Annotated in this window: 91 protein-coding genes, 2 tRNA genes and 1 pseudogene (1 of these 94 running past the window's edge); 32 read left to right on the plus strand and 62 right to left on the minus strand. The window is 53.8% G+C overall.

What is annotated here, in order from left to right:
* Positions 1-241: 241 nt before the first annotated feature.
* The gene (locus ACMHXI_RS07235; protein ID WP_039034405.1) at positions 242-1,258 is read right to left on the minus strand and encodes an IS110 family transposase; all 1,017 of its coding nucleotides are present in this window, start codon (positions 1,256-1,258) and stop codon (positions 242-244) included.
* Positions 1,259-2,245: 987 nt separating this feature from the next.
* Positions 2,246-4,879 (minus strand): TonB-dependent receptor, encoded by a 2,634-nt coding sequence (locus ACMHXI_RS07240; protein WP_208184505.1) that lies wholly within the window; start codon positions 4,877-4,879, stop codon positions 2,246-2,248.
* A gap of 483 nt (positions 4,880-5,362) precedes the next feature.
* Here ACMHXI_RS07240 and ACMHXI_RS07245 point away from each other — a divergent pair, with 483 nt between their 5' ends.
* On the plus strand, positions 5,363-6,379 hold the full coding sequence (locus ACMHXI_RS07245; RefSeq protein WP_028779001.1) for a LacI family DNA-binding transcriptional regulator: 1,017 nt from the start codon (positions 5,363-5,365) through the stop codon (positions 6,377-6,379).
* A 64-nt stretch (positions 6,380-6,443) separates the two neighbouring features.
* Here ACMHXI_RS07245 and ACMHXI_RS07250 read toward each other — a convergent pair whose 3' ends face one another.
* From ACMHXI_RS07250 to ACMHXI_RS07310, 13 genes are all read right to left on the minus strand, one after another.
* Positions 6,444-7,733: an NAD(P)/FAD-dependent oxidoreductase gene (locus ACMHXI_RS07250; RefSeq protein WP_101059094.1), complete on the minus strand. Its 1,290-nt coding sequence runs from the start codon at positions 7,731-7,733 to the stop codon at positions 6,444-6,446.
* 137 nt (positions 7,734-7,870) lie between these two features.
* Positions 7,871-9,229: an MATE family efflux transporter gene (locus ACMHXI_RS07255; RefSeq protein ID WP_062794005.1), complete on the minus strand. Its 1,359-nt coding sequence runs from the start codon at positions 9,227-9,229 to the stop codon at positions 7,871-7,873.
* 176 nt (positions 9,230-9,405) lie between these two features.
* Complete coding sequence (locus ACMHXI_RS07260) at positions 9,406-10,539, minus strand: CobW family GTP-binding protein (protein WP_208184504.1); 1,134 nt, start codon at positions 10,537-10,539, stop codon at positions 9,406-9,408.
* Between the two features lie 126 nt (positions 10,540-10,665).
* Positions 10,666-11,013, minus strand: coding sequence for a hypothetical protein (locus ACMHXI_RS07265; RefSeq protein ID WP_243882047.1), 348 nt, complete (start codon positions 11,011-11,013; stop codon positions 10,666-10,668).
* A 98-nt stretch (positions 11,014-11,111) separates the two neighbouring features.
* On the minus strand, positions 11,112-12,380 hold the full coding sequence (locus ACMHXI_RS07270; RefSeq protein ID WP_208184503.1) for a DEAD/DEAH box helicase: 1,269 nt from the start codon (positions 12,378-12,380) through the stop codon (positions 11,112-11,114).
* 53 nt (positions 12,381-12,433) lie between these two features.
* A complete protein-coding gene (locus ACMHXI_RS07275) occupies positions 12,434-15,487 on the minus strand; it encodes an EAL domain-containing protein (RefSeq protein ID WP_144167539.1) in 3,054 nt (1,017 codons plus the stop codon).
* Between the two features lie 73 nt (positions 15,488-15,560).
* On the minus strand, positions 15,561-17,213 hold the full coding sequence (locus ACMHXI_RS07280) for a glycogen synthase (protein WP_413734546.1): 1,653 nt from the start codon (positions 17,211-17,213) through the stop codon (positions 15,561-15,563).
* Positions 17,213-18,481, minus strand: a complete 1,269-nt coding sequence (gene glgC, locus ACMHXI_RS07285; RefSeq protein ID WP_044733960.1) for a glucose-1-phosphate adenylyltransferase — start codon at positions 18,479-18,481, stop codon at positions 17,213-17,215. Before glgC ends, ACMHXI_RS07280 begins: the two co-directional genes overlap by 1 nt.
* 33 nt (positions 18,482-18,514) lie before the next feature.
* Positions 18,515-21,055 (minus strand): glycogen/starch/alpha-glucan phosphorylase, encoded by a 2,541-nt coding sequence (locus ACMHXI_RS07290; protein ID WP_144221074.1) that lies wholly within the window; start codon positions 21,053-21,055, stop codon positions 18,515-18,517.
* Entirely contained in the window at positions 21,048-23,357 is a 2,310-nt protein-coding gene (gene glgX, locus ACMHXI_RS07295; RefSeq protein WP_345860237.1) for a glycogen debranching protein GlgX, read from the minus strand. Before glgX ends, ACMHXI_RS07290 begins: the two co-directional genes overlap by 8 nt.
* Positions 23,357-25,576, minus strand: a complete 2,220-nt coding sequence (gene glgB / locus ACMHXI_RS07300) for a 1,4-alpha-glucan branching protein GlgB (protein ID WP_345860251.1) — start codon at positions 25,574-25,576, stop codon at positions 23,357-23,359. The genes glgX and glgB overlap by 1 nt, the downstream gene beginning before the upstream one ends.
* Positions 25,577-25,601: 25 nt before the next feature.
* Positions 25,602-27,866: a 4-alpha-glucanotransferase gene (gene malQ, locus ACMHXI_RS07305; RefSeq protein ID WP_144166395.1), complete on the minus strand. Its 2,265-nt coding sequence runs from the start codon at positions 27,864-27,866 to the stop codon at positions 25,602-25,604.
* A 340-nt stretch (positions 27,867-28,206) separates the two neighbouring features.
* Positions 28,207-28,719: a MarR family winged helix-turn-helix transcriptional regulator gene (locus ACMHXI_RS07310; RefSeq protein WP_025011422.1), complete on the minus strand. Its 513-nt coding sequence runs from the start codon at positions 28,717-28,719 to the stop codon at positions 28,207-28,209.
* 271 nt (positions 28,720-28,990) lie between these two features.
* Here ACMHXI_RS07310 and ACMHXI_RS07315 point away from each other — a divergent pair, with 271 nt between their 5' ends.
* The 8 genes from ACMHXI_RS07315 (at position 28,991) to ACMHXI_RS07350 (ending at position 36,986) form a co-directional block, all read left to right on the plus strand.
* Complete coding sequence (locus ACMHXI_RS07315) at positions 28,991-30,178, plus strand: KamA family radical SAM protein (RefSeq protein WP_345860239.1); 1,188 nt, start codon at positions 28,991-28,993, stop codon at positions 30,176-30,178.
* Between the two features lie 3 nt (positions 30,179-30,181).
* On the plus strand, positions 30,182-31,636 hold the full coding sequence (locus tag ACMHXI_RS07320; RefSeq protein ID WP_345860241.1) for a sodium:solute symporter family protein: 1,455 nt from the start codon (positions 30,182-30,184) through the stop codon (positions 31,634-31,636).
* Complete coding sequence (ablB, locus tag ACMHXI_RS07325; RefSeq protein ID WP_342172657.1) at positions 31,633-32,463, plus strand: putative beta-lysine N-acetyltransferase; 831 nt, start codon at positions 31,633-31,635, stop codon at positions 32,461-32,463. The genes ACMHXI_RS07320 and ablB overlap by 4 nt, the downstream gene beginning before the upstream one ends.
* Before the next feature lie 359 nt (positions 32,464-32,822).
* Positions 32,823-33,971 (plus strand): L-threonine dehydrogenase, encoded by a 1,149-nt coding sequence (gene yiaY / locus ACMHXI_RS07330; RefSeq protein WP_096141533.1) that lies wholly within the window; start codon positions 32,823-32,825, stop codon positions 33,969-33,971.
* Between the two features lie 326 nt (positions 33,972-34,297).
* Entirely contained in the window at positions 34,298-34,663 is a 366-nt protein-coding gene (locus ACMHXI_RS07335; protein ID WP_345860242.1) for a cytoplasmic protein, read from the plus strand.
* A 435-nt stretch (positions 34,664-35,098) separates the two neighbouring features.
* Positions 35,099-36,400, plus strand: a complete 1,302-nt coding sequence (locus tag ACMHXI_RS07340; protein WP_107005649.1) for an NAD(P)/FAD-dependent oxidoreductase — start codon at positions 35,099-35,101, stop codon at positions 36,398-36,400.
* A 101-nt stretch (positions 36,401-36,501) separates the two neighbouring features.
* Positions 36,502-36,738, plus strand: coding sequence for a hypothetical protein (locus ACMHXI_RS07345; protein WP_025011415.1), 237 nt, complete (start codon positions 36,502-36,504; stop codon positions 36,736-36,738).
* Positions 36,735-36,986, plus strand: a complete 252-nt coding sequence (locus ACMHXI_RS07350; RefSeq protein ID WP_028778989.1) for a hypothetical protein — start codon at positions 36,735-36,737, stop codon at positions 36,984-36,986. The genes ACMHXI_RS07345 and ACMHXI_RS07350 overlap by 4 nt, the downstream gene beginning before the upstream one ends.
* Here the strand turns inward: ACMHXI_RS07350 and ACMHXI_RS07355 are convergent.
* The 3 genes from ACMHXI_RS07355 to ACMHXI_RS07365 are packed head-to-tail and all read right to left on the minus strand — an operon-like array spanning position 36,983 to position 38,827.
* On the minus strand, positions 36,983-37,501 hold the full coding sequence (locus ACMHXI_RS07355; protein ID WP_345860243.1) for a YgjV family protein: 519 nt from the start codon (positions 37,499-37,501) through the stop codon (positions 36,983-36,985). The genes ACMHXI_RS07350 and ACMHXI_RS07355 overlap by 4 nt on opposite strands.
* A gap of 60 nt (positions 37,502-37,561) precedes the next feature.
* Positions 37,562-38,152 (minus strand): Crp/Fnr family transcriptional regulator, encoded by a 591-nt coding sequence (locus ACMHXI_RS07360; protein WP_101059042.1) that lies wholly within the window; start codon positions 38,150-38,152, stop codon positions 37,562-37,564.
* 12 nt (positions 38,153-38,164) lie between these two features.
* A complete protein-coding gene (locus ACMHXI_RS07365; RefSeq protein ID WP_109248559.1) occupies positions 38,165-38,827 on the minus strand; it encodes a hypothetical protein in 663 nt (220 codons plus the stop codon).
* 236 nt (positions 38,828-39,063) lie between these two features.
* Here ACMHXI_RS07365 and ACMHXI_RS07370 point away from each other — a divergent pair, with 236 nt between their 5' ends.
* Genes ACMHXI_RS07370 through ACMHXI_RS07390 form a run of 5 tightly spaced genes read left to right on the plus strand, consistent with a single transcriptional unit; the run spans position 39,064 to position 42,629 of the window.
* Complete coding sequence (locus ACMHXI_RS07370; RefSeq protein WP_025890065.1) at positions 39,064-39,624, plus strand: YbhB/YbcL family Raf kinase inhibitor-like protein; 561 nt, start codon at positions 39,064-39,066, stop codon at positions 39,622-39,624.
* Positions 39,621-40,769, plus strand: a complete 1,149-nt coding sequence (locus ACMHXI_RS07375) for an L-dopachrome tautomerase-related protein (protein WP_413734552.1) — start codon at positions 39,621-39,623, stop codon at positions 40,767-40,769. The genes ACMHXI_RS07370 and ACMHXI_RS07375 overlap by 4 nt, the downstream gene beginning before the upstream one ends.
* 16 nt (positions 40,770-40,785) lie before the next feature.
* The gene (locus ACMHXI_RS07380; protein ID WP_044733952.1) at positions 40,786-41,235 is read left to right on the plus strand and encodes a VOC family protein; all 450 of its coding nucleotides are present in this window, start codon (positions 40,786-40,788) and stop codon (positions 41,233-41,235) included.
* A 34-nt stretch (positions 41,236-41,269) separates the two neighbouring features.
* On the plus strand, positions 41,270-42,160 hold the full coding sequence (locus ACMHXI_RS07385; protein ID WP_159352353.1) for a glycine betaine ABC transporter substrate-binding protein: 891 nt from the start codon (positions 41,270-41,272) through the stop codon (positions 42,158-42,160).
* Positions 42,150-42,629 (plus strand): Atu1372/SO_1960 family protein, encoded by a 480-nt coding sequence (locus tag ACMHXI_RS07390; protein WP_051472563.1) that lies wholly within the window; start codon positions 42,150-42,152, stop codon positions 42,627-42,629. Before ACMHXI_RS07385 ends, ACMHXI_RS07390 begins: the two co-directional genes overlap by 11 nt.
* An 84-nt stretch (positions 42,630-42,713) precedes the next feature.
* Here ACMHXI_RS07390 and ACMHXI_RS07395 read toward each other — a convergent pair whose 3' ends face one another.
* From ACMHXI_RS07395 to ACMHXI_RS07405, 3 genes are all read right to left on the minus strand, one after another.
* On the minus strand, positions 42,714-43,268 hold the full coding sequence (locus tag ACMHXI_RS07395; protein ID WP_159352354.1) for a MarR family winged helix-turn-helix transcriptional regulator: 555 nt from the start codon (positions 43,266-43,268) through the stop codon (positions 42,714-42,716).
* Positions 43,269-43,413: 145 nt separating this feature from the next.
* Complete coding sequence (locus tag ACMHXI_RS07400) at positions 43,414-43,986, minus strand: PhnA domain-containing protein (protein WP_025011406.1); 573 nt, start codon at positions 43,984-43,986, stop codon at positions 43,414-43,416.
* Positions 43,987-44,085: 99 nt separating this feature from the next.
* On the minus strand, positions 44,086-46,329 hold the full coding sequence (locus ACMHXI_RS07405; RefSeq protein WP_243891848.1) for a TonB-dependent receptor domain-containing protein: 2,244 nt from the start codon (positions 46,327-46,329) through the stop codon (positions 44,086-44,088).
* Positions 46,330-46,509: 180 nt separating this feature from the next.
* On the opposite strand from ACMHXI_RS07405, the gene ACMHXI_RS07410 reads away from it, so the two are divergent.
* A complete protein-coding gene (locus ACMHXI_RS07410) occupies positions 46,510-47,184 on the plus strand; it encodes a DUF2461 domain-containing protein (protein WP_071238040.1) in 675 nt (224 codons plus the stop codon).
* 61 nt (positions 47,185-47,245) lie between these two features.
* Here ACMHXI_RS07410 and ACMHXI_RS07415 read toward each other — a convergent pair whose 3' ends face one another.
* Positions 47,246-47,818, minus strand: coding sequence for a TetR/AcrR family transcriptional regulator (locus tag ACMHXI_RS07415; RefSeq protein WP_071238041.1), 573 nt, complete (start codon positions 47,816-47,818; stop codon positions 47,246-47,248).
* Between the two features lie 198 nt (positions 47,819-48,016).
* Between ACMHXI_RS07415 and ACMHXI_RS07420 the strand changes: the two genes are divergently transcribed.
* The 5 genes from ACMHXI_RS07420 (at position 48,017) to ACMHXI_RS07440 (ending at position 53,231) form a co-directional block, all read left to right on the plus strand.
* Positions 48,017-48,637, plus strand: a complete 621-nt coding sequence (locus ACMHXI_RS07420) for a glutathione S-transferase family protein (protein ID WP_159352355.1) — start codon at positions 48,017-48,019, stop codon at positions 48,635-48,637.
* Positions 48,638-48,665: 28 nt separating this feature from the next.
* The gene (locus ACMHXI_RS07425) at positions 48,666-49,340 is read left to right on the plus strand and encodes a glutathione S-transferase family protein (protein WP_413734557.1); all 675 of its coding nucleotides are present in this window, start codon (positions 48,666-48,668) and stop codon (positions 49,338-49,340) included.
* 143 nt (positions 49,341-49,483) lie between these two features.
* On the plus strand, positions 49,484-50,800 hold the full coding sequence (locus tag ACMHXI_RS07430) for an RsmB/NOP family class I SAM-dependent RNA methyltransferase (protein ID WP_413734559.1): 1,317 nt from the start codon (positions 49,484-49,486) through the stop codon (positions 50,798-50,800).
* Between the two features lie 150 nt (positions 50,801-50,950).
* The gene (locus ACMHXI_RS07435) at positions 50,951-51,112 is read left to right on the plus strand and encodes a small highly charged protein (RefSeq protein ID WP_093982544.1); all 162 of its coding nucleotides are present in this window, start codon (positions 50,951-50,953) and stop codon (positions 51,110-51,112) included.
* 1,363 nt (positions 51,113-52,475) lie between these two features.
* Positions 52,476-53,231, plus strand: a complete 756-nt coding sequence (locus tag ACMHXI_RS07440) for a hypothetical protein (RefSeq protein WP_159352357.1) — start codon at positions 52,476-52,478, stop codon at positions 53,229-53,231.
* 322 nt (positions 53,232-53,553) lie between these two features.
* Here ACMHXI_RS07440 and ACMHXI_RS07445 read toward each other — a convergent pair.
* Together ACMHXI_RS07445 and glnB are read right to left on the minus strand one after the other, a co-directional pair.
* Positions 53,554-53,856 (minus strand): annotated as a pseudogene (locus ACMHXI_RS07445) (transposase); the annotation flags it as partial.
* Positions 53,857-54,056: 200 nt separating this feature from the next.
* Positions 54,057-54,395, minus strand: a complete 339-nt coding sequence (gene glnB, locus ACMHXI_RS07450; RefSeq protein WP_025009956.1) for a nitrogen regulatory protein P-II — start codon at positions 54,393-54,395, stop codon at positions 54,057-54,059.
* Between the two features lie 348 nt (positions 54,396-54,743).
* Between glnB and ACMHXI_RS07455 the strand changes: the two genes are divergently transcribed.
* Both ACMHXI_RS07455 and ACMHXI_RS07460 read left to right on the plus strand, forming a co-directional pair.
* Positions 54,744-55,274, plus strand: coding sequence for a GspH/FimT family pseudopilin (locus ACMHXI_RS07455; RefSeq protein WP_117200410.1), 531 nt, complete (start codon positions 54,744-54,746; stop codon positions 55,272-55,274).
* 94 nt (positions 55,275-55,368) lie between these two features.
* The gene (locus ACMHXI_RS07460) at positions 55,369-55,875 is read left to right on the plus strand and encodes a GspH/FimT family pseudopilin (protein ID WP_093982453.1); all 507 of its coding nucleotides are present in this window, start codon (positions 55,369-55,371) and stop codon (positions 55,873-55,875) included.
* 180 nt (positions 55,876-56,055) lie between these two features.
* Here the strand turns inward: ACMHXI_RS07460 and ACMHXI_RS07465 are convergent, their stop codons facing one another.
* Positions 56,056-57,408, minus strand: coding sequence for an NCS2 family permease (locus ACMHXI_RS07465; RefSeq protein ID WP_371872532.1), 1,353 nt, complete (start codon positions 57,406-57,408; stop codon positions 56,056-56,058).
* Positions 57,409-57,763: 355 nt separating this feature from the next.
* Between ACMHXI_RS07465 and ACMHXI_RS07470 the strand changes: the two genes are divergently transcribed.
* Genes ACMHXI_RS07470 through torD form a run of 4 tightly spaced genes read left to right on the plus strand, consistent with a single transcriptional unit; the run spans position 57,764 to position 62,278 of the window.
* A complete protein-coding gene (locus ACMHXI_RS07470) occupies positions 57,764-57,916 on the plus strand; it encodes a nitrate reductase (protein ID WP_025009952.1) in 153 nt (50 codons plus the stop codon).
* Positions 57,917-57,936: 20 nt separating this feature from the next.
* On the plus strand, positions 57,937-59,115 hold the full coding sequence (gene torC, locus ACMHXI_RS07475; RefSeq protein ID WP_044733940.1) for a pentaheme c-type cytochrome TorC: 1,179 nt from the start codon (positions 57,937-57,939) through the stop codon (positions 59,113-59,115).
* Between the two features lie 12 nt (positions 59,116-59,127).
* Positions 59,128-61,617, plus strand: coding sequence for a trimethylamine-N-oxide reductase TorA (gene torA / locus ACMHXI_RS07480; protein ID WP_413734563.1), 2,490 nt, complete (start codon positions 59,128-59,130; stop codon positions 61,615-61,617).
* 31 nt (positions 61,618-61,648) lie between these two features.
* On the plus strand, positions 61,649-62,278 hold the full coding sequence (torD, locus tag ACMHXI_RS07485) for a molecular chaperone TorD (protein ID WP_071238050.1): 630 nt from the start codon (positions 61,649-61,651) through the stop codon (positions 62,276-62,278).
* A gap of 193 nt (positions 62,279-62,471) precedes the next feature.
* On the opposite strand, the gene torS is transcribed toward torD, so the two are convergent.
* Positions 62,472-65,342 (minus strand): TMAO reductase system sensor histidine kinase/response regulator TorS, encoded by a 2,871-nt coding sequence (gene torS / locus ACMHXI_RS07490; RefSeq protein WP_413734565.1) that lies wholly within the window; start codon positions 65,340-65,342, stop codon positions 62,472-62,474.
* Positions 65,343-65,526: 184 nt separating this feature from the next.
* Between torS and torT the strand changes: the two genes are divergently transcribed.
* Complete coding sequence (gene torT / locus ACMHXI_RS07495; RefSeq protein ID WP_109247982.1) at positions 65,527-66,552, plus strand: TMAO reductase system periplasmic protein TorT; 1,026 nt, start codon at positions 65,527-65,529, stop codon at positions 66,550-66,552.
* Here the strand turns inward: torT and torR are convergent.
* Positions 66,542-67,252 carry a two-component system response regulator TorR gene (gene torR, locus ACMHXI_RS07500; RefSeq protein ID WP_109247957.1) on the minus strand — a complete coding sequence of 237 codons (711 nt, stop codon included), beginning with the start codon at positions 67,250-67,252 and terminating at the stop codon, positions 66,542-66,544. The two genes, torT and torR, sit on opposite strands and share 11 nt — an antisense overlap.
* Before the next feature lie 147 nt (positions 67,253-67,399).
* Between torR and ACMHXI_RS07505 the strand changes: the two genes are divergently transcribed.
* Positions 67,400-67,768, plus strand: a complete 369-nt coding sequence (locus tag ACMHXI_RS07505; protein WP_045283640.1) for a PilZ domain-containing protein — start codon at positions 67,400-67,402, stop codon at positions 67,766-67,768.
* A 91-nt stretch (positions 67,769-67,859) separates the two neighbouring features.
* Here ACMHXI_RS07505 and radA read toward each other — a convergent pair whose 3' ends face one another.
* The gene (gene radA / locus ACMHXI_RS07510; protein ID WP_039033655.1) at positions 67,860-69,224 is read right to left on the minus strand and encodes a DNA repair protein RadA; all 1,365 of its coding nucleotides are present in this window, start codon (positions 69,222-69,224) and stop codon (positions 67,860-67,862) included.
* A gap of 167 nt (positions 69,225-69,391) precedes the next feature.
* Between radA and ACMHXI_RS07515 the strand changes: the two genes are divergently transcribed.
* Positions 69,392-71,806, plus strand: coding sequence for a PilZ domain-containing protein (locus ACMHXI_RS07515; RefSeq protein WP_219013045.1), 2,415 nt, complete (start codon positions 69,392-69,394; stop codon positions 71,804-71,806).
* Here ACMHXI_RS07515 and ACMHXI_RS07520 read toward each other — a convergent pair.
* On the minus strand, positions 71,773-72,693 hold the full coding sequence (locus ACMHXI_RS07520; RefSeq protein WP_044733934.1) for an alpha/beta fold hydrolase: 921 nt from the start codon (positions 72,691-72,693) through the stop codon (positions 71,773-71,775). The two genes, ACMHXI_RS07515 and ACMHXI_RS07520, sit on opposite strands and share 34 nt — an antisense overlap.
* 91 nt (positions 72,694-72,784) lie before the next feature.
* Complete coding sequence (gene serB / locus ACMHXI_RS07525) at positions 72,785-73,762, minus strand: phosphoserine phosphatase SerB (protein WP_413734568.1); 978 nt, start codon at positions 73,760-73,762, stop codon at positions 72,785-72,787.
* Positions 73,763-73,843: 81 nt separating this feature from the next.
* Here serB and ACMHXI_RS07530 point away from each other — a divergent pair, with 81 nt between their 5' ends.
* Complete coding sequence (locus ACMHXI_RS07530) at positions 73,844-74,893, plus strand: AhpA/YtjB family protein (protein ID WP_413734570.1); 1,050 nt, start codon at positions 73,844-73,846, stop codon at positions 74,891-74,893.
* A gap of 108 nt (positions 74,894-75,001) precedes the next feature.
* Here ACMHXI_RS07530 and deoD read toward each other — a convergent pair whose 3' ends face one another.
* The 11 genes from deoD to pnp form a co-directional block, all read right to left on the minus strand.
* Positions 75,002-75,712 carry a purine-nucleoside phosphorylase gene (deoD, locus tag ACMHXI_RS07535; protein ID WP_413734572.1) on the minus strand — a complete coding sequence of 237 codons (711 nt, stop codon included), beginning with the start codon at positions 75,710-75,712 and terminating at the stop codon, positions 75,002-75,004.
* Positions 75,713-75,788: 76 nt separating this feature from the next.
* Positions 75,789-77,006, minus strand: coding sequence for a phosphopentomutase (locus ACMHXI_RS07540; RefSeq protein ID WP_413734574.1), 1,218 nt, complete (start codon positions 77,004-77,006; stop codon positions 75,789-75,791).
* A gap of 1 nt (position 77,007) precedes the next feature.
* Entirely contained in the window at positions 77,008-78,348 is a 1,341-nt protein-coding gene (gene deoA / locus ACMHXI_RS07545; RefSeq protein ID WP_107005629.1) for a thymidine phosphorylase, read from the minus strand.
* A 143-nt stretch (positions 78,349-78,491) separates the two neighbouring features.
* On the minus strand, positions 78,492-79,265 hold the full coding sequence (deoC, locus tag ACMHXI_RS07550; protein WP_025887927.1) for a deoxyribose-phosphate aldolase: 774 nt from the start codon (positions 79,263-79,265) through the stop codon (positions 78,492-78,494).
* 390 nt (positions 79,266-79,655) lie between these two features.
* Positions 79,656-80,507 (minus strand): outer membrane protein OmpK, encoded by an 852-nt coding sequence (locus tag ACMHXI_RS07555; protein WP_025009941.1) that lies wholly within the window; start codon positions 80,505-80,507, stop codon positions 79,656-79,658.
* Positions 80,508-80,800: 293 nt separating this feature from the next.
* On the minus strand, positions 80,801-82,096 hold the full coding sequence (locus ACMHXI_RS07560; protein WP_025009940.1) for a NupC/NupG family nucleoside CNT transporter: 1,296 nt from the start codon (positions 82,094-82,096) through the stop codon (positions 80,801-80,803).
* Between the two features lie 176 nt (positions 82,097-82,272).
* Entirely contained in the window at positions 82,273-83,070 is a 798-nt protein-coding gene (locus ACMHXI_RS07565; RefSeq protein WP_165768850.1) for a TatD family hydrolase, read from the minus strand.
* On the minus strand, positions 83,063-83,239 hold the full coding sequence (locus ACMHXI_RS07570; protein WP_162173422.1) for a hypothetical protein: 177 nt from the start codon (positions 83,237-83,239) through the stop codon (positions 83,063-83,065). The genes ACMHXI_RS07565 and ACMHXI_RS07570 overlap by 8 nt, the downstream gene beginning before the upstream one ends.
* Positions 83,240-83,298: 59 nt before the next feature.
* On the minus strand, positions 83,299-84,882 hold the full coding sequence (gene prfC / locus ACMHXI_RS07575; RefSeq protein ID WP_025009938.1) for a peptide chain release factor 3: 1,584 nt from the start codon (positions 84,880-84,882) through the stop codon (positions 83,299-83,301).
* A 99-nt stretch (positions 84,883-84,981) separates the two neighbouring features.
* Positions 84,982-85,881: a lipoprotein NlpI gene (gene nlpI / locus ACMHXI_RS07580; RefSeq protein ID WP_028780654.1), complete on the minus strand. Its 900-nt coding sequence runs from the start codon at positions 85,879-85,881 to the stop codon at positions 84,982-84,984.
* A 153-nt stretch (positions 85,882-86,034) separates the two neighbouring features.
* Positions 86,035-88,137, minus strand: a complete 2,103-nt coding sequence (gene pnp, locus ACMHXI_RS07585) for a polyribonucleotide nucleotidyltransferase (RefSeq protein ID WP_025009937.1) — start codon at positions 88,135-88,137, stop codon at positions 86,035-86,037.
* Positions 88,138-88,337: 200 nt separating this feature from the next.
* Here pnp and ACMHXI_RS07590 point away from each other — a divergent pair, with 200 nt between their 5' ends.
* Positions 88,338-90,392: an EAL domain-containing protein gene (locus ACMHXI_RS07590; protein WP_044733930.1), complete on the plus strand. Its 2,055-nt coding sequence runs from the start codon at positions 88,338-88,340 to the stop codon at positions 90,390-90,392.
* Between the two features lie 195 nt (positions 90,393-90,587).
* Here ACMHXI_RS07590 and rpsO read toward each other — a convergent pair whose 3' ends face one another.
* The 14 genes from rpsO to rlmE form a co-directional block, all read right to left on the minus strand.
* Entirely contained in the window at positions 90,588-90,857 is a 270-nt protein-coding gene (rpsO, locus tag ACMHXI_RS07595) for a 30S ribosomal protein S15 (protein WP_025009936.1), read from the minus strand.
* Positions 90,858-90,957: 100 nt separating this feature from the next.
* The gene (truB, locus tag ACMHXI_RS07600; protein ID WP_208142581.1) at positions 90,958-91,905 is read right to left on the minus strand and encodes a tRNA pseudouridine(55) synthase TruB; all 948 of its coding nucleotides are present in this window, start codon (positions 91,903-91,905) and stop codon (positions 90,958-90,960) included.
* A complete protein-coding gene (gene rbfA, locus ACMHXI_RS07605; RefSeq protein ID WP_413734580.1) occupies positions 91,905-92,318 on the minus strand; it encodes a 30S ribosome-binding factor RbfA in 414 nt (137 codons plus the stop codon). The genes truB and rbfA overlap by 1 nt, the downstream gene beginning before the upstream one ends.
* Before the next feature lie 57 nt (positions 92,319-92,375).
* Positions 92,376-95,033, minus strand: coding sequence for a translation initiation factor IF-2 (gene infB / locus ACMHXI_RS07610; RefSeq protein ID WP_025887923.1), 2,658 nt, complete (start codon positions 95,031-95,033; stop codon positions 92,376-92,378).
* 24 nt (positions 95,034-95,057) lie between these two features.
* Positions 95,058-96,557 carry a transcription termination factor NusA gene (gene nusA, locus ACMHXI_RS07615; protein WP_028780659.1) on the minus strand — a complete coding sequence of 500 codons (1,500 nt, stop codon included), beginning with the start codon at positions 96,555-96,557 and terminating at the stop codon, positions 95,058-95,060.
* Between the two features lie 27 nt (positions 96,558-96,584).
* A complete protein-coding gene (gene rimP / locus ACMHXI_RS07620) occupies positions 96,585-97,040 on the minus strand; it encodes a ribosome maturation factor RimP (RefSeq protein ID WP_025887922.1) in 456 nt (151 codons plus the stop codon).
* A gap of 174 nt (positions 97,041-97,214) precedes the next feature.
* Positions 97,215-97,291: transfer RNA gene (locus ACMHXI_RS07625), tRNA-Met, on the minus strand.
* A gap of 81 nt (positions 97,292-97,372) precedes the next feature.
* Positions 97,373-97,459, minus strand: a tRNA-Leu gene (locus tag ACMHXI_RS07630).
* Positions 97,460-97,469: 10 nt separating this feature from the next.
* Entirely contained in the window at positions 97,470-97,775 is a 306-nt protein-coding gene (gene secG, locus ACMHXI_RS07635) for a preprotein translocase subunit SecG (RefSeq protein ID WP_025009932.1), read from the minus strand.
* A gap of 1 nt (position 97,776) precedes the next feature.
* Positions 97,777-98,559: a triose-phosphate isomerase gene (gene tpiA, locus ACMHXI_RS07640; RefSeq protein WP_045283644.1), complete on the minus strand. Its 783-nt coding sequence runs from the start codon at positions 98,557-98,559 to the stop codon at positions 97,777-97,779.
* Positions 98,560-98,741: 182 nt separating this feature from the next.
* Positions 98,742-100,079, minus strand: coding sequence for a phosphoglucosamine mutase (gene glmM / locus ACMHXI_RS07645; RefSeq protein WP_107005623.1), 1,338 nt, complete (start codon positions 100,077-100,079; stop codon positions 98,742-98,744).
* A 98-nt stretch (positions 100,080-100,177) separates the two neighbouring features.
* The gene (gene folP / locus ACMHXI_RS07650; RefSeq protein WP_115389100.1) at positions 100,178-101,014 is read right to left on the minus strand and encodes a dihydropteroate synthase; all 837 of its coding nucleotides are present in this window, start codon (positions 101,012-101,014) and stop codon (positions 100,178-100,180) included.
* Positions 101,015-101,127: 113 nt separating this feature from the next.
* Positions 101,128-103,092 (minus strand): ATP-dependent zinc metalloprotease FtsH, encoded by a 1,965-nt coding sequence (ftsH, locus tag ACMHXI_RS07655; RefSeq protein WP_101059014.1) that lies wholly within the window; start codon positions 103,090-103,092, stop codon positions 101,128-101,130.
* Between the two features lie 44 nt (positions 103,093-103,136).
* Positions 103,137-103,766, minus strand: a complete 630-nt coding sequence (rlmE, locus tag ACMHXI_RS07660; protein WP_044733925.1) for a 23S rRNA (uridine(2552)-2'-O)-methyltransferase RlmE — start codon at positions 103,764-103,766, stop codon at positions 103,137-103,139.
* A 90-nt stretch (positions 103,767-103,856) separates the two neighbouring features.
* On the opposite strand from rlmE, the gene yhbY reads away from it, so the two are divergent.
* On the plus strand, positions 103,857-104,156 hold the full coding sequence (yhbY, locus tag ACMHXI_RS07665) for a ribosome assembly RNA-binding protein YhbY (protein ID WP_025009926.1): 300 nt from the start codon (positions 103,857-103,859) through the stop codon (positions 104,154-104,156).
* A gap of 115 nt (positions 104,157-104,271) precedes the next feature.
* Here the strand turns inward: yhbY and secF are convergent, their stop codons facing one another.
* The 7 genes from secF to carA form a co-directional block, all read right to left on the minus strand.
* The gene (gene secF / locus ACMHXI_RS07670; RefSeq protein WP_373561489.1) at positions 104,272-105,168 is read right to left on the minus strand and encodes a protein translocase subunit SecF; all 897 of its coding nucleotides are present in this window, start codon (positions 105,166-105,168) and stop codon (positions 104,272-104,274) included.
* 4 nt (positions 105,169-105,172) lie between these two features.
* The gene (secD, locus tag ACMHXI_RS07675; RefSeq protein WP_413734585.1) at positions 105,173-107,008 is read right to left on the minus strand and encodes a protein translocase subunit SecD; all 1,836 of its coding nucleotides are present in this window, start codon (positions 107,006-107,008) and stop codon (positions 105,173-105,175) included.
* 118 nt (positions 107,009-107,126) lie between these two features.
* Complete coding sequence (locus ACMHXI_RS07680) at positions 107,127-107,693, minus strand: hypothetical protein (RefSeq protein WP_208146494.1); 567 nt, start codon at positions 107,691-107,693, stop codon at positions 107,127-107,129.
* Between the two features lie 106 nt (positions 107,694-107,799).
* Complete coding sequence (gene greA / locus ACMHXI_RS07685; RefSeq protein WP_025887902.1) at positions 107,800-108,276, minus strand: transcription elongation factor GreA; 477 nt, start codon at positions 108,274-108,276, stop codon at positions 107,800-107,802.
* A gap of 245 nt (positions 108,277-108,521) precedes the next feature.
* Positions 108,522-111,467 (minus strand): alkaline phosphatase family protein, encoded by a 2,946-nt coding sequence (locus ACMHXI_RS07690; RefSeq protein ID WP_413734587.1) that lies wholly within the window; start codon positions 111,465-111,467, stop codon positions 108,522-108,524.
* A 439-nt stretch (positions 111,468-111,906) separates the two neighbouring features.
* Positions 111,907-115,128, minus strand: coding sequence for a carbamoyl-phosphate synthase large subunit (carB, locus tag ACMHXI_RS07695; protein ID WP_062793363.1), 3,222 nt, complete (start codon positions 115,126-115,128; stop codon positions 111,907-111,909).
* 23 nt (positions 115,129-115,151) lie between these two features.
* Positions 115,152-115,343, minus strand: partial view of a glutamine-hydrolyzing carbamoyl-phosphate synthase small subunit gene (carA, locus tag ACMHXI_RS07700; protein ID WP_028780665.1) — the end only. It continues 957 nt past the right edge of the window; the window shows 192 of its 1,149 coding nt (coding positions 958-1,149); the start codon falls outside the window, past its right edge; its stop codon occupies positions 115,152-115,154.

Here is a 115,343-nt window from a genome sequence, read left to right on the forward strand (position 1 = left end):
TTTGATTTCAATTTGAGAAGAGTTCATTGCACCCATATATTCGGCCTGTTACTGAGTTAAATCTCTGGCCCTGATGGATATGTGCTTCTACTTTCCTCATCATCCTTGCGGCTTCACGATGAGCCTATGGATTCAACAGGTTTTAAGTAGAACAGTCTGACTGTCTCATCATCAAATCAATTGTCACCGCAACTTGGTGATAGGTTGGCATTATCTTACTTCACAACCTGATTTATAAGCTTCATGTCGCCGGCCGATACGTTTCTTCTTTGGCCGCTATGACCCAGGCAATTCTGGCAAGCTTGTTGGCTACTGCAACGCAGGCGCGATTAAAGCCTCGACGCTCCACGAGGGCCTTCGCCCACAGGCTGAGCTTATCGGTTTTGTGCTCGCAGTGACGCAAAATGGACCTGGCACCATGAATGAACAAGGTTCGTAGATAGGCATTGCCTCGCTTACTGATCCCCAGCAGATTATCCTTGCCGCCACTGCTGTGCTGCCTGGGCACCAGACCGCACCAAGCTGAAAAATGGCGGCCATTGTGAAATGCCTTCCCCTCCCCAACAGCGGCATAAAATGCCGTCGCAGTGACAGGACCAACCCCCAAGACGGTGCCTAATCGTTGGCAGATAGGATTATCAGCATTTTCCTGCAATACCTGCTTTTCACACCCTTTCAGCCTGTTCTCAAGTTCGACAAACTCATTATACAGTCCATGGAAAATCGCTCGACCTTTGGCTGTGAGTGCATTCTCACCGTCTTCCAAAATGTCGGGCAATTGACTGCGAAAGGCCGTTTTTCCCTTTGCCAGCACGATGCCATATTCGGCCAACATGCCTCGAACCTGATTCACCAAGGCGGTGGTTTGCTGTGTGAGTCGCTCACGAACCCTGTGCAACATCTGCACATCTTGTTGTTCGATAGATTTGGCGGGCACGAAGCGCATGTTTGGTCGCTGAGCCGCCTCCGCTATGGCAAGGGCATCGTTGTAGTCATTTTTATTTCCCTGCCGATAGGGAATGACATATTGAGGAGGGATCAACTTAACCTGATGACCAAGGGCAGTAATTTCCCTGTTCCAATAGTGAGCGCCACCACAGGCTTCAATCGCGACCAGGCAAGGTTCCAACTTAGCGAAAAAACCGAGTACTTCTTTTCGTTTAAGCATTTTCTTGCGCACCAGCTTACCTGCTTTGTTGACCGCAACAGCGTGGAACACCAACTTTGCGATATCCAAACCGATGGTTGTAATCTTCATAGTGGACCCATCCTCTTTCCAGATGACTTTCAACAACTTCATCGTGGCCCATTGCGAGGCCGGTTAAAAGGGGATGGGTCCATTCCATTATCCATGGAGATAAGGGACGTATTCACGCCGAGTCACAGGATCGCCTGTGCGAGAGGCCGTTCTCAGGCGCCCTGTCCTTCACGGCATTTGGGCTTCCTGCCCATCCGCACCGCAGGTGATTGGCAGCTGCTTAGCCAGAAGCTAAGACCTAGTTTATTGGTGAGTTTTGGCTTAAAGCCATGATAGCTGCTGTGCCAGCGGCCTAAAGTCGTGGTGTTCCACACCACACCGGGCAAGGGGCTTTGCTTGTCCAAAGCCCCTTGCATCCCCAAGGACACCCCGACGTAGCCGAAATCCCCGCTGGCTTATGAAACAAATTGACTACACTCAGGACTCGCATCCTTGCTCGACCTTCGAGCCTCGACATCCCTGTCTCGGCTACGCCAATTTGCAACAACGCCAGCGGCGGCTCCGAAGGGGGGAATTGGTGCAATTCTGTGAGAACTAACTTGTTTGAAGCTACCTATATGCCCACAGGCATACACCTCATTTTCAGGCACAGGCGGAACTGTGACCGTCGAAAACAGGGATGTTTTCGTCGAGGCTACAGGGACGTATTCACGCGGTGTCACAGTATCGCCTGTGCATAAGCCTGCGGCAGGCAATGAGAAACATCCATCGCCGGAGACCCAACCAATGCTATTTGGCTATTTTGAGCTGAAAGCTATGCTAGCCGCTGTACCAGCGGCCTAACATCGTGGAGCTGGTGCAATTCTGCAAGAATTACGTTACTTGAAGTTTCTGAAATGTCAGCAAACATACACTTAATTCCCTGGCACTGGCGAAACTGTGACTTGCCGAGGAAGATTTTTATAAAGAACAGGGAAAGCGCTCAGGGAGCTGATGCAAAAAGCCGACCCTGGGGTCGGCTTTGGTATTGAAGATAAAGACCTGTACTTAGAAGCGCAGGGCTACACCTACTTTATATCTGGCTTCGCCTTCAAAGCTCCACACTGGGTAATCGGCCTTGAACTCGCTGATCACATCCTCTGCACTAATTGGGGAAACACCCGTCTGTATGCTGTCTTCTTCAGTGATGTTGACCGCTTCAAAGGTGATATCCAAATAGTCGGTTACCGAGTAGCTGGCACTGAGGTCCAAGGTCCCGTAAGACTCGTGCTGACGGTTACCGTAGAAGCCAGGCAGCTCGCGCATCATATACTCGGAGCGCCAGTTATAGGCCAGACGAGCGCTAAAGTCGTCCATCTCATAGTAACCTACCAGGTTGACGGTATGCTTGGATGAGTCAGAGAACACGCCCACACGGTCCGGATAGTTTTCTGCCGGAGAGGATGCATCGGCAAAAGTATAGTTCACCGAGTAACCCAAACCATTGTCGAAGGAGTCCTGCAGCTGCAGCTCGATACCATCTATGCTGCCGCCGTCGGCATTGTACTTCTCGCTCACAGTCCAGCAGTCATAGATACCTACGCCACAAGAACTTTCACCTTCGGTTACCAGGTTGGGATCTTCAATACCTATCTGCTGATTCAGCTTCTGTTTGGTGGTGATAAAAGAGCTGACATCCTTGATAAAGTAAGTGGCGGCAAACAGGCCCGAATCACTGAAGTACCACTCCAGACTCAAGTCGGCCTGGGTCGCCTTGAACGGTTCCAGCGCCACACTGCCACGCACCAGTTTTTCATTAAAAGGTGTACCGTCGTTGTAACCCGGCAGGGTCGAGGTAGCAAACAGCTCGGCGTAGTTGGGGCGAGAGATCACCTGAGCGGCTGAGGCGCGCAGTATCACATCCTCACTCAGATCAAAGGCGATGTTAACGCTCGGCAGTACGTCGTTATAGCTGGACTTGTCTGTGCTCAGATCGTCGGCGAACTGGCCCTGATCGTTCAGCGCGTAATAGTCAGACTCAATGTCGGTAGAGATATAACGGAAACCGAAGTTACCGCGGAATCCTTCCCCGGCAAAAGTAGCCATGGCGTACAGAGCCAGGTTCTCTTCCTGGATAGTGCCGTAACCAGACTTGTCGACGGTAAAGCCATCGATGGCCGCATAGGCATCGGCAATCATGGCATCAAATATCGGCTCAGGCAGAGTGAAACCGGCGCCGGATGACATGGTGCCATTGTAGTAGGCAGAAGCGTCCTTGGTCAGTACCTTGACGTCATTGACTATCGCCGCATCTGTCATCTGGGTGACTTCATGATCGGCATAGCTCACACCTGTCTTGATGGCACTGATAGCGCCCCAGGCTACCGGGAAGTTGAAGTCCAACTGAGCGAAGGTTTCTTCATCCGTGTTGGGCTGCTTCTTCAGCGCCCAGCCGGCAGTGGCCAATGGGTCGTTAAAGTCACCGGCCTCAAAATACTTGTTGGCGATGTCGATGTTGATCTTGTCGCCGGTGGCATCATAAATACCGGCAAAGTCAGCCGGGACACCGATTGAGTTGCCATAGTTGGCAGTCAAGTCGGTACCGCCCTCTGCTTCGGTGCGGCCTATACGGCCTTCAACGGTGAAGTTATCCGCTTCATAGTTAAAGTTGAAATCCACTGTATCCGAGCTCATGCTCGCCTTACGGGCCCAGGTTTGTGCCCAGGCAAAACCGCCCTGATCGCTGTGATTTATCTTGGTACAAACGCCGGCGGCATTGACCTGTTCACAGGTGTAGTCGCCTCGCTGAGTGGGAAACAGGAAGATGGAGGTGTTGGCGTTGTTGGCATCCAGCTCCAGATTCATGTAGTTGAGCCCCAATTCCAGTCTGTCGGTGGGACGATACTGCAACACCAGATTGATTGCGGTGCGCTCACGATCCTGTTGGAAGGTGGTTGGCACTATCTCACCCCAGCCAAGCAGGGTTTCGATGCCATTGCGCTGGTAGTCCGTCTGGCTCCAGGAACCTGCCAGCAATACACCGAAGTTTTCATCTTCGTTTTTCCAGCTGTAGAGACCGGAGGCTTCAGGATCTATCTCTTCCGAGACGCTACCATAGTCCCCTTTGGCGCTCAGGAAAACCGAGTTGGCATCCAAATCCAGCGGTTTGCGGGTGTTGATGATGACAGTGCCGCCTATGCCCCCTTCGGCAATATCGGCCTGGGAAGATTTGTAGACTTCAATCGAGCCCACCATCTCTGGCGGCAGCAAGGTGTAGTTGAAACTGCGGTCGATGGCCTGCTGATCGAACCAACCGGTAGAAGCTACCGAGTGGCCATTAAGCTGGGTACTGGTCAGCTGCGCCGAGGCGCCGCGAATAGAGACCTGTTGCCCCTGACCGAACTGGCGGTTAACGGCAACCCCTGGAATACGTCCCAGAGACTCCCCCACATCACTGTCGGGGAATTTACCTATATCTTCTGAAGTTACCGCATCGACCACGGCATCTGAAAAACGCTTGGTATTGACCGAAGCCTTCATCGAGGCACGCATGCCGCGGACTTCAATTTTTTCAATATTGGCAGTTTCGTTGCTGTTGTTATCTGCTGCCTCGGCAGCCAGCGCGCCAACAGATACCGCTCCCCCAAGGAGGATAGCGATATTCGCAGCGAGGGCAGTTTTCTTAAAGGTAGATGTTCGCATCTCGTTTCCCTTCCATCACTTTATTATCTTTTTTGTTGCCATAACCATTCCCTTCAAGAGAATGACAACGCTGTCATGTCTGGGGATAAACATTACACAATAATTAACAGTCTTGCCACAACAAAATAACGCCAGAGTGAATAAAAACTGTCATATTGCTGTGTTAATGGGAGAAAACAGATTTTTATTCTGGTCAAAAACTGTCCAGGCAGAAGTTTGTGTAACCAAGCGCGTTAACAATAGCGGGAAACGAATTTATATAATGACCTAATCACTAAGGAAGTCGGATAACGCCGAAAGCTAATTGCTGTGCAAGCCACTCTCTACAAAAGAGAAGGCCATGAGGACTTATTCGCAACTTCCCTAAATTCTGCGTTGCCAAACTGGCTAAAAGTCAGCAGTATAAGATGCTCGACAAGCGGCCATGCCGCTTCCGGCCCCCGCTGGCTGTGAGTATTCGCCTGACATCTCGGACTAAGTTGAATGAAAGTAACCATCAATGACGTGGCTAAATATGCCGGCGTTTCCATCAAGACAGTATCCCGGGTCACCAATAATGAGCCTTCGGTTAAACAGGCCACTATCGACAAGGTCAACGCTGCAATCAAGGCGTTGAATTACCAGCCGAATTTAGCTGCCCGCAACCTGGCTGCCACCAGTTCTTATGTCATAGGCTTCGTCTATGACAACCCCAATGCCTACTACATTATCGATATGCAGAACGGTATTCTTTCCGCCTGTCGGGACAAGGGCTATGAGCTGCTGATCCACCCCTGTGATGCCAAGGCCGATGGTATTTGTGAACAACTGACCACTATGGTGAAACATGCCCGCCTGGCCGGACTGGTACTAACGCCGCCGCTGTCGGAAGATCCCAAGGTACTCTCCGCCCTGGATGCCATAGGCGCCAACTATGTTCGCATCATGGCAGGTGACAGAGTAAAGGCCGATACCGGGCTGGCGGTATTGGTTAACGACAGATCCGGCGCCGTGGCCATTACCCAACATCTTATCGATCTCGGGCATCGGCAGATCGCTTTTCTCAGCGGCGACTATCATCACCAATCCACCAAGGAGCGTCTCGAAGGTTATCGTCAGGCCTTGAGGGATAACGGCCTGGACGAGTCTCCCGAGCTGATTGTCGAGGGGGAATATTCGTTTGAATCCGGAGTTGAAGGTGCCAAGAAGCTACTCAAAGGGGCTAACCGGCCCAGCGCCATAGTGGCCTGTAACGACGAAATCGCCGCCGGAGCCCTGTTTGCCGCCAGGCTGGAAGGGGTGGATATTCCCACCGAGCTCTCGATTGTCGGCTTTGAGGACAGTCCCTTCTCACGCCAAACCTGGCCCAAGTTGACCACAGTGCATCAGCCCAACGGCAAGATTGCCCAGATAGCTACCGAGCTGTTGATCGCCAATCGCCGTGAGCAGAGCGCTCGCAGCGAAATCTTCACTCCAGAGCCGGTTATCAGAGACTCGAGCGCCAGGGTGCAAGCAAGCTGAAATTCCAGCCACTAAAAAAGGCGCTCTACTGATCGCCTTTGCGATAAGATTCAAAATCACTTTATCAATGCAGCTTGAGTTTGGGCCTGTGCCACTTCAGCAGCCGCTGTGCCAGACGATACACCAATGCCGAAAACCAACCGTACAAACTCGCCAGATGGCGTTGATACAGGGACATGTACATCATCCGCGCCACGTAACCCTCAATAAACAGGGAGCCGGATCTCAGGTTGCCCATCAGATTGCCCACCGCCGAGAAACGGCTCAGTGACACCAATGAACCATAGTCGCGGTAGACAAAAGGATTTTCTGCCTTGCCCTTCAAGCGGTTGAGAATATTCTTATACAGGGTTTCCGCCATCTGCGATGCGGCTTGGGCCCGGGGAGGCACAGGCTTGCCGTTGTCCTGCACCAAAAAGGCGCAGTCGCCCAAGGCGTAGATATCCTTGTGGCCCTTGACCCGCATACAGGCATCGACCTCGATAAGGTTACGGTTATTGACCGGCAACTTATCAAACTGCTGCAGTACATCCGGCCCCTTGACGCCGGCGGCCCACACCTTAAGCCCGGCAGGGATCAGCACATCTTCCTGGGTAATAAAGCCCTGCTTGGTCACCTCTTTGACCTGCACCCCTATGTGCAAGCGTACTCCGATATGATCCAGTACAGACTGGGCTCTGGAGCTCACCTTGTCCGGCAGAGCCGGCAATATCTTGGGCGCCGCCTCAATCAGGTGAATTTCCAGATGATGCTTGTCGACATTGAGGTAACCGTATTCTTTGACCGAGTCCAGCACATGATGCAACTCGGCGGCCAGCTCAACCCCGGTCGCGCCGGCGCCCACTATGCCGATACTGAGCTTTTCGCTGGTTTCATCCAGCAGTAACAGGTTGTCCAGCAACTTGTGGTGAAATTGATTGGCGCTGTCGAGGCTGTCGAGGAAGATACAGTGCTCTTTGGCACCCGGGGTGTTAAAGCTGTTGGCCACCCCGCCGATGGCAATCACCAGATAGTCATAGGGCAACTCACGCTCGGCGATAATCTGCTCGCCGTCATCATTACTGACTCCGGCCAGGGTGATGGTCTTGGCCTCGGGATCGCATTGCAGCATTTCACCGCGCAGGAAGCGATAGCCATTTTTCAGGCCATGGTCACGATACAGCAAGCCTTCTACCGATTGATCTATCACCCCAACGGCCACTTCGTGCAGTTTGGGCTTCCAGATATGTACCGGACTCTTGTCTATCAGGGTTATTTCAGCCTCTTCCTTCAGGCCCAATTTGCGTCCCAGCTTGGAAGCCAGCGCCAATCCTCCGGCGCCGCCGCCCACAATTAAAATCCGCTTACCGGTCACAAATTCCCCCAAGAGTATGAACTAATGCAAGATAGTCTTTTATAACATGATCCTGCTCAAAAATAACCTGAGTTCTAAATTAATATTTCTTTATATATCACTGATGCAGGTGAATATTTGCCATCATTTCCTGTCGCTCAAGGCTGGTGTAATGCCACCTTGGTGCGCTTCAAACTGTAGAACATCCACAGACACAATAGGCTGCTGCAGGATGCCAAGGAGATCCACACGCCCGGCACCCCAAAGGCCCAGGCAAACACCCAGAGGAATAGGCCTATCAGCAGCAACTTGCTGCCCGTGAGTATCGAGGCCTCTGCCGGACGATTGATGGCCTGGAAGAAACTGGCTCCCACCAAAATCAAGCCTTCCATCGGCAAGCCCCAGAAATAGAGATACATGCCCTCAATGGCAACCGGGGCCAGGGTCGGGTTGTCACCGGCAAACAGATACACCATCCATTCCGGGCGGCTGTAGATAAGCACCAAGCCCAGCAAGGCGCAGATTAAGGTGACGGAAAACGCCATTTTGGCGGTCTGCTTGACCCTGTCATATCGGCCGGCACCGGCATTGAAGCTGAGAATGGGTTGTGTGCCGAGGGCTATGCCTTCAAACACAAAATAAAACAGGGCTTCGGTATAACTCACCACGCCATAGGCGGCCACATGCAGCGATGTGCCTGTCCAGAGCAGCGCCATGTTATGCATGGTCAATACAATCGACAGATAGAGATTCATCAGGAAACTGGGCATCCCCAGCTTGACGATTTCCCAAACCAGCTCCAGGCTCAGTTTCATCTGCTGCCAGTCGATATTGAGCCGGGTGCGCTTGCCAAAGAAATGTTGCAGACACAGGCCGCCGGTAACCGCCTGGGACAACATGGTAGCAATGGCGGCGCCGGCAAGGCCAAAGGGAAAGACCACAATAAACAGCCAATCCAGCAGGGTGTTAAGCACGCCCCCAAATACCAGGATCCAGGTGACGAAACTGGGGCGACCGTCATTACGCAAAAGCGCCGAGAAGGCCATGGAGATGATGGGGAAAATGCCTAAGGCAAAGTACCAGAACAGGTATTGGTAGGCGCCTTCATAGACCTCACCTTCGGCTTTCAGCCAGCGCAGAATGTCGTCGGTCAGCATGGTTCCGGCAAGCGACACCACCAATGCACTCAACAGACAAAGACTGAAGGTATTGCCGAGAATTTTTCTGGCCCTGGCAACATCACCGCGGCCAAGATTGATGGAGATAAGCGCGGCGCCGCCCATGCCCAAAAGCGCACCGAGCGCATAGAGAATGGCGCCCACAGGGTAAGCCAGCATAATACCCGCCAGACCCGTTTCCCCCAGGTAGTGGCCGATAAACATCCCGTCTATGGTGACGTAAATTCCGGTCACCAACATGGACATCACAGTGGGGACTGTGTAACGCCAAAAGAGTTTACTGACAGGTTGCTGCAGTAAGGCGAGATCCTGCTCAGTCTGTGGGCTGTTTGGGGTCATGACGCTTTCTCAACATCAAAGGTGTTAAACCATAAGTTCGATATCAGAGGCCATATTAGGAGACGACAGCTCGGCCTCCATTCAAATTGGCACTCCGAAATCAATCACCTCGGAAAAAGTGGATGGCGGATTGTACCCGAGTTATCAGCCTGGATGCCACAGCCTTCAATAGGCCGTTATTCGGCGACTTTCATGGCGAGCAGTTGCTGCTCCAAAGATTCAGGCTGCAAAGGGGCGCGACTGATGATTTCCAGCCTGGAGTCCATGGCATCATCGAGCTCTTCAACGCTCAATTCACCGTCGAGCATATTGAGCGCCGCTATGCCGTCTTTGGTGATCATCACAGCTTTTAGCCGCACCACATCGAGTGCCTTGGCCCAGCGATAGAGGCGCTCGAGATCGAACAGCCAATCCGGAGCAAAAATCCAGCCATAGCTGTAACAGCCCTCGCCTTTATTACTTTTGAACACTATGCCGCGAGCGTCCCACTCGGGTGCTTCCGGGCTCTGCGGCTCGACGCCGAGTGGCTTGATGGCAAACACACCGGCATTTTGCCGCAGCAGCCCGGCGCCTAAGGAAGTGGCTTTAGTGTTCAGATTGGCCTTTGCCGGCCGAGCCAGCGCCCGCAACAATTCATCATTGAGCTTCTGCTCTTTGGACCAGTAAAACAGCTCCCCTTCCAGTTGCTGAGCGGCAATAAAGGCGGCTATTTGTTCCCTCAAGTGTGCAGCTAGCTGCACACTCTCCTGATCACTTTCCGGCTCATTCCCTTGCTCACTTTGCGGCTCCCCCTCAGACAGAACCATTGGCTCTTGCTGTTGCCAAAGGTCCTGCTTGCCGGCCAGCAGGATATCGGCTATCTGCAGCTGGGAGAGAAAGTTCTCATGTTCGGTATAGCGCTTGTCACTGAGTTTGCGCGGGTCAAACAAACAGATACTGGCCTTGAGGCTGAGCACTTCGGCAAACTGTTTCGAGCTTAGGGTTTTCAAAATCTCTTTGGGATGACCAAGGCCTGTTGGCTCTATCAGTAATCTGTCGGGTTTGGCCCGGGCAAGCAGCTGAGTCACCGCCACTTGAGTCGGCACCCCGGCAGCGCAGCACAAACAGCCGCCGGGCACTTCTCGTATGACAACGCCGGAGTCACTCTGCCCCATCAGACCGGCATCTATTCCTATTTCACCGAACTCATTGACCAATACCGCCCAAGTCTCGCCCGCAGGCTTATTGGCCAGCAGCGCTTTAATAAAGGTGGTTTTGCCTGAGCCGAGAAAGCCGGTGATCAGATTGGTGGCAACGGGTTTGAGGATCATCTGTGACTCCATTCCTTACAGCATTGAGGCAGCAGAGTGTAACCCAAGCAGGGAAAGAGTTAGCTCGAAATTGTAAACAGATGCAAAATGGGCGCGGATAGCGCCCATTTCTGTGAACCTGACCGGTTAGGGCTTGAGTTCGTGATCCACTATCGGTGTCAGCCCCTTGGCACGATTTTTCATGGCATCCTCCAAGTCAAAGCCGCTGGCACGCCAGCCTTTGGCCTCAGCCGCAGAGAAGCTCTGCAAGTGCCACTCTTTGGCATCTTGGAGTTTAAAGCCTGCATCCTGCCAGGCGCCTGCGCTTGAGGCATCGAAACCGGCAACATGCCACTGCTGGGCGCTTCGGGAGTCAAAACCTGCTTCTTTCCAGGAGGCTATCTCGGTTGAACTCATACCGGACCAGTCTTTGGGAATGGAAGTGCAAGCCACAAGCATACTCAACCACAGCAAGATCACTAATTTTCGCAACATACTCATCTCCTGATACCTTTACTATTCCTTAAGCTAAGGGGGCTGCGCTGCCGACGGCTTATTGAGGCAACGCATTGAGTATAGCAGGGCAGATTGCATTATCTGCGTCTTGGGCCTTTGGGAGCCTGGCCCTTGCGACCGGGTTTATGGCCCCTGTGAGTCTTGGCATGTCGGGGGTTCTCTATTGGCTGTAAATAGCGCTCCGGCAGCGGCGCGCCCTTCTCGTAACCCGGCAGTACTTCTCTTGGCAGCTTGTAACCGAGCAGGGCTTCTATTTCAGCCAGTTTTTGCTCTTCGGCCGGGCTCACCAAAGAGATGGCTTCACCGCTGCGCCCGGCTCTGCCGGTGCGGCCGATGCGATGAATATAGTCATCAGCCTGGGATGGCAGCTCGAGATTGATAACCCTTGGCAAGGCCGGAATATCCAGGCCTCGAGCCGCGACATCGGTTGCCACCAATACCCTAACTTCTCCATCGATGAACTGCGCCAGAGCGCGGCTGCGGGCGCCTTGAGTCTTGTCACCGTGAAAACAGGCACTCTTGATGCCGTCGAGTTTCAGCTCTTGCTGCAACTGCTCGGCACTCTCCTTGGTACTGACAAAGGCCAACACCTGTTGCCAGTTGTTGCGACCAATAAGCTCGGCAAGCAACTCGGCTTTACGACGATAATCCACCGGATACACCTTTTGCTGGATCTGCGCCTGAGTGCGGCTCTCTTTATCTACTTCAAACCATTCTGGCTTATCGAGCAGCTTGTGCCCGAGGCGCTTGACCGCCTCGGGGAAGGTCGCCGAAAACAGCATGGTCTGATGCCCATCTGGCAGATAGCGCCCCAGACGCTCAATATCCGGCAAGAATCCCAGGTCCAACATGCGGTCGGCCTCATCCAGCACCAGGGCCCTAACCTTATCCAGCCTGAGATGATCTTGGCTCAGGTGATCGAACAGCCGCCCCGGCGTCGCCACCAGCACCTCAATACCGGCCGCTATCGCCTTGCGTTGAGGGTTGAAGTTGGCGCCGCCGAAAATGGCCAAAATGCGAAATGGCGTATGGGCGGCGTATTTACCCAACTGAGTCGCCACTTGCTGCGCCAGCTCGCGGGTTGGTGTCAGGATAAGCACTCTGGGAGCGGCGCCATACTCAGGCTCAGCGAGCCCCTGTTGCTGCCACTTGTCAATCAAGGCGGCCAACAGCGGCAAGCCAAAAGCCGCGGTTTTGCCTGTGCCTGTCTGGGCCGAAGCCATAATATCCCGTCCGGCCAATGCCGCCGGCAATACCTGCTGCTGCACCGCCGTCAACTCACGATAGCCGCACTGGGCAACGGCTTCGAGCAGCGCTCCCGGCAGCTGGGTTTCAGAAAACTGCATCTTCAACACCTGAAACATAAAAAGGTCGGCGAGTATACCGCAAACACAAGTTATCAGCTGGCATTTCCACCACCTATGACCTGATGCTTGCCAAGATACTTTTGCTCAAAGCCTTCGATATCCAACGCCTGGGAGTAGAGGTAACCCTGGGCATAGTCGCAGCCTATGCGGGTCAAGATCTCGGCCTGACCGGCTGTCTCTACCCCTTCGGCTATCACCTTCATCCCCAACTTGTGCGCCATGACTATGATGGCTTCACAGAGGGTCAAGTCACTCTCATCTGTTTCCAAATTACGGGTAAAAGATTGATCTATCTTGAGATAGTCGATATCAAACCGCTTCAGATAAGCCAGGGAGGAATAGCCGGTGCCAAAGTCATCCAGAGACACCTGAATGCCGGCATCCCTATAGGCCAACAGCTTTTCGGTCACTCCCATATTGGCATCCAGCAACAGGCCTTCAGTTATCTCTATACAGATCCCCGAGCCAGAGACACCCAGACTTGTCAGCAGCTCCAGCCACTCGGCAAAGCGGTTGCCTTCGTCGCGAAACTGGATTGGCGACTTGTTGATACTGATCTGCACCTCGCTCCCATAAGCCTCGCGCCAGGCGGCACTCTGACGCGCCGCCTGCTCAAACACCCAGTTACCGATTTCAAAGATAAGCCCTGTGTCTTCTGCCACAGGAATAAACTCAGCCGGCGAGACACTGCCGCGCTCACTGTGATTCCAGCGCAGCAAGGCTTCGGCCTTGAACACCTTACCGCTGCCCAGCTCGACTATGGGTTGGAACCTGAGTTCGAATTCGCGCCGCTCCAATGCCTGACGCAAATCCTGAATAAGCCGCATCCTGTATCTGGCGTATTCCTGCATAGAAGCAGTGAAATAGTTGAAACGGTTGCGGCCCTGATCTTTGGCGGCATACATGGCCTGATCCGCATGTTTAAGCAACAACTCCACTGTCTGACCATCATCGGGATACAGGGTAATGCCGATACTGGCGCTGATAAAGGCGGTTTCATCGCCCAACTTGAAGGGCTCGGCCAGACTGCTGAGAATATGGTTGGCAACCCGCTCGACCCCGTTATGATCCTGCACATCCGAGAGCAGCAAGGTGAACTCATCGCCGCCGAGTCTGGCCACCACGTCGGACTCACGCACACAGGCCTGCAGCCGCTCCGAGGTTTCCACCAGCAGTAAATCCCCCATGTCATGACCCAGGGTATCATTGACCTCTTTGAAGAAATCCAGATCCAGAAACAGCAGCGCAAAACCATGGCCATGGCGCTTGGCCTTACGGATTTCATTGCCAAGATGCTCGGTGAACATGCGCCGGTTCGGCAAACCTGTCAGGGCATCATAGTTGGCCTGACGCCAGATAAGACGTTCATTCTGCTTCTTGTCGGTGATATCGGAAAACAGCGCCACCCTTCTCAGAGGGGTATCATCCGTGCTGTGAATGGTATTGATGCTGAGCCAAATCATTATCTTGCGGCCATCACTGCAGCGCAGCCACATCTCTCCCTGCCAGCGCCCCTTGTGGCTGAGATCATGATTCAGCTCACGGTAAAACCTCTCATCGTGGTCGTCGCACTTGAGCATATCTATGTTACTGCCCAGCACATCTTGTGGCTGATACCCTGTGATGGCGCTGAACGCCGAATTGACCGTCATTATGGTGCCGACATCATCCAGCACACTCATCGCCTCGCTGGAATTTTCATAGACGGAAGCCGCCAGCTTGAGTGAGGCTTCCAGCTGTTTTTGCTCGGTAATATCCACATGCACGCCGCAAACCCTGAGAGGCCTGCCCTTCTCGTCACGACTGACCACCTTGCCGGTATCCTGCACCCAGCGCAGTTCGCCGTCCGGACGGATCAGCCGGTACTGCACCTTGTGTTGCTCGGTTTTGCCCGCCAGGTGCTCATCCAAAGAGCGCAGTACCCAGGCCCTGTCCTTGGGATGAATACCATCTAACCACAGGCGTTTGTTGTCGTTGAGATTGTTAAGGGAGCAGCCGAGAATTTCGGCACTGCGTTTGTTGCGCACTACGGTATCCTTGACTGGGTCCCAGTCCCAGAAGCCGAGTTGACCGCTTTGCAGCACCAGCTCCAACTGATCGCGACTGGCGGCAATCGCCTGCTCGGCCAACTTGGCCGAGGTAATATCGATATAGCCGGCTATCACCAACTGTACCTGCTGATGATGGCGCTGACAGGCCACAGTCATATGGGTATAGACATACTGCCCCTGCTTGGAGACGAAGCGTTTTTCCATCTCATATTCGTCGATTTCACCATCCAGCATCCGCCTGAATTGCGCCATGTCGGCGGGCAGATCATCCGGGTGGGTCAGCTCAGACCAGGTCAGTTGCGACAACTCCTGCTCTGTGTAACCCAACATCCGGCACATGTGGGGGTTTATCTTGAGCCAGCGTTGATCCGGCGAGGTGATGGAAATCCCTATGTTGCCCACATGGAACTGGGAGCGAAACAGAAAGTCATCCTGCAGCCGAATGCGGTTGTCGCGCTCAAATTCCAGCCGCCGCGACAGCAAGCGCCCCAGCAACACATTGGTGAGTGGGAACAAGGTCAACAGAGGCAAACTGATACTGGCAAGCACCCCTTTGGCGGTTTCCCAGGGCAGCAGTAACATCCAGGCCAGCATAACCAGATGCACCAACAGGGAAAAGCCGGCCAGCTCCGGGTAGCCTATATCGGCGAGGGATTGCTTGCGCCGTTTGCGCCACAACAGGCCTATCAAGCCGCTGGAGAAGATCACTCCAACACCAATCCAAACAGCACCGCCACCGAGATAGATGCGAAAAGCGGCGGTAATCACGCAGGCGATTATGGTCGGCAGGCCGCCGAAAAACAGGCCTGAGATACTTAAAAGTACGGAGCGACTATCGAAGAATATCCCCGGCTCATAGCTCCAGGGGGTAAGCATCACCGCAATACAGATGCCACCGATAATGACGCCAATCAACAAACGCCACAGCAGGAAGTACTCCCGCTGCTGCTGTCTGGGAATAGCATCATACATAAACACCAATGCCAGCAAAAATGCGGCATTTTGTGCCAAAGGAAGGAAAATGCTCTGCTCCATCTGCCCCCTAGCCTGTGAATAACAAAGAAGAAATCTACAGGTCTAGTGTAGCAGAGCACCTTCGGAAACCTGACTAATTTATGGCGCTTTCCACTAGGCGCCGCTCATCCTTGCTGCAACTTTCCACCTGGTAGAGTTGGGTCATATAAAGCCTTGCGCTGTCTTGCCATGAAAAGCGACTGGCGGAGGCTCTTTTTCTAAGAGCATTCCAGTTGGCTGTGGAATAGAGCTCCAAGGCCCGGGACAGGGCGTCGAGCAGCGCCTTGGCCTGTTCATCCAGCCCGGCCCCCGAGAATACCAAGCCATTGTCACCGTCGCTGATGGTATCGGCCAGCCCGCCTGTGGCATGCACCAAGCAGGGTTGGCCTGCTCTCAAAGCCAGCATCTGGCTGATACCGCAAGGCTCGAAGGAGCTTGGCATCACAAACAGATCGCCGCATTGATAGAGGGCATCGGCCAGCTCCTGATGATAACCATTGATAAAGCGAAAATTGCTGTTGCTCGCGGCGATGCGGCCAAAGAGTGCCGCTATCTGCTCATCGCCGCTGCCAAGCAGCCAAAAACAGGCGCTGTCGCTAAACTGCGCCAGCCTTAGCAGCAGCTCTTCCAGCACTGTCTTGCCCTGCCAGGGATGACACAACAAGAGTAACTTCTGTTCAGTGAGCCTGCCAACCGAAGTCAGCAGCATTCCCGGTGAGTCAGATATCTGCCCCAAGCGGATTTGAGCAATCATATCTGCCGGCGTCACGGCTTCGCTGCGCCCGAGTTTACTCAATAATGCCTCTGTGGCTATCTTGGACAGTTGCAACTTGAGTTGCCGCCGCTTGCCGGCCGCGAGCGGTAGTCCTTTTTGATAGTCACAGCCGTTGAGAATGCCGAACACCTGGCCAAGCTTGGCTTTGGCCTGCAGGTCAGCCTCCAATCCCTCGCCGCCAAAGAAGCCCAGTTCAGGCTGTGACGGACGCAGCACTTCCTTGGCGTAAGTCGCCGAGACCAGATGGATAACATCGCAGAACTGAATCGCCGCCCGCAGCGGATTGATGCACCCGGGGTAGCGGGTATCCAGCGCCAGTTGCAGTTTGGAGTTTACCCCTTCGGCCAACAGCCAGGGATACCAAGCTGCCAGGGAAGATGCCTCGCCGGCAAGCGGCCGCACACCCTGCATCGCCAGGTTGTGAATACTGAGGACACAGGGCACTTTTGATAGGCCGCGATAGGCGGGATCCAGTGCTCTTAACATGGCAAAACCGCCGCAGTGCCAGTCGTGCAGGTGAAACCTGTCCGGCAGCGGCAATAATCCCTGTTTCAGCGCCGCCGCCACTGCAGCGCCGAAGAGGGCAAACTTGCCTGCATCTGTGGCAAAGGGGCGCTCAGGGCCATCCAGGCTGTAGACTTCACGCTTAACGCCGCAAAAACCTTCATGAGCCAGAAGATAGATCCACAACCCCTGGGAGTCAGGCTGAACCGCCGGATTGGCGATACGAAATAGCCGCGCCCGGGTGGTGCCTGCGCCGAAAGCAAATTCAAACTCGCACAGAAAATCGGCCCCCTGCTCCTTGGCCAAAAAGCCATAGTCCGGCATTATGATATGCGCCGCCACGCCTTGGCTTTGCAGCGCCGGAGGCAACTCGGCCAGCACATCGGCCATACCGCCGACTTTGGCACCGGCCAGGGCGGCGTTTTCCGCTGCCAACATCAACACCTGCAGTTTTACTTTCGCCGCCATTATTCGTACCCCACAGGCAGTCCCAACATGTCGCGGGTCACCAGCACTACACCGTTTTCCGAGACCCGAAAACCCTTGGCCCTGTCGTGGTCATGGTTGAAGCCTATCTCCATCCCCTCGGGGATAATGCAGCCCCGGTCGATAATAGCCTTGCGAATGCGGCAATGACGCAACACCACCACATCGGGCAGGATCACTGAGTCTTCCACCTCTGAGTAAGAACAAACCCTTACCTCATTGAAGAGAACACAGTGGCGCACAGTGGCACCTGAGATAATGCAGCCGCTGGAAACCACAGAGTCCAGCGCCATGCCGCGCCTGTCATCATCGTCAAATACAAACTTGGCCGGCGGCAGTTGTTCCTGATAGGTCCAGATGGGCCATTTGGCATCATAGAGATTGAGCGCCGGCGTCGGCGACAGCAGTTCCATATTGGCTTGCCAGAAAGAATCCAGAGTTCCCACATCGCGCCAGTAGGCCTGCTCATTGGGAAAAGCGCTGCGAAACGGATAGGCATAGACCCGGTGCTTTTCTATGATGGCCGGAATAATGTCCTTGCCGAAATCCCGGTTGGAATCGGCGTTCTGGGCATCTTTTTTCAGCTGTTCAAACAAAAACTCTGTGTTGAACACATAGTTGCCCATGGATGCCAGGCAGGATTCGGGGTTATCCGGCAAGGGCCTGGGTTCGACCGGTTTCTCTTCAAACCCCAGAATACGGTTGCTGCTGTCCACCTCCATCACCCCGAAGGCGTTGGCCGCTTCGGCCACCGGCACCTCCATACAGGAAACCGTCATATCGGCGCCGGACTCGGCATGAGCGGCCAGCAGCCCGGCGTAATCCATGCGGTAGATATGATCGCCCGAAAGCACCATCACATAGCGCGGCAGCTCGTGACGTATGATGTCTATGTTCTGAAACACAGCATCGGCCGTGCCCTGATACCAGTTGTCCGAATAACGTTGGGACGCCGGCAATATCTCCACCGACTCCCCCAACTCCTTTTTGAAATGCCCCCAGCCGCGGGTCACGTGGCGGATAAGCGAATGGGACTTGTACTGGGTCACCACCCCTACCCGGCGGATCCCCGAGTTGATGCAGTTGGACAGCGGAAAGTCGATGATCCTGAACTTGCCGCCAAAATAGAGCGCCGGCTTGGCCCGCCAATCGGTCAGCTCATGGAGGCGGGAACCCCGGCCTCCGGCCAGGATCAGGGCATAGGTTTCACGGGTAAGGTTACTGATATAACGCGGACTCGGATTCGGCATAAAAGCGTGCTCCCAATTAACAGAAAAAGGCGCTCACTGCGCGCCCCAGATATGGTCGCGATAACCGGCTATGGTGACATCGCTGGAGAAGCGGCCACTGACCGCGGTGTTGCGAATACTCATGGCGGTCCAGCGCTGAGGGTCCTGATAAGCCTTGGCGGCTTGCAGCTGGGCCAGACGGTAGGTTTCAAAGTCGGCCGCCAGCATCCAGGGATCTTGGGGCGACTCAATGGCGGCTATGATGGGGTCGAAGATCCCCGGTTCCTGCAGATTAAAGTGACCACTTTTGAGCAGCGCCATTACGCCGCCGAGCGCCGCCGAAGACGCTATATATTGCGCCGGGCAGTAGTGCGCCTTGAGTTCCTCCACCGCCAGGGCATTGAGGCCAAACAGAAAGAAGTTGTCTTCACCTACCTCTTCGAGCATCTCGATATTGGCACCATCCAGAGTGCCTATGGTCAGGGCGCCATTCATCATGAACTTCATATTGCCTGTGCCCGAGGCTTCCTTGCCGGCGGTGGATATCTGCTCTGACAAATCCGTACCCGGGCAGATCACCTCCATGGCGCTGACGTTATAGTCGGGCAAAAAGGCAAACCTTAACCAGGGACTGACTCTGGGATCCTCATTGACCATATGAGCCACATTGTTGGCCAATTTGATCACCAGTTTCGCCATGGCATAACCGGGCGCCGCCTTGCCGCCAATCAGCACGCAGCGTGGTTGCATCCCCTGGGTATCGCCACTGACAATCCGCTGATAGAGATGGATCACATGCATGATATTCAGCAGTTGCCGCTTGTATTCATGGATCCTCTTAACCTGCACATCAAACATCATGGAGGGGTCGAAGTTCACCTGGCAGCGCTGCGCCACCAGCTCGGCCAGCGCCTGTTTATTGGCCTGCTTCACCTCGCGCCAGGCAGCAATAAATGGCTTGTCCGAGGTAAAGGCGTTGAGGGCAGTCAGGCATCTTAGGTCGCTCAGCCAATCCTGTCCCAGGCGGCTGCTGATGAGCGCGGCCAAACGGGGGTTACAGTGAGCCAGCCAGCGCCTGGGCGTCACGCCATTGGTACGGTTGTTGAACTTATGCGGCCAGAGCTCGTAAAAATCCCGAAACAGCCCTGTGGTCAACAGCCTTGAGTGCAGCGCCGCCACACCATTGACCGAAAAGCTGGCCACTATCGCCAGATAGGCCATACGGATATGGGGCTCATCCCCCTCTTCTATGATGGACATCTGCCGCAGACGTGACACATCGCCGGGCCAGTGATGCGCCACCAACTCCAGGTATCTGGCGTTGATTTCATAGATGATCTCCAGAATACGCGGCAGCATCTGGGCGAACATGCGCACCGGCCAGCGCTCCAGCGCCTCCGGCAACAAGGTATGGTTGGTGTAGGCCATGCAATGGCTGACTATGTCCCAGGCGGCTTGCCACTCCAGCTGATATTCGTCGATAAGCAGGCGCATCAACTCGGGAACCGCAATCGCCGGATGGGTATCATTGAGCTGCAGCACATGAAACTTGGCAAACTCACTGAAGTCCCGGCCTTTGTTGGCAACCCAGGTCGTCAACAGATCCTGCAAACTGGCGGAGGACAGGAAATACTGCTGCCGCAGCCGCAACTCTTTACCGTTTTCACTGCTGTCATTGGGGTACAGCACCATGGTGATCTGCTCGGCCAGATTCTTGGCTGCCACGGCTTCGGTGTAATCCCCCTGGTTGAACTCGGCAAGGTCAAACTCATCCGTGGCCTCGGCCTTCCAAAGCCTCAGGGTGTTGACCCGGCCGTTGCGATAACCCGGCACAGGCATATCATAGGCAACCGCCAGTACATCCTGGGTATCCACCCAGGCCCTGTGCCGACGACCATCGCGGTCGACATGGCTCTGCACATGACCAAAGAAAGGCACTGTCACATTGTGCTGTGAAGCCCGCACTTCCCAGGGGTTGCCATCCCTGAGCCAGCGGTCCGGCTGCTCCTGCTGGTAACCATCGACTATCTGCTGGGCAAACATGCCGTACTCATAACGAATGCCATAGCCAGTGACCGCCAGCCCGAGACTGGCGCAGCTGTCCATAAAGCAAGCCGCCAGCCGCCCGAGACCGCCGTTCCCCAGACCTGCGTCATGCTCTTGCTGTTGCAGGGTTTCAAGCGCTACCGCATAGCCTTGCAGCATCTCCCGACACTCGTCGGTCAGGTCCAGATTGAGCAAGGCGTTGCCCAGGCTTCGGCCCATCAAAAACTCCAGCGACAAATAAGCCACCTGTTTGCGCTGGTACAAAGCATCCTGGCTGCGACTGGCACACCAATCGTCCAACAGCTGCTCTTTGACGCTCAGGGCCAACGCCTGATAAAGCTCCTGCGGCCTGCGCTCATTGCGGTTAAGATCGTATCTCAGCTGTCTGGCAAAGGCCGCCGGCAGTGAATCACAGGGCTCGCAGTCTTGGTGCGCCAGATGGCCTGGGGCTTGTTGACTAGCGGGTGCTATTGGCGATGCGGCTTTTGATGCTGTTGTCGATTGGCTCTTACTGCGGCTCTTGACTCTATTCCTTGAAGTATCAGTCATGGCTGGCTCCTTTGGCTGAGGACGACAGATAACGGCCACCTGCGGCCAGCAGCTGAAAACTGAAGGCGGCAACGGCGAAAGATGAAGCTGTGGGATAGCAGGATTGCAGTTCATCCCGTCCGGCTTCGCTGGAAAGCAGCAATTGCCACTGCTCACCGGCTCCGGGCGGCGGAGCTGGCAGACAAAAATGGCTGTTGCTGTCACCGGCATGCAGCAGGATCAGCAGAGCTTCGGTCTGAAGTTTGTTTTCTCCTTGAGGGCTCATATCTAACTGACGGCTCTTTTTCAGCTGAAGGCTCTCTGCCCACTGAAGGCTCTTATTGAGCTGACGGCTCTGCATCAACTGCAAGCTGCGGCACTGGACTTCGCCCCAATGGCCGGGGGTCATGGCCTCGCCGGAGGCAGCAAACCAAGCCAGGGCTCTGGGAGCCTGGAGGGCGTCGGTGTGAACATAGTCATCGCTGTCATAAAAACCGCAATCCCGGCGGATATGGATAAGCCGGCGAACAAAGGCGCCAAGCGCAGTATCTTCCCTGTGCCAATCGAGCCAGCCCAATGGGTTGTCCTGACAATAGGCGTTGTTGTTGCCACTCTGGGAGTTGCCGAACTCATCGCCGGCCAGCAACATGGGCGTGCCCTGGGAGAGCAGTAAACTCGCCAGCAGATTACGGCTCTGGCGCGCCCTCAGGGCCTTTATGGCGGCATCTTTGCTCTCGCCTTCCACGCCATGGTTGGCACTGAAGTTTTCATGGTGACCATCGCGGTTGTTTTCGCCGTTGGCCTGATTGTGCCGCTCGCGATAGCTCACCAGGTCCCTCAGGGTGAAACCATCATGGCTGCAGATAAAGTTGATTGAACTTTGCGGGCCGCGCCCCGAGTGTTCAAACAGATCGCCGGAGCCGGAAAGGCGCCTGGCAAGCTCGGGCAAGAGCCCGGCATCACCGCGCCAGAAACGCCGCAGGGTATCGCGATATCTGTCGTTCCATTCGGCAAAGCGATTGGGGAACTGCCCCAACTGATAACCGCCCGGGCCTATGTCCCAGGGCTCGGCTATCAGCACACATTGCTGCAGTTCAGGGTCTTGCAGCAAGGCATCGAACAATCCGGCGCGATTGCTGAACCCCCGCATCTCACGGCCAAGGCTGGTGGCCAGATCGAAACGAAAGCCATCCACCCCCATGACATCGACCCAGTAACGCAGCGAGTCCATCAGCAGCTGTACGACTCTTGGATGGCTGATATCCAGGCAGTTGCCACAGCCAGAGTCATTGATATAAAAACGCTTATCTGCCGGATGCAAACGATAGTAGCTGAGATTGTCCAAGCCGCGAAAACTGACGGTCGGCCCCTGACGGTTACCCTCGGCGCTGTGGTTAAAGACCACATCCAGCACGAGTTTGATACCGGCATCATGCAGGGCAGAAACCATCTGCTTGAATTCGCCAATGGCATCGTCAGAGGCCGAATATGCCCCATGGGGAGCGAAGAAACCTATGCTGTTATAACCCCAGTAATTGCTGAGCCCGCTATCCAGCAGAAAAGGCTCGGACAGAAAGGCGTGCACCGGCAGCAGTTCGACACAGGTGATCCCGAGCGACTTGAGATAAGCTATCGCCACCGGGTGCGCCAAACCGGCAAAGGTGCCGCGAAGCTCAGAGGGGATCCCTGCCATGGCGGCGGTGAAGCCCTTGAGGTGCATCTCGTAGATCACTTCATTACGCCATTGGCCGCCCGGTAAGCGCTTGCCGGTAAAGCGGGTATCGGCTACCACTTGGCATTTGGGCATGGCCCAGGCGTTGTCACAGGGATCGGCCCATAAGTCATCACCTATTCCGGCACTGCCGGACTCCCGCTCTGGGGTCCCTGGTACTGGGGATTCAGCATCCCCCGGATGGCAAACAGCGGCCAATGGCCGGCCCTGCTCATCGACTCTGGCATAGCCAAGTTGCCAGGGCCCATACTGCCAGCGACCACAAAAGGCTCTGGCGTAAGGGTCCAGCAGCAGCTTGGCCGGATTGAATCTGTGCCCTTCCTGAGGCTGATAAGGGCCATGCACCCGATAGCCATAGCAGAGTCCTTCACCGGCCCCCTGCAGCAAACCATGGAACACCCGTTGCGAGGACGGCATAAGCTCGAAACGGCCCGACTCCTGCCATTGGCCATTTTTGAATTCAAACAGGCACAGCTCTACCCGGGTTGCATGAGCCGAAAACAGCGCAAAATTCACCCCTTCCGGATCGCCATTGGCTGCATGCACCAGAGTCGAGCCCAGAGGCCAGGGTTTGCCTGCAAGCATCTGCATCAGCCACGCTCCAAGGCGAAATAGACGCTCGCCAGTGGCGGCACCCGGATCAGCGCGCTATATGGCATGCCCTGCCAGGGGATCTCCTCGGCTTCCATGCCTCCGGCGTTGCCTTGATTACTGCCGCCGTAGAATGCGCTGTCGCTGTTGAGCAGCTCGCGGTAACGTCCGGGCTCTGGCAATCCCAGTCGATAGCCTTCCCTGACACAAGGGGTAAAGTTACAGATAACCAGCACCATGTTGCCGTCGGAATCGATACGCGTAAACGCCAGCAGGCTGTGCTGACAGTCGTTGCAGTCGAGCCAGCGAAACCCTTGCGGCTCGCCGTCACACTGCCACAATGACGGCTGCCGGCGGTAACAGAGGTTAAGATCCCGCACCCAATCGCTGAGCCCCTGATGAGACGGATACTGCAGCAGGTGCCAGTCGAGGCTGAAGTCATGTTGCCATTCGCGCCGCTGGCCAAACTCGCCGCCCATAAACAGCAGCTTTTTCCCCGGATGAGCCCACATAAAACCGTAAAAAGCCCGCAGTGTGGCAAACTTCTGCCAGTCATCGCCGGGGATCTTCTCCAACAAGGCGCGCTTGCCATGCACCACTTCATCGTGACTCAGCGACAAAATAAACTGCTCGGTATAGGCATAGATGAGGGAAAAAGTCAGTTGCCCATGGTGATAGCTGCGATGTACCGGCTCCTTGGTGAGATAATCCAAGGTGTCGTGCATCCAGCCCATATTCCATTTGAAGCCGAATCCCAAGCCGCCGGCAGCGACATCCCGGCTGACGCCATCCCAGGCGGTGGACTCTTCGGCAATCATGATGATCCCCGGGTACTCATGGTAGAGACGCGTATTGAGCTGCTGCAAAAAGGCTATCGCTTCCAAATTCTCACGGCCGCCATATTCGTTGGCCTGCCACTGGCCCTCTTCGCGGCTGTAATCCAGATAGAGCATGGAAGACACTGCATCGAGACGCAGGCCATCGAAGTGAAACTCCTCCAGCCAATAACAGGCATTGCTGAGCAGAAAACTCTGCACCTCTTTGCGGCCATAGTTGTAGATCAAGGTGTCCCAGTCGGGATGACGGCCACGGCGGGGATCTTCATGTTCGTACAAGCAAGTGCCATCAAAATGCGCCAGGCCGTGGGGGTCGGAAGGAAAGTGCGCCGCCACCCAGTCGAGCAGCACACCAATACCCGCCCTGTGGCAGGCATCCACCAGCAGTTTAAGCCCCTCGGGATCACCAAACCTATGACTGGGAGCATACAGCCCCACGGGTTGATAGCCCCAGGAACCGTCGAAGGGGTATTCACTCAGCGGCATAAATTCCACATGGGTAAAGCCGTGAGATTGCAGGTAAGGCACCAAGAGTTCGGCCACCTCTGCGTAGCTGAGAAAACCGCCTTCGCCGTTACGCCGCCAGGACCCCAGATGCAGCTCATAGATACTGACCGCCTGTCGGTGCCAGGTGCTTTGCGCCCTGGCGGCCATCCAATCACTGTCCTGCCATTGCCAATCACTGTCTGCCATCGGCACTATCGAGGCGTTGTGGGGCGCACCTTGCATCTGTCTGGCGCAGGGGTCGGCCTTTTCCAGCCAGCTGCCATCCTGGGTTTGCAGCAAAAATTTATAGTGCTCACCGCCCTGGACTTGCGGCAAAAACAGCTCCCAAAGACCTGAGGCCGGGTGGCGGCGCATACTGTGGCGACGTCTGTCCCAATGATTAAAATCCCCCAGCAAAGACACACTTTTGGCATTGGGAGCCCAAACACAAAAACGTACACCTTTTACGCCCTGGCACTCGAGCCAATTGGCACCAAGCAACTGCCAGCCTTTCAGCAGACTGCCTTCATTGAAGAGAAAGCATGCCTGTTCATCGAGCGAAGCATCAAAGCGGTAAGGGTCGTCCAGCACCAGCTCCGCCTGGGGATAGCTGATGCGGAGCCTATATTCGAAGGGTTTGACCCTGCGCCCCATAAAGCCACTGAACAGGGGCTCGGCGCCAACGACAGGGGTAAGCTCAGCCACCTTACGGCCGGTTTTCGCGTCCAGCACCTCGACGGCGGCGGCGCCGGGCAGCACGGCGTGCAGTAGCAAGCGGCTGCGGCCATTTTGCTCGACCAGATGCATTCCGAGCCAGGCGAAGGGATCGCCATGGCGCCCTTCGGCCAAAGCGCAGGCAGCGGCAAAGTCCAGTTCAGGGACCAGGCTTTCCTGCATTGGCTCACTAAAGTGCGGCGCGGGTTCATTGGCGACGATTTGCTGTTTCATCTGCATCTCCTGTTGATTGAGCTCGCAGCCGCTCCGGCTCAGCGCTGCAACTTTGCTCGCGCACCCGGCGGATATCCCTGAGCAGGTTTTGCAGCAGCTCGGAATCATTGAGCCTTTCCACGGCCAACGAATAACGTCGGCGCCAGTTGGGATACTCAGCGCTGGTGCCCGGGATATTGACCGCCACCTTATCGCCGAGCAGATCTGTCAGCGGCAGGCTGAAAAGCGCACTGCGCCCCGAGGCGACCGTGACGGCGAGGTTATGGATCAAGTTGTGGGTATAGGTGACAGATTCCGGCGCAAGTGCAGCTTTTATCTTGTTATCAAAGGGATAAAAGCGCGATAGCCAAACTTCAAGAGCCTGAATATCCCTGCGGCGGTCATCGCTTTCCCTTGCGTATTGTTCAGCGCCCAGCAGGCCAAGTTCCCGCCTGAGCCTGAGATCTTCTTCTTCCAGCCAGGCTTTGAGCGGCGGTACATCATGGTTGCTCAGCATCATGATGGCGTTTGGCTTGTAGTCATTTGGCGGCCGAAATCCACCAAACTCAGGGAAATCCTGCTGCTCACGGCAAAAATAGAACAGCTCATTGGAGTACAGCCCGCCAAGCTTAAGTGGCGCTACGATTTGGGGTGGCACCAGCCCAAGGTCTTCGCCAATCACCAGGCAACGGGCACGCTGGCTCTCCAGCAATAAAATCGCCAGCAGGGTATCGAAGGGGTAATAGACATAGGCGCCTTCAGGCTCGCCAGACTCAGTTTCGACTGCAGTTTCAATCTGGTTTTCGGCCTCGGCCGGCCACCACCAGAGACGAAACAGCGACATCACGTGATCTATCCGAATGGCACCGCTGTGGCGCATGTTGGTGCGCAGCAACTCAATAAAATGGCTAAAATCCGCTTGCTTGAGACCGACGGGATCCAGAGGCGTCAGCCCCCAGTTCTGCCCCTGGGGCGCAAAGGCATCCGGCGGCGCCCCTATGCTGGCACCTTGGCAAAACTGACTCTGATGCTGACTCACCTCAGTGCCGCTGCCAACTGTGCCGACAGCCAGATCCCGGATAAGGCCGATACTCATGCCGGCTTCTATGGCGCGGGATTGACACAAAGCCAACTGCTCTTCGGCAACAAACTGCAGATAGAGATAAAAGCCGGCATCTGCGGGCCAGTCTCCGGTGGCGAAACTTGCCTGCTCCCGGGCATAGTGCTGCAGCGCCAGTCCTTCCAGGCGCACAAAGCCTTCGTAGCCCTGGCGCCTGGGAGCATCCTTGGGCAAAGCGTTGAAACGCAGCCACATTGCTTTGAGGCGGGCACACTTATCACGGCTGACAGCGGCATAGTCCAGCCAGGGGCTGAAGGCCGTTTGCTCGGCAAAAGATTCAGCATCACAGTTTTTTGCCATCCCTTCGGCGCAGAGCGGCGGCGAGATATACAAGGGGTGCAGGCGGCGTCTGTCTATTGGGCTGTAGGGACTTGGGGAGGCATCCTCAGTGAGCGCCAGCGCATGCAGGGGGTTGAGCAGGATAAAGTCCAGCCCCTTGGGGGCCAGTTGGGTTATCAGCTTCAGCAGGGCTCCAAAGTCGCCCATTGCCTCAGGGCCGGGAGTATCCTCCTGCCAGAGCGAAAACAGCTGCACGCTGACGCCCCAGGGCCTGCGATGAGGCTCGTTTTGCCGCGCCGTATTTTTTTGCAGTACGCCTTGGAAGGCCTGCCTTGGCGCCACCATCAAGGTGCCCGCAGCAAGCAGCCTCTCATCGCCCTCACGCTCAATGATAGATAAAGACACCCTGTGGTAGCCAAGTCCGGGGGCGATGCCACAGTTGCCGGAAACCTCGTCCAGTTTAAGCTCGTGCTCAAGATAGCAGCGCTCACCGATACGATAATCGCCGCGCACCGGGCAGTCTGCCGCTGAAAAGCTGACAACAAACTCCTCACCCAGTTCACTCGTCAGCGTCAGCTGCAGCGCCTTGGATGGCAAAGACTGCGCCTCGAGTCTGAACCTCAGACCGAGACTGTCGAGATAGCACCACTGAAATGAAGGCAACAGCTGCTGCCAGGGTTCGGCATCGAGCTGATAGACCCGCCGCTCAATCCAAAGCTCGCTCGCCTCTTCGGGTATAGGGCCACACATGGCGCTGAGGATCTGTTTGCGTGTGCCGGCCGATGTAGGGCAAAAACGCCCATAGCTGTCGCTGAAGCCGTCCCCTATCCCTTGCAGATACAGCAACTTCTCCAGTCCCATCTCAGCACTCCACGCCAATCACCTTAAGTTCCCTGTGAGCAGATAGCATGCCAGGGCAAAATAACAGCAATAAGACAGAGGTGTGTCAGCCAAGTGACAAGTATTTAATATTTTAATTCAGTAGCTTGTGAAAATTCGCCCTGATGTTGGGCGAGCGTCTCGCAAAAGGCACCAAAGGTAAATGAGTTGCACCAATGACTCAAGACTGTGCAATCTTTCACCAATTGAGTGCAAGACATCGCCGACAAAAGCCGGGATTGGCAACCAGGGGTTGAAAACGGGGTTCTGACAGAAATCAATCTTGGGGCCGCTGATGGCGACCCGCTTGAAAGAGGAAAACTCAGCTCTTGGTTTGCTTTGGGGTCACAGCTTCCGGCTCATCGCTCGGCTGAATTTGTCCCACCAGCAGCATGGGGGCGGCATCCAGCTCTTCGGCATCCATCATGGTGGCAATCCGCTCCACGGCCGACAAGAGCTGGCTCTGCTCCCAGGCCTCCAGCGCCTGATAGCGCTTGATAAAGTGCTCCTGCAGCGGTTTGGGCGCCTGTGCCAGCAAGGCAGCACCGGACTCGCTCAGCAATAGGTGTACCTTGCGCTTATCGGTTTGGCTGCGCTGACGTATAACCAAGCCCTTGGCTTCAAGACGGTCGATGATAGTGGTGACAGTGGCAGGACTCAGATTGATCTCGGTCGCCACCTGTTTGGCGAGCGGCGATCCCATGGAAGCGATTTTCTGCATCACCATAAGCTGCGGTCCGGTGAGGCCCGAGTGCTTACTGAGCTGCCTGGAATGCAGGTCGATGGCGCGGATCACTTTGCGCAGCGAGATTAATAACTGCTCATACTTTTCCATGAATACTTCCTACTCACACTGGTTCGAAAAGGGCTACTGAAATCACAGCTAGCCGAAAGGCGCCAGCTTATCAGAAAAGCTCTGCAAACTCATAGCCCATCGACTCAATAGCGGAATTTTCAAAAATACCACCGCCGACAAATGCAACTTCAGATCAACAAATTGCTCATCTTTTGTTGATACAAAAATCTCATAGTGCAATCATTAGATAACTAACGATTAGAGCTCAAATTAATTATTGAGTGTTAATTATCAGAAAAGGACTATCCCCATGCCGGCCACCAGCCTGAAGTACAAGAGCGAAGAAAATCCTATTCCACTGAAAGTCATCACAGAGAAGCGGCCATTTTCCAGCCATCAGGCGCTGATGCAGTTTGATGTTGCCAATCACTCCTGGCGGGAAACCTTGTCACTGAGCTTTAAGAATGACAAACAACTATCCCAGGTATTCAACAATATTCGCGCGGTCGATGACCAAGTTTATGAAGTGATTGCCGCCAGGATCACCCCCTATATAGCCCAGCTGATGGACAAAGATGATCCCAACTGCCCGATTCGGTTGCAGTATGTTCCTGAGCAGGATGAGTTGGAGGTCGCCCCCCATGAAATGGGCGATCAATTGGCGGAAGATGACATGATGCCAGAAGGCACCTCGATAGTGCACAGGTATCCCAATCGGGTGTTGTTCCTGGTACACAACATCTGCGGCTCCTATTGCCGCCACTGTACCCGCAAACGCATGGTGTCCGATCCGCTCAACGTGATCTCCATGGACAGGATCCGTCGCTCGGTGGAGTATCTGCGCCAACATACAGAAGTGCAGGACGTGCTCCTGTCGGGTGGCGATCCTTTGCTGCTCACTGATGACAAGCTGGATGAAATTCTGTCGATGATCCGAGAGGCCAGACCGGATCTGAAAATACTGCGTATCGGCAGCCGTTTATTGGCGCAGCTTCCCACCCGGGTCACGCCCGAGTTGTGCCGGGCACTGAAGCGTAACCGAGTCACACTGATCAACACCCAAGTGAACCACCCCAGAGAAATCACCCCCTTATTCAGCAAACATATCGCCATGCTCAGGGAAACCGGCATCATGCTCGGCAACCAGAGCGTGCTGATCAAAGGCGTCAACGACAGCATAGACACTATGCAGGAACTGGTGATGGAGTTGGTATCCATAGGCATACGTCCCTATTACGTCTATGCCATGGATCCGGCGCCGGGCAACAGCAAGTTTCAGGTCAGTTATCAGCGAATGCTGAAAATCTATCATGGCATCCGCGGCTGGGTATCCGGCCCGGCAATTCCCACCTTTATCGTCGATGGCGTCGGCGGTCTGGGTAAAATGCCGGTGCAGCCGGAATATGTCAGCAGGCAAACAGGCCCGGAAGGCGAGCGTCTGATAGCCACCAACTTTGAAGGGCGCAGCGCCGACGTATCATTCCTGCTACAGGAGTGATCCATGCACCCTTTGGATTATGGGATTTTCCTGGCGTACCTCGTAGGTTTACTGGGGTTTGGTTACTTCCACTTCAAACGCCACAGTGACGGCGATGACTACTATCTCGGTGGCCGCAATATCAAAGCCAGGCACGTAGGCTTTTCCATTGCCGCCACGGATGTGGGCGGCGGATTTTCCATAGGTCTTGCCGGTCTCGGCTTCAGTATGGGGCTGGCGGGCAGTTGGCTGCTGTTTACCGGTTTGCTGGGGGCCTGGTTATCTGCTGTGTTTGTTATTCCCAGGGTCAAACGTCTAGAGCAGGGCGAGCGCTTTTATACCTATCCGGATCTGCTCAAGCACAGATTCGGGGCCAGAGTCGCCATGTTGGCCGCCTTGATCTCCTGTATCGGGTATCTGGGGTTTACCGGCGCGCAGATCCTCGCCGGTGCCAAACTGGCGGCCGCGACCCTGCTGCCCAAGGGCTTCGATGCCTTGCCGCCGCTGCAGTTGGCACTCTGGGTGATAGGCGGAACCACCATACTTTACACTGTATTTGGGGGGCTCAAGGCGGTTATCTATACCGACAGTGTCCAGTGGCTCATTTTATTGCTGGGCTTGATTGGCTTTACCCTGCCCTACGCCCTGGTCGAGGTCGGTGGCTGGCAGGGGCTGAGCCGCAATCTGCCGCCATCCCATATGTCACTGACCGCTATAGATCCCATCACGGCCATCAATTGGCTACTCACCATCACACCTGTGTGGCTGATTGCCATGACTCTCTATCAGCGAATGTTTGCCTGTAAAGATGGCGCCACCGCCAAGCGCGCCTGGTATCTGGCCGGGGTGCTTGAATATCCCCTGATGGCGATATCCGGCGTTTTATTGGGGATGTGTGCCAGAGTCATGTTGCCACATATGGACAGTGAAATGGCGGTGCCGGCGATGATCCGCGATCTCTTGCCAATGGGCTTTACCGGGCTGATTATCGCGGCATACTTTTCCGCTATCATGTCCACCGCCGACAGTTGCCTGATGGCAGCATCCGGCAACCTGACCCAAGATCTGCTCGGGCTGGCTCCCAGAGGGAACAACACCCTGAGACTGTCGATGATTGCCACTCTATTGTTGGGGCTGGCAGCTATCTATCTCGCCAGTCAGGCCAGGCAGGTATTGGATGCCATTCTCTATGCTTATGCCTTTATGGTTTCCGGGCTGTTTGTCCCGACTCTGGCGGCGCTGTTTTGGCCCAGAGTCAGCTCCACTGCGGCACTTTGCGCCATGCTGGGTGGCGGCCTCACGGCGTTGGCGCTACTGACAGAGCTGTTCAAGCTGCCGGATGGCTTGGCTAAACTCGGTCTGGATCCCAGTATCTATGGCATTTTGGTCTCCGCCGGATTGTTGCTACTGGTCAACATCATTCACCAACCAGATCTCAAGCCCCGGCTCACCTCGCATCAGGACAGTTCACACTCATGACCCAAGCTCAATTTGATCAACAACTCAACTTACTCGGCGCCCACATCCAGCATGGCCCGGCCAATGATCGCATCTATCTGATCTCCCTTGGTAATGCCGAACCCAGGCCTTTACTGGATGCACTGAGAGCCCTGGCGCTGCAACATGGCTACGGCAAAATCATCGCCAAACTACCTGAGCACAAGGCCGGTCTGTTTTTGGCATATGGTTTCAGCGAAGAGGCCAGGATCCCAGGCTTTTATCAAAGCCAGGACGCCGTATTTCTCGCCCATTACCAGGACAAAACCAGACAATTTCGCACCATGCCGGAGTTGGATACCCTGCTGGAGCATGCCAGGGCGGATATCAAGCCTGAATTCCATTCAGCGGCCGAGGTCAGTCGCTGCCACGAAGAGGATCTGCCGCAGATGGCCAGGCTCTATAGCGAGGTGTTTCCCAGCTACCCCTTCCCCATTGAAGATCCGGAATTTTTGCGGCAAAACATGGCCAGTGATGTCGACTACTTTGGGATCCGCCAACAAGGGCGACTGATAGCCCTGGCTTCTGCCGAAAAGGATCCCAAGAGTCTCAGTGCAGAGATGACAGACTTTGCAACTCTGCCACAAGCCCGCGGACAAGGCTGCGCCAGAGCCTTGCTGGCACATATGGAACAAGCAATATTCCACCAAGGCTACCGAACCGCCTATACCATAGCCAGAGCCGTTTCCGTTGGTATGAACCGTACCTTTGCCGCGGCAGATTACCGCTATGGCGGCCGTCTGCACCTCAATACCCAAATAGGTGGTCAGATAGAGAGCATGAACCTATGGCATAAATCAATCGCTTAAATTTTGTTCAACCCAAAATGTAAACCTGACTTCCCAATATCCCGGTATTACTGGCAAGCATAAGGTGCAATTCCCCGCCCCATCCGCTAGAATTCCATGCTTTCGGCTAATGGCCCTACAAGTATTAAGGGGTAATATGGTGGCCGTGGGAGCCGCTGCCATCATGGAAAGAAAGGCGTTATCTGCATCTGTGTCATAAAAACAGCTTTTATGTCACTTAGTTTCAACTTTCTCTTAATTTTCCTTCTTTTCGGCGCAGTTCTTGGCGCTGCCTCACACTTTTTGGTCGGATGAGTTGGTAATTTGACACCAAGAGAGAGATACAGATTTCATTTTCAACAGCATATATAGGTGAACTTATGGCTGCTAAATTCTTTATCCCTTCAGTAAACGTCCTGGGTCAGGGCGCTGTAGACGATGCTATCGGTGATATCCAGACTCTGGGATTCAAACGGGCATTGATAGTGACAGACAAACCTCTGGTCAGCATAGGTCTGGTGGGACAGATCGCCGAAAAGCTGGGTCAGGCAGGCATTACCGCCACTGTATTCGATGGCGTTCAACCCAACCCAACCGTTGGTAACGTGGAAGCGGGCCTTGAGTTGCTGCGCGCCAACGACTGTGACTTCGTGATCTCCCTGGGCGGCGGTTCACCACACGATTGTGCCAAGGGTATTGCCCTGGTTGCAGCCAATGGTGGCTCCATCAAAGATTACGAAGGCCTGGATCAGTCAGCCAAGCCCCAGTTGCCGCTGGTGGCTATCAACACAACCGCCGGCACCGCCAGTGAAATGACTCGCTTCTGCATCATCACAGATGAAAGCCGTCATATAAAGATGGCCATTGTCGACAAGCACACTACCCCCATCATCTCGGTCAACGACCCTGAGCTGATGCTGAAAAAACCTGCCAGCCTGACAGCGGCAACCGGTATGGATGCTCTGACTCACGCGGTAGAAGCCTATGTTTCCATCGCCGCCAATCCAATCACCGATGCCTGCGCCATCAAGGCTATTGAGCTTATTCATGCCAACCTGATCAATGCGGTAGAGCATGGTGACAATATCCAGGCCCGTGAGCAGATGGCATACGCCCAGTTCCTCGCCGGTATGGCATTCAACAACGCCAGCCTGGGTTACGTACATGCCATGGCGCACCAGTTGGGTGGTTTCTACGATCTGCCCCATGGCGTTTGTAACGCACTCTTACTGCCTTATGTGCAGGAATACAATGCTCAGGTTGCGGCTCCAAGACTGAAAGATGTTGCCAAAGCCATGGGTGTTGATGTCAGTGCCATGAGCGATGAACAGGGTGCTGCGGCAGCAATCAAGGCGATTAAAGAATTGGCTGCGGCAGTAAAAATCCCTGAAAACCTGACAAAAATTGGAGTAAAAGCCGAAGATATTCCTGTACTTGCAGAGAATGCTCTAAAAGACGCCTGCGGCTTTACCAACCCCAAACAGGCGACTCACGAGGAAATTTGCCAAATTTTCACTAACGCACTTTGATACATGTGTAATATAATTTCACAGTCTGCTTTTTCCCTGCAATGAGAAAGCTGTACAAGAGGCCCGCTCACCGAGCGGGCCTCTTCTCTTTCAGTTACCACTCTCTTCAAGCTTCCAAGCCCATCAGCTCAGCATTTCAACGGTTATTCGGCAACAGCTAAATTTTGAGATCTGTCCCCGGTTTATTTCTGTCGAATACAGGCTAAATGAGATTAAGAGCAACAAGCAATAAGGAGTACACCCCGCGTTTGTAACCCTTGTCACAGTGGCCGATTGTTAGTTCAGCCCCTATGATAAATTCAGGAATCAACCAGGCAGGATACCTTATGACAGCCATTACCCAGATAATCAATTACACAGTTCGTTGCCCCCATTATCAGGATCAGAGCGCCGAAGCGACATGGCGCAATCACATCGAAATCAATCAATCGGCAGAAATCGCCCTCGACCGACTCAGCAAGTGGCATGCTCACTCTGGTAACAGGGTATTTTGTTTTCAGAACATAGTGGTGCGTAAGGCTGAAAAGGAGGAGGCTTACTTCGCCATGATCAGCGAGAGATTAAAACCCAGCGGCCATGCCCTGGTCACGCTCAAAGTTTTTATGGACAAGTGCACCAAAGACACCTCTGTCGAAGAGATAGTGGAGCACATATATCAAGACTGTCAGGCTCGCCTGGAAAGCCTTGGTTGAACCGCCCTGGAGCCGATTACCCCTGAGTCAATCAAGCTTCCATAGGCAATGCTCTCAATTGGCCGTATCCTTGTCATCTCCTGGTAAAGATACGGCCAAACAAGCGCCAGTTCACAGATTTACTACGGACAACGGCGATAGATCACAGTTATTCAATTCATTCCGGCACAAATCCGATAGATAATATCATTTCTGAGAAAATCATTTCCTTATTTTTCAAAAGCTAATAAAAGAAAACTCAAACTTACCCCAAATATAATCCATTTTTAGGCCAATTGTTGGCAAACCCTGCCACTGCTAGACTTTCCACCGCGGGCCAAAGTCTAAAGATCTCAATCATTCAGGCCTTGCGGGGTTGATGCAAATCAGGGCGACCGAGTTCGCCTGCCGAAATAACAGAATTTGTTTTTAAATCTGCAACAGGAAAGCCATTAAATGCACGAGTTAGCCAATATCGTCATCGTCGGCGGCGGCGCCGGTGGTATGGAGATCGCCACCAAACTGGGCCATAAACTGGGCCGCAAAGCCAAGGCCAGAGTCACGCTTATCGATGTCGCCGACAGTCATGTCTGGAAACCCCTGCTCCATGAGGTCGCCACAGGCGCATTGGATGTCGGGGTTGATGCCATCAGTTACCGCAGTCACGCAGCCGCTCACGGCTATCACTTTCAGCAAGGCGCCATGACGGACATAGACCGCAAAGCCAAGCAAGTGGTACTGGCGCCCATTTGTGATGACAAAGGTGAAGAACTGTTGCCATCACGGCGCATCGACTATGACTATCTGGTGGTTGCCATCGGCAGTATCGCCAACGACTTCAATATTCCCGGGGTGCGGGAACACTGCGTCTTCCTCGACAACACAGAACAGGCCATGGCCATCCGCCAGCGCTTGTTGAACAAGTTTATGCGTTATGCCAGCCATCAGCAGTTGGATGAGAAGATCAAAATCGCCGTCGTCGGCGCCGGTGCCACCGGGGTGGAGATGTCGGCCGAAATGCATCACGCAGTGGATCAGCTCAAGGGCTTTGGCTACAAGATAGATACCAGCCTGTTGGAAGTCACCCTGATTGAGGCCGACAAACGAATACTGCCCAAGGTGGAAAAGGAAGAGATCTCAGCCGCAGTCGCCAGAGAGCTGAGCACTCTGGGAGTCCGGGTGATGACCAATACCCGTATCACCCAGGTGACGGCCAAGGCGTTGACTACCAGTGAAGGCGAAGAGATCCCGAGCGATATGGTGATCTGGTCCACCGGGGTCAAGGCGCCTGAGTTTCTCCACGGCATTGGCGGCCTGGAAAGCAATCATATCCATCAGCTGCTGGTCAAACCCAATGCCCAAACCACGCTGGATGAGCATATCTTTGCCATTGGAGACTGTGCCGCTTGTCCTCAGCCGGACGGCAGCTGGGTGCCGCCAAGGGGCCAGGCCGCCAGGCAGATGGCCTTGATGACAGCGGATAACATCATAGCCATGCTCAGCGGCAAGACTCCCTCGAAAGAGTACCTTTACAAAGATCTCGGTTCACTGGTGAACCTGTCACGCTTCCACACGGTCGGTAACCTGATGTCTTTCATTGGCGGAGGCGTCATGGTCGAAGGCAAGATAGCCAGATTTGTTTATACCTCTCTCTATCGCCGCCATTTGATAGAGCTGCACGGTGTGGTCAAGGGCACCCTGCTGATGTTTGCCAAGGGGATAACCCGGATAATCCATCCCCATCTCAAGCTGCATTGATAAAGGGGGGGGCCAGGCGCCCCTCTTTTATTTGCCACGCCGGCAAGGCTATAATCGCTGCAGACTTATTTACCCGTAACAGACGAATTCAGATACTGCCTATGACAGCTCAATCCGCCGACTTTTCCAATATCAACCAAAGCAGCGCCCAGTCCTTCAAGGCGCAGAAAAATCTGATCAAACAACTGCTGGCCGGTAAAAAAGTGCCCTGCCCTAAATGCCAACAAGCCTTGAGTGCCACCCTGCCACCGGCAAAATCCACCTCAGAGCTTGCCAGCATCCGCTGCCCCAAGGGCTGCACTGATATTGAGCTGGAAACCGAACTGCCGGGCAAGTGAGTAAGCCCAATAAAAAAGGACCGCAACAGACGGTGGAAATCATCTGCTGCGGCTGCAAGGCAAAACTGTTCAAATATCGAAAGGGCGGCAAAGGCGCCTTGGTTAAATGTTTTGTCGAACGGATCCTGACAGATCATACGCAAACGCCCTGTACCTGCCCCGGCTGCGGCCAGGTCTTCGCCCGTCAGGCACTGATCCGCGGCGTGCCTGCATTCAAGATTATCGGTGGCAAGGCGCGCATGAATTAGCCCCCTTGTGCAGGCGCCGAGCCTTTGCGGCGCAGATAGAAACGGTAGTATCCCAACAGATTGCTGCCGATAAACACAGACTCCATCAATACCGCCATCGGCGAACCCAACAGGATATTATTCAGCAGCCAGCAACCGCTGCCGATGAACATCAGTTCCCTTAATCGTTTGTCATCACGGCAAAAGGCCGCCCTGGTCTGCAACAAACTGCCGGCCAGACTCAAAAGGTCGAGCCATTGATTGAAACTCAGGGCCACGGCCGTGACCGAAGCGGCCATAAACAGCCACATCAGACGTCTGTCAACGGTGAAGATACTGACAAAGAATCTGACACTGGCAACCAACATTAAAATGGCCGGGCTCCAGTGGTTGAGCAAGATAAAATGCGCCGAGATCAGCAGGCCCGACACCACCAGACAAGCGAGCACGGCGCGCCTGTGCCTGAACTGGAATGACAAAAGATCGCTAAACAGCGCCAGAGTGGCCAACAGCTGTGAAATAACAAAAATGGACAACACAGTATCCCGGAAGATTGAAACCGGCCGCTATTGTGCTGTGCCATTGAGGCGATGGCATTAACTTAGGTTAAGACGCCGGCGAATGCGGCTGAGGCTCTCAGGGGTGATGCCGATATAGTTGGCCAACTGCACCTGGCTCAGGGCGCTTATCCAGTGTGGCCAATGATTTTTTAACCACAGGTAGCGCTGCTCTGGCGACTTGAGCAATAGAAAAGCTTCTTTCTGCTCCTTGTAGCGCAGCTGGGCACGCAGCAATGAAAGCTCAGCGCGCTGAAACCCGCCAAGCTCAAACAGGCTCAGGGGCACGACCACCAGAGTGCTGTTTTCCAGTGCCTCAAGTTGATAACGGGCAGGCTCAGCACTGAGAAAACTGCTGTAAAGCAGACAAAATTCGCCAGGGAAATAGAACTCTTTGCAGCGCTGCTGCCCATCACTCAGATAGTGGCAGGCCCGCAGCAGACCATTGAGCAATAAAAAGCCCGACTGCTGTTTGCCACCTTGTGCCAGCAGCACCTCACCTGCCTGACAACTTTTCAGCTGAGCCTTATCCAAGAGTGGCGCCAAAGCACTGGGTTCAAGCCCCAACTCAAGGAAAAAGTCTGTCAGCACCCGGAAAGCGGCCTGATGAGACATAGATTCATGGCTCATTCAGTCGGGCGCCTATTGGGAAGAAGACGGCAGAATCGAGGTAAGGGTCACAAAGAAAGTGCGTTCCACATACTCGCCCGGCGCTTCGGCCATGGATTGCTCCTGGGTGCGGGTCTTCAGCGCCAGAGTCACGCTGTAAGGCGGGTCGAACGGCTCTTTGGGGGTAATGGCTTCAATCTCAATTCGGTCGCCGAGAAACTGGCTGGCCAGATGCGCAATGGCGCCGGTTTGATAGTCAAATCTGAACATGCCCAAATACCAGAACACACCTGAGCCCTGGGTTGTCACCGCGAACGGAACAACAAACTGCATGGATTCGGCATTGCCGGGCAAGTTTAAGGGGGTCAACTTGCGGTAATCGAGCAACACCTCCCCACGAACCACTTCATCCTGATATTCGCCAAACGCCAGATGCTGCTCTTCCTTAAAGCCGGTAAGAGTGACTGACTTATTGCTGTCCGGCAAACGGATCCTGAACTGTTCTCGGGTATCCAGACTGAACAGCCGCTTCATCACCCCCTTGGCCCCGCCATCGAATTCAGCCAGTGGACGCACCATATCGTTTTCCCTGACATAGAGGTCATCCTCGGTGAAGTTGAACCTGTAGATCCCAAGAGCGATCACCGCCAGAAACACCAGCCCCAACACTACAGCCACACGAATAAACAGCTTCATAATCCATCCCGTTAACACACACACCCGGCCATATCGGCACACAGACTTACCTTAACCCCAAAGCCTAATGGCCGCAGCCGGGATCTGAATTCCTGTCAGCCCGGGTTCAGTCAAAACCGCCTTTTTCAAAAAATTTTTGAAACTAAAGCCAACGGCTGCCCGCTTATCCCAGGAAAGCTTTTCTCTATGATAACGCCAATCAACCAAATTCACGTTAATTTAAAGGATATTACACCATGAAATACGGTATCGGATACCTTTTGGGGCTTGGTGCTCTGGCATTACAACCCTTGGCCCATGGCGCAGATTTACAACTGAAAAGCTCATTAACGGCCAATCGAGTCATACCGGCAGACTACTACTGGAACCAATTCGGTTGCAGCGGTGCCAACCTGGCGCCCAGGCTGGACTGGCAAAATGCGCCGGCAGGAACCAAGAGTTTTGCCATCACCTTTTACGATCAGGATGCTCCCACAGGTTCAGGCTTCTGGCACAGGGTGGTATATGACATTCCCGCCAATGTCCACAGCCTGCCGGGCGGCAAAGATGGCGGCCCCTTACCGGAAGGCGCCATTGAGTCAAACACAGATCTGGGAAAACCCGGTTTCTTCGGCCCTTGCCCGCCCGAGGGACGTCAGCACAGATACAAGTGGACAGTCCATGCGCTGGATGTGGCCAAACTGCCGGTAAAACCCGACTATTCGGCGGCGCTGACCGGCTTCTTCCTCTGGCAACACACTCTGGCCAAGAGTGAACTCGTGCTGCTGGCCGGCCCAAGAAAGGAGTCAACCCAATGAAACTCCTGACTCTGTCTACCCTACTGGCCGGCGCACTGGCCTCCTTTGGCATCTCAGCCGCCGCGGCACCCGCTTCGCAATTCTCTGAGAGCCAAGTTCAGGTTTACCGCACTACAGAGCAGGCTGTCGGTGGTATCAGCTTCACGCCTAGCGGGCGTATGTTGGTGAGTTTTCACCCCTTTTACGAGCCTGAAACCAAGGTGGCGGAAATCCTCGCCGATGGCAGCAGCAAACCATTTCCAAACCGCGACTGGCAAGGCTGTGTCCGCGCCGACGGCAGCCAGAAAGATCCCGATACCTGCCTCAACTGGGTTCTTGGTCTGCGTACCGATGCCAACGGCATTGTCTGGTTGCTGGACTCGGGCCAGGCCAGCCCCAGAGTCACCCCTAAACTGGTGGCCTGGAACAGCAATACCGACAAGCTGGAGCGGATTATCCACTTGCCTTCGCCGGTATCCTTGCCGGAGTCGCAGCACAATGACTTACTGATATCCCCCAAGCATCAGTTGATTGTTATCGCCGATGAAGGCATTGCCACCGGGCCTTTGGGCGACAAGGCTGCTCTGGTGGTGGTAGATCTCAAAACAGGCCAGAGCCGCCGGGTACTGCAGGGCCACCCGAGCGTGATGCCCGACACCAAGCGCCCGATAGTGATAGATGCCGGCACAGCCGGGCAGAAATCGATTCCCGTTTATGTGGGCGTCGATGGTATTGCCATGGATAAAGATGAAAAGTGGCTCTACTTTGCCCCGCTCAACAAGGGGGAACTGTACCGGATCCCCATGTTGGCGTTGGCCAATCCTTCCCTGCCGGCAAGCGTGCTGGCCAATCAGGTGCAGTTTTGGGCCCACAAACCCAATAACGGCGGCCTGAGCATAGATGTCGACGGCAATCTCTATCTCACCGAAGTCGGCGAGCGCCGTATCGGCATTATTCCGGCAAGCAGTCGTGAGTATCGCCCCTTTGCCGCAGATCCGAGAATGATCTGGCCAGACGGTGTCAGCCTGGGTGCCGATGGCTTCCTCTACAGCGCCGCCGCACAGCTGCCGCTGTCTGCGCCACTGAACGATGGCAAGGCCGAAAACCAACCCCCTTACTACATCTTCCGCTTCAAACCTTTGAGCGCCGGTGTAGCAGGAAACTGAAACCAAGGAGTCCATCATGAATATTCAGGGATTGGATCACTACACACTGCGCAGCAGTAAGCTGCAGCAGACCCGAGATTTCTACTGCCGGGTTGTCGGCTTGAGCGAGGGCTACCGCCCTGCGTTCGCCTTTCCGGGCCATTGGTTGTATGCCGCAGACAAACCTGTGCTGCATCTGGTGGCCGCCGAGCAAAACCCGGCACTCGAGGCCTACCTGGGACAAAGGCGCAGCACCAATGGCTCCGGCGTCGTGGATCATCTGGCCTTTCGCGGCGCAGACCTAAGTGCCATGCAGCACAAACTGCTTGAACTTGAGCTGCATTTTCGCGAGCGGCAGGTCCCTGAAATTCTTGAACATCAACTGTTTCTGGAAGACCCCAACGGCATTACCGTCGAGATGATTTTTCCCTTCTCACCGGACAATAAGGTCCTGGGAGAAGCCATGCCCAAGCTGAGATTTCGCTGATCCTAACGGCCATACCATTGACAGGAGAAACCCCATGCCAAACCCGATACCAAACCAAGCAGTCACTTCAGCATCACAGGCAACGCCGCTGCGGCTGGGAGTCACCAATCTCAGCTTTCACCGGGCCACTGCCGCCATTGTTGTCCATGTGCTGGATATCATGGGTAAATCGGTGCAATTGAGTTTTTCCGATCATCAGGCCAACTTCGACGCCCTGGGCCGGGGCGAGCTTGATCTGCTCTGCTCCGCCTGGTTACCCCACAGCCACGGCATCTATCTGGATAAGGTCAGGCAAAATCTAGAGGTGCGGGAACTGGGGCTGCATTATGAACCCTATGCCCTCTGGGGCGTGCCAGAATATGTGGCGCAAGAGCAAGTGGATTCGGTGACGGATCTACTGCGCCCAGACGTGTTGGAGAAAATGCGCCGCCACATTCAAGGCATTGGCCCGGGTGCCGGCATCAGCCGTTTCTCAAAACAGATGATGCAGGATTATGGTCTGCAACAGGCCGGCTATGAGTTCCATACCGGCACTGAGCAGCAATGTTTCGACGCCTTTGAGGATGCACTGCAACACAAGGCCTGGGCCGTGGTGCCCCTGTGGCAACCCCAGTTTTTGCATCATAAATACAAGATACGGGAACTCAAGGATCCCAAAGGTCTGCTGGGTGGCAAAGATCGCGCCGTACTCTTGCTGGCAGAAAATGCCGCCGGTCACTTTACTCAGGCTCAGCTGCGGGTGCTGGATAATATTCGGATGCTCAATAGGGACATTGCCGAGCTGGACTATGCCATCAACCGCGAAGGCCTTAGCGCAGAAGAAGCTGCCGGACGTTGGCTGAGTGCTCATCCGGTTATCCTGTCCCAATGGCTGTCTCCCCTTTGGCGTCGTCAAACCTGTGAGGAATCGAATCATGATGCATGACACACCTGAGCAGCGGCTCAACGCCCTGGGAATGAGTCTGCCCCGGGTCGCTTCGGCGCTCGGCAACTACGAGCCTGTAGTGATCAGCGGCCATCAACTACTGACCTCCGGCCAGTTTCCCTTCGAAGATGGCAAGATAAAGTATCAGGGTCGGCTAGGGGTAGATCTGGAATTGTCGGATGGCTATGCCGCCTGTCAGTTGGCGGCGCTCAACGCCATAGCCCAATTGCAACAGGCGTTGGGAAACCTCTCACGGATAAAGCAGATTATCCGCCTCGAGGGAGTGCTCAATGTCGCCGACGGCTTTTTCGACCACCCCAGAGCCTTGGATGGCGCCTCGGATCTTCTGCTGGCGGTATTCGGTGAAGCCGGACGCCACACCCGGATGATCTGGAGTAACCCAGTAATGCCACTGAACAGCTTGTGTTTGGTCTATCTGGTGGCGGATCTGCACCCTCTGGAGGATTGAAGTCACTTAAAGGCCAGCTTGCTTTTAATCCCCGGCTTGCCGGGGCGGATCATCGCGGTCGTCGGTGTCAGAAGCTCATCAGGCTCAGGACTCAAGTTCACCCAGCCAGCCCTTGAGCAGCGCAGCCAGTTTTTGTCTGTCTTTGACCGAGATCCCTTTAAGCAACTGCTGCTGAGCCGCCATATGGGCCGGCAGTGCGGCCTCTACCTTGGCCTTGCCTTCGGCAGTAAGCTGTACATTCACCGCCCGACGGTCTTCGGTACAGTGACTGCGGCAGATGAGCCCTTTCTGCTCCAGCTTATCCAAACGGCTGGTCATGGCGCCTGAGGTCAGCATCATGCTCTGGTGCAATTGCCCCGGGGTCAGAGTGTAAGGCTCACCGCTGCGACGCAAGGTTGCCAGCACATCAAACTCCCCCTGACGCAGACCGAACTCGCCATGGCAGCGAAGGATTTCGGTTTCTATATGCTTATGTATTCTGGCCAGGCGACCAAAGACTTCCATCGGTTGCAGATCATCAGTAACACCGGCGGCCAGCCACTGACTGACTATGGTGTCTACGCCATCCTTGATATCTTTGGCTTGTGGCTTGTGGGCTTGTGGCTTGTGGGTTTGTGTTTTCAGCTCTTCCTGCGACATAATTATCTCGATAGCAAGATTCTTAACAAGGAATCATATTCCAGCGTGCGACAAATCCCAAGCCCTGAAATGAAAAACGCCGCAGAAATCGATTTCTGCGGCGTTTTTTAACTGAATTAATCAGCGAAGAGGCGAACAGCTCCGCTTAAGATTTCTTCACATAGCAGCTCAGGATAACGATGCGGGTACCATTGACCCGGCCTTCGATATGCTCAGGGTTGTTGGTCAGAGCTATGTTACGCACGGCGGTGCCGCGCTTGGCCACAAAGCTGGTGCCCTTCACGTTGAGATCTTTAATAATCACTACGGTATCACCGGCGGCCAACTGAGTGCCATTGCTGTCCAGTGTCGGCGCCGAATCATCGCTGTCGGCCGCCAGAGACTCGGCATCGCCCCAAGCTTTAAGATCGTCTTCCAGATAAAGCATATCCAGCAGATCCTGAGCCCAACCTTCGCCACTGAGGCGCTTGAGCATGCGGTAAGCCATTACCTGTACGGCAGGAACCTGACTCCACATACTGTCGTTCAGGCAACGCCAGTGGTTAACATCCATGGTGTCCGGAGCGGCAATCTGACCTTCACAGGTAGCGCAGATCATGATGTCACCGTCGGTGCGATCACCCGAGTGAGGCAGATCGTAGACAGACAGAGCGCCTTCGGCTCCACAGAGTTCACATTTCCCGCCACAGCGGCTTTGCAGTTCAGTTTCTGAAGTCATTACTAATATTCTTCGGTCAGGCAAAACGCACATTATGCCGCAAAATCAGAGCTTGATCAGGTTTGCAGCTCACAAAAGCACAAAATAACTGGGGTTTTATCAGAACTGGTACGCCAGACTGAGGCGAATATCCCGTCCCTGAGCCGCAATGCCATCGGCCAGATGCGGACTGTAATACTGATTGGTCAAGTTACGCAGCGCCAGCCTCAGCTCAAGCCCCTGCAACATATCTTCCGGCTGGAAGGCAAGATACAAGTCTTGCAGAAAATAGGCCTGGCTCGGTCTATCGCTGACAAACAGGCCCTCTTCCGGCACCTTCTGCTGCGCATCATACCAACTGCCACGCCAGGAGAGCGACAGCTCGGGAGTCAGGTAATACCCCAGGTGCAGACGCATATTGAGCGGAGGAATGTCTGCCAGGTTTTCATCCCTGCCACTGCTGTCACGCAGGCTGCCGCTGTGCTTGCCGCGGGTATAGGAAGCCGTATAGTCGGCAAACCAATCGTGCCAACGGTATTGAGCCTCGAAGTCGCCACCGTAGATATGGTAGCCGTCGAGATTCACATAACCGCTCTCAAATGGCTGACTCTTGTCGACCCAGAGCCCTTTGCGCTGAGCGATATCCTGTTTTCCCTGATTCCAATACAGAGTCAGTTGGGTCGAGAGCCTGTCATCGCCGGCGAAGACCCCATCAAAGGCGCTGCTCAGCCCAAGCTTATAGGCGTGCAGCCGCTCGACATCTATCCCGCGACTGGTCGCCTGAGCACTACTGGCTTTGGCATATTGCACCGCATAAATCTCATCCACCACAGGTGCCTGCAGGCTGTAGGCATAGTCCAGGGTCAGGCAACTGACATCACCGAGACGGTATTCCAGCCCAAGCCTTGGCGACCAACCGCTGTGGCGGGTAGAGGAAAAGTCATGGCCGACACTGGGGTCGTTGTAATCCGGCGCCAGATTGCCATGGCCTATGCTGTAAATACTGTCGAACCGCAGCGATGGTTTTAGGATGAGGTTGTCCGTCAGGGCAATGCTGTCGCTGATATAAAAGGCGTAGGTATCCTGGCGACCTCCAGGCTGATAGTAAGGCGTGTACAGGCCGAAGTTTTTCTCCGCCTTGTTCTGATAACTCTTGTTGAATACCAGTGAGCGGCGATCGAGCGAGCGGTACTGCAGCCCCACAGTTAGCAAGTGGTCACCCAACTGGCTGGTGTTGTTGATATCGATAAAGTCCCTGTCGTATTCGAGCCAGGACTCATGGCCAAAGTTACCTACAGAAACAAACATCTTATCGAAGGCTATCTGGGGCCTTACCCAGTGCCTGTCGTTACTGCTGCTGGACAGCGCCAATTGCAGATCCCACAGCGGACTGGCCGGTGTATAACGGTAGTTGAGTGAAACTGTGCGGTCTTTGTAACTGTTGAGGGCGGTATTGGCGTATTCTGCCGCCTCAAAAGAGCCGTACTTTTTGATATTGAACTCAGATACAGTGGGCATTTCGCCGCGACGGTTGGCCCAGGGTTTACGGCCTTCATCATCGTAGGAGGTATAGCTCAAAGACAACTTGTGCGCCCCCAGCTCATAATCCAGCTTGGCCAGGAGGTTGTTTTGCCGATAACCTGAGAAACGAAACACCTGGCCGTTGCCCAGCTCAAGATCGCCGGCATCTTTATAGCTGTAGTTAACAAGTGCCGACAGCCCTGAGTTCAAGCGGCCATAAAGCGTACCTGTGTAAGTCTCCAAGCCATTGTTATCGGCATAGCTGGCCTTGAATCTGGCGCCCAAGTTTTTGCCGTAATCCAGAAAATCATCGGCACTCTTGGTCACCACATACATGGAGCCACCGAAACCACCATTGCCGGAGCGGGGATCGTGGGCGCCCTTGATCACCTCAATTCGCTTGACCATATCCGGGTCGATAAAGAAAGAGCCGTAGCGATACTGTTCAAACCCGACCGGGGCGTTGTCGACATAGACATTGAGATCTTCTGTCTCACCAAAGCCCCAAACATTGATTTTCTCACCGCCGCTACGGGGGCCGCCATCAAGAGTGATGCCGGGCACAGTGTCCAGCACTTCGGCAAAGTTTCCCGCCTGTTGCTCCTCTATGTCCTCCAATGTCACCAAGGCTTCGCCCGGACGGGTCAACGTCAACTCCCGACGAAAAGGCTGGCCACGCACCTCTATGATCTCTATCGCTTCCACCTTAGGCTCACCCAGCACACTGGTACCACTCTTGAGCGGCTGAGAAGTGGCGGCCAGCAAGGGCCAGGGCGCCAAGGCACACAGCAGTAATGGCAGCTTGCCGCTCGGCGCCATTCGCCGGGATTGTTCGCTTGTCATCTATCATCTCCCCTTAAAAATAAGGCGGCATTATAAGAATCAAGCTGGCAAATGAGAATTATTCTCACCGATATTTACACAGGATCCAATTTGGTTATCTTTGTTTTAAAAATGTAAAACCACTTGACTCACAACAGGCTTTCACCTGAGATATCGCCGTGAAGAAAATGGAGAACAAAGATGAGCTTCAGCGAACAAGGTTTTGCCTTTCTGACCCGGCTGGAAAACAACAACGACAGGGCCTGGTTCAAGCAACATCAGGATGAGTATGAAACCCTGCTCAGGGGGCCGGCACTGGCATTTATTGAACAGATGCAGCAGCCTATTCAGGCCTTGTCTCCCAGATTGACGGCGGTCGCCAAGAAGGTTGGAGGCAGTTTGATGCGGCCACAGCGGGACACTCGCTTTGGTCACGATAAGTCGCCCTACAAGCTCAATGTCGGGATCCAATTTCGCCATTTTCAGGGTAAGGATGTCCACGCTCCCGGGTTGTATCTGCATCTGGCCAACGATGGCTGCTTTATCGCTGCCGGGATCTGGCGCCCCGAATCCAAGGTGCTCGGCGCCATCAGACAATGTATCGACGACAACCCCCACGCCTACAGTAAGGCGTTGGAGGAATTACAGCGCCATGGGTTTACGATGGACGGTGACAGCCTGGTGCGGCCACCCAAGGGGTTCGATAAAAGCCACCCATTGATAAACGAGTTGAAACGCAAAGACTATGTGGCGCTTAAGATGCTGACAAAAGAGCAAGTTTGCAGCAATAATTTTGTCGACTTCTGTGCCAGTGAGTTCCAACACACCCAGGCGTTGATGCGCTATCTGTGCTTTGCCCTGGACTTGGATTATTGATGTCTGTTCCTGGATTATTGATTGCCGTACCCGGGCTTAAACTGCCCAGGTACAATCTGGCTCAACGTCCAAGCTGAGCGAGCATCACGCTCAGCGCCTGCTGCAACTCCTGATGCAAACCGGCCTTGCCGAGCACCCGAATCCCCTGCAGTTGCAGCAGTAACCAGGCCGCGAGCGCCTCGGTATTGTCGCTGTTAAGCTCGCCGCGCTCTCTGGCATGGGTCAGCGCCTTGGCAAACGCCTCCTTGATGGAGTCAAACAAGTGCCGACTCTCTTGCTGCACGACAGCATCCTCCAGGCTCATCTCCAATAGCGCATTTTGCAGGAAACAGCCGTATTTTTGCTCTCGCTGCAGGGCCACAAACTGTTCAAGATAATCAATTACCTGCTGTAACCCTGCGCCTTCGGCGCGCAGGCTGTCGAGCGCTGGCAAAGAGTTTTGCTGCAGATACAGACGCAGCGCCTCCCGGTACAAATTCAGCTTGTCGCCATAGGTGTTATAGAGACTGAATCTGTTGATCCCCAGATGCTCGACCAGATCCGCCACTGAGGTGGCGGCATAACCCTTTTGCCAAAAGAGCTCCATTGCCAATTTCAGCTTATCTTCCCGGTCAAAATTGCAACTTCTTGCCATACTGCTCCCAAGCGTTTCCAGCGAATGACGTGCTGTATACTTAGTCAAATTAATTCTTGACTGATCGTTCTGATATCCCCTAAAGTCTAACCTAAACGATCGTTCCGAAAAAGATTTGAATACATTTTCCTGACAGCCAAGCCAGGAAAAATAACTAATCCAGGGGCAAAACGGCCCAAGACAGATGGAGAAAGATAGATGAAGCTGTATGAACTCGGACCTACCCCAAGTGCCCGCAGAGTCAGTATTTTCATGGCGGAGAAAGGCATAGATATAGAGCGGGTAAACGTCGATCTTCGCGGCGGAGAAAATCTCTCGGCCGAATTCAAGGCCAAGAGTCTCAATGGCCGCATTCCGCTGCTGGAGCTGGATGATGGCAGTTATCTGTGCGAGTCTGTGGCCATCTGTCGTTATCTCGACGAGCTGTTCCCTACCGAGCTCAAGCTCTTTGGTAGCACGCCGCTGGAGCGAGCAAAGGTGGAGATGTGGCAGCGCATCGTTGAACTGCAGGGGTTGTTACCTGCCTTTCAGGCATTTCGCAATATCAGCGGCATCTACAGCGACCGGGAAACCTGCATTCAAGCCTGGGGCAAAGAATCCCGCAAGCGTCTGGAATCTTTCCTGCCTCTGCTGGAGCAGCGCCTGAGTGAATCCCCTTATCTGGCCGGTGAAAACTACTCCATTGCCGATATCACCGCCTATATCTTATTGGGATTCATCAAAAATCTGCAGATTTCACTGCAGCCTTTCCCTGTGCTGCAGAGCTGGTATGAGCAAACCGGACAACGCCCGGCAATGAGCCAGCCAAAACAAGGATAAAAGCAAGGATAAAATCTAGGAGACACACATGATTGAACTCTATACCGCCGCCACCCCCAACGGCTTTAAAATCAGTATTGCCCTGGAAGAGATGGGCTTACCCTACCGGGTACACCATCTGGATCTCAGTGCCAATGAACAGAAACAACCCGAGTTTTTAGCCATCAATCCCAACGGCCGGATCCCGGCTATCATAGACAGGGATAACGATGATTTCGTGGTGTTTGAATCCGGTGCCATCCTGCTTTACTTGGCTGAAAAAACAGGGAAATTCTTACCTGTTGATGCCAATAATCGCTCCAAGGTCATCCAATGGCTGATGTTCCAGATGGGCGGCGTAGGCCCCATGATGGGACAAGCCAATGTGTTCTACCGCTATTTTCCGGAGAAGATCCCGGCCGCGATAGAGCGTTATCAAAAAGAGGGCCGGCGCCTGTTTGAGGTGATGGATAATCATCAGTTGGCCAAACATGCCTATCTGGCCGGTGATGAGTACAGCATAGCCGATATGGCCACCTGGCCCTGGGTACGGATTTACGACTGGAGCGGCATAGATATTCAAGGTCTGCCTCATCTGCAACGTTGGCTCGATACGCTGGCCCAGCGCCCGGCCTGTCAAAAAGGCATAATTACCCCAGAGTCCAGGGAGCAGTTAAGCGATGAAGACAGGGCCAAACAGATAGCGCAAATGGTTACCCGCTAAGTCTGAGCAGTGTAGTAAGCATTAGTAAACAGTAGCAACCATTAGCAAACACGGTGCCGGAGCAAACAAGGTGCCGGGGACAGGCCGCGGCACTTCTGTTAATATTGGCGCCATTGCTATCCACACTTGATGCAGAGAAACCTTTGACCGCGCCAAGCCCTTCACTGACTCCGGCCCAAAAGCGTGCCGCCAGTTATGCCAACACCATCAACACACTGTTTACTGAAATCCTCGACAGTCGCCAGAGTGCCGATCGGGTGCTGGCGAACTATTTCCGCAGCAACAAGAAACACGGCTCCAAAGACAGAAGAGTCATTCGGGAGACCCTGTTTGCCCTGTTTCGTTGCTGGGGTTGGTTACAACGGCTTGAGAATGGCGATGAGCAAAGCCTGTGGTTTTTGCGTTTGGCATTGGCGGCGGCGATAGAAGCCCACCCTTGGACGGACATTATCTGTGCCTGGCAGCAACAAGCGGGCAAGTCATTCGCCCTGCCCGAGCAGGCTCTGGCCCCCAAAGCCGCCGCCGCATTGGTATTCAAGGTCTCAGGCCGACATGTCTTGGCAAGAGACCTGGCGCCGGACTGGTTCTGGCAGGCCGTGGCGCCGCTGCCAGAGGCCCGGGAAGAGCTGCTGATAGACGCGCTTTGCAGCCGCCCACCTATCTGGGCCAGGGTGCAAAATATGTCGCAGTCCAAGGCCCTGGCCGAACTCAGAAGCGCCGGAGTCGATGCTAGCGCCGCCCCCGTCTTCAATGACGCCATCAGCCTTGGCAGCAAGAGTATCAATCTCAATGAAATCAGACTCTATAAAGAAGGTTTTATTGAAGTGCAGGATCTGGCCTCCCAGGTCATAGGCCAGGTTTGCGCCCCAAGAGCCAATGAAAACTGGTGGGACGCCTGCTCCGGCGCCGGCGGCAAGAGCCTGCAACTCAGCTCGCTGATGCAGCAAGATAGCGCCGCCAAAGGTGTTTTGGGCACTATTACCGCCTCAGATATCCGCCCGGCTGCGCTCAATGAACTGGAAAAACGCGCCAAACGCGCCGGTTTCGACATCAAGGTTGCGCCTTGGCGCAGCGATGCCCTGCCGGTTGCCAGAGAAGCCTTTGACGGCGTGCTGGTCGATGCCCCCTGCAGCTGCACCGGCACCTGGCGCCGAAATCCGGACATGCGCTGGCTGGATGACAGCCAGGCCATCAGCGATAAACCCGCGCTGCAGCTCGACATACTCAGCCGTGCCTGCGATGCGGTCAAGCCAGGTGGCACCTTGGTTTACGCCACCTGCTCACTGGCGGACAGCGAAAACCGCCAGGTGGTCGATGCCTTTCTGGCCAAGCGGCCCGAGTTTACTCTGGAAACGCTCAGCCACCCATTCAGCGGTGAACAGACACAGTATTTGACGATTTGGCCCTTTGAAGCCAATGCCGATGGGATGTTTGTTGTTCGTTTTCGTAAACAAGGCTAGCAAGAGTCAGGTTAATGCCTGAAGGAAACCGGGGACAGACATGCAATAATTTTTACCTTGAGACGCTAAATTTCTCACTTTAGCTTGACCGGCGCTTTAGGTAAAAAGGAGCGGTGCAACCTATATGCACTGTGTTATTGGAAATGGATCATGTCAAACCACTATGATTTCGACGACGATGATGCTCCATGGGGAGATCATGTCAGGGGTAAGCAAAAGAACAAACGGGTAAAACAGCGCCGCCGGGACAGCAAGAGACGTTATCCTGACGAATATATGGAGCCTGAGTTCCTCAGAGATAAATGGAAATAATCTTGGCTTAATCTCAAGAAAACCAATCAAAAACAAAGGGGCTGAAGGTGCGAATAAGGAAAGTGCGAATAAGCCCCATTTGTGTTCTGCGTCGACTCACAGGCCTGGATCCAAGGCGTATGTACTAACTCAGACTTGAGTATATCTTGGCCTAGGCATGGCACCCTTCCTTTTTAAGCCTGCGGCAGGCAATGAGAAACATCCATCGCCTGATGGCCCAACCAATGTTATTTGGCTATTTTGAGCTGAAAGCTATGCTAGCCGCTGTGCTAGCGGCCTAAAGTCGTGGAGCTTCGCCCCATACCCGACCAAGAAGGGATCAGCAGCAATCCCCTCTTGGATCTCCCGTGCCGCCCCGCACGGTGTCGAAAGCCCCTCGGCCTAATGGCACAAATAACTACCGCTTCAGACGCTCATCCCTGATTCGACTGGCGCTGCTTCGGCATCCATGCCTCAGCCACGTTATTTGCGCCAACGGCTTTCGGCGACACCGAGGGGGAATTGGTGCAATTCTGTTGACCCTGAGTAGCTTGAACTATTTGAAAGATCTGCAGGCATACACCTCATTTTCAGGCACAGGCGAAACTGTGACCTTCCGAGCCAGGGATGGCGAGGCAGAGCTTACAGGGACGTACTCGCAGCGAGTCACAGGAGCGCCTGTGCGAAAGGCGCACCGCAGGTGATTGGCTACACCGTGGCCGGAAGCTCTGCCAGTACTAGGTGGGACTGTGACCGTTGAAAACAGGGAAGAATGCAAACACCCAGTCAATTCTGCTTCAAAAACAAACTAAATCAGGGTTTTGTTGCCTTTGTCAAAAACTTGACCTTTGGCTAATTGTTTTCAAATTCAGTACTGGGTATTGTATAACCAATTCAAACATTTAGCTTTAGTACTTCCTTAAGCTTAAGGCTGGAAGCAGCAACACTTTTTCGTTTTCAACGGAATGCAGGGACGAACAGAGTTTGCACCCGTGCGGTAGCCATGGCTTTACTTAACGCTTTTTGTAGGGCTTGGGTTGTAGCGTTTGCGGCGCTCATGACAAGCACCTCAGAACTGATTTTTATACAGTATTATTGGCCGTTCCGGACAAAATGCCAGGAATTTGCAGCTAAGTTTGCGCGTTATTTCTGTAATATTTAGAAAATAGTATCAAATTCATAAAGTTAAAAGATATAGCTGGTAGATAATGGCTTTGGAAACCGCGCATGCGCGTTTAGCTGCAAGGGATATTTGGACTAAACTCTATTATATCCAGCTAATACAAACAGATAGCGATGCGCGTTTACACTCCTCCGAGGACTAAAACGCGCATGCGCACTATACAGCTGTTATACAAAATGTAGTCACTCAAATGGATCATAAATGGCTAAGAATATAAATTCAGCTTATCGAATAAAAAGCATTCTCGATAAGGTTAAGGGTAAGGCAGATAAAACTCCGGCTCATGAAGTTTGGTCTGAGGTTTTTGGCTTGAATGAATCGGATCAACACAAGAGAAATTTTGCAATCTCAAGGTGTTTAGCTGATCTTCATGATGAAGTTGAAGTGATACGAGGCGAAATGTTAAAAGCTGGATATACATCGAGCCTATATGAGCCAAGCCTAAACAAGTGTAATGCCACTTTTGCAGTTCAGCTTATTCCAGGGCATTGGGCGCAATCAAAACAGCAGATAACTCCTGAAGTCTTAACCGTCTTGGGGTTTTGTTCTGAGATCTTGCCAAACGAAGAGGAATTGATTGATCAATCTAGCTTGGACGAGCTAAGAAAAATGGCAGTCGAGCTTCGCGAAGCTTTACGTGGTTCTACTTTGCCACCGTACACACAAAACATCATAGAGAAACACCTTTCAAAAATAGAAGAGGCTATATCCTCTTACAAGGCTGTTGGGGCAAAGGCCCTAGAGGAAGTGGTGCAATCCGCCTATGGTGAGGTCATTTTAAATGAGGGTGTATTCAAAGAAGCTAAAGGTAGCGAGGAACTTAATAAATTATCAAGCATATGGCAAAAAACTAAAAACTTGTTAGATGGCGTGGTTTCCGCCAACAAACGTATAGCTGGTGTGCAAGGCATGGCTGAAAAAGGCCAAAGCCTTCTAGAGTTTATCCAAGGTTTATAAAGTGTATAACAAAGCCAAGCACAATCGCACGGCAAAAGACCGCCGTGCTGGACTCGCTACACTACGTTCCGCTCGCCTGTGTTGGCAGCGTTAGGCATCAATATGAGTAAACCCGTAAACAACAAAGACACCCAATGTTAGCTGAGTGAAGACTCTAGTTGCCTGGATTACAGAAACATTGATGTTTTCACTGGGAGAAAATCATCTTTCAAGCCTTTTGAGGGCCATTCAGTTATTGAAATGAGCGAAAAAGTCGAATTTCAGACACGATGTCGGTCGAACAAAGTTCGATTGGAGATAAATATCTTGGAGCCTCGGGGATTCAGCTAAACAACTTCTGACAATTAGCGGCCCCTTGTCTTCGTCGTCGTTGTAGGTGAATACAGTAGTCTGTAAGAGATTCCAGTGTCCCAACCGGCCCTTTGAATAGACGGCTAAAATCAGTCGTCAACTTGAGCCAGTTGTCGATGGGGATGTTTAAACGATTCAAAATGGTTGTTGTGGCGGCAGTAATGTGGCCGCGCTTGTCGTGGCGGATAATACGTCCGGTATCATCGACCAGTTGCAGATAATCCTTGGCTTCAAAGTGCAATCCTTGTGGCATGTTCAGCCGTTCATTGCCGACCATTACAGTTCGCCGCAGGAGCCTTGTAGTGGTCAATTAACTTGACCACTACACTGTCAAGCTAGTGCTGGTAATATTCGACATCGACAACGGTTGGAGTGGGTCATTGTTTTTATTTGGCGACTAAACAATAACTCTCCAACCGTTTTCATTTCCAGTCCACGCTAACCTGCAATGAACCTCATTTTTTACGTTCGTTTTTATACCGCTTCTTCGTTTTCTTCACCGGTACGGATACGAATAATGCGTTCGATATCGGTCACAAAGATCTTGCCGTCGCCGATTTTACCGGTACGGGCGGTTTCGACAATCACATCCAGTGCCTGTTCCAGCAGATCATCCTGAATCACCAGTTCTATCTTCACCTTGGGCAGAAAGTCGACCATATACTCGGCACCACGGTACAACTCTGTATGTCCCTTCTGACGGCCAAAACCTTTGACTTCCAGAACCGTCATACCGGTTATTCCTATCTCAGCCAACGCCTCACGGACATCGTCCAGTTTAAACGGCTTGATTATGGCTTCCACTTTCTTCATCAGGCACTCCTTTAGGGCTTGGAATTCTTCTGCAACTCTTGACCATTCCCACGGCAATTTGACCAGAGAAATAGCTCGCGATTTTGCTTGTTCGCATACAATCGCAATAGCTTATCACGACATACTGCGGGCAAGAAGTGATTGTCCGCTCAGATGAAAAAACCAGGCCTATTCCTTCGTAGTAGCCATGATCAACTCGGTGTACTTATTCATCCCTTAGGTAAGCAAGTGCAATATTTAGTGCAAACTCATCTAAAAGGAAACCAGAACCAAGCCACTGCCTGGACTAAACTAAGACAACACTCAGGTTCGCCGGATGCGGGCCGCCCACCACTCAAGGATGAGATTATGCGTCATTTACAGCTTGGTTTTTCGCTGCTGGAGGTCATGGTCACCATGGCTCTGCTGGCGGTACTGGCCTCGGTCGGGGCCCCCTCACTCAAGTCGCTCTACGAAGGTTATCGCGCTCAAACCGGCATCAAACAAGTACAACAACTACTGCAATTTGCTCGCAATCAGGCCATTAGTTATGGTGTCAGAGTCAGTGTCTGCGCTCTCAAGGATGGCCGCTGTGAAGCCGATGCCTGGCAACAAGGAGTAACGGTTTTCAGTGACCGCAACGGTAATCTGGCCCTGGATGATGACGACAAGCTACTGTTTCAAAGCAGCGCTTTTGATAGCCAAGACATACTCAGGTACAACCGGGATGCAATACGCTTTCTGCCGGACGGATTGGCAACAGGAACCAATGGTACCTTCAAATATTGCCCGGGTCAGGCCAACAGTCCCCATTCCGAGGCCTTGGTCATCAATCAGGCGGGGCGAATCCGTCACTCTCAGGATGAAAATATCAATTGCCAGGATGGTGATGGCGGCTGAATTGACGACCACTGCACAGGATTTGCAAAGACAGCTGTAATTAACAACTCATTCACTTATACTTAAGCCTATCTATTCGTGTGAAGAGTTGACTATGGCTGTACCACATTTTTCCAGTTCCATAATCCGCGGCTTTACTCTGGTCGAACTCATGGTCACCATTGCTGTAGCCGCCATACTGCTGTCTGTGGGGGTTCCCTCTCTCACCTCCTTGTATGAGGGCTACCGTAGTCAGTCGGAAATAAGCCGCATAGAACAAGCCTTGTCCTTCGCCCGCAACCAAGCCATCAGCTACGGCATGACAGTAGAAGTTTGTGGCTATCAGAGTGCTGTCGGCTGCGCCGCCAATTTCAACAATGGCCTCAAGGTCTATACCACTGCCAGCGGCAGTGAAAAAGTGCTGCGGGTAGTGGAAGGCATCGACAGTAAAGACGCCATCAAAGGCAGTAATGTGGGTTTTCGTCCCGATGGCCTCAGCAACACCACAGGTGAAGTGACCTTTATCTATTGCCCGGCCAAACAGGCCAGCGGCTCAAGAAGTGTGACCGTTTCCAGCTCAGGGATGATCAAATACGGCGCCGACGGGCTTGCCTGCAGCTAACAGGCGGTATCGGACAAGTTATCAAGGACGGCTTAGCCATTATCCTCAAAGTATGCCCCGGGAGTGAAAGACTCTGCGCTCACAACAAAGACCCCAGCCTAGGCTGGGGTCTTTGTTTAAGTCGATTAAGCTTACTCTAGCGGGGGATAGTTTCCGCCACCAGCCATAAGGGTCTAAGGGTTAAATGGCCCAGCCGCCCATATAGAACACCACCAGGCCTATAGTGATAACCAACACACCTGGCTTGAGCTTGCGCCACTCACCGCTGCAGATACGGCCGATAACCAGGGTCGCAAACCCCAGCATAATGCCTGTGACTATGTTGCAGGAGAGTATGATGAATACCGCGCAGGTCAGTCCCGCCATGGCATCCACCTTGTCATCGAAGTCCAGCTTGGTGACATTGGACAACATCAGCAGTCCCACATACATGAGCGCAGGCGCAGTGGCGTAGGCAGGCACCAAATAAGACAGGGGGGCCAGGAAGATCATCAGCAGGAACAGCACACCCACCACAGTGGCGGTCAGCCCTGTTTTTCCGCCTGCGGCAGTACCGGCGGCCGATTCAATGTAAACGGCGGCAGGCGCGCCGCCCACCAGACCGGCGAAGATAGAACTGACAGAATCCGAGGTCAGCGCCTTGCCGCCACCTATGATGTTGTCATTCTTGTCCAGCAAATTAGCTTGTCCGGCCACGGCTCGTATGGTGCCTGTGGCATCGAAGATGGCAGTCATCACTAGCGCCAGCACTATCGGCAGCACCACAGGGTTAAGGGCGCCCATGATATCCAGTTGGCCAATCAAAGAGCCTTCTGCGCCCAAGTCGGGTACCGCAAACACGCCTTTGAACTCCACATTGGGGTCAAACAGCAAACCAAACACTGACAGAGCGATGATCACCAACAAAATGCCGCCAGGTACCCGGCGACGCTCGAGTCCGATAGTGGCAGCCAACCCCACGACAGTGGCGATCACCGGCAGGCTGTGGATATCGCCCAGCTTGACCGGTAAACCGGCATCATTGGCCACAATCAGTTGCACACTGTTAGTGGCAATCAGCAGCAGAAACAGGCCGATACCTATCCCTGTGCCATGGGCAATCCCTTTGGGCAGGTTAGCAAGCACCCACTGGCGAATGCCGGTAACGCTCACCAGGGTAAAGACGATACCCATAAGGAAAATCGCCCCCAGGGTGACAGGCAGGCTCATTCCCTGCCCCAGCACCAGACTGAAGGCGGTAAATGCAGTCAGTGAGATGGCACAGCCTATTGCCATCGGCAGATTGGCCCACAGGCCCATCAGCAATGAGCCGAAGGCGGCAATCAGACAGGTGGCAATAAACACGGAGCCGGGATCAAACCCGGCCTTTCCCAGCATGGAGGGTACAACGATAACTGAGTAAACCATGGCAAGAAACGTGGTCAAACCGGCGATCACTTCCTGGCGGACTGTGCTGCCACGAGCGCTGATATTGAAGAAGCGTTCCAGCCATGATGATGTAGTAGGTACAGCGGTACTTGTCTTTGAAGACATCATAATTATTCTACCTTTTTGATCTCTTTGTTCGGGTCAGATGACGCCGGCTACGGCAGGTGAGAGCCCCGCTGGGCGGGTGAGAGATCCACAATAAAACGTGACCTGCAGGTGGTGGGCACCAAGGAATATCGTCAACCGATGTCCAACGCAGCCTTTGTTGGTCGCGGATAATACTGCAAATTGGCGCCCCCGGCTAAAAAGATTTCGGGATCTGTGGCTCATCCTGAATATGCAGTTGTTCATAACTTTTCATATTTACTCAAATCCCATTCATTGGCAGCGCAATCGCCATTCACATCCTTTCCCTATAGTGGCCCCATCAAGCAAACCCTGCTGCGTTGGAGCAATCACTATGTCTGAGTCCACATCAAGCAAAAAACAGGAACTTATGGCCCACGGCCTGATTATTTTCATGCTGTTTCCGGCCCTGACCATCACAGGTATCAGCCTCTATGGCCTGATCATCTGGATCATGCTGGCCCTCGGCGGCGTCGCCAGTCACTGATACAAGAGAGGATTGAATAGATGAAACGGTTAATAGCAATCTGGCGTACTCTCAACCGCCCAACCAAGTACCTGAGCCTGGGCGCCATCAGCCTGTCGGCCTTTATCATGGGCATTGTTTTCTGGGGCGGCTTCAACACGGCGCTGGAAGCCACCAATACTGAGGCCTTCTGTATCAGCTGCCACTCGATGGAGAGCAATCCCTATCAAGAGCTGCAGCAAACTGTGCATTGGTCAAATCACTCCGGCGTGCGGGCAACCTGCCCTGATTGCCACGTGCCCCACGACTGGAGCCGCAAGATAGCCCGTAAGATGGAAGCATCTCACGATGTCTGGGGCTGGCTGTTCCAAACGGTCAACACTCCGGAAAAATTTGAAGCCAAGCGTCTGGAAATGGCCAGCCGTGAATGGAAACGCTTTGCCCGTGACAACTCCCAGGCCTGTAAAAACTGCCATGACTACAAGTCAATGAAATGGGACGAGATGTCAGCCCTGGCGCAAAAACAGATGAAACAGGCGGCCGAGAAAGATCAGTCCTGCATCGATTGCCACAAGGGCATAGCTCACAAGCTGCCCGATATGGGCACAGCCAGAGCCCCGGAACTGATTGCCGAAGTGGGTTCGGGTGAAACCTCACTGCAACAGGGCGGCAAATATTTCAGCGCCTTGACCAAGCCTCTGTACCTGGATGACAAGAGCGCGGAAGAAGCCGGTACTCTGAACGTGGCCACCGAAATCAAGGTGCTGGAGCTCAAGGGCAAACGGGTCAAAATCGCCATCGATGGCTGGCGTAAGAAGATAGGTGCCGGCCGGGTGATCTACATGGACTTCGGTATCAATATCCTCTCGGCTCAGTTGACCAAGGCCGCTGCCGAAACCGACGGGGTGATCAAGACCTTTGAAGAGAAAGAAGATCCCATGACTGGCCTCAAGTGGCAGCGTGTGGAAGCCGAGATCTGGACCGACAGCGATTATCTGCTGACCGAACTTGCACCGCTCTGGGGTTATGCCCGCAGCACTTATGCCTCAAGCTGCAGTGTCTGCCACACCCAGCCCGATGAGCATCACTTCGATGCCAACACCTGGCCGGGCATGTTCCAGGGGATGTTGGCCTTCGTCAACATGGATCAGGACACTCAGGCACTGGTGCAGAAATACCTGCAACAACATTCTTCCACCTTCAGCAAAGAAGAGCACTAAGAGGTTGGCGTTATGAACAGAAGAGACTTTTTAAAAGGCCTGGCCTCCACTTCCGTTGTGGTTGCCGGAAGCAGTTCGGTACTCGCTCCCCTGTCGGCGCTGGCCAAGGGGATGGATGACAGTGACGCCTGGCTGACCACAGGCTCCCACTTCGGCGCATTTCGTATCAAGCGCCGCAACGGGGTTATCGCCGAAGTCAAACCACTGGAATACGACAAGTATCCCACCGACATGATCCGCGGCATCCGTGGCCTGGTCTATAACCCATCGCGGATCCGTTATCCCATGGTGCGGCTTGATTTCCTGCTCAAGGGACACAAGAGCAATACCCATGAACGCGGCGACTTCCGTTTCGTTCGTGTCACCTGGGACAAGGCCTTGACTCTGTTCAAAGAGTCGCTGGATATCATTCAAACCCAATACGGACCATCTGGCCTGCACGCCGGACAAACCGGTTGGCGTGCCACCGGACAGCTGCACTCGAGCACCAGCCATATGCAGCGCGCCATCGCCATGCACGGCAACTTCGTCAAGAAAGTGGGCGACTACTCCACCGGCGCCGGGCAAACAATTATGCCTTATGTGCTGGGCTCTACCGAAGTGTACGCTCAAGGCACCTCCTGGCCGCTGATCCTCGAGCACAGCGATACCATAGTGCTCTGGTCCAACGATCCTTACAAAAACCTGCAGGTGGGCTGGAACGCCGAAACCCACGAGTCCTTCGCCTATCTGGCGCAGCTCAAGGAAAAGGTCAAAGCCGGTAAGATCCGGGTGATCAGCATAGATCCGGTCGAAACCAAGACTCAGGCCTATCTGGGTTGTGAGCAGCTGTATGTCAACCCACAAACAGACGTGGCCTTGATGTTGGGTATCGCCCATGAGATGTACACAGCCAAGCTGCACGATGCCAAGTTTATCGAAGGCTATAGCCTGGGCTTTGAAGAGTTCCTGCCCTACCTCCTGGGTGACAAAGACGGCATCGCCAAGACTCCGGAATGGGCCGAAGCCATCTGTGGCGTCAAGGCTGAAGTCATCCGCGATCTGGCCCGCACCCTGACCAAGGGCCGTACCCAGATCATGATGGGCTGGTGTATTCAGCGTCAGCAACACGGAGAGCAGCCTTACTGGATGGCGGCGGTACTGGCCACCATGATAGGCCAGATAGGCCTGCCTGGCGGTGGTATCAGCTATGGCCACCACTATTCAGGTATTGGGGTACCCGCCACAGGTGCCGCAGCACCGGGCGCCTTCCCGCGCAACCTGGACGAAGGCCAAAAGCCACTGTTCGACAACAACGACTTCAAGGGCGCCAGCAGCACTATTCCGGTCGCCCGCTGGATAGATGCCATTTTGGAACCCGGCAAGACTATTGATGCCAACGGCAGCAAGGTTACCTATCCGGATATCCGCATGATGGTATTCTCGGGCAACAACCCCTGGAACCACCATCAGGACAGAAACCGTATGAAGCAGGCATTCCGCAAGCTGGAATGCGTGATCTCCATAGATGTGAACTGGACCGCCACCTGCCGCTTCTCAGACATAGTCTTGCCCGCCTGTACCACCATGGAGCGCAACGATATCGATGTCTACGGTGCCTACGCCGGCCGCGGTATTCTGGCGATGCACAAGATGGTTGAGCCGCTGTTTGAAAGTCTGTCTGACTTTGAGATATTCACCCGCTTTGCCAAAATACTCGGCAAAGAGAAGGAATACACCCGCGGGCTAACCGAAATGGAATGGCTGGAAAAACTCTACAACGAGTGTAAGGCCGCCAACCAGGGCAAGTTTGCCATGCCGGACTTCAACGAGTTCTGGAAGCAGGGTTATGTGCACTTCGGTGAAGGGCAAAACTGGGTCAGACACGCCGACTTCCGCGAGGATCCTGAGATCAACCCCTTGGGTACTCCTTCCGGCCTGATTGAAATCTTCAGCCGTAAGATTGCCCAGTTCGGTTATGATGACTGCCCTGGCCACCCAGTGTGGATGGAAAAATCCGAGCGCAGCCATGGCGGTCCAGGCAGCGATAAGTTCCCGGTTTGGCTGCAGTCCTGCCACCCGGACAAGCGCCTGCACTCACAGATGTGTGAGTCCAAGGAATATCGCGAAACCTATACAGTGCAAGGGCGTGAGCCGGTTTATATTAACCCTGAAGATGCCAGAGCCCGCGGTATCAAAGACGGCGATCTGGTGCGGGTGTTCAACGACCGTGGCCAACTACTGGCCGGTGCCGTCGTCTCGGGCCGTTTCCCCAAAGGGGTTATCCGGATCCATGAAGGCGCCTGGTATGGCCCGGTCGGTAAGGATGGCAGCGTCGAAGGCGGCGCCGAAATCGGTGCCCTGTGCAGCTATGGTGACCCCAATACCCTGACTCAGGATATAGGTACCTCCAAGCTGGCGCAGGCCTGCTCGGCCTACACTTGCCAAGTGGAATTTGAAAAATTCACCGGCAAGGCGCCCAAGGTATCCTCCTTCGATGGGCCGATTGAGATAAAAATCTAACCTAAGGTTCGCAGATAACTGAGGTAAGCCAATGGAACAGTTAAATCAAGGCAGAGCCATGCTGTACAACTTCCTCTCGGGCCTGTTCGCCCGCGAGTTGAATGCCGAGCGCCTGAGTCAACTGACGGCGCCGGAGAGCAAGGCCTTTTGGCAACAGCTGAGCAGCGATCCCGCCCTCAAGCAAGAAGCTAAGCTGATGGAGCAAAAACTGCAATCCATTGCCTGGATGCAGGACAGAGACAAGGCGCTGCTGGAGCTGGCGGCAGACTTTTGCGGGCTGTTTCTGGTGGGCAGTAAACAGAGTGCTTCGCCCTATGCCGGCCTCTATCTGCAAGCGGATGAAGATGTCACCCTGTTCGGTGAGCAGCATCAACAGATGCTGGCCTTTTTGCAGCGAAGTCAACTGCAGCTGAGCGGTGACTTCCCCGAGCCCGCCGACCACCTGGCGGTGATTCTGGCCTATCAGGCTCATCTGTGTCTGAACGCCTCGGCATCAACGCAGCAAGAGTTTCTGCAAGAGTGCCTGCTCAGTTGGCTGGAACCATTTTGTCAGCGGGTGACCGAATGCGATCGCGGCGGTTTTTATGCCGCGCTCGCGCGTCTGACCCTGGCCTTTGTTCAAAGTGATGCCGAATGGCTGAAAGGCGCCGCAGCGCACTGAGCGAGGCGATTTAGACAAGAGCTAACAAGTACTTGCCTGAATCAAACGTAACACAGCCCCCCCCCTAATCAAAGGTTCAAAGGGGCAAAGGGCGCCAACTCGAGTATCGAGCGGTGCCCTTTCTATATCTTCGGCAGCCGGTAAATGCTGCGCTTCCTGTCTTCAGTGCTTAAACCCCATGTAAGAAAGCGTCTTAGTCTGATTGCTGCTCAAGCCAGTTATCGAGCGCCTGCAATGATGCCGCTACGCAATCTGTCAGCTCGGTAAGTTCCTCGTCGCGCAAAGGTTTGCCAGTCTTGATGGCCTGCTCCAGTGCGGCGCAGCGCAAGTGCAGCGCTTCAAGCCCCATATTACCGCTGCTGCCCTTGAGTGCATGCAGCTTGGCAGCCTGGATATCCCGTTGCCCATCTGCCGCCTGTAAAGCTTGCAGCTGCGCGTCACAGCTGTCCACAAACTGCTGCCGCATCTCCAGCAAAGTGGCCTTGCCGAGCACCTGCAAGTCCTGTTCAAGTTGCTCCAGCGCCAGCCATTGGGTGTTGTCCGTATTCAGGGATTTAAGGCCCAGCGCTTGAGTATCCTCTTCCTTATGGCGCTCATCACTCTGATTCGAGCCGGAGACAACCCCGAGCCAGTTGGCCAGAGCCTGTAATCCCAAGGGCTTACCCAGGACTATATCAAAGCCCATAGCCTGGTAATCGGCCATATCCTGAGTCTGCAACTGTGCGGTAAAGGCGGCAATCGGCACCTTGGGGCCCAGCTGTTGCCTGAGCTCAGGTAACAGCTCACTGCCGGAGCCGTCACTCAGCTGTAAATCCAGCATCACGGCATCGAATGGGCCTGACGTGTTATCAAGTAACACATTCCGTGCCTCGGCCAAACTGACACACAAGAGTGACTCATGCCCAAGATGCGCCAAAAAGCCCTGAGCCACCAAGGCATTAACCCTGTTATCTTCCACCAGCAGCACCCGCTTGGCGATTTCACTCAGTGGCAAGCTACTCGATTGTTGCTCCCCCTGCTCACAGGGCTGAAGCGGCACACTGAAACTGAAACGGCTGCCCTGCCCCGGCGTACTGATAACTTCTATGGCGGGAGCATCCCCGCTCTCACTGCCATTCATCAACTGCACCAGGTCGCGGCTGATACTCAGCCCAAGTCCGGTTCCCCTGGCACTGGCATGGGTCGCCTCTGTAGCATAGGGAGTAAACAGATGCACCATGGCCTCGGGGCGGATGCCGATACCTGTGTCGGTTACGCTGAAGCACAGGCGCGCATCTTCAATACTGACCTCCAGAGTCACACTACCCTTGGCGGTAAACTTGATGGCATTGCCCAGAAGGTTAAACAGCACCTGTCTGAGCTTGGGCCCATCGAGCCAGACCCATTCGGGCAATTCCGGCTTTAACAGCCTGAGTTCGAGCCCGGCAAGATTGGCACCGGCCAACATGATGGCGGTCACTTCGTTGAGCAGCGCCGGCAACTCCACGGCCCTTGGCTCATTGAGCAGCCTGCCCTGCTCCAGACGTGAGAAGTCGAGAATGTCATTGAGCACGGTTTGCAGTTGAGTACCACTGTACTGGGACAGTGCCAGCATCTGCCGCGCCTTGGCGGGTAACTCCGCCTGCCCCAGCAGACTCAGCGTGCCGAGCAAACCGTTAAGGGGCGTGCGTATTTCGTGGCTCATGGTAGCCAAAAACAGCGACTTGGCCTGACTGGCCTCTTCCAGTTGGGCGTTGGTCTGGGCGAGCTCGCGGGTTCGCTCGGCCACCTTCAGCTCCAGCGCCAGCTTATGCTCGGTCAACTCGGCCGCGGTGCGCTGCAGATCCTGCTGCAATTTTTGATTGTGGGCCGTTTTCTGTTTGAAGGCTTCCAGCGCCGAGGCCATGGCGGTAAGTTCATCATCGCCGTAGGAGCGTATGCTGACATCGGTATCGCCAAGACTCAGGCGACTCAGCGCCTGGGTAGCATCGCTCAAACGCCGGGCGATACCCTTATAGATAACCTGCCAACTGACAAACAGGATCAGCAGTAACATCAAGGCGCCTGTTCCCCAGAGCCCGGCGCTGGCCCAATTGAGCTGCCCCAAAAAGTCGCGTCTGGCCAAATTCAGCTGTTGCTGTTGACCCTCGAGCGCAGCATCCACGGTTTGCTCCATCGATTTGAGGTTGTCCGAAATCACCAGTTGCCTTTGCTCCAGTTGCTGCTGCAACTGCCATATAGATTCGGCCAATTGTTGGCCGGCAGTCACCTGGTCAAGACGGGCAAATTCGGCCTCGAGCGCCTCGGCTCTACCGGGGTCCCGAACCAAATCGGCCACGGGAATGCGCTTGAGCAATCCCGGGGACAGGGCATCATCGGTCAACGGCGCCTGATTGATGGCACCGACCAAGTCTTGCGGCGCATCGGCCGCTGCAAATATCTGCCCGAGCAAGGCTATCTTATGAGTCAGTTTCAGGGCGCGGTTGAGCTGCTCGGCGCTGCTGAGATCCAGCTCTATAATGTCATCCACTGCCGCCGCCCCCGGGATCTGGCTCAGCTTGGCAATAATGACTGAGTCCAACACCGCCAACTCTGAGCGCAGCAGATTGTCGGCCTGCTTGGAAGCCTGTATCAATAAAAGTCCTTTCTGTTTCAGTGCTTGGGTACGCTCAAGCCGCTCCCCCGTCTGCTCGCCGAGTAAGGTCAGCTCGGCGATAATGGTGGCCGCGGCCTGTTTCAGATTGGCCGAATCCGGCACCGCCAACTGCTCCAGGGTCGCAATCGCCGCCAACATGCGATTGCTCTCAAGAGACAGACGACGCCCCAAATATTGACGCTGCTTTTCATCGGCAACTGTGCCCAGGCGCTGGGCATTCTCCGCCAGCGAGGTGGCCGATTGCGATAGCTGCCGCGCGGCTTCTGATGCGGGCAAGGCCTTCTCATAAAGAAAACTGTCGGCGCCCTTGACCCAGTAAAGGCTCAAGTTGCCCAGAGTCACCAGTAATAACAGCAGCAGCGCCAGCAAACAGAACGCCAGCATCAGACGGCCGGTCAGGCTGCTCAGCCATGAAGATAAAGGTCTCACTTGTTATCCTTGTTGATACCGGTCCGCATAGGCATTAACCCACTCAAACATTCAGCAGGAATGCTATGGTAGAATACTGGCATCATATATCAGGACCTTCCCCATGAGCCAATTTGCCGCCAAGTTCGAGTCTTTGTTGCCGACAACCAAAAGACCTCTGCTGCTGTGGTTATTGGCTCTGCTGATGTTTACCCCTGCCGCGCTGGCCAATGAAACCTGGGAGCTTGAGCAGCGCAGTCCTTACAACGAAGCAATCCAGCAGGCCAGCCCTCTGACCCACACTCCGCTCACCAAGGCCAACAAGCCCTGGAAGCTGTGCGCTTTGGTGCCACATCTTAAAGACGCCTATTGGATAGGGATTGATTATGGCTTGGCCAAACAGAGCCAAGCCTTGGGTCTTGGGCTGGAACTCCATGAAGCCGGCGGCTATGGCAACAACCAGACCCAGTTGGCGCAACTCAAATCCTGCCTCGATGGTGATGCCGATGCGATTTTGCTCGGCGCCGTCAGCCCACACCTGCTCGAGGGCCAGGCGCTGGAACTGACCAAGCCGGTGTTGGCGCTGGTGAACCAGTTGGTAGACAACCGGGTACGAACCCATATAGGAGTCAACTGGTATCAGATGGGTTATCTGACCGGTGAGTTTCTCGCATCTACCCCGTACAAACGCCTGGCGATGCTGGCGGGCCCCGAAGGCCGTGGCGGAACCGACCTGGTGGAAAAAGGTGTCAGACAAGCACTGCAAGACAGCCAGGTGGAGATAGTGGCCGTGATGCATGCCGACAACAACCGTAATCTCTACCGGGATCAGCTCAATCTGTTGCTCAATCAAAATGAGCAGCCACTGCCGCAAGCCTTGCTCGGCAGTGCCGTCGCCATTGAAGCCGCCATGGGCACTCTCAGGCAGAGAAACCTGACCAACAAAATGGCGCTGGTGAGCAGCTATCTATCGCCGGATGTACTGCGCGCCCTCAAGCGCAACAAGGTTGCTTATGCCAATGATGACAGAGTGGTACTGCAGGGGCGGCTGGCGGTCGATCTCGCCGTCAGGCTGTTGCAGGGGGAAAAGGCGTTTGGTGATATAGGTCCGGCAATTTTGCAGTTGCGCCCGGATAACCTCAAAAGCATGCAACTGGATGACAGTTTGGCACCGGCAGACTTCTACCCCATATACAGGGTGGAAGCCAAGGGCTCAGAGCTCAGTCGCTGACATCGGCGGCAAACAGATAGCCCTCGCCATGCACAGTGACAAACAACTCAGGGCTCAGTTTGCTGCGCAAGCGCCGAATAATCACATCTATGGTGCGGTCGTTGACATCCTGATCCCTGTGGCTGGTTTGCTGCATCAAGCGCTCTCTCGAGAGTACCTGCTGCGGATGCAGGGCAAAGGCCACCAAGAGTTCAAACTCCGCCTTGGTCAACTTGATAGCCTGCCCATCCAAGCTCAAACGGCGACTATTGAGCTGCAGATGATAGCCCTCGAAATAGAGATTATCTTCCGAGCGCGACAATTGTTCGGCCGTTTGCTGCTGGGCCTTTTTCACCAGAGAGATGCGCCAGAGCAGGTTTTTGACCCTGACCCTGAGCTCGCGAAACTCAAACGGCTTGGTGACATAATCATCGGCGCCCATCTCCAGGCCCACTATCTTATCTATCGCCTCATCCCGGCCGGTTACTAGAATAATGCCCACATCTGAGCGGCCGCGCAGCTCACGGGTCAGCATCAGGCCATCGTCCCCCGGCATATTGATATCCAGCATCACCAGATCCACATGCTGTTGCTGCAGTTGCTGCCACATCTGCTCACCGTCTGCGGCTTCCATTACCTGGTAACCATCTTTTTCAAAATAGCCTTTCAAACGAGTCCGAATGATAGCCTCATCGTCCACTATCAATATGCGGTATGCCATGCTTGTATTCCAACCGGCTGGGGTAGACGCCATTATTCACAATTTTTCATATTTTGTCTGTAGCGGATAGATATTTGACCTGAGTTCGGTGCCAAGCGCTTCTTATGTGGCTACAATAAGGACAGACCAAGAATTAAAGGACTGAATATGGACGAAAAGCGCAAGTTTTCACGGATCCTGTTTACCATAGATGCCCAGTTGAGCTGCGGTGACAAGATATGGGGCACCCACTTGCTGGATCTCTGTCTCAACGGCGCCATGGTAGAAGAACCTGCCGATTTCGCTCCCGAAGGCGTGCTGGAGCTGAGTTTTCGCCTGCCTCAGTCCGAGGTGCAACTCTGTATGGAGGCCGAAGTTGTGCATCGCCGCAACGGCCTTCTGGGTCTCAAGTGTGCCCTCATCGATGTCGAGAGCATCAGTCACTTAAGAAGGCTGTTGGAGTTGAATCTTGGCGATGCCTCACTGCTGCACCGGGAGTTGGAGCAGTTTATCGCCGAACATGAACAGAGCAGCTGAGGCGGCTCCTGCTTCGCAGTTTACAGGGCCGCAATAGCCCTGTTTGCCGGGCTATGACTCACATAGCACTCACATAGCGCTCATATAGCAATCATAAAGCCCCGAGCGCCTCGCTGAGTTTGCTCACCCCTATCACCTGCATCCCCTGAGGCGGCTTTTTCGGCATATTGGCCTTGGGCACTATCGCCCGGGTAAAGCCGTGCTTGGCAGCTTCGACCAAACGCTCCTGGCCATTGGGCACGGGACGTATCTCGCCGGAAAGGCCCACTTCGCCGAACACCACCAGATCCCTGGGCAGAATATCACCGCGGAAACTGGAAACCATGGCCAGCAGCAGAGTCAAATCGGCGCTGGTTTCTGTCACCTTGACACCACCGACCACGTTGACAAACACGTCCTGATCCGACATCTGTAATCCGCCATGACGATGCATTACCGCCAGCAACATAGCCAAACGGTTGGCATCCATCCCCACTGCGACCCGCCGCGGATGCGACAGTGCCGAGCTGTCTACCAACACCTGCAGTTCCACCAACAGAGGCCGGGTGCCCTCCCAAACCACCATCACCAACGAGCCGGAGGCAGCTTCATCGGCGCGAGACAGAAATATCGCCGACGGATTGGCCACTTCCTTAAGCCCCCGCTCCGTCATGGCGAATACCCCCAGTTCATTGATCGCGCCGAAGCGGTTCTTGTGCGAGCGCAGGGTACGGTAGCGGCTATCGCTGTCCCCTTCAAACATCACAGAGCAATCTATGCAGTGCTCCAACACCTTGGGGCCGGCCAGAGAGCCGTCTTTGGTAACATGGCCGACCATGATGATGGCGATACCGTTTTGCTTGGCAAAACGGGTCAGAAAGGCGGCCGACTCACGAACCTGGGCCACACTGCCGGGGGAGGACTGCACATCGCTGATATGCATCACCTGAATCGAGTCTATTACTATGACCTTGGGCTTCTCCCGCAGTGCCACAGTGCAGATGGTCTCGACACTGGTTTCGGACAACATCTTCAAACGCCCGGTGGGCAGGCCCAAACGATGGGCTCGCATCGCCACTTGCTGCAAAGATTCCTCGCCGGTCACATAGAGAGCCGGCATGGTCTCGGCCAACTGACACAAAGTCTGCAGCAGCAAGGTACTCTTGCCTGCGCCCGGATGCCCGCCAATCAGGATGGCACTGCCGGCGACTATGCCGCCACCGAGCACTCGGTCAAATTCGATAAAGCTGCTGGGGATCCTTGGCACTTCGTTGAGATCTATCTGATCCAGCGTCTGGATCTCACTGGCACCGGCGCCGGCATAACCGCTGAACTGACCGCCCCGGGATGGCGTGGCCGCCCCCAGCCGGACTTCGGTAATGGTATTCCATTCATGACAGGCACTGCACTGCCCCTGCCAGCGGGGAAAGTCCTGGCCACATTCGTTGCACACGTATGCTGTTTTATTCTTCGCCATCTGGGTTCAAACTTGTGTAAAATCTGTAATAGTTAATTAAAATAATTGCACTTTCAAAGTGATACTTTCAGCATGATAGTCCCGAATTGGGTTCAAGCTTCCCAAAGCCGGGCCGACATAAGACTAACAGTCAGCACAAGAATAAGCACCCTTTAAAGAGCGAGTCCATGAGCCCAGATCACCACAGCGCCCTGATTGAACAACTCAAGCCCCTGATGATGGAGCCGGACTTCAGTGAGATCTTCTTGCAGCTCACCGCCGAAGAGTCCAACTCGACCCGCTTTCTGTTAAAGATGGAAATCCAGCGCCTGGCTTCCCCCTGCCTGAGGATCATTGACCTCAGAGACAAGTCGGAACTGCCCTGCCAGGAGTATCGCTTCGCCGACCAACGCCACTTCCTCGATGATCCGGCCAAAGAGGCCTTTGATGCCGCACTGGCACTGTACCGCAACCAGTACACCATGGGAGTGTACGAGCAGGTGATGGAGGCGCATCGCCAGCGTCGCCAAAAGCTGCAGCAAACGCCCCGCAATCAGGAAGGACTGGGGAATCCCTATCTGGTACCCGGGATTGTGCTGGGGCGCTACTTCAACCGCAGTGAAGAGCGGATGAACTACAGCATCAAGATAGCTGTTTCCCAACCCGGCAGAGAGGAGGTGCGCGGCAATACCGCGGATCTCTCCGTCGGTGGCGCCAGAGTGCGCCTGCCCGCCAGACACAACTTCGATCTCAACCGGCCGCTGCGGGTCAAGCTGCTGGATCTCAGCGATGAATACTATTACCGGGATCTGCAACTCGGGGTCGACTACCAGATAGTCGATGCTCAGACAGAGCAGGACACCTGTTGGATGCGGCTCAAGCGCATCGGCGGCAGCGAACAGTTGGCCGAAATGCTCGCCAGCCTCATTCGCGGTTATAAGTTCCGCTATAAGGTGGATGTCAACGATGTGCTGGTAACCGCCACGGGGATGGGGTTCGAGCGCCACTACTTAGCCCATCTGCCGCATCTGCCACTGTTTATCGAACAGGACAGCCAAGGCAAGCCTGCTATTGGTGCTCTGCTGCTTAGCCGGGACAATCAGGCACTGCTGCACGATTTCCTCGATGAAGCCGATATTAACCAATTGCCGGGACTGCTGAGCAAGCAGAGACTGGCGGCCATGCTCGCCGAGCCGGACAACGCCGACCACAGATTACTGTTCAGCTTTACCTATAACGCCCGTGGTCAACTCTACTTCTACTCTGCCAGCCTCAGCGAGCTGAAAAAAAGCCGCCTACAACCTCTGTTTCTCGGCTTTGGTGCCACCAAGGGCAGTTGGAAGGTTATCCAGGTGAGCCTGGATGCCATAGACCACCGGGGTTCCTACAAGGCCTCCATGCTCCCGGGCGATGACAGCAACTACTCGGCACTGACTGAGCAGCAGCTGAGCAAATACAGCCACATATTACAGTTGATGGATGTGACCGACGAACAGGCCGCCGAAGAGTATCGTCGCTGGCCATTCAAGATGGACGCCAATGAGCTCAAGCGTTTCGGCCAAGCCAAAATCACCAGCAACAGTATCCGATTGGTGTCCATGTATTTCAGCGAGCGGCGCCAGGAAGCCAGATTCTCCTTCAAGACCCTGGTCAACATCAGTCAGGGTAAACAGCAATACACAGGGATCACCCATGATATTTCCAGTCGTGGCCTGCAGCTGAACCTGGATGAGAACGCGACTCTCAACCCCAAGGAGCCGCTGCTGCTGAGCTTTCCCAAACTGCAGGAGCTGGCGCCCAAGGCAAAACTTCAGGCGCTGCCCTATCGATTGGTGCGCAGCCGTAAAAACGGTGTCACCCTGCATCTGGCGGCAGTTATGGGCCACACGCCTCATCCGGGCGTGGAGTTTTTACATCGCCTGATAGAGCAAAACCGCGAGAAATTGCAGCAACTGACAGAGGATAACTCTGAGGTCAAAGAACTGGCCGAAGCGATGAAAAATCTCTTGATGCGCAAACTGCATTCAGTGCCTTTCCTTGTGGAAAAAACCGTCAAGTCTTTCCGTTTATCGGCGCTGGGGGTCGGCGTAGAGCCGGATGCCGTCAGCGACTTGTTCGCCAACAGCAGCGCTGAGCAGTTGCAGTTCAATCTCGAACCTTTACTGCAAGACGGCCGGCTGAAGCGCGACTTTATCGGCCCGATACGGGCGATGAAGCCGCAGATGACCATGGACAGCTTCGAAGTCTTTGTGCAGTTGGTGCGCCAATCCAGCGGCCAGTTGCGGCTGCGCTGCACCGCCCGCCATGAACTGGTGGAGCGTCAGGCCCAAGTGGATTTTATCCGTCAGGCACAGTCGCTCGGCAGCTTTATGGCCTTGAAAGTCTATCGCGGCGCCGCCGGTAAACCGGATCTGGGCTATATCCGCCGCGAGCTGGAATATATAGGTGTCCATGCCAAGCACAAGGCCAAGAAGCTCGAAGAGATGCTGTGGCGGGTAGTGGGCGTTGGCGAGTTTTTGGAAATCACCAGCGAGGTCTTGCTGCGCTACCCGGAATTAAATCCAGAAGCTCAGTCACTGACGCTGGAAAGCTCAAAACCCTGATACCAGGCGAGCACCTTGTTGAAATGATCGTTTGGTGCATCCACATGAGTCAGCATATCCGCATGACCATAGTCGTGGCGATTGCCGTTTTCCCGTGACAGTAAGGTAAAGCGGCTATTCTGCAAGCCGCATTCGGCCATCATATCCAGCACATCTTCCGGGTTACCGAGCACAGTGTCATTCTGTCCGGCGATAAACCAACTCTTGGGCCAAGTGGCTTTGGCGGCAGCCCGGCCATAGTCGAAACCATCGTCATGATCTATCCAATCACCGCGTACCCAATCTATGCTCTGCTGTAGCGAAGCCCGACTCTCGTTATCCATGCCCATGCGCCACTTGTCAGCCGCGAGATAGCCGTGACCGGCGGCAATGCCGGGAGCCAGGCGGTTCCAAACCAGATCCACCATCAGCCACTTTTTCAATGACCTGACTCTTATGGTGCGCTTGCTGCCAAAGGTAAGCAGTGATGCCACCGAGGCTTGCAGTTCAGAAAATCGGGCCAAGGCGCTGGCCATCAGCACCCCGCCCCAGGAATGGGCACACCAATGCAGTTTGTCCAGAGATTCGGCCTCGAGCAGATACTGCTGCACCAGGGGCAGTTGTTCACGGATGACCTCGCCTTGTCCAAGCTCAAACCCTCGCGCCAACTTAGGCGTGCTGAGGCCGCGACCTGCACTGTCCATTACATAGACGGTAAAGCCCGCCTGGGCCAGAAACGGTGCCAGACCTCGACCTCTGCTGCTGTAAAACACCCGGCCGTTGGACATGGCGCCATGCAACATCAAAATCGGGATCTGATGCCGAAAACCGGCTGCGGGAGAAATTTTGCGAAGATGCAGTTCGCCATCTCGATAAGGCAGAAAGATTGATTGCTGTACTGTTTCCATGGAGTGTGTTGTCACCGGGTTCTATAGCAAAAGCTAATGAATCCCGGTCACAAAAACAAGAGCAATCACTCTAATTCTAATTGTTAACGCTTCAGCGCCCTTGCAGCAAGAAAGGTAATACCTGCAGGTCCAGCTTATTGATCCTGGCCGCAGCCGCCACAGCCAGCTTAGGTTTGGCATGATAGGCAATACCAAAATCGGCCGCCTGCACCATGGGGATGTCGTTGGCGCCATCGCCTATGGCCAGCCTTTGCCCGGCAGCTATCTGCCACTGCTCGGCGCATGTTTTCACCACATCAGCCTTGAAGGCGGCATCCACTACCTGGCCGCTAACCTCGCCGAGCAACTTGCCATCGCTTATTACCAGTTCATTGGCAAAGGCGGCATCCAACCCAAGCAACTGCTGCAGATGACCGACAAAAGGGGTAAAACCACCTGAGGCTACCACAGTGCGCCAGCCATGGGATTTGAGCTCGGCTATCATGCTCTCAAGCCCGGGACTCAGAGGTAAACGGGCACAGAGATCATCAATAATACTCTGGTCGGCGCCCTTGAGCTTGGCCACCCTCTGGCGCAAGCTCTGCTCGAAATCCAATTCGCCCTGCATCGCCCGTTCGGTCACTTGTGCCACCTCGGCGCCCACGCCAGCGGCGGCCGCCAATTCATCGATACACTCAATAGTAATGGCGGTCGAGTCCATATCCATCACCAACAGCCCCGGAGTCGAAAGCTGCGGCAAACTCGCTGTCGCGGCAATGGACAGGTAATCCAGCTCGCCAATTGACTCAAGACGATTATGCATGGCTTGACAGATGCCCACCTCGAGCAGCAACTCGAGCCCATACAAGGATTGCTCGCGCTGCAAAATCGCCACCGCCCTCGGTGCCAACTCGGGAAGCAAATCGGCAACAGCAGCCGCAGCCTTTTCATTGAAGATCAGCCGTAATCGCTCACCTTGGGCATGTTGCCCTTCCTTGAATGCCGGCCAAGTATGCTGCTGCAGACTCAAGACATAGACACCATCCTGACGTTGACTGGCCAACAGGGGAAAAGGTAAGACTGACTCCATGGTCACTGCTCTCCGGCTATCGGGCATACCCATAATCCATTATGATTAGGGAAACACCGAATTTGATTAAGGGACAAAGTATTGTTGTTCAAGGGCCTTAAAAAAAGCCAGAAGATCAGCAGACTGCTGCAGATCGCCATAGCCGTCACTCTGCTGGTCGGCCTGGTCCAGCTGTGGCAGACAAGCCTACTACAAGGGCAGCGGCTTCTGAAGACCCAAACCCAAAAGATGGCCAGATTATTGGTGCAACAAACAGCCTATGGTGCCGCACCGGCGTTGCAACTGCAAAATGATGAGCAGTTGCAGTGGCTGGCCAGCGCCCTGGTGGAAGATCCCAAGGTGATGGCGGCGACTATCTACAGCGAGAATGGCCAGCGGCTATCCTTTGCCCAGGATGTCAGCCCAGAGTTACTGGAGCCGGACGCCCCGGAGCTGGATGATCTGCTGGCGCCCTATCCCCCTTATGTCGAGCCGGTGATCCAGCAAGGTAAAAACCTGGGCTTCGTCGAAGTCAGGCTGGATCCCAAGCTGTTTTTCAATGAGATCAAAGAAGCCCACGAGCTGAATATGGAGCAGCAGCAACTGATGCTGATAGTCGCGGGCTTTATCGGCCTGTTGCTGTCGCGGGCCTTGTCGTTCAAACGCGCCGACTTTGACCGCCGCCGCACCAGAGTCAAGCGCAGGCGTAAAAAGCTTAAACAACAGGAAAAAGCAACCGCCAAGGAAGCTGCGGATACTGAACCTAATGCCACCGAAAGCCAAGATTCAGCCCCGGATACCGGCGGTTCCCAGACCGAGCTTGACGCTGAATCCAACACCAATACGTCTCCCAAACAGGCTGAACAGCCCGCCAAAGCCTCGGCCACAAAGGCTGCCAGGCCAGAGCACTCAGAGGTAAACACTGAACCCGGGATTGGCAATAAAACAGGGGAAAAGGTCCAAACAGAAACAGGCGCTGAAACTTCAGCGCCCCCAATTGACCCAAGTAACCAAAGAGACCAAAGCGAAGCCAACGATAGCCTGATCCCGGATCCTGTCGATGCGGACGATCCCCGCGGTAAACGTCCCTGGCCGGGAGTTGTCCCCAAACGGGAGCCTCAAACTGCAGAAGCAAACAAAAAGAACGAATAGTCCGAGAGCCAGCTTCAGCTGCAGAGCCGCGCTCCAGGAATAAGTGAAAAGGCTTAGAAACAATAAGGGCTCCCGAGGGAGCCCTTATGATGTCAGTTGGTTACCGGATTACAGGGTAATCGCAGCATCCAGCGTCATGACGATCATATCGTTGAAAGTGGTTTGACGCTCATCAGAGCTGGTCTTCTCACCGGTACGGATATGGTCGGAAACAGTTACCACGCAAAGAGCGCGGGCACCGAATTCATGGGCAACACCGTAGAGACCGGCAGCTTCCATTTCCACACCCAGTACTCCCATCTTTTCCATCACGTCGAACATTTCAGAATCCGGAGTGTAGAAGAGATCGGCAGAGAACACATTACCTACACGAATTTTGGTACCGTGAGTCTTGGCTGAGTCGACTACAGCACTCATCAGCTCATAGTTGGCGATGGCAGCAAAGTCCTGACCTTTGAAACGCAGGCGGTTCACCTGAGAATCGGTGCAGGCGCCCATGCCGATGATCACATCGCGCACTTTAACGTCAGTACTGATTGCACCACAGGTGCCTACACGGATCAGGTTCTTGACACCATAGTCCTTGATAAGCTCTGTAGCATAAATGGAGCAGGAAGGGATACCCATGCCTGAACCCATCACAGAGATACGCTTGCCTTTGTAGGTACCTGTGAAACCGAGCATGTTACGTACGTCGGTAACCTGCTCTACGTTTTCCAGGAAGGTTTCGGCAATGTACTTGGCCCGCAGTGGATCGCCAGGGAAAAGTACGGTTTCAGCGAATGCGCCGTCAACTGCATTGATATGTGGTGTTGCCATCGAAATAACCCCGTTAGTTTTATAAAGACTCAAGTCTGTTTATTAAAGACGGCTCCGGCGAGGGAGCCATATCTTGTCAGCGAATAAATGATTCGCCGTATTCCATTGGTTCCAGCTTGAAGTAGCTGGCAATGGATTGGCCGATATCGGCAAAGCTCTTGCGACGTCCCAATGAGCCGGCACTCAAACCTGCGCCATAGGCCAGAACCGGCACATGTTCGCGGGTATGATCTGTGCCTTCCCAAGTAGGGTCGCAACCATGGTCTGCGGTCAGGATAAGCAAGTCATCCTTATTCAGCAGTGCCAGGATTTCAGGCAATCTTGCATCGAAGTATTCCAGTCCCCGGGCATAACCTGCCACATCACGACGGTGGCCATAGTGGGAATCGAAATCCACGAAGTTGGTGAAGACTATGGTGTTGTCACCGGCAGCCTTGACCTGCTCCAGTGTAGCATCGAATAGAGCCTCCAGGCCCGAGGCCTTAACCTTGCTGGTGATACCGCAATGGGCATAAATATCGGAAATTTTACCGACACTGACCACTTGGCCGCCGGCGGCTTTCAGCTTATCCAGCACAGTTTTCGCCGGTGGCTCTACCGCGTAGTCACGGCGATTGCCGGTGCGGGCAAAATCGGCGGCGCCGCTGCCAACAAAAGGTCGCGCTATGACTCGGCCAATATTATATGGCTCAAGCTCTTCACGGGCGATTTCACACAAACGGTAGAGGTTTTCCAGGCCGAAGCTTTCTTCATGGCAGGCAATCTGGAACACGGAGTCGGCCGAAGTGTAGAAGATAGGCAGGCCGGAACGCATATGTTCTTCACCCAATTCTTCCAGAATCGCAGTACCGGATGCGTGACAATTGCCGAGGAAACCGCCAAGGCCGGCGCGCGCCAGGATCTTATCGGTCAATTCTTTGGGGAAAGAGTTTTGCTTGTCGCTGAAATAGCCCCAATCAAACAGCACGGGAACACCGGCCATTTCCCAGTGACCACTGGGGGTATCCTTGCCTGAGCTCAGCTCTTCGGCATGGCCATAAGCGCCTATCAACTCGACATCGGCGTCAAACCCGGGGGCAAACTGACCAGTGCTTTCCATGGCGGCATGTGCCAGCCCCAGACGGCTAAGGTTGGGTAACTTCAACGGCCCTTCACGGCCATCATTGGCACGCCCTTCGGCACACTCCTTGGCGATATGACCAAAGGTATCTGAACCCAGGTCACCAAACTTGACCGCATCACCGGCTGCACCGACGCCGAAGGAATCCAGCATTAAAATAATGGTACGTTTCATACTACTTCTCCTGGAGATCGGCGGCGCGGATGGCGCGATAGATCTCCGGTGTTTTCTCAGGGGCGCTGTCGCCAATGACTATGGCTTTGCGCACCGCGGCAGCGGCTTCTTCGAAGGCGCTTTCTGACTGGGCATGCACTATTGCCAGCGGCTTGTCGGCATTGATTTCATGTCCCAGGGCACAAACCTGTGTCAGGCCGACGCTGTAATCCAGGGCATCACCTGGCTTACGACGACCACCACCCAGAGTGACCACAGCCAAGCCGAGTTCACGGGTATCCATGCTGTAAGCAAAACCGGAACGCTCGGCATATACAGGACGAATAATCTTGGCCTGGGGCAAGTATTTTTCAGGATGTTCGACAAAATCGGCCGGGCCACCCAGTCCGGAAACCATACGGGCGAAGATCTCGGCGGCCTTGCCATTATCCAGCACGGCGTTGAGCTTACTGCGGGCCTCGGCCTCATTAGCGGCAAGACCACCGAGCAGCAACATCTCACTGCAAAGTCCCATGGTGACTTCGTAGAGGCGCGTATTACGATATTTGCCGGTAAGGAAGTTCACCGCCTCGAGCACTTCGACCGCGTTCCCGGCGCAGGAGGCCAACACCTGGTTCATATCTGTCAGCAGAGCCGTGGTCTTGGTACCTGCACCATTGGCAACCGCAACAATAGAACGAGCCAGTTCCTCGGATGCCTGATAAGTCGGCATAAAGGCTCCGCTGCCCACTTTGACGTCCATCGCCAGCGCATCCAGGCTACAAGCCAGCTTCTTCGACAGAATAGAGGCGGTGATAAGCGGGATGGATTCGACAGTGGCCGTGTTGTCACGAATGGAATAGAAACGCTTGTCGGCAGGGACCAGATCGCCGGTTTGACCGATAATGGCCACACCGACCTCTTTAACCACCTTACGGAATAGTTCGCTGTCGGGCTCAGTCTGATAGCCGGGGATGGCGTCAAACTTATCCAGAGTGCCACCTGTGTGGCCCAGACCACGACCGGAAATCATGGGAACATAACCGCCGCAGGCTGCCGCCATGGGGCCAAGCATCAGGCTGATAACATCGCCCACGCCACCTGTGCTGTGTTTGTCTATGACAGGGCCGTCGAGCTGCAGGCTATCCCAATTGAGCACTGTGCCGGAATCACGCATAGCCGTAGTCAGTGCGATGCGCTCATCCATGCTCATGTCGTTAAAATACACCGCCATCCCGAATGCAGCTATCTGACCTTCAGATACGCTGTTATCGGTAATGCCTTTGACAAAGAACTGGATCTCCTCCTTGGAAAGCGCCATTTTTTCGCGTTTTTTACGAATTATCTCTTGTGCCAGAAACATAATACTGCCTCCTTTCTACTGCAACCTTGTCTATAAAAGCCGTTACAGTATTGGGGTTGGACGTCAAATATGTAGTAACTTTATTACAGATACTAGCCAAGTTTTGACGTCACCAAATAGACTTGGATCACAATCAGCGGGGATTAGTAACCTTGAGTCGGTGCTGGAGCGTCAGCCAATTCCAGCGTGTGCAGCAGACTGGCCAGCAGGCTGGATGCACCGAAACGGAAAGTACGGGGTGAAACCCAGTCATTGCCCAGAATACGCTCGGCTGTACCGAGGAATTCAGCGGCTTGGGCGGCATCACGTACACCACCGGCAGGCTTGAAGCCTACTGCGGGGTTCTTTTCACTGATAACGGTCAGCATGATTTCAGCCGCTTCAAGAGTGGCATTGACAGGTACCTTACCGGTAGAGGTCTTGATAAAGTCAGCGCCAGCATCGATAGACAACTCGGAAGCCTTGCGAATAAGCGCCGGGTCTTTCAGTTCACCGGATTCGATGATCACTTTCAAAAGCACATTGTCACCACAGGCTTCTTTACAGGCTTTGACCAGCTCAAAACCAACTGTTTCGTTGCCTTCCATCAATGCACGATAAGGGAATACCACATCCACTTCGTCGGCACCGTAAGCCACTGCTGCACGGGTTTCCAGCACGGCGATAGCGATGTCATCATTGCCGTGAGGGAAGTTGGTGACTGTGGCAATACGGATATCATCGGCGCCCATGGCATCCAAAGTCTTGCGCGCGATAGGAATAAAGCGTGGATAGATACAGATAGCAGCAGTATGACCGGCCGGAGTGTTGGCCTTATGACACAATTCGATCACCTTCTGATCGGTATCATCATCATTCAGGGTGGTCAGATCCATCAGTTGGATGGCGCGCTGTGCTGCTTGTTTTAAATCGCTCATAATTGCTCTCCGAGACATAAAATCAAAGGATTAAAAATCTGTCTTGGCAGCGCCAGAGGGGCTTTTTGTGGTTATTGTTATGGCCGGGCCTTCGGGCGACGCCTGCATTTGACTGCAAATCATCTTTGTAGGGTATTCAACCTTGATAACGAGTATCACGACTTGAATCCTTGAAGACCGGGAAGGGGGAACTCGAGTTCCTTGCCTTGCCGCGAAAAATCCCTTTTAACGCGAGAAATCTGTCAACCTTTACATAAACAAGCTGAACCAGCTTCCGGCTAATATTGCGGGTTCATTGAACCCAACTCACTATAGCTCAGGCTTAGGTAAAGATTAAGTCAGAGCAAAATAAAAACGGGGGTCACCCTAGAGGATAACCCCCATCTACCATTAGAACTTGTAGGTAGCGCTCAGGTAGTGAGACCAACCTGTAGATTCCAGAGCCAGGGCACCGGCACCGTCTTCAAGCAGGTATACGTCTTTAAAGCCTTTCAGGCCATAGCCCAGAGCGTAACGATCTGAGTGCCAGTACAGGCCGAAGAACACGTTACCACCGTTTGTTGTGGTTGGTACGAAAGCAGTCTTGTCTTCGTCAGCACCGAACTGGTAGTCGATGTAACCCTGGAACGACAGGAAGCTCTTGTTGTCGAAGAAGTAGAAAGGCTTGAACCAGTTCATGGAGAACTGATAACCGTTCCATTCTTTGTTATTCAGGTCATAGTATGCATACAGGTTCATGCCGGTTTTACCCAGCCATGGCACCATCACATCAGCACCCACACCCCAGAAAGAGCTGTTAACACCAGTGCCGTCACCATCGTTAACCAGACCGTCCCAGTTGAACAGAGTAGAGAAGTAAACTTCTTGAACTGGGCCGAAAGACAGGTCTTTATTGAATACTGCATCCATGGAGATACGTGGTGCAAACTTCATGAACAGCTTACTTTTACCTGAACCTGGGTTTTTGTCACCGTTATTGGTGTACTGGTTACCCAGGTTAAACACATCAACGTAACCGTACAGATCGAAAATACCTGAACGACCACCGAATTCCATTTCCAGGTAGTTGTGCTGATCACCTGAAGCTGGGTTTTCAGGCTTCTCACCGATAGAGTACATCAGGTTGAACTGCATCCATTTGTAGTCACTGGCGTGCAGGTCAGAACGATCAGCGGCGTAGGCATTGCCTGACATGGCTGCGACCGCTGTAGCGGCTAAAGCTAAAGTTTTAACGTTTTTCATCATCAACCCCATTCATCTTTGGTTCTCGCTACCCTCTTGGAGCAGCATTCTTTTAATTGGCGCCCGCATTCTACCTTCTCCATCCAAAACTACAAGAAAGACAAAATAAAATACGAACACTAAATTTTATATTTGAACAAAAGTACCCATTTCACTCACTAGTCAGAAATATCTGCACTCTTGTTCTGCTCATGTTGCCTACCTAAGTGGGCACAGGAGCCAAGCAAAGCTAATTTGGAAATCGATTGGGTTAACAAGAGGCCTGCGAATTCAGGCCTCTGTTCACTACCGTCTTACAGTGCCAGGAACAAACCGGCCAGAGTCGCACTCATCAGGTTAGCCAGAGAACCGGCAACCACAGCGCGCAGACCCAGTTTAGCCAGATCGTGACGACGATTTGGTGCCATGGCACCCAAGCCGCCCAGCAGAATTGCGATGGAAGACAGGTTAGCGAAGCCACACAGAGCGAAAGAGATAATCGCCTGAGTACGGACTGTCATTGGCGCCTGAGTTTCAGCCACACACATAGGCAACTCTTTAGTGACCTCAGCGGCAACGGCAGTACAGCTCATAGCTGCATCATGGATGTAGGGTGCGAAGTTCATGTAAGCCACAAACTCGTTGACCACTATCTTCTGACCGATGAAAGAACCGGCAACCATGGCTTCATTCCAAGGCACACCGATGAGGTAAGCCAGAGGCATAAATATATAGCCAAGGATCAGTTCCAAAGTCAGGTTTTCCATGCCGAACCAACCGCCGATACCACCTATGATGCCGTTGATCATGGCAATCAAACCGATGAAGGCCAGCAGCATAGCACCAACGTTCAGTGCCAGGTGCATACCGGAAGAAGCACCGGCAGCGGCAGCATCAAGTACGTTGGCAGGCTTGTCTGGATCTTCAGGCAGCTCATCCATGTCGTTCTTGGCAGTTTCAGTTTCAGGATGCATCAGCTTGGCCATCAACAGACCCGCAGGTGCCGCCATGAAAGAAGCCGCAACCAGATACTGGATAGGTACACCCATCTGTGCATAACCGGCCAGAACAGAACCTGCGATAGATGCAAGACCACCCACCATAATGGCGAACAGCTCAGATTGAGTCATGGTTGGAATAAAGGGACGAACCACCAGAGGCGCTTCGGTCTGACCCACGAAGATGTTGGCTGTGGCAGACATGGACTCGGTACGGCTGGTGCCCAGGGCCTTCTGCAGCGCCCCACCCAAAATACGAATGATCCACTGCATGATGCCCAGATAGTAGAGCACAGCGATCAGAGAGGAGAAGAACACGATAACCGGCAGCACGTTCACTGCGAAGATAAAGCCAACTTTGAAGTTAGCCAAATCACCAAACAGGAAGCTGATACCATTTTGTGCATAACCGATAACACTGGAAACAGCATCGGATACGTTCTTGAGAACGTCCTTACCGAACGGCACGTACAAGACAAAACCGCCCAATGCAGCCTGAATTGCCAGTGCACCACCGACAGTTCTAAGATTGATTGCCTTCTTGTTGTTGGACAACAAGAAACCAATCGCGAGTAGGGTGACCACCCCTACCAAGCTCATAAGTATATTCATTAACCATCACCCTATTGTTAACGCTTTTTAATTATGTTGTTAACCAACCTTTTTCCGAGCAAGATTATACCCGACCTCCGGGGCAAAATCGTCGTTTTGATCAAATTTTTGAAGTTAATTTTCAAAAGTTTAGTCACATCACAGAATGCGAGTTACACCTGTTTAATTAAAAGAAACTAAAGCTCAAACAGTTGCATCAAGTTCTGTTGGAGGTGTTCTGATATTAGAACATTGGTTTTTTTCTGCAAATCCGCCAATTCGGCTATTATTTGTACCAATGTCAGGGGGGTATTGCGTTTTTCCGGCAGGAAACTCGGCGTCATTGAGGGCGAATCAGTCTCAACCAACAAGGCATCGAGCGGTAATTTGCCAACTGCATCACGCAGCTTTTTTGCATTTTTATTCAGCAATAAGCCGCCAATCCCCAACTTGAAGCCAAGCTCCAAATAAGCGATCGCCGTCTCATAAGAGCCATTAAAGGCATGAACCACCCCGCCCCGCGGCAGTGAATGCTGTTTCAACATGCCCAAGAGTTCATTATGGGTCTTCACCGAATGCAGTATCAGCGGCAGCTTCAACTCCGCCGCCAAGGCCAACTGCCCTTCCAGCACCCTGTATTGCAGGTTCCAGGGGACATGCGCCGGGTTATCTTGCGCCAGCTCAGCCTTGGGTTTGTCCAAACCACACTCGCCGATTCCTACCATCAGAGGGTCATTTACAGAAGTGAGCTCACTTTTGAGCGCTGTCAGCGCCAGGTCACTCTCGGCAATTGATTTAGGACAATACCAAGGATGTATCCCTAAGGTGAAAGGCAGTTGCAGCTGGTGAGCAATCGCTTTCTGCTTTGACCAATGCCGAGGACTGACACCGGGAATGATAGCACCGCCAATACCGGCGGCTTTCATCGCGGCCATGAGGGCTTGTCTGTCATGATCAAAGTCGCTGAAATCCAGATGAGCGTGAGAATCAAAGATCATGCTGTTCTCCTTCTTTTTGTCTGTCTTTAGCGTCGGCCTCTTGCCCAACTTTTTGCAAAGGAGGATCGCTGAGTCTTGGCATACAGCAGCGCCGATTTTCTTCGGTTAACCCCATGCGATCACAAAAACGGATGTAACTTTGCCAGCACTTTTGAATAAAAAACATCAGAAGATCTCTCAACAACATCCCAATAAAAAAGGTGGAGCAAGCTCCACCTTTATGATTTAGTGTTCCCGGGTCTTGGCAAACTCAATGTCCGGATAGCGCTCCATGGACAAATTGAGGTTAACCATGGTCGGGGCAATATAAGTCAGGTTGTCGCCGCCATCCAGCGCCAGGTTGGTGGAGCACTTGCGCCTGAACTCCTCCAACTTGCGGGCATCGTCACAGTAGACCCAACGCGCGGTTGCCACGTTGATGGCCTCATAGATGGCTTCCACGTTATATTCCGACTTGAGTCTGGCTACCACCACCTCAAACTGCAGCACCCCAACAGCGCCAACGATAAGGTCATTGGTGTCCAGAGGGCGGAAAACCTGTACAGCCCCCTCTTCCGAGAGCTGCACCAAGCCTTTAAGCAGCTGTTTCTGCTTCAATGGATCTTTAAGGCGAATACGGCGGAACATTTCCGGCGCAAAGTTGGGGATCCCGGAGAACTTCAACTCTTCACCTTGGGTAAAGGTATCACCTATCTGAATGGTGCCATGGTTGTGCAGGCCTATGATATCACCGGCATAAGCTTCGGCGGCGCGCTCACGGTCACCGGCCATAAAGGTTACCGCATCGGAAATACTGACGGTTTTCCCTATACGGACATGCTTCATCTTCATGCCTTGGGTGTATTTGCCGGAAACGATACGCATAAAGGCGATACGGTCTCTGTGCTTGGGATCCATGTTCGCCTGGATCTTGAAAACGAAACCGGAAAACTTGTCTTCACCGGCTTCGACCAAACGCTCAGTGGTCTGTCTTGGCATTGGCTTGGGGGCCCAGGCGGTCAGGCCATCCAGCATATGGTCAACCCCGAAGTTACCCAGGGCGGTACCGAAGAACACAGGTGTCAGCTCACCACTTAAGAACAACTCGAGATCAAATTCATTGGAGGCGCCGGTTACCAACTCCATCTCTTCACGCAGCTGCGCTGCCAGATCGCTGCCAACAGCTTGGTCCAACTCAGGGTTATCCAATCCTTTGAGTATCTTCACTTCCTGAATGGTGTGACCGTGACCGGTTTGATACAGGATGGTTTCATCGCGGTGGATATGATAAACGCCTTTGAAAGACTTACCACAGCCTATGGGCCAGCTGACTGGTGCACAGAGAATATCGAGCTCGTTTTCCACTTCATCGAGCAATTCCATCGGATCGCGGATATCCCGGTCGAGCTTGTTCATGAAGGTGACGATAGGGGTATCACGCAGCCGCGTCACTTCCATCAGCTTACGGGTTCTATCCTCAACCCCTTTGGCAGCATCGATAACCATAAGGCAGGAGTCCACCGCTGTCAGGGTACGGTAGGTATCCTCAGAGAAGTCTTCGTGGCCTGGGGTATCCAGCAGGTTAACCAGGCAGTCGTTGTAGGGGAACTGCATCACAGAAGTCGTGACCGAGATCCCCCGCTCCTTTTCCATCTCCATCCAGTCAGATTTTGCATGCTGAGACGAGCCACGACCTTTCACTGTACCGGCAGATTGAATGGCGCGGCCATGGAGCAAGACTTTCTCTGTAATGGTGGTTTTACCCGCATCCGGGTGAGAAATGATGGCGAAGGTGCGGCGCTTGTCCACTTCGACTTTAATACCTGACATGTTCTTCCGTACACTTATGACGCTTGAAAAAGGCGCAAATTATAGCGCCTCACTCAGGCCTTGGCTAGGCAAGGCCTTTGATTGTCAGATAAAGGCAGATCAGTTAGCTGTCTGTTGTACAGGTTGCGGCGTTTGCTCCAGCAATGCCAGTTCCATTCTGGCATATCTGTGCTCGACAAAATCATAGATATTGGTAGCCAGCGCCAGGCGCAGATAATCGGCCGCCTTATCCTTATGGCCTTGCTCGGTCGCCACCTTGGCCAAATAGAAATAGGCTTCACACAAGCGCTCGGCATATTCTTTGGGGTGAGTCAGGCCACTCTTGGCCATGGCAAACACCTGGGACTCATCAACCGCGCCCAGATAATAGTCGACCAGCACAGTCGCCCAGGCATTGTCATCCAGACGGGTGCGGTTGAACTGCAGCCTTGCCAGCGCTTCCTGGGGAGAGAGCTCATATTCGGTCAGATATAGCCACAGCGCCCGGTAACCATCGCTTTCATCCTTAAGGTAAAAGCTTTCCATGTCTTTGGCAGCAAGCTCTTTGCGATCGCCATAGTAGAGGGCAATTCCGCGATTGAGAAAGGCATAATCATATTCAGGCGATAACTCAAGAACCGCATCAAACGCCTCGTAGGCACTTTCAAACTCACCTTCCTGGGTGTAATAGATACCGAGGAAGTTATAGGCATCGGCCAAATCCGGTTGCAATTTCAGCGCCTGATGGAAATCGATACGTCCGAGGATCCTCAAGCCCACGCTGTCGTATATAACGCCGCGATCATAATGAAAACGGGCGCGTTGCTCTGTGGTCAGCTCTGCTCTGGCCAGGATTTCGTTGAGTTTTGCCAGAGTGACTTCCAACTTATAGTCCGGCAAGACGGGGGCAACCAACAATTCACTGTTGGCTTCAGACGCCGGCAGGGAAGCGCATCCCGAAGTCAGCAAACTGGCTCCGGCCAGTACAGAAAACACAGCGGCGCGCAGATTAAAACTCATCCAATCCTTCCTTTGTCATATCCCAATGCAGGCTCAATCATAGCAATACAGCAGTGCCTACGCTATCAAGCCGCAGTGGCAAATCCAAGATAATTTAAGTGGTGGCAATAAAAAAGGAGACCCCAAGGTCTCCTTTTCTCATGCTATGAAAGCTTACTCGGCTGCTTCTGGAGCGGCTTGTTGTGCTTCCTTGATAGACAGGCGTACACGGCCCTGACGATCCACTTCCATTACCTTAACGGTAACTTCCTGGTTCAGTTGCAGGTAGTCGGATACGTTGGCCACACGCTCTTCAGCGATTTGAGAGATGTGTACTAGGCCATCTTTACCAGGCAGTATGTTAACGAAGGCACCGAAGTCAACGATGCGGATAACTTTACCCTTGTAGATACGACCCACTTCCACTTCAGAGGTGATCTCTTCGATGCGGCGGATAGCTTCCTTGGTGGCATCGGCATTGTTTGAAGCAATCTTCACAGTGCCGTCGTCTTCCAACTCGATAGTGGTACCTGTCTCTTCGGTCAGTGCACGGATAGTTGCACCACCCTTACCTATCACTTCACGGATCTTCTCAGGGTTGATCTTGATGGTAGTGATACGTGGAGCATGGTCGGAGATATCGTCACGGGCAGAGCCAATGGCCTGATCCATTACATTGAGGATATGCACACGGGCACCATAGGCTTGCTGCAGCGCAATTTCCATGATCTCCTTGGTGATACCTTCAATCTTGATATCCATCTGCAGTGCGGTTACACCATCACGGGTACCGGCCACTTTAAAGTCCATATCACCCAGGTGATCTTCATCGCCCAGAATGTCAGACAGTACAACGAAGTCATCACCTTCTTTCACCAGACCCATGGCGATACCGGCAACAGAAGTCTTGATAGGTACACCGGCATCCATCAGCGCCAGAGAAGTACCACACACAGACGCCATAGAGCTGGAGCCGTTGGATTCAGTGATTTCAGATACTACGCGCACGCTATATGGGAATTCTTCGGCAGAAGGCATTACTGCGTTGATACCACGCCATGCCAGCTTACCGTGACCGATTTCACGACGCTTGGGTGAACCCACCATGCCGGTTTCACCGACAGAGTATGGAGGGAAGTTATAGTGCAGCATGAAGCGGTTGGTACGCTCGCCCATGATGGAGTCAATCTTCTGCGCATCACGCTCGGTACCCAGAGTACAGGTCACCAGAGCCTGAGTTTCACCACGGGTAAACAGGGCGCTACCGTGAGTACGTGGCAGCACGCCGGCCATCACAGACAGGGCACGCACCATATCAGGCTCACGACCATCGATACGAGGCATACCTTTGATGATGCGGCTACGAACCACTTTCTTCTCCAGGCTACCCAGCAGGCCGTCCAGCTCACGCTGATCCAGCTCAGGGTTTTCCTCGAGCAGCTTTTCGATAGCGGCTTTCTTGACTTCAACTACCGCATCGCGACGCTCATGCTTGGCGATGATCTGGTAAGCGGCGGTAAGACCTTCTTCGGCCAGCGCCTTAACCTTGGCAACCAGCTCTTCGTTGGCAACAGGAGCTGTCCAGTCCCAAGCAGGCTTACCGGCTTCGGCCTTGAGTTCATTGATGGCATTAACCACCACCTGCTGCTGCTCGTGACCGTATACCACGGCGCCCAGCATCACTTCTTCAGGCAGGGCCTTGGCTTCAGACTCCACCATGAGCACGGCGCTCTGAGTACCGGCAACAACCAGATCCAGCTGGCTGTTTTCACGCAATTCTGCACCAGGATTCAGCACGTACTCGCCATTGATGTAACCGACACGTGCCGCCCCCAGAGGACCATTGAATGGAATACCGGAAATAGCCAAAGCAGCAGAGGTACCTATCATGGCCACAATGTCTGGCTCGATCTGTGGATCAACAGAAACCACAGTGATGATCACTTGGACTTCGTTAGTGAAGCCGTCAGGGAACAGTGGACGGATAGGACGGTCAATCAGGCGGGCGATCAGTGTTTCATCTTCGGATGGTCGACCTTCACGCTTGAAGAAACCACCAGGGATCTTACCGGCTGCGTAAGTCTTTTCCTGATAGTTAACAGTCAGCGGGAAGAAGTCACGGCTTGGGTCTGCTTCTTTCTTGCCAACCACAGTCACCAGAACTGTAGTATCGCCCATGCTGGCCAGAACGGCTGCATCGGCTTGGCGTGCAATAACCCCTGTTTCCAGAGTGACTGTGTGTTGACCATACTCAAAACTTTTTACAATAGGATTCACTTGACCCATTCCTTAATTTAATAACCTTGAATTTCGCGCGTAAGTATACTGCAAACATCTTGAATAGATAAAGAGTGCCAGATGATGACAAAGGCGCTTCTTTTTTCTAAAGTGGACTATATCAACCACAAGTTGCTGCATTGCTACCAATTTGGACTAGCCTTGAATATAGAATTCGACTACAAAGCAGGAAGAGGCAGATGAATACTGCCAGGTTCAAATCACTCACCTGGAAGCAAACCAATCTGGTGGTTTTCACTGCGCTATTCTTTGCCGTTGCCATTTTTATCATCGAAATTTTGATTGTGGTGACTACAGAAAGGCAGTCCTTGATCAGCAGCCAGCAGGAGTTGCTCGATTCTGTGGAGCAGCCTGCCGCCAATGCTGTCTGGGCGCTGGATGATAATCTGGCCCGGCAAACCCTTGAAGGGGTGATGAAAGTAGACCATGTCGGTTCGGCCAAGATCACTCTGGACGACAACTCTCTATTCGTGAATCTCGGCAGCAGCCGCCCGGAGCCCTCAGATACTTTCGGGGATATCAGTCTCAAACTGTTTGGCGATCTCAAGCAGATATCAAGGCCACTGCAACGGCCCTTTTATTTTGAAGGTGCGCAAAAAGAGCAACTGATAGGCACGCTCACTATCAATTATGATACCCGAGAGCTGACCCAAAGCCTTATCAGCCAGTTGCAGTTCAGTTTTGCCGCCACCCTGGCCAGGGCATTGTTTCTGACTCTGGTGCTGTCCATAGTGTTTCACCGTTTTCTGACTCAGCCTATCGCCCGTATCAGCGAGGCGATAGACAAAATTGACCCGGAATCACCGGATGAAAACATGCTGCCGGTATCGGCCAACCACAAAGATGATGAGTTGGGGCTGGTTACCTCCAAGTTCAACCAGATCCTCAAACAGTTCAGCCAGACCCAAAGCAAGCTGCGTAAAATGGCGACCCGGGATCCACTCACCGGCCTGCCCAACCGTACCTTGCTACTTGAAACCATAGCCGTCACCATTCAACGCGCCAGGGTGCACAGACGTAACTTCAGTCTGCTGTTTATCGACCTCGATAGGTTCAAAAACGTCAACGATTCCTTGGGTCATGCGGTGGGTGATCAGTTTCTGGCAAGAATCGCCCGTATTTTGGAGCGGGTGGTCGGTGACAAGGGCACAGTGGCCCGTCTCGGCGGCGATGAGTTTGTGATCCTGGCCGATGAAATCCAATCACCGACCCAGGCCGCCGACTTTGTCGACAAGTTGCTGGTCCAGCTCAATACTCCGGTGCAGCTCAACGAACATGCCATTCACCCGGCCGCTTCCATAGGTATCTCCATCTACCCCGAAGATGGTCTGAGCGCCGAAGACCTTATTCGTCATGCCGATATCGCCATGTACAGTGCCAAGGCCGCCGGTTCCAACCAATGGGCTTTCTTCAAGCAACAGATGACAGAGCGAGCGGCGGTGAGACTGCGAACCGAAGCCTCCCTACACGATGCCATCCGTAACAACGAATTCCTGTTGCACTTTCAGCCTAAGGTCAATATAGAGACCGGCGAGTTGATGGGATGTGAGGCGCTGATCCGCTGGCAAAAAGACGGCCGCCTGATAAGCCCCATGTCGTTTATTCCCGTGGCGGAAGAAACCGGGATCATCATCCCTATCGGCCGCTGGGTCATAGAACAAAGCTGCCGGGTGCTGCGCCGCTGGCAAAAACGCTATAACTTCAGCACCCCTATCGCCGTCAACGTTGCCTCACAGCAGTTTGCTGACGCCAGCCTGGTACCGGATATCAAACAGATGGCGCTGCGCTATCAGATAAAGCCTGAATTGCTGGAAGTGGAGATCACCGAGACCTCGCTGATGAATGATATTGAGTTGGCAATCAGCAAGCTGGAGCAACTTAAATCCGCAGGGTTCGGTATTGCCGTCGATGACTTCGGTACAGGTTACTCATCCCTTTCCTATCTGAGACACTTGCCAATCACCACCATGAAGATTGACCGCTGTTTCGTGACCGATCTGCCCCATGAGAGCGCAATAGCTTCCACTATTTTGATGTTGGGACGGCAACTGGATCTGAAAATTGTCGCCGAAGGCATAGAGAACGAGCAGCAACTTGAGTGGCTGAAGCAAAATCACTGCGCCATAGGTCAAGGCTTCTATTTCAGTCAGCCGCTGTCACTGGAAGAGTTTGAGGCCAAGTACATCATCCCGAATAACGCCAGGATCCTGGAGCTGGATGGCCAACTAAGCTGAGCTTGAGCCGATAAGCTTCGCTGCATTCACTCACTCTGAAAAGCCCGTGCTCAAAGAGAATGCCTGGGCAGAATTTTTAAAGACAGGTTAGGACGAAAGCGCACAGAAAAGGGCATGATTTCAATAAGCTTGCCCCAAATTGCAGATACAAAAAAAGGAGGCCTGGGCCTCCTCTTCTTTTGGTACAGTTCGCGATTAGCGACGCAGACCCAGCTTCTGGATCAGAGCGGTATAACGAGCAACGTCGGTACGCTTCAGGTAAGCCAGCAGCTTACGACGAGAGCTAACCATACGCAGCAGACCACGACGTGAGTGGTGATCGTGAGTGTGCTCTTTGAAGTGGTCTTGCAGGTGGTTGATCTGAGCAGTCAACAGTGCAACCTGAACTTCAGTAGAACCAGTGTCGTTTTCGCCACGGCCGAATTCAGCCAGGATTTTCGCTTTCGCTTCAGTACTTAGTGACATGTGTCTCTCCAAAATAGTCTTGATAGTTTCCCCAGCCGATCACTAACTCAGCCAAGGGCGCGACATAATAACCTCAAGGGCTGTAGATCGCAAGTCAAGCTCAGCTTTTTGCCTCAGGCAACACTACCAAACGCTTGGGAGCCAACAAACCATCGTCATTCATCATACCAACACCGATAAAGCGCTTGCTTTCACCCAAGGTGATCCGCACCAGGGTATCGGCTTCCAGCTTGGCGACCCGCACCGGGTTACCGTTGAGCAGATATCCGGCCATGGCATCGGGAACATTGCACTCGGGAAGGTCAGCAACCGCAGTGTCCATGGGAAGCAGCAAAGGATCCAACAGCTCGGAAGGCACCCGCTCTTCGGTCATGGCCTGTTCCAGCAAGGCTTCAAGCTGTGCCAGACTAACCATGCGCTCATAGGGATAACCCGCCACCTGAGTGCGGCGCAGCATGATCACATGTGCGCCGCAGCCAAGCATTTCGCCCAAGTCATCTACGATAGTGCGAATGTAAGTGCCCTTGGAGCAGTGAATATCCAGCGTCAGCTCGTCATTCTCCAAAGAGATGAACTTGAGCTCGTAGACATGAATAGGCCTGGCTTCGCGGGGCACTTCCTTGCCTTCCCGGGCGTACTTGTACAAGGGTTGGCCCTGATACTTGAGCGCCGAGTACATGGAAGGCACCTGCATGCTATCGCCGCGAAAATGCTCCAGTGCATCTTCCAGTTGAGTCATGGAAAACTCAACCGGCCGGGTTTGTACCACTTCACCGTCAGAATCGCTGGTATCAGTGCGCTCTCCAAGCTTAGCTGTCACCAGATAGCGTTTATCGGCATCCAACAGGTGCTGGGAAAACTTGGTGGCTTCGCCAAGACAGATGGGCAGCATACCTGTCGCCAGAGGATCCAACGCGCCGGTATGGCCGGCCTTGGCGGCGTTGTAGATCCGCTTTACCCTTTGCAGGGCAAAGTTGGAACTCATGCCAGTGTCTTTATCCAACAGGACGATACCATCGACCAAACGGCCTTTGGGACGACGCGCCATCAGTTGTTTTCCTCATCCTTGTCTTGAGACTCGGTGCCAAAGGTCTGCTGTTTGGCCTTGTCCTGATTGATGACCTCGGTCACCAGGTTGGACATTCTCATCCCCTCGACCAGAGACTTGTCATAGACAAATCTCAGTTCAGGCATCACCCTGAGTTTCATTCTGCCGGCAACCAAGGTGCGGGCATAAGGCGCTGCCTTGTTGAGTGCAGCCAGCTTTTCGTCGACCTTGACAGAGTCTTCTTCAAAGAAGGTGACAAACACCTTTGCATAACTCAGATCCCGTGAGACTTCCACGTCATTGACAGTGACCATGCCTACACGAGGATCTTTCATATCACGCTGCAGTACCTGCGCCAGCTCCTGTTGCAGTTGCTGGGCGATACGCCGGGTACGACTAAATTCTTTTGCCATAGTATTCTTCCCCAAAATCAACAAGGGCGGCCTCAGCCGCCCTTTTCGATGTTGTCGTTACAGGGTACGGGCAACCTCGACGGTTTCGAACACCTCAATCTGGTCGCCTACGCGAACATCATTGTAGTTCTTCACGCCGATACCACATTCCATGCCATTGCGAACTTCGCTAACGTCATCTTTAAAGCGACGCAGAGACTCGAGCTCACCTTCATAGATAACCACGTTCTCACGCAGAACCCGGATAGGTGCACTGCGCTTAACGATACCTTCGGTCACCATACAACCGGCGATTGCACCCAGTTTAGGCGACTTGAACACATCACGCACTTCAGCCAGACCAATGATCTCCTGCTTGAATTCAGGAGAAAGCATACCGCTCATGGCCGATTTGACTTCGTCGATGAGGTCATAGATTACGCTGTAGTAACGCAGATCCACACTCTCACTTTCGATGGTCTTACGGGCCTGAGCGTCAGCACGGACGTTGAAGCCCACCATGATGGCGTTGGACGCCGCTGCCAGAGTCGCATCTGTCTCGGTCAGTGCACCCACGCCACTGGCGATGATGTTCACTTTCACTTCTTCGGTAGACAGACGGGTCAGCGAGTCGACGATGGCTTCCAAAGAACCCTGTACGTCGGACTTGAGCACGATATTCAGCTCTTTCACTTCGCCTTCGGTCATGTTGGCAAACATGTTTTCCAGCTTGGACTTCTGCTGACGCGCCAGCTTGATATCGCGGAACTTACCCTGACGATACAGGGCGACTTCACGGGCCTTACGCTCGTCACGAACAACTGTCGCTTCGTCACCGGCAGAAGGCACCCCGGACAGACCCAGGATCTCAACCGGAATCGACGGACCGGCTTCAGTGATGCTCTTACCGTTTTCATCCTTCATGGCACGGATCTTACCGTACTCCAGACCACACAGAACGATATCGCCCTGACGCAGAGTACCTTCCTGAACCAGGACGGTAGCAACAGGACCACGGCCCTTATCCAGCTGAGACTCAACAACCACACCGGCGGCCATGCCGTCACGTACGGCTTTGAGCTCGAGGATCTCGGCTTGCAGCAAGATACCTTCCAGCAGCTCGTCCACGCCCATACCTGTCTTGGCAGATACGAACACAAACATGTTGTCACCGCCCCACTCTTCCGACATCACGCCGTGCTGGGACAGTTCGCTCTTGACGCGGTCGATATCGGCTTCGGGCTTATCCATCTTGTTCACTGCCACGATCAGCGGTACACCACCGGCCTTGGCATGCTGGATAGCTTCAATGGTCTGAGGCATTACGCCGTCATCGGCAGCCACAACCAGAACCACAATATCAGTGGCCTTGGCACCACGGGCACGCATAGCGGTAAACGCGGCGTGGCCTGGAGTATCCAGGAAGGTGATCATGCCGTTGTCGGTTTCTACATGGTAGGCACCGATATGCTGGGTAATACCACCGGCCTCACCGGCCGCAACCTTGGTGCGACGGATATAGTCAAGCAGCGAGGTCTTACCGTGGTCAACGTGACCCATGATCGTCACAACCGGCGCACGAGGCTCCAGTTTGACATCTTCACCGTCACGGTCGGCCAGAACTTGATGCTCCAGCTCGTTTTCACGGATAAGCACAACCTTATGGCCCATCTCCTCGGCAACCAGTTGGGCAGTTTCCTGATCCAGTACCTGGTTGATGGTCACCATAGAGCCCATCTTCATCATGGTCTTGATGATTTCAGTGGCTTTGATGGCCATCTTCTGGGCCAACTCGGCCACAGTAATGGTTTCACCTATGCGTACATCGCGGTTTACCGCGGCAACCGGCTTGTTGAAGCCATGGTTCATGGATTGAGGCGCACGGTTACGGATGTTGCGCTCGCGACCGTCACGGGAGTCCTTGGTACGTTTCTTACCGGCACTCTTGTGACGTGAACGACGACCACGCTTCTCCTCATCCATATCGCTGGTATCTTCGGCGGCACGGGCCACTTTAGAGGTAGTGATATGGTGATCGCTGCGCTTCTCGGCTTCAAGACGCTGACGCTCTTCTTCGGCCCAGCGCTTTTCATTCTCTTCAGCCAGGCGACGGGCTTCAGCTGCCGCACGGGCGGCTTCTTCATCGGCCTTGCGCTTAACAGCTTCAGCCTGAGCCGCTTTCAAACGCTCGGCTTCAACACGGGCAGCTTCCTGCTCGGCGCTGGTCTTGGGATCGGCCTTAACCTCTTCCTTGGCTTTGCCGGCATCCTGAGCCGCTTTAGCCTTGGCTTTAGCTTCAGCTTCCGCCTTAGCTTTCGCTTCGGCTTCTACCTTGGCCTTGGCTTCAGCTTCTGCCTTGGCTTTCGCTTCGGCTTCCGCCTGAGCTTTGGCTTCGGCTTCTGCGCGGGCCTGCTCTTCCGCCTGACGGGCCAATTCGGCCGGGTCACGCTTCACAAAGGTGCGCTTCTTGCGAACTTCGACTTTGACGTCTTTGGACTGGCCACCGCTGCCGGCGACACTCAGAGTCGATACGGTTTTACGCTGTAATGTCATCTTGGTGGGCGCACTGTCCGCACCATGTTGCTTTTTCAGGTAGTCCAGCAGTTGCTGTTTCTCGGCCTCGGTGACACTGTCATTCTTGCCTTTCTTGATACCGGCCTTGGAAAACTGCTCGATCAATCGCTCTACGCTTTTTCCCACTTCAGTGGACAGTTTCTCTACTGTTGTCTCTGCCATCAGTTAAATCCCCCTGTTGATCGACTATGCTTCTTCGCCAAACCAACAGATGTTGCGGGCTGCCATGATGAGCTCACCTGCTTTTTCTTCTGTCAATTCTTCAATTTCGATCAAATCGTCAATGCCTTGCTCGGCTAAATCTTCCAGAGTTATCACACCCATGCTTGCCAGAACGTAGGCCAGGTGGCGCTCCATTCCAGGCATGGACAACAACTCTTCACTCGGTTCGGCACCATCCAGTGCTTCTTCGGATGCCAGTGCACGGGTAGACAAGGCAGCCTTGGCGCGCTCACGCAATGCGGCAACTATGTCTTCATCAAATCCTTCGATGGCCAACAGCTCGGAAACAGGAACATAAGCCACCTCTTCCAGAGAGGTGAATCCTTCGTCGGCCAGCACCTGGGCGAAATCTTCGTCCACATCCAACGCACCCATGAACAGCTCCATCACTTTGGCGCTTTCGGCCTGATGTTTCTTGTTCATGTCTTCCACTGTCATCACGTTCAGTACCCAGCCGGTCAGCTGTGTCGCCAAACGAACGTTTTGACCATTGCGGCCGATAGCTTGTGCCAGACTATCGGCTTCGACGGCGATATCCATTGAGTGGTTATCTTCGTCAACAATAATTGAGGCCACATCGGCCGGTGCCATGGCGTTGATAACAAATTGTGCCGGGTTATCGTCCCAAAGCACTATGTCAACACGCTCACCACCGAGCTCATTGGATACGGCCTGTACCCGGGCTCCACGCATACCTACGCAGGCACCGATAGGGTCGATACGACGATCGTTTGATTTCACGGCGATCTTGGCCCGTGAACCTGGGTCACGGGCGGCGCCCATCACTTCGATCATCTCATCGGCAATTTCCGGTACTTCAACACGGAACAGTTCGATCAGCATCTCTGGCTTGGTGCGAGTCAGGAACAACTGAGCACCACGGGCCTCGGGACGCACTGCATACAACAGAGAACGTACCCGGTCACCCGGACGGAAAGTCTCACGGGAGATCAGATCTTCTTTGAACAGCACGCCATCGGCGTTGTTGCCGAGGTCAACCACTACGCTGTCGCGGTTGCTCTTTTTGACCACACCGGTAACCAAATCACCTTCTTTGTCGATAAACTGCTCGACGATTTGGGCGCGCTCGGCTTCACGGACTTTCTGTACTATCACCTGCTTGGCGGTTTGAGTGGTGATACGGTCAAATTGTACCGAATCAATTTCATCCTCAATGAACTCGCCAGGCTGGATCTCCGGGTTCTCATAACGAGCCGCTTCCAGAGTGATTTCACGGTAAGGGTTTTCCAACGCTTCACCGTTATCATCAACCACCAACCAGCGGCGAAAAGTCTCGTAGTCGCCGGTTTTGCGATCTATGGCAACACGAACATCGATATCGCCTTCATACTTTTTCTTGGTTGCGGTAGCCAGCGCAATTTCGAGCGCCTCGAAAATCTTTTCGCGCGGTACAGCCTTTTCGTTGGAAACCGCTTCAGCGACCAGCAAAATATCTTTATTCATCGTCTTGCCTCGTTCACCTTGAAACCATCAAAACTTAGCGATCAGGTTGCCTTTACGGATGTTATCCAAGGCAATAATCAAGTCTTTTCCATCCACTGTCAGAGTGAGCATCTGCCCTTCCACCTTAGTGATGGTACCTTTTAAGTTACGACTACCCGCTACCGGCATAGTCAGTTGAATCTTTGCTTCCTCTCCAAGGTACATACCATATTGCTCAGAGGTGAACAGCGGCCTGTCGAGACCGGGAGAGGAGACTTCCAGAGTGTATTCGGAAGTGATAGGGTCCTCGACATCCAGAATGGCGCTCGCCTGACGACTGGCATTGGCACAGTCTTCAATATTAATGCCGTTCTCACTGTCAATAAATAGCCGCAAGGTTGAATGCTTGCCGGCCTTAACAAATTCAATACCCCAGAGCTGGTAGCCTAAGCCTTCCACTGCTGGAGTAAGCATTTCTGTGAGTCTGGATTCTAATGTTGCCAAGGTAACCCCCGAAAAACAAAAAAGGGCTATTAATAGCCCCAGTATTGAGCTGCCGTAAAAGGCAGCAAATTTAAAAGTCCCAGATAACAAAAAACCCCGTAATCACGAGGTCATTATCTTCAAGAACCTGTAAACAGGATGAATTGTAGAGTAGCGCAATTCATCACTGGGAGCTGGTTGCGGGGGCCGGATTTGAACCGACGACCTTCGGGTTATGAGCCCGACGAGCTACCAAGCTGCTCCACCCCGCGTCAACTGCTGCAAGTTTACTGATTTCAGCTTTTACTTGCAATAACTGAGGGAAATTTCACTTCCATTTCTCAGTTAAAGATTGGTGCCGAGAGCGGGACTTGAACCCGCACGACCGTTAGGTCACAGCCACCTCAAGGCTGCGCGTCTACCAATTTCACCACCTCGGCATATTCGGTATTAGTCTGGAATTTTGGTCTCAGACTGTTGGGTCTGTTCTACGTCAGGCCCCATAATGTTGGTTTCCTGCTTCACGTGATGTGCACTCATGTTGCCGATAACCAGGCTGAGAGTGAAAAACGCGATAGCGAGAATCGCCGTTGTACGGGTCAGAAAGTTACCTGAACCTGCTGAACCGAACAGGGTTCCTGAAGCACCGGCACCAAAAGATGCGCCCATGTCAGCCCCTTTGCCTTGCTGGATAAGGATGAGTCCAACCAGACCCAAAGCTACCAACAAGTAAATAACCATCAGTACTTCTTTCATATTAAGCGCTCATTGCTATCGTACATAAACTCAAGAATTCGGTAGAGTTTAAGCTAGCACCGCCTATCAGTCCACCATCCACATCAGGTTGGGCGAATAAATCTGCAGCATTACTCGGTGTGACACTGCCGCCGTACAAGATCCTGATGTTTTCCCCAATATAAGGGGACACTTCAGAGAGGCGATTGCGTATAAACGCGTGAACTTCTTGTGCCTGCTCCGGTGTTGCGCTCTTTCCTGTCCCTACAGCCCAAAGGGGTTCATAGGCGATGATCGCATTATCAAAAGCCATGGTACCGTTCTTTTCGATTACCACATCCAACTCCTCGGCAAGCACCTCGAAGGTACGTCTTGCTTCACGAGCCGGGCCCGATTCACCGACACAAAGTATCGGGGTCAAACCGTGCTTTTGAGCTGCGGCAAATTTCTCTGCCACTATATTACTCGTCTCACCGTACATACGACGGCGTTCCGAGTGACCGATTATCACATAACGACAGCCGGCATCTTTCAGCATCCGCCCTGAGGTTTCACCTGTGTAGGCACCAAAATCGTGCTGACTCAGGTTTTGAGCCCCCATTCTAACCAGAGAACCATTCAGGGTTTCCTTGTTAGTTTCGAGCAGTTGCCTTACGCTTTCCAGGTAAATTGCTGGTGGGCATAAAACCACTTCAACAGAATCATTATGTAGCTTGGTGGCAAACTTCTTGAACAACTCTTGCGCTAACTGCGCGCTGCCATTCATTTTCCAGTTGCCTGCTACCATTGGACGTCTGAGTGCCATCACCATCTCCTCTGAAAGCGGCGTGAATAATAGCGAACCACTTATTAACTTACAATACCTGATTACGGAATTTTTGCGATTTACTGTGTGTTCGGCTACTTTTTGCGCTCGCACTCAGTAAATCGCTCACAATTCCAGCTTAAGTCATTAATTTTACTTTGATTAAGCTAAAAAAGGCCAGTTTAAACCGCTTGTTTGACTGCGGTGGCTATGGTTTCGGCATGGGCGCGCACCTGGGTTTCATCGTCCCCTTCCACCATCACCCGGATCAAAGGCTCAGTACCGGATTTACGCAGCAGTACCCGGCCGCGCTCACCAAGTTGCGACTCAACCTGAGCCTGAGCGTCTTTCACCAGTTGTGATGCCAGCGGATCTGAGTTGCCTTCAAAGCGAACATTAATAAGGACCTGAGGCAACATCTTCATAGATTCAGTCAACTCTTCCAGCGAGGCGTTGTGACGGCGCATTGCCGCCAGCACCAGAATACCTGCCACTATACCATCACCCGTAGTGCCATGATCCAGATTGAGGATATGGCCTGAGTTCTCCCCCCCTATACGCCAATCTTTCTCTTTCAGCAGTTCCATTACATAGCGGTCGCCAACTTTGGAACGGGCAAAGGGGATATTGAGCTGCTTGAGCGCCAATTCGAGTCCAAGATTGGACATCAAGGTACCGACAACCCCGCCTTTGAGAATGCCGCGCTTTTGGGCGTCGCAGGCAAGAATATAGAGGATCTGATCGCCGTCTATCACTTCACCTTGTCGATTGACCATCATGATACGGTCGCCGTCGCCATCGAGCGCGATACCCAGATCGGCGCCTTCGCTGACCACGGTCTCACAAATCTTGGCCATGGAGGTCGCACCAACCTGATCATTGATGTTGATGCCATTGGGCTTATCCCCTATGGTCACTACCTCGGCGCCCAGTTCGCGGAACACATTGGGGGCGATGTGATAGGTAGCGCCATGAGCACAATCCACCACTATCTTGAGCCCGGCGAGGGTTTGGTCCGCCGGGAAGTTACCTTTGCAATATTCGATATAACGACCGGCGGCATCATCGATGCGGGAGACTTTCCCCAGCAGGTGCGACTCGACACAAACTAGAGGTTTTTCCAGCTCGGCTTCTATCTCCAGTTCCAGTTCGTCATCCAGCTTGCTGCCATCTGTGGAGAAAAACTTAATACCGTTATCATAGTAGGGATTGTGAGATGCACTGATAACGACCCCCGCCTCGGCGCGGAATGTTCGGGTCAGGTAGGCGACGGCCGGCGTCGGCATGGGCCCCATTAACATCACATTGAGTCCGGCGGCAGACAAGCCGGCTTCCAACGCCGACTCGAACAGATAACCTGAGATCCGGGTATCTTTGCCTATAATCACTTTACGGGTACCACTGCGGGACAAGACCCTACCAGCAGCCCAGCCAAGCTTAAGTGCCAGCTCCGGAGTCATCTTGCCCGCTCCAACCTTGCCGCGGATCCCGTCCGTACCAAAAAACTTTCTCACGCTCACTCCTATTGAGAACCATCTTTGAATGGTTATTCTATATACTGTAAACCTAATACCGGCTGACCCACCGGCCTGAAACCTATGAAGTCACGGCGCTGTCTTTATCCAAACTGCTTGGTTGCTGCCATGACCTTGAGTACATCGCTGGTCTCTGCGACATCATGTACCCGAATAATATGTGCGCCCCGCTGAGCTGCCAACATGGCGCCTGCCAGGCTACCTGCCAATCTGTTGTCGACACTGCGCTCAAGCAGATTTCCTATCATACTCTTTCGCGACAGTCCGATAAGTAAAGGCAGATCAAATTTTGCCAGCTCCTGCAAATGAGCCAGCAGATGATAATTGTGTTCCAGCGTCTTGCCAAATCCAAAACCCGGATCCAGCAATATTGCCTCTCTGGCGATCCCCGCATCAATACAGGCCTCAATGCGCTTGGCAAAGAAGTCATTCACCTCGGCAAGCAGATCCTCATAGTGGGGCGCATTCTGCATGGTTCTGGGTTGCCCCTGCATATGCATCAGGCACACAGGCACCTGCAGTTCAGCAGCGGCTTGCAGGGCGCCGGGCTCCTGCAAGGCCCGCACATCATTGATAAGGTGAGCGCCGGCATTGATACCGGCGCGCATCACTTCGGCTTTACTGGTATCCAAAGAGATCCAGATCTGGGGATACTTGGCGACAATATACTCCACCAGGGGAACAACCCGGGAACGCTCCTCATCGACGCTGACATCGGCAGCCCCGGGCCGGGTGGACTCGCCGCCGATATCAATAAACACGGCGCCATCGGCCACCATTTGGTCGGCGTGACGGCAGGCCAGTTCAAAGGAAGAAAAACGGCCGCCATCGGAAAACGAATCCGGGGTTACATTGAGGATCCCCATTACCTTGGGCTCATCGAGTAATAGTTGGTGAGCACCGGACTTCAATTCAAACACTCTTTACTCCCTTACGCGTCAAGCGCGAGAACATCTTTATTGGATTTATTATTGTGCCTTTAGGCAGAAACAAGAAAACCCCTTACGGGGTTTTCTTTTACCTCAGAGTAGGCTTATTTCAGCGGGCTCTCGCCGGGTTTGCCCAAATCTGCAGTAGTATCACTCGGCTCATGCTCTTCAACTTCAGCCTCTTCTGGCTTGGCACCTTTACTGCCATTATTGCCATTGGAAGAGCCATTGTCGTCCAGCTGCCAATCGACCGGAGGACGCACTTCGCGGCGCTCCATCAGGTCCTCTATCTGGCGCGAGTCTATGGTCTCATACTTCATCAACGCATCTTTCATCGCGTGCAGAACGTCCATATTCTCATCCAGCAGTTGCTTGGCACGCTGGTAGTTGCGGTCAATGATGGCCTTGATTTCAGAGTCTATGATGGCCGCAGTCTCATCAGACATATGCTTGGACTTGGCCATGGAGCGGCCCAGGAATACTTCACCCTCTTCCTCTGCATACAGCAGCGGACCGAGTTTCTCGGAGAAGCCCCACTGGGTCACCATGTTACGGGCAATGGCCGTAGCATATTTAATGTCCTGAGATGCACCGGTAGAGACTTTTTCAGTGCCAAAGATAATCTCTTCGGCCAGTCGACCACCGTAGGCCACAGAGATCTTACTCTCCAGCTTCTGGCGGCTCTCACTGATGGCATCGGCTTCCGGCAGGAAGAAGGTCACACCCAAGGCCCGGCCTCGAGGGATAATGGTTACCTTATGCACAGGGTCGTGCTCAGGCACCAGATAGCCCACAATCGCGTGACCGGCTTCGTGGTAAGCCGTCATCTCTTTCTCGGACTCAGACATCACCATGGAGCGGCGCTCGGCACCCATCATGATCTTGTCTTTGGCACTCTCAAACTCTTCCATGGTCACCACACGGCGATTACCGCGGGCGGCAAACAGTGCAGCCTCGTTAACCAGGTTGGCAAGATCCGCACCTGAGAACCCAGGCGTACCACGGGCAATCACACTGGCTTTAACATCGTCACCCAAAGGCACTTTACGCATGTGCACTTTAAGAATTTGCTCACGGCCACGAACATCCGGCAGCCCCACTACAACCTGGCGGTCGAAACGGCCGGGACGCAGCAGCGCGGCATCCAATACGTCTGGGCGGTTGGTTGCGGCAATAACGATAATACCTTCATTACCTTCAAAGCCATCCATTTCCACCAGCATCTGGTTCAATGTTTGCTCACGCTCGTCGTGACCACCACCGAGCCCGGCACCGCGCTGACGGCCCACGGCATCGATTTCATCGATAAAGATGATGCATGGAGCCGACTTTTTGGCCTGCTCGAACATGTCACGTACCCGGGAGGCACCGACACCGACAAACATTTCCACAAAGTCAGAACCTGAGATGGTAAAGAAAGGCACCTTGGCTTCACCGGCAATCGCCTTGGCAAGCAAGGTTTTACCTGTACCTGGAGGACCAACCATCAAGACACCGGTAGGAATACGGCCACCGAGTTTCTGGAATTTGGTGGGATCACGCAGATAATCCACCATCTCCTTCACCTCTTCCTTGGCCTCGTCACAACCGGCCACATCGGCAAAGGTGGTCTTAATCTGATCTTCGCTCATCAGCTTGGCTTTACTCTTGCCAAAGGACATGGCGCCTTTACCGCCACCGCCCTGCATCTGTCGCATAAAGAAGATCCACACCCCAATAAGCAGCAACATGGGGAACCAGGAGATAAAGATCTGTGTCAGGAAACCTGACTCTTCGGCTTCCTGCCCTTTCATGCGGATGCCTTTACGATCCAGGTCATTGATCAGATCCTGGTCATACAAGGGCATAATGGTGGTGAACTTTTCACCGGACTTTTTGACGCCTTCAATCGTACGTTGGTCGCTTTTCACTTCAACGTTACTGACTTGGCCGCTACGAACATCGTCCAGGAAAGTCGAATAATCCATCTTCTGCGCTGACGAAGAAGAGGGGGAGTAACCCTGGAACACGGACATCAGCACCACGGCGATGACCACCCAGAGAATCAAATTTTTTGCCATGTCACTCAATTACTGAACCTCACAAAGTCTTGAGATTTACTTCAATCAGGGTACTACAACTTGTACCCTGTCGCTACCAGATAGACCTCGCGAGAACGTGGCCTGGAGGAATCCGGCTTACGGGTTTTTACAGTCTTGAACGCTTGTCTGACTGCTTTCATATACTCGTCAAAGCCCTCCCCCTGAAAGACTTTAACAGCAAAACTACCATTGGCTGCCAACACCTGATGACACATATCCAACGCCAACTCCACTAAATACATGGCTCTGGGCTGATCCACACCATCTGAACCACTCATATTGGGCGCCATATCCGAGAGCACCAAGTCAACCTTATCTTCCCCAACCCGGGTCAGCAAGGCCTCAAGGACTTTTTCCTCACGGAAGTCTCCTTGAAGGAAATCGACACCAACGATTGGGTCCATCGGTAAAATATCACAGGCAACCACTTTACCTCTTTCACCGACCAACTTGGCCGCCACCTGAGACCAACCTCCGGGAGCCGCCCCCAGGTCGACCACTGTCATCCCGGGTTTAATCAGCTGATCTTTTTGTTGCAGCTCCTCTAACTTGAACGCGGCCCGCGAACGCAGCCCCCGTTTTTGTGCCAATTTGACATAGTGATCATCAAAGTGTTCCTGCATCCAACGGGTGGAACTGGCCGTACGTTTCTTACCTGACATTCAAAATCCGCAACAAATGAGAGTTACACAAGGGCTATATGAGGGTAGAATAGCGGCTTTTCAACAGTAACTCAGCAAAAGTTGGTAGAAATGAACTTAACAACCAAACAGAAACAGCATCTCAAGGGCCTGGCACACAGCCTCAAGCCGGTAGTGCTGCTTGGTGCCAATGGCCTGACTGAAGGGGTACTGGCTGAAATTGATAATGCGCTCTCTCACCATGAGCTGATTAAAGTTAAAGTCGCCTCTGAAGACAGAGAACTGAAAGCCGCTATCGTTGATGCCATTGTCCGTGAAACCCAGGCAACCAAGGTGCAGCTGATCGGCCATGTTTTGGTGCTCTTCCGTCAATCCGAAGAGATGAAAATCGCTCTGCCCAAGGCCAGATAAGCCCTTTCCCCACAAAAAAGCCACCTTAACCGGTGGCTTTTTTGTTGCCATAATCCCATCGGCGCACACATTGTGGCGCCGGCGGATTAAATCAGTATTAATTGATAGGTTTCAATCAGGGTGTCTGGGTCACAGGCGTCACCCGATAATGCTCACTGGACAGTCCCAGCCATTCCGGCAGTGAAGTACCAACCGATATAGATGAGAAAGTACCGGTCAACACCCCGATAAACATGGCGATGGAAAATCCTTCCAAGGGGCCTCCGCCCATGATCCACAGTGCTGAAATAGTCATCAGGGTAGTACCGGATGTCACCATGGTTCGGGCAAAAGTGGCCGCAATCGCCTGGTTATTGATGTCTTTTACCGCCAACTTGGGTTTGGCAGCCAGCAATTCGCGGATCCTGTCGGCAATAATGATGGAATCGTTGAGCGAATATCCCAAAATGGCCAACACAGCCGCCAGCACCGTCAGGTTGAACTCCATCTGAGTGGCGGCGAAAAAAGCCAGCACAAAGATAACATCATGCACCAGAGCAAATACCGCACCGGATGCCAGACGCCACTCAAAGCGGTAAGAGAGATACCCCAGAATACACAGCATTGCCACCAGCAAAGCCAAGCCGCCCTGCTCGGCCAACTCCTGGCCGACCTGAGGCCCGACTATGCTGGTATTGAGCACTTCAACATGAGTGTTCATACCCGCCAGTACCTCCGGCAGTTCGGGCATGGTTTGCCCGGCACTTGGCGCTGCATAACGCAGCACCCAGCGTCCCGGCTCACCGGCAGCAATCAGGCTGACTTCCTGGCCATAGGCCTGCTGCAACACAGGTTGCAGCGATTTGGAGCTGATTGAGCTGTCGATACGTATTTCACTGACCACGCCGCCGGTAAAATCCAGCCCCCAGTTGAGCCCCTTGACGGCAATCACACTGATGGACACTATCATCAAAAACACGGAAATCGCGCTGCTGAAATAACGCCACTTGGTTGCATTTTTCATATTAATCATAATATTAAACCCTCACATCGCGGCTGAAGTTCTTACCATAAACCAGATTGATAATCGCCCTTGAGGCAAAAATCCCGGTGAACATACTGGTCAACAACCCCAGCCCCAGCGTCAGCGCAAACCCCTGAATAGGACCATTACCTATGGCGTAGAGCACTACAGCAGTGATCATAGTGGTGAAGTTGGCATCGAAAATGGTGGAGAAGGCGCTGTCAAAGCCCTTGTCAATGGCGTGCGCCAATGCCCTCCCCTCACGAAGCTTGTCGCGGATCCGCTCGAAAATCAGCACATTGGTATCCACCGCCATTCCCACTGTCAGCACCAAACCGGCAATCCCGGGGAGAGTCAGTACCGCACCTGGGATCAAAGCCAGCAAGCCAAACAGCAACACCATGTTAGCCAGCAACGCCAGGTTGGCGACCCAGCCAAGCCTGCGATACCAAAGCGCCATAAACACCAGGGTGATCCCCATGCCGAGCGCCAGGGCGGCAAAGCCATTGTGAATATTCTCTGCTCCCAGCGTCGGGCCTATGGTGCGCTCTTCAACTATGGTGACAGGCGCAGTCATAGAACCGGCCCGCAGCAAAAGAGCCAGTTGCTGCGCATCCTGATAACTACCGGCGCCGGTTATCCGAAAACGCTCCGGCAGCACAGACTGAATGGTGGCGACACTGATAATTTCATTGCTTTGTACTGCCTTGCCGTTGGCATCGCGGCTGTACTCACTGTATGCCGTGGCCATAGGTTTGCCGATATGGCCTCGGGAGAAGTCGGTCATACGGCGGCCGCCTTCACTGTCCAGGGTAATATTGACCTCGGCAGTACCCATTTCACCTATGCCGGCACGGGCATCGACAATATGCTCGCCGGTCAGCACAGGTTTGCGCGCCACGGGTACAGGATTGCCGGACTTGTCCTTAATCAACATGGCGCCGGTGGCACTGTCCTTGGCTTCATAGAAGGCCAGAGTCGCAGTTGCCCCTATCACGCTCTTGGCGGCAGCCGGGTCTTGAACACCGGGCAGCTCGATACGGATGCGACTCTCGCCCTGACGCTGCACCAGCGCTTCGGTGATCCCCAACTCTTCGATACGGGTACGCATGATCTGCAGGTTTTGCTGCACTGTCAGGTTACGCAGGTTGATTTTCTCAGCCTCAGTCAGCGCCGCCTTGAGCTGACTGTTATTGCCGCTCACCTGCCAGAGTGGGTATTGCCTGGCCATAAACTGCCGCACCTCGGCGCGAGCCGCCTCTGGCATAACCACTGTCAGTTGCTCTTCAGCGCCCTGACGCACACTCAAGCCTCGGATCCCTTGCTCTCTGGCAAAGGCACGCAGGGCATCGGCCAGTGAACTTCCCTGGGTTTGATACACAGGGGTAATATCCACATCCAACAAGAATTGCACCCCGCCACGAAGGTCCAGCCCCAACTTAATGGGTTCAAACCCCATGCCGAGCAACCACTCGGGCGCCGCCGGGCTCAAAGCCAGAGTGAGTTCAGCGGGATCTTTGGCACGACCGGCCAGCAAGGATTTGGCCAAAGTCTGTTGGCCTTCGTCATTGAGAATAATCAGGGTTTGCTGATCTTTGCTGTCCAGGCGCTTGACTTGAATATCGGCCTTGGCCAGTTCAGAAACTATCTGGGTCGGAGATAAGTCCAGTCCGGCCTTGGGGGATATTTGCACCGCGGCATCTTCACCATACCAAGTCGGCAAGGCGCTCAGCGCCATCACCACCAGGGTGACTACCAGTACCAGATATTTCCAGGCGCTGTAGTGATTAAGCAGTTTTTTAGGCTGGCGCCCGCGGCCATTACTCTTTAATAATGAGTCAGTTATCATATTTATGCTCTCTTTTCGACTCGTGGCTTAAGCCACATATCACAGTCGCAGCCATCCAATGAGGGAGTGACTGACAACAGATGAAGTGAAACCCGGACAGAAAGCCCGGTAGAGAGCGTCAGGCGGCTTGCTGACTGAAGCGATAGCGGAGATTGGCGTCTTTCCAGCCCCCAAGGCGCAAACCGGCTCCTGGGTGCTTTAAGGTCCAATACTGCTCAATAGGCAATTGCTCGGCAAAACCTATGCTGAGCACAGGCGCCGGTGGCATAGCGATTTCAAACGCCAATTCATAGGGTGGCTCGGCCACATCATGCGGAGCGGCCGTGCTGAGGCAGCGCTGGCAGGCTCCGGGCGCCGAATAGAGTTGGTCGCCCTGCTCGGAGCGCAGCAACTTGGATAAGTGAGACAGGGAAACCTTGCCATCCACCTTTTCTCTGTCGGCAGCATCATGCTTGCCAAGCTTATGATGCAGGGCCTCCTGGGATTGGGGCTCTTGACCAAGAGACGCTGACAACACTGCAGAAGACGGCTCTTTGCCTGCATCTTGCTGACTGAGCTCGGGTAAGGCTTGCTCAAACGCCTTCCAGGTTGCATCAGAGGCAATCCCGGAATACACATTGCCCAGCAGACCTATGGCGATCAGCAGGGTAAAGAGGCGCATGATTCTCAGCAAGGTGTTATCCATAAACAGGGTTATTTGGGCGGATGCTAGTCTTTCAAGCCCTGACGGGCAAATTAAACTTTGTCCATCTTGCACAAAAAAGCCGCCCGGAGGCGGCTTGATAACGCAATCAGATATATTCGACGGCGACCACTTCATATTCTGCCAGGCCACCGGGAGTTTGGATGTTGACTTCATCCCCCAGATTTTTGCCGATAAGGCCACGGGCAATGGGTGAGTTCACCGAGATCAGGTTCTCTTTGATATTAGCCTCATCGTCACCGACAATGCGGTAAGTCACTTCGGCATCTGTGTCCAGATTCAGTATGGTCACAGTGGCGCCAAAGATAATCCGGCCATTGTTGGGCATCTTGGTCACATCAATGATCTGGGCATTGGAGAGTTTGCCTTCGATATCGCGGATACGGGCTTCGCAAATGCCCTGCTCTTCACGGGCTGCATGGTATTCCGCGTTTTCTTTCAAATCTCCCAGTTCACGCGCCGCGGCAATTGCCTCGGTGATCTTGGGACGGCGATCAAACTTGAGTATATCCAGTTCTTTGCGCAACTGTTCTGCCCCAACCAGGGTCATGGGAACCTTGTTCATAATCTCTTTCGTCTCCTGTCAAACAAAAGCAGCCTCCGTCGGCCTAAGGCCAACAGAGACTCATTTTCCGGGTGAATGGGCGCCATTTTGTCAGCGGCGCCAGGGATGCATAGCGGAATACCGGGGGAATACACCGGCTAAAACTCAATTCATCTTGGCTACAAGCTTACCTAAGCCATGGCTGGCTTGCCAGCCATGGCGACAAAAATCTCTGTTTCTGTGGCACCGACGATGGGAAATTCATCTCAGTTAAGACTCGAAAGCACAGAGGGATAACCCCAACCATTGTTTCCTACCTCGACCTGCTCACCGGTAAGGTACTGATACAAGGTCGGTGCCAGTGAGCCGTTATCCAGCGGCCCCAATCTCTGGCCGGGTTTGACCGTCTCGCCCCAGAAACCTATGAAGGCATCTTTTTCCAGATAATGCTCGCCCGCATGACGACCCGGTACCAGAGTGTTGTAGCCAAACCCCTCTTTGGGGAAGAGATTGATGGTGCCGGCCCTGTCTTCATCATAGAGATGTGCCAACTGCACCACGGCATCGGGTCTGGGACTCATGGCCGCCAGGCTGCGCCACTGCTCGGCGCTGCAGCCTTTGGCACTCCCCAGGCATAGTTCGAGCAGTTGTTGCTTGGCAGACAGCTGAACATCAGACAGCGGCGCCAGATAAGGGTTGTTCTGAGCCAGTGCCAGCAGCTCTGGCGCGCCCTTACCATCCAGCGCCTGATAACGGATAACGCCCGATTCACGACTGATCATTTCATCGCGGCGCTGCCCGTTTCTGTATCCCACCAAACGCACAGAGCAGCTATCAAGCGTACAATCGCTTTGGCGCACCACAAGATAATCCAGCGATTCCTGCAACTCATCGGCAAGCAGGCTGACCATATCCAGCGCCTTGCCTTCTCTGACCTTAAAACGGGTCAACTCTTGATACAGGGGTTGCACCTGCCAACCTCGGTCCGAGTTAAAGAAGTCCAGCATATAGTTGCCACCGGCAGTGGAGGCTATCACCAAATCTACCCCATGCAGTGAAGGCGGATTGAGGTTGTTGGTTATCTTGGGGCCTTCCCCTTCATCAGAGGAGATTTTGCTTATCTTGAGCTCGACCCCGCGTTGCTTGAGCGCATCTTGCAGCACCAGTTCGGGGTTAAGGGTGTGATACACAGGTGCCAAACCATGATCGCCGGCCATGCCCCACAGCGTCTGCGGATAGATACCCGCGTCCCGATACACCTTGTCCAGACGGCTGAGCCAGTAATCGAGCCGGTTAAGCTCACCGGTCGGCGCTATGATTTCGTCGCTGAACGGCCCCTTGAAATGGGCGAAGTGATCCGGCCAGGGGTTATAAATAAGCAGATAGTCCGGCATTGCCTGCTCACTCAGCAAGGCCAGCTCATTGAGCTGTTCATTGAGCTTGGCCCGCAAGCTCATGCGGGAAAACAGCCGCCAGGCGCCCATCTTGTCGTAGGCCTCGAGTTGCTCGCGAACCGCCGCTACGCTATGTTGCAAGCCCTTCTCTGCTTCGGCACGCAGCGACAACTCATTGAGACAGCGCTGCTCGCCAAAATCACGGATCGCTTCCCCCAGCCCCAGATTGACCAGGGCATCGAAACTGGTCTGGGCGTTCCAGTCATATTGGGCGTTACAGTTTAAAGTTTTGAGATAGTTCAGGCGATCGAACATGGTGCGCATGCCGCGGCTTTCCACCAGATTTTCGAGCTGCAGAGCATCATTGCCGAAGAAGTAATAGGCCCGGTCACGGGTGCGATCGACAAAGTGAAAATTGGGGATCCCTGTGCCGCCCTTACCGGACACTGCGGCGCCTGTCTTGATAATCGGCAGATTGCGCACACTGATGGTAGGCGTGGAAGAGATACCTCCTGTGGCTATGCCATTTTCACTCCGGCGATAGAGTGACTTGAAAAACGGCAGATAGTACTGGTCGGTGGCGCCATGTTTCACCAACTGACGCAAAAAGTCCTGCTTGGGAGTATGCTGCGGCCGCCCCATGGCTGACGCGGGCGAGAGTTGCGACAAAGCCGCATCCCTGGCAAGTACTTCTTTGAGATAAGGGCCGGAATTGGGCGCGACCAACGCCTGCATCAGTCCCTGGCTCAAGCCATCTACTGTTATCTGCACCGCTCTTGGGCGTTGACTCCAACTTGCCAGAAAGTCACTCAGCCCCTTGGGATCTTCCTTGAGACTGGCCTGCATCCAGGCAGAAAAGGCCTTGGCCCGCTGCGCCGGTAATGCATATTGGCGATAGGCCTTGAGCACATTGAGACGGACAAAGTCGATAAGGGTAACAGTTATCGCCTGCGCCTTGTTGTTTACCTTGGCGGCATTTTCCGCCTTGCCATCTTCAATAATCAGCTCGAGGGCGCTGCGCATATCCCCCTCGGGCAGACTGCCGACATACTTGCCAATCTCATTGATGATCAGCGGCTGAATGTCGGCAATCAGCGCCAGATCTTCAGGGCTATCGCCAAGATAGCGGTAATGTTCCGGCAGTTTCTTGCCAAGGGCCCAGTCATCATTGTTGAACAGGCGATCATAGACAGTCACCAACATGGCAAGCAATTGGCGATTGAGCGTCATGCCCTCGCGTCTGTCATTGGCTTCGGCGGTCGGTTCGGTGTTGTCTTTGACCTGCTCTTCCAGGCTGAACAGCGAATGCTGCCAGGGTGCGATTTGCTCCTTGCTGTATTGGCTCAGCAGATAATCCCGGAACTGATCCCGGTTCTCGGCGCGGCTGTATCTGTCGTAAAAAAGGTAGAGAAAATGCCCAAGGGGGATGCTGTAGAAAGGATCCGACAGCCGGGCTATGACCCTGGCCTTGGTCGGCGCATCGAGCGGCAGCGTTAAAATGTAGGCATCCAAGCTCATACCGGCAACGGAAAATATCGCCAGATCGCGCCCTGTGGTGACACTGAGCTCCAACCCTTTAAACAGCTGCTTTTGCAGCAGATCGCCGCCGTGATACAAGGGCGCCACCAAAGGCACAGTGTTGATATCAGCCCGCACGCCGTTGCTGCCGAGGCTCAAAGCCAAGCCCAAACTCAAGGCAAGAGCCTGTGCTTTGCTCCGCCGGTTAAACAGCTCTTTGACTCGCCCCGCAACGCTTTCCTGGCCCTTGGGCTCCTTTGAGACAGACTCGAGTATCATCACTTCCTTTCCCTGAAACATCTTGATTGCAGCATCTTAAATGAAACGCCTTGATAATGGCCGAGTTTAGCAAGAGCGGCCAAGATCCCAAAGCCAGGGGAAGGTGCAAATAAGTCCTCGCGGCGTTCTTTTTTGTAGAGAGTGGCTTACACAGCAATTGGCGTTCAAGGCATCTGACTGAAGGCATGCCGGGGCCTGTCAAAGTCGGATAACGCAGAGAGCCGGTTGCTGTGCAAGCCCCGAAGGGCGTGGCTTACAGGCCTGCCTGCTGTGTTGTGCTTCTTACAAAGGACTAGGGCCATTTGCTGCGAACCACGCCTTGCATCCAGGCCTGTAAGCCGACGCAGAGCACGCATGGGACCTGTTCGCACCTTCCCAATGACCCAAATCATCCGGCCTACAAAAAAACAGGCCACCCTAATGGGTGGCCTGGTCACTTTCAGTCACTGGCTGACAGCGTTTACTTGTTGACTCTGGCGTGCAGTTCCTGCACCGAGGCAACATTGCTTCTGTCGTCGGCATCATGGGCCATACAGGTTGCAAAAGCCGCGTTCATGGTGGTGGTGTAGTTCACCTTGTGCTGCAGCGCGCCGCGGCGCAGCTGTCTGGAATCCTCGATGGCCTGACGACCCTCTGTGGTATTCACTATATAGGTGTATTCACCGTTCTTGATCCGGTCAAGAATGTGTGGACGACCTTCATGCACCTTGTTCACCAGGCGGGGATTGATACCCGCTTCACCCAGCACCACTGCCGTGCCGTGGGTGGCATCCAGCTCATAGCCGAGTTCAATCAGTTTGGCCGCCAGATCCGAAACCCGCTTCTTGTCGCTGTGACGAACAGACAACAGGGCTCGGCCTGACTTGGGCACATCTTTCACTGAGCCCAGTTGCGCCTTGGCGTAGGCTTCGGCGAAGGTATCACCCACACCCATCACCTCACCGGTAGAGCGCATTTCAGGGCCGAGCAGAGGGTCAACACCCGGGAACTTGTTGAACGGCAGAACCACTTCTTTCACTGAGTAGTAAGGCGGGATCACTTCCTGAGTATGTTGCTGTTCGGCCAGTGAAGTGCCGGCCATTACCCGGGCGGCAATCTTGGCCAGAGGCACACCTGTGGCCTTGGAAACGAAAGGCACTGTGCGGGCGGCACGCGGGTTCACCTCAATCAGGTAAATCACGTCGCTCTTGACCGCAAACTGCACGTTCATCAGACCGACAACTCCCAGCTCCAGCGCCAGCTTGCGTACCTGCTCGCGCATCTCATCCTGAATCGCCTTGGAGAGAGTGTAAGGAGGCAGTGAACAACCTGAGTCACCTGAGTGAACACCGGCCTGCTCGATATGCTCCATGATGCCGCCGATAACCACGTCCTTGCCATCGCAAACGGCATCCACATCTACTTCGGTGGCGTCATCCAAGAAGCGATCCAGCAGTACCGGCGACTCGTTGGATACACTGACGGCTTCGTTGAAGTAACGGCGCAGATCCTGCTCGTCGTAGACGATTTCCATCGCCCGGCCACCCAGAACATAGGAGGGACGAACCACCAGGGGGTAGCCTATACGCTCGGCATCCAGTACCGCCTGCTCCAGGTTGGTCACTGTGCTGTTTTCAGGCTGTTTCAGCCCCAAACGCTCAACCGCTTGTTGGAAGCGCTCACGGTCTTCGGCGCGGTCGATGGCATCCGGGCTGGTCCCTATGATGGGCACACCTGCGGCTTCCAGGGCGCGGGCCAGTTTCAGTGGCGTTTGCCCACCATACTGCACGATAACCCCTTTGGGCTGCTCAACCCGCACGATTTCCAGTACGTCTTCCAGGGTAACAGGTTCAAAGTAGAGTCTGTCAGAAGTGTCATAGTCGGTGGAAACGGTTTCAGGGTTACAGTTAACCATAATGGTTTCATAGCCGTCTTCCCGCATCGCCAGCGCCGCGTGCACACAGCAGTAGTCGAACTCGATACCCTGACCGATACGGTTGGGGCCGCCACCTATCACCATGATCTTGTCTTTATCGGACGGATTGGCCTCACACTCTTCCTCGTAGGTGGAGTACATGTAGGCGGTATCCGTGGCGAACTCGGCGGCGCAGGTATCTACCCGCTTGTAGACAGGGAAGAGCTCATACTTGTGACGCAGTTTGCGCACTTCACTTTCAGAAACCCCCAGCAGTGACGCCAGGCGCGCATCGGAGAAACCTTTGCGCTTCAGCTTGCGCAGGAATTCCTGGGAAAGACCGCTCCAGCCGCCTTCCTTGACCTTCTCTTCCTGCAGTACCAGATCTTCAATCTGCACCAGGAACCAAGGGTCTATGTTGGTGATGCGGCGAATACCTTCCATGGACATGCCGGCGCGGAAAGCATCGGCGATATACCAAGGACGCTCAGGGCCCACATCCTGCAATTCGTAACGTATCTTGGCCAGGGCTTCCGGCTCGTTGATATCCACGATAGGGTCAAAACCTGTCATCCCGGTTTCCAGGCCGCGCAGAGCTTTTTGCATCGACTCCTGGAAGGTACGGCCGATGGCCATCACTTCACCGACAGACTTCATCTGAGTAGTCAGGCGGTCGTTGGAGCCGGCAAACTTCTCGAAGTTGAAGCGAGGAATTTTGGTAACCACATAGTCGATAGAGGGCTCGAACGAAGCCGGGGTCAGACCGCCAGTAATGTCGTTCATCAGCTCATCCAGGGTGAAGCCCACCGCCAGCTTGGCCGCAACTTTGGCAATCGGGAAACCGGTCGCCTTGGAGGCCAGCGCAGATGAGCGCGATACCCTTGGGTTCATCTCGATGATCACCATGCGACCATCTTTGGGGTTAATACCAAACTGCACGTTGGAGCCACCGGTTTCAACGCCGATTTCCCGAAGCACCGCCATGGAGGCGTTACGCATCAGTTGATATTCTTTGTCAGTCAGGGTCTGGGCCGGTGCCACTGTAATGGAGTCACCTGTGTGTACGCCCATGGGGTCAAAGTTTTCGATGGCGCAGACTATGATGCAGTTGTCGTTGCGATCGCGCACCACTTCCATCTCGTACTCTTTCCAGCCTATCAGCGACTCGTCAATCAGCAGCTCATTGGTCGGCGACAAGTCCAGGCCCCGGGTACAGATCTCTTCAAACTCTTCGACGTTGTAAGCGATACCGCCGCCGCTGCCGCCCATGGTGAAAGAGGGGCGAATGATGCAGGGGAAGCCCACTTGATCCAGTACCTTGTGTGCATCTTCCATGCTGTGGGCAATACCGGCACGGGGACACTCGAGGCCGATACTCTTCATCGCCTTGTCAAAACGGGCACGATCTTCGGCCTTGTCGATGGCATCGGCAGTGGCACCGATCATCTCGACGTCAAACTCTTTCAATACGCCTTTGGCTTCCAGCTCCAGGGCGCAGTTCAGCGCCGTCTGGCCGCCCATGGTTGGCAGAATCGCATCGGGGCGTTCCTTGGCGATAATGTTGCGCACCACTTCCCAGTGGATAGGCTCGATGTATGTGGCATCGGCCATTTCCGGGTCTGTCATAATGGTTGCAGGGTTGGAGTTAACCAGAATGACCCGGTAACCCTCTTCTCTCAGCGCCTTACAGGCCTGGGCTCCCGAATAGTCAAACTCACAGGCCTGACCGATAACGATTGGGCCGGCACCCAGGATAAGAATACTTTGGATATCAGTACGTTTTGGCATTTTCTTCTATCTTCTCCCGGCGATTACAGCTTGACTTGGTGACGGTATTGCTCAATCAGTTCGATAAAGTGATCGAACAGTGGCGCACAATCGTGCGGCCCTGGACTCGCTTCAGGGTGCCCCTGGAAGCTGAAGGCCGGCTTGTCTGTCAGGTGGATCCCCTGCAGTGAGCCATCAAACAGCGACTTGTGAGTCACCCTGATGTTGGCAGGCAG

The organism is Shewanella sp. BJSY2023SW005 (genome assembly GCF_047314585.1).
Lineage (GTDB): Bacteria > Pseudomonadota > Gammaproteobacteria > Enterobacterales > Shewanellaceae > Shewanella > Shewanella algae.

Coding starts and splice junctions, on each gene's coding strand:
- malQ (WP_144166395.1), bottom strand. CDS start 27,866: ATGGGACTGGAGAAGTTGCTGTATCTGCAAGGGATAGGGGACGGCTTC.
- yhbY (WP_025009926.1), top strand. CDS start 103,857: ATGAACTTAACAACCAAACAGAAACAGCATCTCAAGGGCCTGGCACAC.
- ACMHXI_RS07260 (WP_208184504.1), bottom strand. CDS start 10,539: ATGATCCTCAAACCCGTTGCCACCAATCTGATCACCGGCTTTCTCGGC.
- ACMHXI_RS07395 (WP_159352354.1), bottom strand. CDS start 43,268: ATGTCGCAGGAAGAGCTGAAAACACAAACCCACAAGCCACAAGCCCAC.
- ACMHXI_RS07405 (WP_243891848.1), bottom strand. CDS start 46,329: ATGACAAGCGAACAATCCCGGCGAATGGCGCCGAGCGGCAAGCTGCCA.
- truB (WP_208142581.1), bottom strand. CDS start 91,905: ATGGCGCGTCGTCCCAAAGGCCGTTTGGTCGATGGTATCGTCCTGTTG.
- ACMHXI_RS07560 (WP_025009940.1), bottom strand. CDS start 82,096: ATGAATATACTTATGAGCTTGGTAGGGGTGGTCACCCTACTCGCGATT.
- ACMHXI_RS07270 (WP_208184503.1), bottom strand. CDS start 12,380: ATGCAGTTTTCTGAAACCCAGCTGCCGGGAGCGCTGCTCGAAGCCGTT.
- tpiA (WP_045283644.1), bottom strand. CDS start 98,559: ATGGCACTCAGACGTCCAATGGTAGCAGGCAACTGGAAAATGAATGGC.
- torC (WP_044733940.1), top strand. CDS start 57,937: ATGAAACGGTTAATAGCAATCTGGCGTACTCTCAACCGCCCAACCAAG.
- glnB (WP_025009956.1), bottom strand. CDS start 54,395: ATGAAGAAAGTGGAAGCCATAATCAAGCCGTTTAAACTGGACGATGTC.
- ACMHXI_RS07455 (WP_117200410.1), top strand. CDS start 54,744: ATGCGTCATTTACAGCTTGGTTTTTCGCTGCTGGAGGTCATGGTCACC.
- ACMHXI_RS07275 (WP_144167539.1), bottom strand. CDS start 15,487: ATGGAGCAGAGCATTTTCCTTCCTTTGGCACAAAATGCCGCATTTTTG.
- rpsO (WP_025009936.1), bottom strand. CDS start 90,857: ATGTCACTAAGTACTGAAGCGAAAGCGAAAATCCTGGCTGAATTCGGC.
- ACMHXI_RS07400 (WP_025011406.1), bottom strand. CDS start 43,986: ATGACTTCAGAAACTGAACTGCAAAGCCGCTGTGGCGGGAAATGTGAA.
- ACMHXI_RS07520 (WP_044733934.1), bottom strand. CDS start 72,693: ATGGAAACAGTACAGCAATCAATCTTTCTGCCTTATCGAGATGGCGAA.
- ACMHXI_RS07375 (WP_413734552.1), top strand. CDS start 39,621: ATGAAACTCCTGACTCTGTCTACCCTACTGGCCGGCGCACTGGCCTCC.
- ACMHXI_RS07310 (WP_025011422.1), bottom strand. CDS start 28,719: ATGGAAAAGTATGAGCAGTTATTAATCTCGCTGCGCAAAGTGATCCGC.
- greA (WP_025887902.1), bottom strand. CDS start 108,276: ATGAACAAGGTTCCCATGACCCTGGTTGGGGCAGAACAGTTGCGCAAA.
- nusA (WP_028780659.1), bottom strand. CDS start 96,557: ATGAATAAAGATATTTTGCTGGTCGCTGAAGCGGTTTCCAACGAAAAG.
- radA (WP_039033655.1), bottom strand. CDS start 69,224: ATGGCGAAGAATAAAACAGCATACGTGTGCAACGAATGTGGCCAGGAC.
- prfC (WP_025009938.1), bottom strand. CDS start 84,882: ATGTCAGGTATTAAAGTCGAAGTGGACAAGCGCCGCACCTTCGCCATC.
- ACMHXI_RS07470 (WP_025009952.1), top strand. CDS start 57,764: ATGTCTGAGTCCACATCAAGCAAAAAACAGGAACTTATGGCCCACGGC.
- rbfA (WP_413734580.1), bottom strand. CDS start 92,318: ATGGCAAAAGAATTTAGTCGTACCCGGCGTATCGCCCAGCAACTGCAA.
- ACMHXI_RS07570 (WP_162173422.1), bottom strand. CDS start 83,239: ATGTTTTTTATTCAAAAGTGCTGGCAAAGTTACATCCGTTTTTGTGAT.
- ACMHXI_RS07335 (WP_345860242.1), top strand. CDS start 34,298: ATGACAGCCATTACCCAGATAATCAATTACACAGTTCGTTGCCCCCAT.
- ACMHXI_RS07505 (WP_045283640.1), top strand. CDS start 67,400: ATGGACGAAAAGCGCAAGTTTTCACGGATCCTGTTTACCATAGATGCC.
- nlpI (WP_028780654.1), bottom strand. CDS start 85,881: ATGAGTTTTAATCTGCGCGCCGCTGTGTTTTCTGTACTGGCCGGAGCC.
- ACMHXI_RS07440 (WP_159352357.1), top strand. CDS start 52,476: ATGGCTAAGAATATAAATTCAGCTTATCGAATAAAAAGCATTCTCGAT.
- ACMHXI_RS07370 (WP_025890065.1), top strand. CDS start 39,064: ATGAAATACGGTATCGGATACCTTTTGGGGCTTGGTGCTCTGGCATTA.
- ACMHXI_RS07315 (WP_345860239.1), top strand. CDS start 28,991: ATGCCGGCCACCAGCCTGAAGTACAAGAGCGAAGAAAATCCTATTCCA.
- ACMHXI_RS07415 (WP_071238041.1), bottom strand. CDS start 47,818: ATGGCAAGAAGTTGCAATTTTGACCGGGAAGATAAGCTGAAATTGGCA.
- ACMHXI_RS07435 (WP_093982544.1), top strand. CDS start 50,951: ATGTCAAACCACTATGATTTCGACGACGATGATGCTCCATGGGGAGAT.
- carB (WP_062793363.1), bottom strand. CDS start 115,128: ATGCCAAAACGTACTGATATCCAAAGTATTCTTATCCTGGGTGCCGGC.
- secD (WP_413734585.1), bottom strand. CDS start 107,008: ATGATAACTGACTCATTATTAAAGAGTAATGGCCGCGGGCGCCAGCCT.
- glgB (WP_345860251.1), bottom strand. CDS start 25,576: ATGCAGGAAAGCCTGGTCCCTGAACTGGACTTTGCCGCTGCCTGCGCT.
- ACMHXI_RS07390 (WP_051472563.1), top strand. CDS start 42,150: ATGATGCATGACACACCTGAGCAGCGGCTCAACGCCCTGGGAATGAGT.
- deoA (WP_107005629.1), bottom strand. CDS start 78,348: ATGTTTCTGGCACAAGAGATAATTCGTAAAAAACGCGAAAAAATGGCG.
- yiaY (WP_096141533.1), top strand. CDS start 32,823: ATGGCTGCTAAATTCTTTATCCCTTCAGTAAACGTCCTGGGTCAGGGC.
- secG (WP_025009932.1), bottom strand. CDS start 97,775: ATGAAAGAAGTACTGATGGTTATTTACTTGTTGGTAGCTTTGGGTCTG.
- glgC (WP_044733960.1), bottom strand. CDS start 18,481: ATGCCGAATCCGAGTCCGCGTTATATCAGTAACCTTACCCGTGAAACC.
- ACMHXI_RS07690 (WP_413734587.1), bottom strand. CDS start 111,467: ATGTTTCAGGGAAAGGAAGTGATGATACTCGAGTCTGTCTCAAAGGAG.
- ACMHXI_RS07240 (WP_208184505.1), bottom strand. CDS start 4,879: ATGCGAACATCTACCTTTAAGAAAACTGCCCTCGCTGCGAATATCGCT.
- ACMHXI_RS07420 (WP_159352355.1), top strand. CDS start 48,017: ATGAAGCTGTATGAACTCGGACCTACCCCAAGTGCCCGCAGAGTCAGT.
- ACMHXI_RS07380 (WP_044733952.1), top strand. CDS start 40,786: ATGAATATTCAGGGATTGGATCACTACACACTGCGCAGCAGTAAGCTG.
- ACMHXI_RS07540 (WP_413734574.1), bottom strand. CDS start 77,006: ATGAAACGTACCATTATTTTAATGCTGGATTCCTTCGGCGTCGGTGCA.
- glgX (WP_345860237.1), bottom strand. CDS start 23,357: ATGCAGATGCTTGCAGGCAAACCCTGGCCTCTGGGCTCGACTCTGGTG.
- ACMHXI_RS07340 (WP_107005649.1), top strand. CDS start 35,099: ATGCACGAGTTAGCCAATATCGTCATCGTCGGCGGCGGCGCCGGTGGT.
- secF (WP_373561489.1), bottom strand. CDS start 105,168: ATGATTAATATGAAAAATGCAACCAAGTGGCGTTATTTCAGCAGCGCG.
- ACMHXI_RS07680 (WP_208146494.1), bottom strand. CDS start 107,693: ATGGATAACACCTTGCTGAGAATCATGCGCCTCTTTACCCTGCTGATC.
- ACMHXI_RS07385 (WP_159352353.1), top strand. CDS start 41,270: ATGCCAAACCCGATACCAAACCAAGCAGTCACTTCAGCATCACAGGCA.
- ablB (WP_342172657.1), top strand. CDS start 31,633: ATGACCCAAGCTCAATTTGATCAACAACTCAACTTACTCGGCGCCCAC.
- ACMHXI_RS07555 (WP_025009941.1), bottom strand. CDS start 80,507: ATGAAAAACGTTAAAACTTTAGCTTTAGCCGCTACAGCGGTCGCAGCC.
- deoD (WP_413734572.1), bottom strand. CDS start 75,712: ATGGCAACACCACATATCAATGCAGTTGACGGCGCATTCGCTGAAACC.
- ACMHXI_RS07290 (WP_144221074.1), bottom strand. CDS start 21,055: ATGACTGATACTTCAAGGAATAGAGTCAAGAGCCGCAGTAAGAGCCAA.
- ACMHXI_RS07425 (WP_413734557.1), top strand. CDS start 48,666: ATGATTGAACTCTATACCGCCGCCACCCCCAACGGCTTTAAAATCAGT.
- ACMHXI_RS07360 (WP_101059042.1), bottom strand. CDS start 38,152: ATGAGCCATGAATCTATGTCTCATCAGGCCGCTTTCCGGGTGCTGACA.
- ACMHXI_RS07515 (WP_219013045.1), top strand. CDS start 69,392: ATGAGCCCAGATCACCACAGCGCCCTGATTGAACAACTCAAGCCCCTG.
- ACMHXI_RS07255 (WP_062794005.1), bottom strand. CDS start 9,229: ATGACCCCAAACAGCCCACAGACTGAGCAGGATCTCGCCTTACTGCAG.
- ACMHXI_RS07590 (WP_044733930.1), top strand. CDS start 88,338: ATGAATACTGCCAGGTTCAAATCACTCACCTGGAAGCAAACCAATCTG.
- serB (WP_413734568.1), bottom strand. CDS start 73,762: ATGGAGTCAGTCTTACCTTTTCCCCTGTTGGCCAGTCAACGTCAGGAT.
- rlmE (WP_044733925.1), bottom strand. CDS start 103,766: ATGTCAGGTAAGAAACGTACGGCCAGTTCCACCCGTTGGATGCAGGAA.
- deoC (WP_025887927.1), bottom strand. CDS start 79,265: ATGAGCGATTTAAAACAAGCAGCACAGCGCGCCATCCAACTGATGGAT.
- infB (WP_025887923.1), bottom strand. CDS start 95,033: ATGGCAGAGACAACAGTAGAGAAACTGTCCACTGAAGTGGGAAAAAGC.
- ACMHXI_RS07465 (WP_371872532.1), bottom strand. CDS start 57,408: ATGTCTTCAAAGACAAGTACCGCTGTACCTACTACATCATCATGGCTG.
- ACMHXI_RS07245 (WP_028779001.1), top strand. CDS start 5,363: ATGAAAGTAACCATCAATGACGTGGCTAAATATGCCGGCGTTTCCATC.
- ACMHXI_RS07365 (WP_109248559.1), bottom strand. CDS start 38,827: ATGAAGCTGTTTATTCGTGTGGCTGTAGTGTTGGGGCTGGTGTTTCTG.
- torT (WP_109247982.1), top strand. CDS start 65,527: ATGTTTACCCCTGCCGCGCTGGCCAATGAAACCTGGGAGCTTGAGCAG.
- torD (WP_071238050.1), top strand. CDS start 61,649: ATGGAACAGTTAAATCAAGGCAGAGCCATGCTGTACAACTTCCTCTCG.
- ACMHXI_RS07320 (WP_345860241.1), top strand. CDS start 30,182: ATGCACCCTTTGGATTATGGGATTTTCCTGGCGTACCTCGTAGGTTTA.
- torR (WP_109247957.1), bottom strand. CDS start 67,252: ATGGCATACCGCATATTGATAGTGGACGATGAGGCTATCATTCGGACT.
- ACMHXI_RS07235 (WP_039034405.1), bottom strand. CDS start 1,258: ATGAAGATTACAACCATCGGTTTGGATATCGCAAAGTTGGTGTTCCAC.
- ACMHXI_RS07265 (WP_243882047.1), bottom strand. CDS start 11,013: ATGTTGCGAAAATTAGTGATCTTGCTGTGGTTGAGTATGCTTGTGGCT.
- torA (WP_413734563.1), top strand. CDS start 59,128: ATGAACAGAAGAGACTTTTTAAAAGGCCTGGCCTCCACTTCCGTTGTG.
- ACMHXI_RS07280 (WP_413734546.1), bottom strand. CDS start 17,213: ATGGCGGCGAAAGTAAAACTGCAGGTGTTGATGTTGGCAGCGGAAAAC.
- ACMHXI_RS07345 (WP_025011415.1), top strand. CDS start 36,502: ATGACAGCTCAATCCGCCGACTTTTCCAATATCAACCAAAGCAGCGCC.
- ACMHXI_RS07460 (WP_093982453.1), top strand. CDS start 55,369: ATGGCTGTACCACATTTTTCCAGTTCCATAATCCGCGGCTTTACTCTG.
- ACMHXI_RS07410 (WP_071238040.1), top strand. CDS start 46,510: ATGAGCTTCAGCGAACAAGGTTTTGCCTTTCTGACCCGGCTGGAAAAC.